Annotated in this window: 114 protein-coding genes and 3 tRNA genes; 44 read left to right on the top strand and 73 right to left on the bottom strand. The window is 67.9% G+C overall.

Features of this window, described 5'->3' with window-relative positions:
• Nucleotides 1-276: 276 nt before the first annotated feature.
• On the bottom strand, nucleotides 277-1,464 hold the full coding sequence (locus ACWGIC_RS10105; protein ID WP_452075552.1) for an amino acid deaminase/aldolase: 1,188 nt from the start codon (nucleotides 1,462-1,464) through the stop codon (nucleotides 277-279).
• Nucleotides 1,465-1,563: 99 nt separating this feature from the next.
• Here ACWGIC_RS10105 and ACWGIC_RS10100 point away from each other — a divergent pair, with 99 nt between their 5' ends.
• A complete protein-coding gene (locus ACWGIC_RS10100) occupies nucleotides 1,564-2,865 on the top strand; it encodes a D-arabinono-1,4-lactone oxidase (RefSeq protein ID WP_452075551.1) in 1,302 nt (433 codons plus the stop codon).
• Here the strand turns inward: ACWGIC_RS10100 and ACWGIC_RS10095 are convergent, their stop codons facing one another.
• From ACWGIC_RS10095 to ACWGIC_RS10085, 3 genes are read right to left on the bottom strand one after another with little or no spacing between them, the layout of a single operon-like run.
• Entirely contained in the window at nucleotides 2,866-3,810 is a 945-nt protein-coding gene (locus tag ACWGIC_RS10095; RefSeq protein ID WP_452075550.1) for a ribose-phosphate diphosphokinase, read from the bottom strand.
• Nucleotides 3,810-4,460 carry an SDR family oxidoreductase gene (locus ACWGIC_RS10090; RefSeq protein ID WP_452075549.1) on the bottom strand — a complete coding sequence of 217 codons (651 nt, stop codon included), beginning with the start codon at nucleotides 4,458-4,460 and terminating at the stop codon, nucleotides 3,810-3,812. The genes ACWGIC_RS10095 and ACWGIC_RS10090 overlap by 1 nt, the downstream gene beginning before the upstream one ends.
• Before the next feature lie 41 nt (nucleotides 4,461-4,501).
• Nucleotides 4,502-5,155: a hypothetical protein gene (locus ACWGIC_RS10085; RefSeq protein ID WP_452075548.1), complete on the bottom strand. Its 654-nt coding sequence runs from the start codon at nucleotides 5,153-5,155 to the stop codon at nucleotides 4,502-4,504.
• Nucleotides 5,156-5,574: 419 nt separating this feature from the next.
• On the opposite strand from ACWGIC_RS10085, the gene ACWGIC_RS10080 reads away from it, so the two are divergent.
• On the top strand, nucleotides 5,575-6,645 hold the full coding sequence (locus tag ACWGIC_RS10080; RefSeq protein WP_452075547.1) for an HpcH/HpaI aldolase/citrate lyase family protein: 1,071 nt from the start codon (nucleotides 5,575-5,577) through the stop codon (nucleotides 6,643-6,645).
• On the top strand, nucleotides 6,642-7,502 hold the full coding sequence (locus ACWGIC_RS10075) for an HpcH/HpaI aldolase/citrate lyase family protein (protein ID WP_452075546.1): 861 nt from the start codon (nucleotides 6,642-6,644) through the stop codon (nucleotides 7,500-7,502). Before ACWGIC_RS10080 ends, ACWGIC_RS10075 begins: the two co-directional genes overlap by 4 nt.
• A 42-nt stretch (nucleotides 7,503-7,544) precedes the next feature.
• On the opposite strand, the gene ACWGIC_RS10070 is transcribed toward ACWGIC_RS10075, so the two are convergent.
• Nucleotides 7,545-8,942: an acyl-CoA synthetase gene (locus tag ACWGIC_RS10070; RefSeq protein ID WP_452075545.1), complete on the bottom strand. Its 1,398-nt coding sequence runs from the start codon at nucleotides 8,940-8,942 to the stop codon at nucleotides 7,545-7,547.
• Between the two features lie 13 nt (nucleotides 8,943-8,955).
• Nucleotides 8,956-10,278 carry an MFS transporter gene (locus ACWGIC_RS10065; RefSeq protein ID WP_452075544.1) on the bottom strand — a complete coding sequence of 441 codons (1,323 nt, stop codon included), beginning with the start codon at nucleotides 10,276-10,278 and terminating at the stop codon, nucleotides 8,956-8,958.
• 86 nt (nucleotides 10,279-10,364) lie between these two features.
• Between ACWGIC_RS10065 and ACWGIC_RS10060 the strand changes: the two genes are divergently transcribed.
• Complete coding sequence (locus tag ACWGIC_RS10060; RefSeq protein WP_452075543.1) at nucleotides 10,365-11,114, top strand: IclR family transcriptional regulator; 750 nt, start codon at nucleotides 10,365-10,367, stop codon at nucleotides 11,112-11,114.
• A 7-nt stretch (nucleotides 11,115-11,121) separates the two neighbouring features.
• On the opposite strand, the gene ACWGIC_RS10055 is transcribed toward ACWGIC_RS10060, so the two are convergent.
• From ACWGIC_RS10055 to ACWGIC_RS10020, 8 genes are read right to left on the bottom strand one after another with little or no spacing between them, the layout of a single operon-like run.
• Complete coding sequence (locus ACWGIC_RS10055) at nucleotides 11,122-12,507, bottom strand: amidase (protein WP_452075542.1); 1,386 nt, start codon at nucleotides 12,505-12,507, stop codon at nucleotides 11,122-11,124.
• Nucleotides 12,508-12,522: 15 nt separating this feature from the next.
• Entirely contained in the window at nucleotides 12,523-13,281 is a 759-nt protein-coding gene (locus ACWGIC_RS10050; RefSeq protein WP_452075541.1) for an SDR family NAD(P)-dependent oxidoreductase, read from the bottom strand.
• Nucleotides 13,278-14,702 (bottom strand): aldehyde dehydrogenase family protein, encoded by a 1,425-nt coding sequence (locus ACWGIC_RS10045; RefSeq protein ID WP_452075540.1) that lies wholly within the window; start codon nucleotides 14,700-14,702, stop codon nucleotides 13,278-13,280. The genes ACWGIC_RS10050 and ACWGIC_RS10045 overlap by 4 nt, the downstream gene beginning before the upstream one ends.
• The gene (locus ACWGIC_RS10040) at nucleotides 14,695-15,462 is read right to left on the bottom strand and encodes an ATP-binding cassette domain-containing protein (RefSeq protein ID WP_452075539.1); all 768 of its coding nucleotides are present in this window, start codon (nucleotides 15,460-15,462) and stop codon (nucleotides 14,695-14,697) included. The genes ACWGIC_RS10045 and ACWGIC_RS10040 overlap by 8 nt, the downstream gene beginning before the upstream one ends.
• The gene (locus ACWGIC_RS10035) at nucleotides 15,459-16,193 is read right to left on the bottom strand and encodes an ABC transporter ATP-binding protein (protein ID WP_452075538.1); all 735 of its coding nucleotides are present in this window, start codon (nucleotides 16,191-16,193) and stop codon (nucleotides 15,459-15,461) included. The genes ACWGIC_RS10040 and ACWGIC_RS10035 overlap by 4 nt, the downstream gene beginning before the upstream one ends.
• Complete coding sequence (locus tag ACWGIC_RS10030) at nucleotides 16,190-17,005, bottom strand: ABC transporter permease (RefSeq protein WP_452075537.1); 816 nt, start codon at nucleotides 17,003-17,005, stop codon at nucleotides 16,190-16,192. Before ACWGIC_RS10030 ends, ACWGIC_RS10035 begins: the two co-directional genes overlap by 4 nt.
• Nucleotides 17,005-17,949 (bottom strand): ABC transporter permease, encoded by a 945-nt coding sequence (locus ACWGIC_RS10025; protein ID WP_452075536.1) that lies wholly within the window; start codon nucleotides 17,947-17,949, stop codon nucleotides 17,005-17,007. Before ACWGIC_RS10025 ends, ACWGIC_RS10030 begins: the two co-directional genes overlap by 1 nt.
• Nucleotides 17,946-19,436: an ABC transporter substrate-binding protein gene (locus ACWGIC_RS10020; RefSeq protein ID WP_452075535.1), complete on the bottom strand. Its 1,491-nt coding sequence runs from the start codon at nucleotides 19,434-19,436 to the stop codon at nucleotides 17,946-17,948. The genes ACWGIC_RS10025 and ACWGIC_RS10020 overlap by 4 nt, the downstream gene beginning before the upstream one ends.
• Before the next feature lie 76 nt (nucleotides 19,437-19,512).
• Here ACWGIC_RS10020 and ACWGIC_RS10015 point away from each other — a divergent pair, with 76 nt between their 5' ends.
• The gene (locus tag ACWGIC_RS10015) at nucleotides 19,513-20,250 is read left to right on the top strand and encodes a FadR/GntR family transcriptional regulator (RefSeq protein WP_452075534.1); all 738 of its coding nucleotides are present in this window, start codon (nucleotides 19,513-19,515) and stop codon (nucleotides 20,248-20,250) included.
• Nucleotides 20,251-20,355: 105 nt separating this feature from the next.
• Here ACWGIC_RS10015 and ACWGIC_RS10010 read toward each other — a convergent pair whose 3' ends face one another.
• The 4 genes from ACWGIC_RS10010 to ACWGIC_RS09995 form a co-directional block, all read right to left on the bottom strand.
• Entirely contained in the window at nucleotides 20,356-20,952 is a 597-nt protein-coding gene (locus ACWGIC_RS10010) for a class F sortase (RefSeq protein ID WP_452075533.1), read from the bottom strand.
• The gene (locus tag ACWGIC_RS10005; RefSeq protein ID WP_452075532.1) at nucleotides 20,952-21,671 is read right to left on the bottom strand and encodes a hypothetical protein; all 720 of its coding nucleotides are present in this window, start codon (nucleotides 21,669-21,671) and stop codon (nucleotides 20,952-20,954) included. Before ACWGIC_RS10005 ends, ACWGIC_RS10010 begins: the two co-directional genes overlap by 1 nt.
• Before the next feature lie 236 nt (nucleotides 21,672-21,907).
• Nucleotides 21,908-22,939, bottom strand: coding sequence for a trans-sulfuration enzyme family protein (locus ACWGIC_RS10000; protein WP_452075531.1), 1,032 nt, complete (start codon nucleotides 22,937-22,939; stop codon nucleotides 21,908-21,910).
• 277 nt (nucleotides 22,940-23,216) lie between these two features.
• Complete coding sequence (locus ACWGIC_RS09995; protein ID WP_452075530.1) at nucleotides 23,217-26,432, bottom strand: penicillin acylase family protein; 3,216 nt, start codon at nucleotides 26,430-26,432, stop codon at nucleotides 23,217-23,219.
• A 163-nt stretch (nucleotides 26,433-26,595) separates the two neighbouring features.
• Here ACWGIC_RS09995 and ACWGIC_RS09990 point away from each other — a divergent pair, with 163 nt between their 5' ends.
• The 5 genes from ACWGIC_RS09990 to ACWGIC_RS09970 all read left to right on the top strand — a co-directional run bounded on the left by ACWGIC_RS09990 (nucleotide 26,596) and on the right by ACWGIC_RS09970 (nucleotide 30,748).
• Nucleotides 26,596-26,970 (top strand): FKBP-type peptidyl-prolyl cis-trans isomerase, encoded by a 375-nt coding sequence (locus tag ACWGIC_RS09990; protein WP_452075529.1) that lies wholly within the window; start codon nucleotides 26,596-26,598, stop codon nucleotides 26,968-26,970.
• Nucleotides 26,971-27,089: 119 nt separating this feature from the next.
• Nucleotides 27,090-27,848, top strand: coding sequence for a S1 family peptidase (locus ACWGIC_RS09985; protein WP_452075528.1), 759 nt, complete (start codon nucleotides 27,090-27,092; stop codon nucleotides 27,846-27,848).
• A gap of 124 nt (nucleotides 27,849-27,972) precedes the next feature.
• A complete protein-coding gene (locus tag ACWGIC_RS09980; protein ID WP_452075527.1) occupies nucleotides 27,973-28,707 on the top strand; it encodes a S1 family peptidase in 735 nt (244 codons plus the stop codon).
• 36 nt (nucleotides 28,708-28,743) lie between these two features.
• Nucleotides 28,744-29,079, top strand: coding sequence for a hypothetical protein (locus tag ACWGIC_RS09975; RefSeq protein WP_452075526.1), 336 nt, complete (start codon nucleotides 28,744-28,746; stop codon nucleotides 29,077-29,079).
• 49 nt (nucleotides 29,080-29,128) lie between these two features.
• Nucleotides 29,129-30,748, top strand: a complete 1,620-nt coding sequence (locus ACWGIC_RS09970) for a hypothetical protein (protein WP_452075525.1) — start codon at nucleotides 29,129-29,131, stop codon at nucleotides 30,746-30,748.
• Here ACWGIC_RS09970 and ACWGIC_RS09965 read toward each other — a convergent pair whose 3' ends face one another.
• From ACWGIC_RS09965 to ACWGIC_RS09930, 8 genes are all read right to left on the bottom strand, one after another.
• Entirely contained in the window at nucleotides 30,749-32,758 is a 2,010-nt protein-coding gene (locus ACWGIC_RS09965) for a hypothetical protein (RefSeq protein WP_452075524.1), read from the bottom strand. It abuts the gene before it with no gap.
• A gap of 65 nt (nucleotides 32,759-32,823) precedes the next feature.
• The gene (locus tag ACWGIC_RS09960; RefSeq protein ID WP_452075523.1) at nucleotides 32,824-33,276 is read right to left on the bottom strand and encodes a hypothetical protein; all 453 of its coding nucleotides are present in this window, start codon (nucleotides 33,274-33,276) and stop codon (nucleotides 32,824-32,826) included.
• A complete protein-coding gene (locus ACWGIC_RS09955; RefSeq protein WP_452075522.1) occupies nucleotides 33,273-33,821 on the bottom strand; it encodes a hypothetical protein in 549 nt (182 codons plus the stop codon). Before ACWGIC_RS09955 ends, ACWGIC_RS09960 begins: the two co-directional genes overlap by 4 nt.
• Before the next feature lie 16 nt (nucleotides 33,822-33,837).
• A complete protein-coding gene (locus ACWGIC_RS09950; RefSeq protein ID WP_452075521.1) occupies nucleotides 33,838-34,461 on the bottom strand; it encodes a hypothetical protein in 624 nt (207 codons plus the stop codon).
• Between the two features lie 43 nt (nucleotides 34,462-34,504).
• Entirely contained in the window at nucleotides 34,505-35,014 is a 510-nt protein-coding gene (locus ACWGIC_RS09945; protein WP_452075520.1) for a hypothetical protein, read from the bottom strand.
• Between the two features lie 105 nt (nucleotides 35,015-35,119).
• On the bottom strand, nucleotides 35,120-36,478 hold the full coding sequence (locus ACWGIC_RS09940; RefSeq protein WP_452075519.1) for a putative T7SS-secreted protein: 1,359 nt from the start codon (nucleotides 36,476-36,478) through the stop codon (nucleotides 35,120-35,122).
• Entirely contained in the window at nucleotides 36,475-36,744 is a 270-nt protein-coding gene (locus tag ACWGIC_RS09935; RefSeq protein WP_452075518.1) for a hypothetical protein, read from the bottom strand. Before ACWGIC_RS09935 ends, ACWGIC_RS09940 begins: the two co-directional genes overlap by 4 nt.
• Before the next feature lie 346 nt (nucleotides 36,745-37,090).
• Nucleotides 37,091-37,176: transfer RNA gene (locus tag ACWGIC_RS09930), tRNA-Leu, on the bottom strand.
• Between the two features lie 130 nt (nucleotides 37,177-37,306).
• On the opposite strand from ACWGIC_RS09930, the gene ACWGIC_RS09925 reads away from it, so the two are divergent.
• From ACWGIC_RS09925 to pknB, 7 genes are all read left to right on the top strand, one after another.
• Nucleotides 37,307-38,539, top strand: coding sequence for an FhaA domain-containing protein (locus ACWGIC_RS09925; RefSeq protein ID WP_452075517.1), 1,233 nt, complete (start codon nucleotides 37,307-37,309; stop codon nucleotides 38,537-38,539).
• A 102-nt stretch (nucleotides 38,540-38,641) separates the two neighbouring features.
• Nucleotides 38,642-39,103, top strand: a complete 462-nt coding sequence (locus tag ACWGIC_RS09920; RefSeq protein ID WP_037718919.1) for an FHA domain-containing protein FhaB/FipA — start codon at nucleotides 38,642-38,644, stop codon at nucleotides 39,101-39,103.
• On the top strand, nucleotides 39,100-40,476 hold the full coding sequence (locus tag ACWGIC_RS09915; protein ID WP_452075516.1) for a PP2C family protein-serine/threonine phosphatase: 1,377 nt from the start codon (nucleotides 39,100-39,102) through the stop codon (nucleotides 40,474-40,476). Before ACWGIC_RS09920 ends, ACWGIC_RS09915 begins: the two co-directional genes overlap by 4 nt.
• Nucleotides 40,476-41,963 (top strand): FtsW/RodA/SpoVE family cell cycle protein, encoded by a 1,488-nt coding sequence (locus ACWGIC_RS09910; protein ID WP_452075515.1) that lies wholly within the window; start codon nucleotides 40,476-40,478, stop codon nucleotides 41,961-41,963. Before ACWGIC_RS09915 ends, ACWGIC_RS09910 begins: the two co-directional genes overlap by 1 nt.
• Nucleotides 41,960-43,423, top strand: a complete 1,464-nt coding sequence (locus ACWGIC_RS09905; protein WP_452075514.1) for a peptidoglycan D,D-transpeptidase FtsI family protein — start codon at nucleotides 41,960-41,962, stop codon at nucleotides 43,421-43,423. The genes ACWGIC_RS09910 and ACWGIC_RS09905 overlap by 4 nt, the downstream gene beginning before the upstream one ends.
• A 3-nt stretch (nucleotides 43,424-43,426) precedes the next feature.
• A complete protein-coding gene (locus ACWGIC_RS09900; protein WP_452075513.1) occupies nucleotides 43,427-44,665 on the top strand; it encodes a serine/threonine-protein kinase in 1,239 nt (412 codons plus the stop codon).
• Entirely contained in the window at nucleotides 44,662-46,638 is a 1,977-nt protein-coding gene (gene pknB / locus ACWGIC_RS09895) for a Stk1 family PASTA domain-containing Ser/Thr kinase (protein WP_452075599.1), read from the top strand. Before ACWGIC_RS09900 ends, pknB begins: the two co-directional genes overlap by 4 nt.
• Nucleotides 46,639-46,701: 63 nt before the next feature.
• Here the strand turns inward: pknB and ACWGIC_RS09890 are convergent, their stop codons facing one another.
• The 6 genes from ACWGIC_RS09890 to ACWGIC_RS09865 all read right to left on the bottom strand — a co-directional run bounded on the left by ACWGIC_RS09890 (nucleotide 46,702) and on the right by ACWGIC_RS09865 (nucleotide 50,931).
• Complete coding sequence (locus ACWGIC_RS09890) at nucleotides 46,702-47,031, bottom strand: effector-associated constant component EACC1 (protein WP_452075512.1); 330 nt, start codon at nucleotides 47,029-47,031, stop codon at nucleotides 46,702-46,704.
• A gap of 100 nt (nucleotides 47,032-47,131) precedes the next feature.
• Nucleotides 47,132-48,526 (bottom strand): caspase family protein, encoded by a 1,395-nt coding sequence (locus ACWGIC_RS09885; protein WP_452075598.1) that lies wholly within the window; start codon nucleotides 48,524-48,526, stop codon nucleotides 47,132-47,134.
• Nucleotides 48,448-48,816 (bottom strand): effector-associated constant component EACC1, encoded by a 369-nt coding sequence (locus ACWGIC_RS09880; RefSeq protein WP_452075511.1) that lies wholly within the window; start codon nucleotides 48,814-48,816, stop codon nucleotides 48,448-48,450. The genes ACWGIC_RS09885 and ACWGIC_RS09880 overlap by 79 nt, the downstream gene beginning before the upstream one ends.
• Nucleotides 48,817-48,836: 20 nt before the next feature.
• Complete coding sequence (locus ACWGIC_RS09875) at nucleotides 48,837-49,481, bottom strand: hypothetical protein (protein ID WP_452075510.1); 645 nt, start codon at nucleotides 49,479-49,481, stop codon at nucleotides 48,837-48,839.
• Nucleotides 49,469-50,272 carry an ABC transporter ATP-binding protein gene (locus ACWGIC_RS09870; RefSeq protein ID WP_452075597.1) on the bottom strand — a complete coding sequence of 268 codons (804 nt, stop codon included), beginning with the start codon at nucleotides 50,270-50,272 and terminating at the stop codon, nucleotides 49,469-49,471. The genes ACWGIC_RS09875 and ACWGIC_RS09870 overlap by 13 nt, the downstream gene beginning before the upstream one ends.
• 14 nt (nucleotides 50,273-50,286) lie before the next feature.
• A complete protein-coding gene (locus tag ACWGIC_RS09865; protein ID WP_452075509.1) occupies nucleotides 50,287-50,931 on the bottom strand; it encodes an aminodeoxychorismate/anthranilate synthase component II in 645 nt (214 codons plus the stop codon).
• Nucleotides 50,932-51,041: 110 nt separating this feature from the next.
• Between ACWGIC_RS09865 and ACWGIC_RS09860 the strand changes: the two genes are divergently transcribed.
• Nucleotides 51,042-52,358: an FAD-dependent oxidoreductase gene (locus ACWGIC_RS09860; protein WP_452075596.1), complete on the top strand. Its 1,317-nt coding sequence runs from the start codon at nucleotides 51,042-51,044 to the stop codon at nucleotides 52,356-52,358.
• Between the two features lies 1 nt (nucleotide 52,359).
• Here the strand turns inward: ACWGIC_RS09860 and ACWGIC_RS09855 are convergent, their stop codons facing one another.
• Nucleotides 52,360-53,208, bottom strand: a complete 849-nt coding sequence (locus ACWGIC_RS09855) for an NADP-dependent oxidoreductase (protein WP_452075508.1) — start codon at nucleotides 53,206-53,208, stop codon at nucleotides 52,360-52,362.
• Nucleotides 53,209-53,312: 104 nt separating this feature from the next.
• Here ACWGIC_RS09855 and ACWGIC_RS09850 point away from each other — a divergent pair, with 104 nt between their 5' ends.
• The gene (locus ACWGIC_RS09850) at nucleotides 53,313-53,906 is read left to right on the top strand and encodes a TetR/AcrR family transcriptional regulator (protein WP_452075507.1); all 594 of its coding nucleotides are present in this window, start codon (nucleotides 53,313-53,315) and stop codon (nucleotides 53,904-53,906) included.
• Here the strand turns inward: ACWGIC_RS09850 and ACWGIC_RS09845 are convergent.
• Nucleotides 53,899-54,555: a response regulator gene (locus ACWGIC_RS09845; protein WP_452075506.1), complete on the bottom strand. Its 657-nt coding sequence runs from the start codon at nucleotides 54,553-54,555 to the stop codon at nucleotides 53,899-53,901. The two genes, ACWGIC_RS09850 and ACWGIC_RS09845, sit on opposite strands and share 8 nt — an antisense overlap.
• The gene (locus ACWGIC_RS09840) at nucleotides 54,495-56,309 is read right to left on the bottom strand and encodes a histidine kinase (RefSeq protein WP_452075505.1); all 1,815 of its coding nucleotides are present in this window, start codon (nucleotides 56,307-56,309) and stop codon (nucleotides 54,495-54,497) included. Before ACWGIC_RS09840 ends, ACWGIC_RS09845 begins: the two co-directional genes overlap by 61 nt.
• Before the next feature lie 168 nt (nucleotides 56,310-56,477).
• Here ACWGIC_RS09840 and ACWGIC_RS09835 point away from each other — a divergent pair, with 168 nt between their 5' ends.
• The 4 genes from ACWGIC_RS09835 to ACWGIC_RS09820 all read left to right on the top strand — a co-directional run bounded on the left by ACWGIC_RS09835 (nucleotide 56,478) and on the right by ACWGIC_RS09820 (nucleotide 58,938).
• Nucleotides 56,478-57,194: an ABC transporter ATP-binding protein gene (locus tag ACWGIC_RS09835; RefSeq protein ID WP_452075504.1), complete on the top strand. Its 717-nt coding sequence runs from the start codon at nucleotides 56,478-56,480 to the stop codon at nucleotides 57,192-57,194.
• Nucleotides 57,194-57,919: an ABC transporter permease gene (locus tag ACWGIC_RS09830; protein WP_452075503.1), complete on the top strand. Its 726-nt coding sequence runs from the start codon at nucleotides 57,194-57,196 to the stop codon at nucleotides 57,917-57,919. The genes ACWGIC_RS09835 and ACWGIC_RS09830 overlap by 1 nt, the downstream gene beginning before the upstream one ends.
• 92 nt (nucleotides 57,920-58,011) lie before the next feature.
• The gene (locus tag ACWGIC_RS09825; RefSeq protein WP_452075502.1) at nucleotides 58,012-58,398 is read left to right on the top strand and encodes an SCO5389 family protein; all 387 of its coding nucleotides are present in this window, start codon (nucleotides 58,012-58,014) and stop codon (nucleotides 58,396-58,398) included.
• A gap of 318 nt (nucleotides 58,399-58,716) precedes the next feature.
• Entirely contained in the window at nucleotides 58,717-58,938 is a 222-nt protein-coding gene (locus tag ACWGIC_RS09820) for a hypothetical protein (protein ID WP_452075501.1), read from the top strand.
• A 351-nt stretch (nucleotides 58,939-59,289) separates the two neighbouring features.
• Here ACWGIC_RS09820 and ACWGIC_RS09815 read toward each other — a convergent pair whose 3' ends face one another.
• The 3 genes from ACWGIC_RS09815 to ACWGIC_RS09805 are packed head-to-tail and all read right to left on the bottom strand — an operon-like array spanning nucleotide 59,290 to nucleotide 61,384.
• Nucleotides 59,290-60,303 (bottom strand): LLM class flavin-dependent oxidoreductase, encoded by a 1,014-nt coding sequence (locus tag ACWGIC_RS09815; protein WP_452075500.1) that lies wholly within the window; start codon nucleotides 60,301-60,303, stop codon nucleotides 59,290-59,292.
• Nucleotides 60,273-60,431, bottom strand: coding sequence for a hypothetical protein (locus tag ACWGIC_RS09810; RefSeq protein WP_093572273.1), 159 nt, complete (start codon nucleotides 60,429-60,431; stop codon nucleotides 60,273-60,275). The genes ACWGIC_RS09815 and ACWGIC_RS09810 overlap by 31 nt, the downstream gene beginning before the upstream one ends.
• Nucleotides 60,431-61,384, bottom strand: a complete 954-nt coding sequence (locus ACWGIC_RS09805; RefSeq protein ID WP_452075499.1) for a class E sortase — start codon at nucleotides 61,382-61,384, stop codon at nucleotides 60,431-60,433. The genes ACWGIC_RS09810 and ACWGIC_RS09805 overlap by 1 nt, the downstream gene beginning before the upstream one ends.
• 640 nt (nucleotides 61,385-62,024) lie before the next feature.
• Between ACWGIC_RS09805 and crgA the strand changes: the two genes are divergently transcribed.
• Together crgA and ACWGIC_RS09795 are read left to right on the top strand one after the other, a co-directional pair.
• Nucleotides 62,025-62,291 (top strand): cell division protein CrgA, encoded by a 267-nt coding sequence (crgA, locus tag ACWGIC_RS09800; RefSeq protein WP_378308754.1) that lies wholly within the window; start codon nucleotides 62,025-62,027, stop codon nucleotides 62,289-62,291.
• A gap of 85 nt (nucleotides 62,292-62,376) precedes the next feature.
• On the top strand, nucleotides 62,377-62,805 hold the full coding sequence (locus ACWGIC_RS09795) for a PH domain-containing protein (protein WP_452075498.1): 429 nt from the start codon (nucleotides 62,377-62,379) through the stop codon (nucleotides 62,803-62,805).
• Here the strand turns inward: ACWGIC_RS09795 and ACWGIC_RS09790 are convergent.
• Both ACWGIC_RS09790 and ACWGIC_RS09785 read right to left on the bottom strand, forming a co-directional pair.
• Entirely contained in the window at nucleotides 62,779-63,753 is a 975-nt protein-coding gene (locus tag ACWGIC_RS09790) for a rhomboid family intramembrane serine protease (RefSeq protein WP_452075497.1), read from the bottom strand. The genes ACWGIC_RS09795 and ACWGIC_RS09790 overlap by 27 nt on opposite strands.
• A 43-nt stretch (nucleotides 63,754-63,796) precedes the next feature.
• On the bottom strand, nucleotides 63,797-64,321 hold the full coding sequence (locus ACWGIC_RS09785) for a peptidylprolyl isomerase (RefSeq protein WP_452075496.1): 525 nt from the start codon (nucleotides 64,319-64,321) through the stop codon (nucleotides 63,797-63,799).
• A gap of 206 nt (nucleotides 64,322-64,527) precedes the next feature.
• On the opposite strand from ACWGIC_RS09785, the gene ACWGIC_RS09780 reads away from it, so the two are divergent.
• Nucleotides 64,528-65,178: a hypothetical protein gene (locus ACWGIC_RS09780; protein ID WP_452075495.1), complete on the top strand. Its 651-nt coding sequence runs from the start codon at nucleotides 64,528-64,530 to the stop codon at nucleotides 65,176-65,178.
• 64 nt (nucleotides 65,179-65,242) lie between these two features.
• Here the strand turns inward: ACWGIC_RS09780 and ACWGIC_RS09775 are convergent, their stop codons facing one another.
• Both ACWGIC_RS09775 and ACWGIC_RS09770 read right to left on the bottom strand, forming a co-directional pair.
• Nucleotides 65,243-65,695 (bottom strand): DUF6918 family protein, encoded by a 453-nt coding sequence (locus tag ACWGIC_RS09775; RefSeq protein ID WP_452075494.1) that lies wholly within the window; start codon nucleotides 65,693-65,695, stop codon nucleotides 65,243-65,245.
• A gap of 139 nt (nucleotides 65,696-65,834) precedes the next feature.
• Nucleotides 65,835-66,362 (bottom strand): DUF2020 domain-containing protein, encoded by a 528-nt coding sequence (locus tag ACWGIC_RS09770; protein ID WP_452075493.1) that lies wholly within the window; start codon nucleotides 66,360-66,362, stop codon nucleotides 65,835-65,837.
• Nucleotides 66,363-66,458: 96 nt separating this feature from the next.
• Here ACWGIC_RS09770 and ACWGIC_RS09765 point away from each other — a divergent pair, with 96 nt between their 5' ends.
• Nucleotides 66,459-67,133, top strand: a complete 675-nt coding sequence (locus tag ACWGIC_RS09765; RefSeq protein ID WP_452075595.1) for a hypothetical protein — start codon at nucleotides 66,459-66,461, stop codon at nucleotides 67,131-67,133.
• A 1-nt stretch (nucleotide 67,134) separates the two neighbouring features.
• Nucleotides 67,135-67,773, top strand: coding sequence for a pyridoxine/pyridoxamine 5'-phosphate oxidase (locus ACWGIC_RS09760; RefSeq protein WP_452075492.1), 639 nt, complete (start codon nucleotides 67,135-67,137; stop codon nucleotides 67,771-67,773).
• 93 nt (nucleotides 67,774-67,866) lie between these two features.
• On the opposite strand, the gene ACWGIC_RS09755 is transcribed toward ACWGIC_RS09760, so the two are convergent.
• On the bottom strand, nucleotides 67,867-68,754 hold the full coding sequence (locus tag ACWGIC_RS09755) for a hypothetical protein (protein WP_452075491.1): 888 nt from the start codon (nucleotides 68,752-68,754) through the stop codon (nucleotides 67,867-67,869).
• 107 nt (nucleotides 68,755-68,861) lie between these two features.
• Between ACWGIC_RS09755 and ACWGIC_RS09750 the strand changes: the two genes are divergently transcribed.
• The 3 genes from ACWGIC_RS09750 to ACWGIC_RS09740 are packed head-to-tail and all read left to right on the top strand — an operon-like array spanning nucleotide 68,862 to nucleotide 72,155.
• Nucleotides 68,862-69,305 carry a helix-turn-helix transcriptional regulator gene (locus ACWGIC_RS09750; RefSeq protein ID WP_009085513.1) on the top strand — a complete coding sequence of 148 codons (444 nt, stop codon included), beginning with the start codon at nucleotides 68,862-68,864 and terminating at the stop codon, nucleotides 69,303-69,305.
• Between the two features lie 10 nt (nucleotides 69,306-69,315).
• Nucleotides 69,316-69,726: a VOC family protein gene (locus tag ACWGIC_RS09745; RefSeq protein WP_452075490.1), complete on the top strand. Its 411-nt coding sequence runs from the start codon at nucleotides 69,316-69,318 to the stop codon at nucleotides 69,724-69,726.
• A 44-nt stretch (nucleotides 69,727-69,770) separates the two neighbouring features.
• On the top strand, nucleotides 69,771-72,155 hold the full coding sequence (locus ACWGIC_RS09740; protein ID WP_452075489.1) for an ATP-binding cassette domain-containing protein: 2,385 nt from the start codon (nucleotides 69,771-69,773) through the stop codon (nucleotides 72,153-72,155).
• Here ACWGIC_RS09740 and ACWGIC_RS09735 read toward each other — a convergent pair.
• Nucleotides 72,152-73,567, bottom strand: a complete 1,416-nt coding sequence (locus ACWGIC_RS09735) for an amidase (protein ID WP_452075488.1) — start codon at nucleotides 73,565-73,567, stop codon at nucleotides 72,152-72,154. The genes ACWGIC_RS09740 and ACWGIC_RS09735 overlap by 4 nt on opposite strands.
• A 184-nt stretch (nucleotides 73,568-73,751) precedes the next feature.
• Here ACWGIC_RS09735 and ACWGIC_RS09730 point away from each other — a divergent pair, with 184 nt between their 5' ends.
• Nucleotides 73,752-74,483: a helix-turn-helix domain-containing protein gene (locus ACWGIC_RS09730; protein ID WP_452075487.1), complete on the top strand. Its 732-nt coding sequence runs from the start codon at nucleotides 73,752-73,754 to the stop codon at nucleotides 74,481-74,483.
• Nucleotides 74,484-74,504: 21 nt separating this feature from the next.
• The gene (locus ACWGIC_RS09725) at nucleotides 74,505-75,704 is read left to right on the top strand and encodes a glycosyltransferase 87 family protein (protein WP_452075486.1); all 1,200 of its coding nucleotides are present in this window, start codon (nucleotides 74,505-74,507) and stop codon (nucleotides 75,702-75,704) included.
• Here the strand turns inward: ACWGIC_RS09725 and ACWGIC_RS09720 are convergent.
• Nucleotides 75,686-77,740, bottom strand: coding sequence for a HelD family protein (locus tag ACWGIC_RS09720; protein ID WP_452075485.1), 2,055 nt, complete (start codon nucleotides 77,738-77,740; stop codon nucleotides 75,686-75,688). The two genes, ACWGIC_RS09725 and ACWGIC_RS09720, sit on opposite strands and share 19 nt — an antisense overlap.
• Before the next feature lie 85 nt (nucleotides 77,741-77,825).
• Between ACWGIC_RS09720 and ACWGIC_RS09715 the strand changes: the two genes are divergently transcribed.
• A complete protein-coding gene (locus tag ACWGIC_RS09715) occupies nucleotides 77,826-78,449 on the top strand; it encodes a TetR/AcrR family transcriptional regulator (protein ID WP_452075484.1) in 624 nt (207 codons plus the stop codon).
• 1 nt (nucleotide 78,450) lies between these two features.
• On the opposite strand, the gene ACWGIC_RS09710 is transcribed toward ACWGIC_RS09715, so the two are convergent.
• From ACWGIC_RS09710 to ACWGIC_RS09695, 4 genes are all read right to left on the bottom strand, one after another.
• A complete protein-coding gene (locus ACWGIC_RS09710) occupies nucleotides 78,451-79,035 on the bottom strand; it encodes a GntR family transcriptional regulator (protein WP_452075483.1) in 585 nt (194 codons plus the stop codon).
• Between the two features lie 72 nt (nucleotides 79,036-79,107).
• Nucleotides 79,108-79,734 (bottom strand): hypothetical protein, encoded by a 627-nt coding sequence (locus tag ACWGIC_RS09705; protein WP_452075482.1) that lies wholly within the window; start codon nucleotides 79,732-79,734, stop codon nucleotides 79,108-79,110.
• Nucleotides 79,735-79,861: 127 nt separating this feature from the next.
• Nucleotides 79,862-80,773 (bottom strand): alpha/beta hydrolase family protein, encoded by a 912-nt coding sequence (locus ACWGIC_RS09700; RefSeq protein ID WP_452075481.1) that lies wholly within the window; start codon nucleotides 80,771-80,773, stop codon nucleotides 79,862-79,864.
• 264 nt (nucleotides 80,774-81,037) lie between these two features.
• Entirely contained in the window at nucleotides 81,038-81,880 is an 843-nt protein-coding gene (locus tag ACWGIC_RS09695; protein ID WP_452075480.1) for an LLM class flavin-dependent oxidoreductase, read from the bottom strand.
• 55 nt (nucleotides 81,881-81,935) lie between these two features.
• On the opposite strand from ACWGIC_RS09695, the gene ACWGIC_RS09690 reads away from it, so the two are divergent.
• Together ACWGIC_RS09690 and ACWGIC_RS09685 are read left to right on the top strand one after the other, a co-directional pair.
• A complete protein-coding gene (locus tag ACWGIC_RS09690) occupies nucleotides 81,936-82,412 on the top strand; it encodes a MarR family winged helix-turn-helix transcriptional regulator (protein ID WP_452075479.1) in 477 nt (158 codons plus the stop codon).
• Between the two features lie 27 nt (nucleotides 82,413-82,439).
• Nucleotides 82,440-83,504: an ankyrin repeat domain-containing protein gene (locus ACWGIC_RS09685; RefSeq protein ID WP_452075478.1), complete on the top strand. Its 1,065-nt coding sequence runs from the start codon at nucleotides 82,440-82,442 to the stop codon at nucleotides 83,502-83,504.
• Here the strand turns inward: ACWGIC_RS09685 and ACWGIC_RS09680 are convergent.
• The gene (locus tag ACWGIC_RS09680; RefSeq protein ID WP_452075477.1) at nucleotides 83,501-84,133 is read right to left on the bottom strand and encodes a TetR/AcrR family transcriptional regulator; all 633 of its coding nucleotides are present in this window, start codon (nucleotides 84,131-84,133) and stop codon (nucleotides 83,501-83,503) included. The two genes, ACWGIC_RS09685 and ACWGIC_RS09680, sit on opposite strands and share 4 nt — an antisense overlap.
• Nucleotides 84,134-84,208: 75 nt before the next feature.
• Here ACWGIC_RS09680 and ACWGIC_RS09675 point away from each other — a divergent pair, with 75 nt between their 5' ends.
• The gene (locus ACWGIC_RS09675) at nucleotides 84,209-84,649 is read left to right on the top strand and encodes an ester cyclase (protein WP_452075476.1); all 441 of its coding nucleotides are present in this window, start codon (nucleotides 84,209-84,211) and stop codon (nucleotides 84,647-84,649) included.
• A 20-nt stretch (nucleotides 84,650-84,669) separates the two neighbouring features.
• Here ACWGIC_RS09675 and ACWGIC_RS09670 read toward each other — a convergent pair whose 3' ends face one another.
• The 5 genes from ACWGIC_RS09670 to ACWGIC_RS09650 form a co-directional block, all read right to left on the bottom strand.
• Nucleotides 84,670-85,317 (bottom strand): hypothetical protein, encoded by a 648-nt coding sequence (locus ACWGIC_RS09670; protein ID WP_452075475.1) that lies wholly within the window; start codon nucleotides 85,315-85,317, stop codon nucleotides 84,670-84,672.
• Nucleotides 85,318-85,987: 670 nt separating this feature from the next.
• Nucleotides 85,988-86,695: a hypothetical protein gene (locus tag ACWGIC_RS09665; RefSeq protein ID WP_452075474.1), complete on the bottom strand. Its 708-nt coding sequence runs from the start codon at nucleotides 86,693-86,695 to the stop codon at nucleotides 85,988-85,990.
• A 672-nt stretch (nucleotides 86,696-87,367) separates the two neighbouring features.
• The gene (locus ACWGIC_RS09660; protein WP_452075473.1) at nucleotides 87,368-87,526 is read right to left on the bottom strand and encodes a hypothetical protein; all 159 of its coding nucleotides are present in this window, start codon (nucleotides 87,524-87,526) and stop codon (nucleotides 87,368-87,370) included.
• A gap of 107 nt (nucleotides 87,527-87,633) precedes the next feature.
• Nucleotides 87,634-87,771, bottom strand: a complete 138-nt coding sequence (locus tag ACWGIC_RS09655) for a hypothetical protein (protein ID WP_452075472.1) — start codon at nucleotides 87,769-87,771, stop codon at nucleotides 87,634-87,636.
• A 562-nt stretch (nucleotides 87,772-88,333) separates the two neighbouring features.
• On the bottom strand, nucleotides 88,334-88,909 hold the full coding sequence (locus tag ACWGIC_RS09650) for a hypothetical protein (RefSeq protein WP_452075471.1): 576 nt from the start codon (nucleotides 88,907-88,909) through the stop codon (nucleotides 88,334-88,336).
• A 156-nt stretch (nucleotides 88,910-89,065) separates the two neighbouring features.
• On the opposite strand from ACWGIC_RS09650, the gene ACWGIC_RS09645 reads away from it, so the two are divergent.
• Entirely contained in the window at nucleotides 89,066-89,839 is a 774-nt protein-coding gene (locus ACWGIC_RS09645) for a DUF5710 domain-containing protein (protein WP_452075470.1), read from the top strand.
• A 23-nt stretch (nucleotides 89,840-89,862) separates the two neighbouring features.
• On the opposite strand, the gene ACWGIC_RS09640 is transcribed toward ACWGIC_RS09645, so the two are convergent.
• The 3 genes from ACWGIC_RS09640 to ACWGIC_RS09630 all read right to left on the bottom strand — a co-directional run bounded on the left by ACWGIC_RS09640 (nucleotide 89,863) and on the right by ACWGIC_RS09630 (nucleotide 91,943).
• The gene (locus ACWGIC_RS09640; protein ID WP_452075469.1) at nucleotides 89,863-90,027 is read right to left on the bottom strand and encodes a hypothetical protein; all 165 of its coding nucleotides are present in this window, start codon (nucleotides 90,025-90,027) and stop codon (nucleotides 89,863-89,865) included.
• A gap of 933 nt (nucleotides 90,028-90,960) precedes the next feature.
• The gene (locus tag ACWGIC_RS09635) at nucleotides 90,961-91,269 is read right to left on the bottom strand and encodes a DNA cytosine methyltransferase (protein WP_452075468.1); all 309 of its coding nucleotides are present in this window, start codon (nucleotides 91,267-91,269) and stop codon (nucleotides 90,961-90,963) included.
• Nucleotides 91,270-91,403: 134 nt separating this feature from the next.
• The gene (locus ACWGIC_RS09630) at nucleotides 91,404-91,943 is read right to left on the bottom strand and encodes a hypothetical protein (RefSeq protein ID WP_452075467.1); all 540 of its coding nucleotides are present in this window, start codon (nucleotides 91,941-91,943) and stop codon (nucleotides 91,404-91,406) included.
• Between the two features lie 100 nt (nucleotides 91,944-92,043).
• Here ACWGIC_RS09630 and ACWGIC_RS09625 point away from each other — a divergent pair, with 100 nt between their 5' ends.
• On the top strand, nucleotides 92,044-92,751 hold the full coding sequence (locus ACWGIC_RS09625; protein WP_452075466.1) for a hypothetical protein: 708 nt from the start codon (nucleotides 92,044-92,046) through the stop codon (nucleotides 92,749-92,751).
• A 276-nt stretch (nucleotides 92,752-93,027) separates the two neighbouring features.
• Here ACWGIC_RS09625 and ACWGIC_RS09620 read toward each other — a convergent pair whose 3' ends face one another.
• From ACWGIC_RS09620 to dnaA, 15 genes are all read right to left on the bottom strand, one after another.
• On the bottom strand, nucleotides 93,028-93,213 hold the full coding sequence (locus ACWGIC_RS09620) for a hypothetical protein (RefSeq protein ID WP_452075465.1): 186 nt from the start codon (nucleotides 93,211-93,213) through the stop codon (nucleotides 93,028-93,030).
• Nucleotides 93,214-93,352: 139 nt separating this feature from the next.
• Nucleotides 93,353-93,709, bottom strand: a complete 357-nt coding sequence (locus ACWGIC_RS09615; RefSeq protein WP_452075464.1) for a hypothetical protein — start codon at nucleotides 93,707-93,709, stop codon at nucleotides 93,353-93,355.
• An 87-nt stretch (nucleotides 93,710-93,796) separates the two neighbouring features.
• Nucleotides 93,797-93,872 (bottom strand) — tRNA-Ala (locus ACWGIC_RS09610).
• Between the two features lie 30 nt (nucleotides 93,873-93,902).
• A complete protein-coding gene (locus ACWGIC_RS09605) occupies nucleotides 93,903-94,073 on the bottom strand; it encodes a DLW-39 family protein (RefSeq protein ID WP_020663676.1) in 171 nt (56 codons plus the stop codon).
• Between the two features lie 156 nt (nucleotides 94,074-94,229).
• Nucleotides 94,230-94,997, bottom strand: coding sequence for a phosphotransferase (locus ACWGIC_RS09600; protein WP_452075463.1), 768 nt, complete (start codon nucleotides 94,995-94,997; stop codon nucleotides 94,230-94,232).
• Nucleotides 94,994-96,391, bottom strand: a complete 1,398-nt coding sequence (locus ACWGIC_RS09595) for a hypothetical protein (protein ID WP_452075462.1) — start codon at nucleotides 96,389-96,391, stop codon at nucleotides 94,994-94,996. The genes ACWGIC_RS09600 and ACWGIC_RS09595 overlap by 4 nt, the downstream gene beginning before the upstream one ends.
• A gap of 92 nt (nucleotides 96,392-96,483) precedes the next feature.
• Nucleotides 96,484-96,557 (bottom strand) — tRNA-Ile (locus ACWGIC_RS09590).
• Nucleotides 96,558-96,607: 50 nt separating this feature from the next.
• Nucleotides 96,608-97,261, bottom strand: coding sequence for a DUF3566 domain-containing protein (locus ACWGIC_RS09585; protein WP_452075461.1), 654 nt, complete (start codon nucleotides 97,259-97,261; stop codon nucleotides 96,608-96,610).
• Nucleotides 97,262-97,296: 35 nt separating this feature from the next.
• Nucleotides 97,297-99,891 carry a DNA gyrase subunit A gene (gene gyrA / locus ACWGIC_RS09580; protein WP_452075460.1) on the bottom strand — a complete coding sequence of 865 codons (2,595 nt, stop codon included), beginning with the start codon at nucleotides 99,889-99,891 and terminating at the stop codon, nucleotides 97,297-97,299.
• 49 nt (nucleotides 99,892-99,940) lie between these two features.
• A complete protein-coding gene (gene gyrB, locus ACWGIC_RS09575; RefSeq protein WP_452075459.1) occupies nucleotides 99,941-101,908 on the bottom strand; it encodes a DNA topoisomerase (ATP-hydrolyzing) subunit B in 1,968 nt (655 codons plus the stop codon).
• Between the two features lie 197 nt (nucleotides 101,909-102,105).
• Entirely contained in the window at nucleotides 102,106-102,741 is a 636-nt protein-coding gene (locus ACWGIC_RS09570; protein WP_452075458.1) for a DciA family protein, read from the bottom strand.
• 109 nt (nucleotides 102,742-102,850) lie between these two features.
• Nucleotides 102,851-104,005, bottom strand: a complete 1,155-nt coding sequence (gene recF / locus ACWGIC_RS09565) for a DNA replication/repair protein RecF (protein ID WP_452075457.1) — start codon at nucleotides 104,003-104,005, stop codon at nucleotides 102,851-102,853.
• A gap of 18 nt (nucleotides 104,006-104,023) precedes the next feature.
• On the bottom strand, nucleotides 104,024-104,914 hold the full coding sequence (gene gnd, locus ACWGIC_RS09560) for a phosphogluconate dehydrogenase (NAD(+)-dependent, decarboxylating) (protein ID WP_452075456.1): 891 nt from the start codon (nucleotides 104,912-104,914) through the stop codon (nucleotides 104,024-104,026).
• Nucleotides 104,915-104,963: 49 nt separating this feature from the next.
• Nucleotides 104,964-106,097, bottom strand: coding sequence for a DNA polymerase III subunit beta (dnaN, locus tag ACWGIC_RS09555; protein ID WP_037809143.1), 1,134 nt, complete (start codon nucleotides 106,095-106,097; stop codon nucleotides 104,964-104,966).
• 907 nt (nucleotides 106,098-107,004) lie between these two features.
• A complete protein-coding gene (dnaA, locus tag ACWGIC_RS09550) occupies nucleotides 107,005-108,684 on the bottom strand; it encodes a chromosomal replication initiator protein DnaA (protein ID WP_452075594.1) in 1,680 nt (559 codons plus the stop codon).
• Nucleotides 108,685-109,283: 599 nt separating this feature from the next.
• Here dnaA and rpmH point away from each other — a divergent pair.
• Genes rpmH through ACWGIC_RS09525 form a run of 5 tightly spaced genes read left to right on the top strand, consistent with a single transcriptional unit; the run spans nucleotide 109,284 to nucleotide 111,929 of the window.
• A complete protein-coding gene (gene rpmH / locus ACWGIC_RS09545) occupies nucleotides 109,284-109,427 on the top strand; it encodes a 50S ribosomal protein L34 (RefSeq protein WP_037363527.1) in 144 nt (47 codons plus the stop codon).
• A 22-nt stretch (nucleotides 109,428-109,449) separates the two neighbouring features.
• Nucleotides 109,450-109,881 carry a ribonuclease P protein component gene (gene rnpA, locus ACWGIC_RS09540; protein ID WP_452075455.1) on the top strand — a complete coding sequence of 144 codons (432 nt, stop codon included), beginning with the start codon at nucleotides 109,450-109,452 and terminating at the stop codon, nucleotides 109,879-109,881.
• Nucleotides 109,882-109,887: 6 nt separating this feature from the next.
• Nucleotides 109,888-110,214, top strand: a complete 327-nt coding sequence (gene yidD, locus ACWGIC_RS09535) for a membrane protein insertion efficiency factor YidD (RefSeq protein WP_452075454.1) — start codon at nucleotides 109,888-109,890, stop codon at nucleotides 110,212-110,214.
• A 4-nt stretch (nucleotides 110,215-110,218) separates the two neighbouring features.
• The gene (gene yidC, locus ACWGIC_RS09530) at nucleotides 110,219-111,361 is read left to right on the top strand and encodes a membrane protein insertase YidC (RefSeq protein ID WP_452075453.1); all 1,143 of its coding nucleotides are present in this window, start codon (nucleotides 110,219-110,221) and stop codon (nucleotides 111,359-111,361) included.
• 28 nt (nucleotides 111,362-111,389) lie between these two features.
• Nucleotides 111,390-111,929, top strand: a complete 540-nt coding sequence (locus tag ACWGIC_RS09525; RefSeq protein WP_452075452.1) for a Jag family protein — start codon at nucleotides 111,390-111,392, stop codon at nucleotides 111,927-111,929.
• Nucleotides 111,930-111,979 lie beyond the last annotated feature (50 nt).

Genomic DNA, 111,979 nt, shown 5'->3' with positions numbered 1-111,979 from the left:
CTCAGTAGTCGTCGTGCGCAGCTCTCCGGCGGGGGCACGCAGCATCGTCCGGGTTTGTGGCGGGTGGCGTGGCTGAGAGGTCCGTGAGGGCCTCCTTGAGGGAATCAGATTCCCTCAAGGAGGCCCTCACGGACGTTGGAGTCGTGGCTGGCCGGGCACCGCACCCGCCTACTGAGAAAACCCCAATGTGGCATTGGGTGCATCTGACGCACCGAATGCCACATTGGGTGCGTGACATGCACCCAATGTGGCATTGGGGCGTTCGGTGGGCCGGGCTCAGCCGAAGTTCTGCCCCTCGCCGCGGTAAGTCGGGACCGTCCGCTCCACCTGGCTGCCGCGGACGAGGTGGTAGGCCAGGAACCGTTCGGCCAGTTCCCCGGCTTTCGCGTGCCGCAGCCAGACCCGGTCGCCCAGCCGGAGGGTGCGCGCGGCCTCGCCGGTCACCGGCGTCTGCACCTCTCCGGCACCCTCGAAACCCAGCAGCCGCAAGCCTTCCGGCAGGTACGGCGACGGTTCGCGCGACGGACCAGTCGGGCCGGAGGCGATGTAACCGCCGGAGTACAGCGTCGCGACGTTCTTGGCCGGGCGGCGCACTACCGGCAGCGCGAACAGGGCCGCCGGACGCGGCTGGAAGTGCGAATAGCCGTCGAACAGCGTCGGCGCGAGGAAACCGGAACCGGCGGCGATCTCGGTGACCACGTCCTCCGCGCCGGTGGTTTCGATGCTTCCGGTGCCGCCGCCGTTGACGAACTCCAGGTCGGCGACCTCGCGCACGGCACGCACCGCCGCACCCCGGCGACGGGAGAGTTCGGCCGCGGAACGGCGTTGCATCCAGCCGATCACCCGGTTCTGCAGGCCTTTCCCGGCGGCGTCGCCGAGTCCGGCGATCTGGCCTTCGTACGCCATCATCCCGACCAGCTGGAAGCCCGGCCGGGTCACGATCCGGCGCGCGACCGAGACCGCCTGTCCCGGCGTGAACACCGGCGAGCGCCGGGTGCCGACGTGGACGCCGGGCAGCGGACGCCAGGACGCGTCGAGTTCCAGGCACACCCGGATGTCCGGGTGGCCATGGCCGAGCGCGGCGTCGACGAGGTCTAGGTGCTCGGTCGAATCGACCATGATCGTGATCGCCGCGCGGGCGCGTTCGCTCGCGGCCAGCCGGCGGAGCGCGTCGTGGTCGGCGGTCGGGTACGCGACCACGATGTCGGAGGAAGTGCCCAGCTCAGCGTGCCAAACGGCCTCGGCGAGCGAGTAGCACATCAAACCCTCGAAGCCGTCTCGCGCGAGCGCTCGCTCCAGCAGCGCACGGCAGCGCACGGACTTGCTGACCACCCGGATCGGCTTGCCCGCGGCCCGGCGCAGCAGGTCGTCGGCGTTGGCGTCGAAGGCGTCCAGGTCGACGATCGCGAGCGGCGGATCCAGGTCCTTCGTCGCGAGGTCGTACCCGTGCGCAGTGGTGGTCACGCACTTACGGTACGACAACAAAGCTTGAAACGCGAATACTATTCACTTACGGTTTCGGCATCTATCGTGGGAACCTTCCAGCGAAGAACAGGTGCCGCAATGACGTGGAGCAACTGGGCCGGAACGGCCAAGGCCACCCCGCAACGGGTGCACCGGCCGCGCAGCGCGGCCGAGCTCGCCGAGGTCGTGCGCGGGGTCTCCGAGGCTGGGCACCGCGTTCGCGCGTGGGGCAGCGGGCATTCGTTCACCGCGATCGCCGCCGCCGATTCCGACGCGCTCGACCTCACCGCGTGGACCGGCCTCGAACGCGCCGACCTCGAAACGCAGCAGGTCACGGTCCGTTCCGGCACCACTCTGCGCACCCTCAACGCCGCACTCGACGCGCTCGGGCTCGCCATGACGAACCTCGGCGACATCGACGCACAGACCATCGCTGGCGCGATTTCCACTGGCACGCACGGCACCGGTGCGCGCTTCGGCGGAATCTCGACCCAGATCGTCGCGCTGGAATTGGTGCTCGCCGACGGTTCCGTGGTCCGCTGTTCGGCCGACGAACGTCCGGAGCTGTTCCACGCCGCGCGGGTCGGCCTTGGCGCGCTGGGCGTCATCAGCACTGTGACCCTCCAATGTGAACCGTCCTTTGTGCTCTCCGCGCAGGAACGGCCGGAGCCGCTGGAGCAGGTCCTCGAAGGCTTCGACGACAACGCGGCGAACAACGACCACTTCGAGTTCTACTGGTTTCCCTACGGCAGCAAGGCGTTGGTGAAGCGCAACAACCGCCTGCCGCTGGACGCCGAGCGGAAACCGTTGTCCCGCCTGCGGCAGTTCGTGGACTACGAACTCACCGAGAACGTCGCGTTCGGCGGGCTCTGCCGGCTCGGCCGTGCGGTGCCGAAGCTGGTGCGGCCGCTCGGCGCGTTCGCTTCGCAGGTGTCGTCGCCTCGGGAGTACAGCGATCTTTCGCACCGCGTTTTCGTGACCCATCGCGGCGTGCGGTTCGTGGAGTCGGAGTACGCGGTCCCGCGCGAATCGGTGCTCGACGTGCTGGCCGAACTGCGCGGCGTGGTGCCGCGGCTGAAAGACCCGGTCTCGTTCCCGGTCGAGGTGCGGGTGGCCGCGGCGGACGACATCTGGCTGTCCACCGCGAACGGCCGCGATTCCGCGTATATCGCGATCCACCAGTTCCTCGGCATGCCTTACCGCGAGTACTTCGCCACGTTCGAAGCCGTCGTCGGCCAGGTCGGCGGGCGGCCGCACTGGGGCAAGATGCACGACCTCGACGCGTCCGTGCTGCGCACCCGCTACCCGCGTTTCGACGATTTCCTGCGGATCCGCAAGGAATGCGACCCGGCCGGGACGTTCACGAACACCTATCTCGACCGGGTCCTCGGGACCGTCTGATCAGTTCGGTTCGAACAGCGAACTGACCGACTCTCCATTGTGGATTCGCCGCATCGCCTCGGCCAGCGCCGGGGCGATGGACAGGATCCGCAGTTTCTCCGTGCGTTCCTCGGCGGGCACCGGCACGGTGTTCGTGCAGACGATTTCCAGCACGTCCTCCTGGCCGCCGATCCGCTTGAGCGCACCGTCGGCGAACAGCCCGTGCGTGCACGCCACCCGGATCGACCGCGCCCCCATCTCGCGCAGCCGGTCCAGCAGTTCCAGCACCGTGCTGCCGCGCGCGATCTCGTCGTCCAGCACGATAATGTCGCGGCCCGCGATCTCGCCGATCACCGAAGTGATCTCGACGCGATCGTCGGCGAAGCGCTGTTTCGCGCCAGCCGCCACCTTCGCGCCGAGCAGCCGGGCGAAATGCGCGGCTTCCTTGGCGTTGCCCAAATCCGGCGACACGACGGTGGTTTCCGAGAGGTCGTACTGCCGGAAGTACCGCGCCAGCTCGTGCAGCGCGTGCAGATGGTCGACCGGCACGCTGAAGAACCCGTGCACCTGCGGCGAGTGCAGCGTCATGGTGAGCACGCGGTTCGCGCCCGCGGTCACCATCAAGTCCGCGACCAGCCTGCCCCCGATGGAGATCCGCGGCGCGTCCTTTTTGTCCGAGCGCGCGTACGAGTAGTGCGGCATGACTACCGTGGTGCGCGCGGCCGAGGCACCGCGGGCCGCGTCGAGCATCAGCAGCAGCTCGACCAGGTTTTCCTGCACCGGTTTGACCAGCGGCTGGATCAGGAAGACGTCCCGCTCCCGGCAGTTGGCCTGGAGCTGGACCTGCAGGCAGTCGTTGGCGAACCGGTCGATCTGCACCGGAAGCAGCGGAACGCCCAGGTGGGCGCAGATTTCCTCGGCGAGTTCGGGATGCGCGCTGCCGCTGAAAACCGCGATGTCGCGCATCAGATCCGGGACAGCGCGTCGGCGATGGAATCGTCGCCGGAGACCAGTTCCAGCGTGCGCCGGGCCGTCGCCGGAGTGTCGAGCAGTGCCAGCAGCACCGCGGCGACGTCCTCGCGCGGGATCTCCCCGCTCTCGACCTTCTCCGCGATTTTCACCCGGCCGGTGCCGGAATCGTTGGTGAGGCGGCCGGGACGCAGGATCGTCCAGTCGAGGTCGCGGGCTTTGAGGTCCTCCTCGGCGGCGCGCTTGGCCCGCAGGTAGGCGGCGAAAACCGGGTCGAAGCCGGGGTCGTCCGCCTTGTCCGCGTTGATCGAACCGACCTGGATGAACCGGCGGACGCCAGCCCGCTGCGCGGCGTCGGCGAACAGTACTGCCGCGCCGCGGTCGACGGTGTCCTTGCGGCCCTCGCCGCTGCCCGGGCCCGCCCCGGCGGAGAACACCGCGGCGTCCGCGCCTTCGAGCACCTTGGCGACGGCGTCCACATCGGACTTTTCGAGGTCGAGCACGACGGTCTCGGCGCCTACCGCGGTGAGATCCGCTTCGTGATCAGGGTTGCGCACGATGCCGACCGGAGCGTCGTGCCGCTGCGCGAGCAGCTTTTCCAGGTGCAGGGCGATCTGGCCGTGTCCGCCAGCAATGACGACTCGCATGAGCCCGACTCTATCGCCGCGCGCGGCTCGACGCCGGTGCGTCAGTCCGCCTCGACGGGAACGGCTTCCTCGCGCAGCAGCAGGTCGTAGGCCATCTCGTTGACCCAGCGCGAAACCGGGTCCTCCTGCAGCAGCACCCGGTCGTGGTGGGTGTCGAGGTCGAGGTCGGTGGTGGCGTACGGGTCGGCGGTGACGACGGCGAGGCCGTAGGCGCGGGCGCGCGGCAGGCAGTTCGTCACGTAGTCATCCGTCAGCACGGCAGGCGATGGGAGCACCATCGCGGCCTCGCCGTAGCGCGAAAAGGGCACCGCGGAGGCCATCGCGGTCCGCCAGTGCCGGGCGACCGCGAGGACGCCGATGATCTCGGCGGCCGGCGCGGGTGCGGTCGCGGCCAGCTCTGGCCAGGTCCAGGTGTCGACGAGGGCGCGATCGGCGACGGGACCGACACCCATCGCGATCCGCTCCGCGTGCACGTCGGTCTTGAGCTTCGCGACGATGCTGACCTTGCGGCCGAGCAGGGTCGTCGCGGGCAGCACTACGCCGTTCCAGCCCAGCAGGGCCGCGGCCTTGCGCGCCAGCTCGTCGACGCTCGCGGGGAGCTCGATCGGCGGCAGCACCCGGCTCGCTGTCGTCCGGCTGCGCTTCGCACCGCCGGCGACCGTCGAGCGCTCGGTGTTCTGTGGGGTAGCCGCCACGAGTCCGCCTCCTTCAAGCACCTGTTCCCGCGTACCGGCGAAAACCGGTACATGAACTGAGTACCAGGGCAAAGGTGCGAGGTCTTCGGGTTACGTGACCACGTGCGATCGGCGGCGCTCAGCGGTCGGTGACCGGTCGGTAGGCGGTCATTCGACTTCAGCCCGACCGTGCGGCCAACCGAGTGAGACGGAGGTGAGTGGTGCGTACGGAGAGCGCCCCCTGGGTGTCTCGCCGCCTCGCGCGGGGCAGGGCAGGCGGCGCAGCGGCTTAGTCCGATCGGCCTAATCGACTCGGTTCCACGCTGGACTTCCGCTGGTCACCGGCGTCACCCGGATGGCGGGTGAGCTTCGCCGCAGCGGGGGTTCGGGTCTCCGGTTTAGGGTTACTCGTCGGTCAAGTACCCGCCGGGAGGACCAGGATGCGCTCGCCGAAGGACTTCTTCGCCCCGCTCGCCGTCGGAGCGCCGCAGCCGCCGAGGCAGATCCCGGTGCGGCCGTCCCGCATGATCCACTTTTTCGATCCGGGCAACGAAAAGATGGCCGCGAAGGTCCCGGACCTCGCGAAGAAGACCGACGTGCTGCTGGGGAACCTGGAGGACGCGGTCCGCGCCGACCGCAAGGAAGCCGCGCGAGCCGGGCTGGTGTCGATCGCCAAGGCGACCGATTTCGGCCGTACGCAGCTGTGGACGCGGGTGAACAGCCTCGATTCGCCGTGGGTGCTGGACGACCTGATCACCCTGGTCACCGAGATCGGCGACAAGCTCGACGTGATCATGATCCCGAAGGTCGAAGGCGCACAGGACATCCATTACGTCGACCGGTTGCTGGCGCAGCTGGAAGCGCGGGCCGGGCTGACTGAACCGCTGCTGGTGCACGCGATCCTGGAAACGGCGAGCGGCGTGGCGAACGTCGAGGAGATCGCCGGTGCTTCGCCGCGCATGCAGGGCATCTCGCTGGGCCCGGCCGACCTGGCCGCGAGCCGCCGGATGAAGACGACCCGCGTCGGCGGCGGCCACCCGGGTTATCTGGTGCGCACCGACCCGGTCGGCGAAGATCTCAACGAGGGCCGGTCGACGTATCAGCAGGACCTGTGGCATTACACGGTCGGGCGGATGGTCGACGCGTGTGCGATGAACGGCATCCTGCCGTATTACGGGCCGTTCGGTGACATCCGCGACGTGGTGGCGTGCGAGGACCAGTTCCGCAACGCGTTCCTCCTCGGCTGCGTCGGCGCGTGGAGCCTGCACCCGGTGCAGATCGACATCGCGAAGAAGGTTTTCTCGCCGTCCCCCGCCGATGTGGCCTGGGCCCGCCGCGTGATCGCCGAGATGGGCGACGGCACCGGCGCGGTGATGATCGACGGGAAAATGCAGGACGACGCCTCGGTCAAGCAGTGCCGGGTGGTCGTGGAACTGGCTGACGAACTGGCCGCGACCGACCCCGAACTGGCCGCCGCGTACGACGCCGCGACGAAGGAGATCCAGTCATGACCGAACTGCGCCCGCGGCGGTCCGTGCTCTATATGCCCGGTGCGAACGAACGCGCGCTGGAGAAGGCGAAGACCCTTCCGGCGGACGCGTTGATCCTGGACCTGGAAGACGCTGTCGCCCCGGATGCGAAGGAAGCCGCGCGGGAGCGGGTCTGCGCTGCTGTCGGTACTTATGGCTCGCGCGAAGTGACGATCCGGGTCAACGGCCTGGACACCGAATGGCACGACGCCGACCTGCGCGCCGCCGCTGCTGCCGGTCCCTCAGCGGTAGTGGTGCCGAAGGTGAACTCGGCGGCCGAGGTGCACAACATCGAGCGTGCGCTGGAACTTGGCGGAGCGCCGGACCACACGAAGATCTGGGCGATGGTGGAGACGCCGGTCGCGATGCTGCACGCGGAGGAGATCGCGGGGGCGTCGGAACGGTTGACCGTGCTGGTGATGGGCACGAACGACCTGGCCAAGGAACTGCACGCGGAGTTCGTCCCCGGACGGGGGCCGTTGCTGGGCGGGCTTTCGCTGTGCCTGCTGGCCGCCCGCGCGACCGGGAAGGTGATCCTGGACGGGGTCTACAACGACGTCAAGGACGCCGAAGGCTTCGAGGCGGAATGCGTGCAGGGGCGGCAGTACGGGTTCGACGGGAAGACGTTGATCCATCCTTCGCAGGTGGAGCCGTGCAACCGGGTCTTCGCGCCGTCGGAGGAGGAGATCGACCGGTCGCGGCGGATCATCGCGGCGTTCGAGGAGGCTTCGGCCGAGGGACGCGGTGTGGTGACGGTGGACGGGCGGATGATCGAGAACCTGCACGTGGAGAACGCGCGGCGGGTGCTGGCGTTGGCGGAGGCGATCGGGGCTCAGTAGCCCCGAGTGCGGCGGCGAACACCTCGCCGCCGCACTCGACGCTCACAGCAGGTTCTTCTGCACCTTCCCCATCGCGTTGCGCGGCAAGGATTCCAAGATCCGCACTTCACGCGGTCGCTTGTGGACGGACAAGGTCCCCGCCACGAAATCCGTCACCACGGTGCCGTCGAGGCCGTCTCCGACCACGTACGCGATGATCCGCTGTCCGAGATCGGCGTCGGGAACACCGACCACCGCCGCTTCCCGCACGCCGGGGTGGGCCAGCAACGCTTGCTCCACCTCCCCCGCGCCGATGCGGTAGCCGCCCGATTTGATCAGGTCGACCGACTCCCGGCCCACGATCCGGTGGAAGCCGCCCGCGTCGGCGACGGCGATGTCGCCGGTGCGGAACCAGCCGTCCTCGGTGAACGACTCCGCGGTCTTGCCCGGCAGACCCAGATACCCGTCGAAGAGCGTCGGGCCGCTCACCTGAAGCTGCCCGAGGCTCTCCCCGTCGCACGGGACCGGTCGTCCCCGGTCATCGCACAGTCGCGTTTGGACAGTGGGCAGCGGCAGGCCGACCCAGCCTGGCCGCCGCTCGCCGTCGTACCGGGTGCTGAGGGTGATCAACGTTTCGCTCATCCCGTACCGTTCGACGGGCGCGGCCCCGGTGAGTCCCGCCAGTTTCTCGAAGACCGGTTTGGGCAGCGGTGCGCTTCCCGACACGAGCAATCGCGCGGATCCCAGCGCCCGTGCGGCGGACGGCTCCGCACACACCCGGGACCACACGGTCGGGACTCCGAAGTACAGCGAGCCCCGCGCTTCCGCGTAAGCCGCGGGCTTCGGCCGGACGGTATGCGTGAGCGGTGAGCCGATGCGCAACGCTCCAAGGACACCCAGCACCAGGCCGTGGACGTGGAACAGCGGAAGCCCGTGCACCAAGGTGTCCTCGGCGGTCCAGGCCCACATCTCGCTCAACGCGTCCAAGCACGCGGCGATGGCCGAACGCGAGAGCACGACGCCCTTCGGCGCTCCGGTCGTGCCCGACGTGTAGACGATCAACGCCGTGCTTTCCGCGGCTGGTTCCGGATAGCTCGTCGCGGACCGCGCCGAGACATCGATCGGCACGACCGGGACTCCGACGTCGCCCGGCGCGTCGCCCAGCCAGACCTGGACCCCGGAGTCGGCCAGGACGTGCTTTCGCTCAGCCGGTCCCGAGTCCGGCGGGACCGGGACCGCAGGTACACCCGCGGTCAGGCAGCCCACCACGGCGACGATCGTCTCCAGGCTCGCGGTCGCGTTGACGGCGACGCGGCTGGCGCCGGCGATCCGGTCCGCGACCGCGGCGGCGGCACCGCGCAGTTCGTCGAGCGACATCGAGGAGTCGCCGACCCGGACGAACGGGCCGTCCGCGGAGCCGGTCGCCAAGGCGGTCAGCAGGGGCTGATTGGTGTCCTTCACTGGTTTTTCGTCCTCACTCGGGCAGTGGTTTGTTGCGGGTTTCGGGGACCAGCGGGAGCAGGAGCAGGCCGACGACGAACACGGCGGCGGTGGACGCCAGCGGCACGGCGAGCGAACCCAGCTCGCGGATCGCGACGCCGAGCACGAACGTGCCGACCGCCGCGAACCAGCGGGAGATCGTGGTGGTGAACGCGAACGCGGTGGCCCGGAACAACGTCGGGTACTGCTCGGGCAGCCACACCGTGAACACCGCGAAGTTCGCCCCACCGAGGCCGAGGATCGGCAGGAACGCGAAGAGCAGCGGCAGGTTCCCCAGCGGGTAGGCGATCCCGTAAGTCCCGACGATGCCCACCACCATCAGCGCGAAGAACAGCGCCAGGGCGCCCCGGCGGCCGAGTTTGTCGGCGAGCCACGGCGTGCCGATGCAGCCGATGACCGTGAAGATCGCCGAAATCGCTGCCGCGAGGCTGGCCAGCTGGGGGCCGTGGCTCACGCCGGTCTCCTTGGCGAGCGCCGTCACCGCGGTCGGCACGTAGGTGGCAGTGGCCCACAGGCCGATCACGCAGGCTCCGAGCAGCAGCAGATTGCCGATGGTCCGCCGCCGGTAGCCGCGGCTCATGATGTTGCGCAGCGGGGCGAGCAACGACGTCCGCCGGGCCGTTTCGGCCTGTGCCGCCCACTTTTCCGGTTCCTTCGTGTTCCGTCGGATGAACAGGACCAGCAGCGCGGGCACGATGCCCAGCAGGAACAGGCCGCGCCAGCCGAGCTGCTGGCCGAACGCCAGGTAGATCACGGCCGTCAGCAGCTGGCCGACGTAGTTGGCCGAATGCAGCACCCCGCCGAGTTTGACCCGGAGCCGCTCGGGCACGGCCTCCGCGACCAGCGTGGCCGCCATCGCCCATTCGCCGCCGATCCCGACCGCGCACAGGAACCGGAACGCCATCCACGCCCAGACGTTCGTCGAAAACCCGGCCAGCGCGGTGAACACCGAGAAGAGCAGGATGCTGCCGATCATCGCCGGCCGCCTGCCGAAGCGGTCCGCGATCGGGCCCCAGATGAAGGAGCAGCCCCATCCGGCCAGGAACAGCGCGCCGCTGAGCTGGCCGTAGAAACCGATGTTCGCGACGTCCGGGGTGATGCCGGACGGCGGGAGCAGTTCGCTCAGCGTGGGCGCGAGCACCAGGCCGAACATCGCGAGCGTGAACCCGTCCATCGCCCAGCCGCCGAAGGAACCCCAGAACGCGTTGCGCTGGGCGCGGTTCATCCGGACCGGCGGGCCCGGATCGGCCTGGCCGGCGCGGGACCGTTCGCCGTCGGCTTCCTTGATCGTTGTCATGACCACCTCACTGTGGTCCACAATGCGGACCGATGGACTACTATGTGGACCGGTAGCGTATGAACGGGATCACCGAAGGTCAAGGGGTGGCGAACGTGAACAGCGTGCTCACTGCGTTGCGGGTGTTCGAGGCGGTCGCCGCGGCGCAGCCGGCGGGATTGAGCGAACTCGCGCGCCGGCTCGAGGTCCCCAAGAGCACAGTGCAGCGCTGTCTCAAAACGCTCGCCGACGCGGGCTGGGTCCGGCCGGAGCCGAACGGGGAAGGCCGGTGGGTGATCACCGGGAAGGCGTTCAGCATCGGCAGCGCGGTCAGCTCCGGGCCCCGGTTGCGCGAGATCGCGCTGCCGGTTTTGAGCCGGCTGCAGGGAGACACCCGCGAGACCATCCACCTGACGGTCCCCGACGACGACGCGATGGTGCTGATCGAACGGCTGGACAGCCCGCATCAGCTCCGCGCATTTCTCCAGCTGGGCACGCGGCTTCCCCTGCACGCGGCGTCGAACGGCAAGGCGTACCTGGCTTCACTGGACGACGCGGCCGTGGAGTCCTTTCTGCACAACGGTCTTCGCAAGGTCAACGACCACACCGTCACCGACCCCGACGTCATCCGCCGCGAAGTCGAGGAGATCCGGCGGCGCGGCTACGCGGTCACCAACGAAGAACTCCACGAAGGCATCGCCGCGGTCGCCGTCGCGCTCAAGACGGCGGACGGCGAAACCTGCGGTTGTTTCAGCATTTCCGGACCAACGACAAGGCTGACGCCCGACCTCTACGAGACGTATGGCGAAAAGGCGATCGCCGCCAAAGCGGAGATCGAGCGGTTTCTGTCGTTCTGAAGCTGGCTCAGCTGACCGGCCAAGGACGCTGTTCGCCACGCAGCTTCTCGTAGGCTGCCGCGATTTGCAGCACCTCCAGGTCCGCGAACCGACGCCCCGCGATCTGCAGGCCGATCGGCAACCCCTCCGGGGTGTAACCGCAGTTCAGGGACACCGCGGGCTGTCCGGACATGTTGTACGGCACGGTGAAAGCGATGTGCTCGAACGGTCGCGTCGGGTCGTTCGTCGGGGACGGCCAGTCCGCGGGCGGCGGCAGGACGGGGCAGGTCGGCGACAGGACCACGTCGTACGGTTCCGTCGCGCGCAGGGCTGCCACGCTGATCGCGTCGATCGCGGCGAACCCGCGGTAAGTGTCCACACCGGACGCATTCGCTCCCCCGGCTGCCCAATCCGCGATGTACGGCAGGACTTTCGCGCGCTGATCCTCCGTCAACACAGCCATGTCCGACCAGGCACGGACCCGCCAGAAGGTGTCCAGGCCGTTCAGGTGCTCGCGGGTCAGGAACGGGTCGACGGTCTCCACGACCGCGCCCGCGGACGAGAACAGGTCAGCGGCGGCAATGACCGCTTCGGCGACGGCGGGATCGACGGCGAGGCCGACGCCGGGGTCGAGGTGGAGGCCGACACGCAAGCCCGAGAGCGAACTGTCCAGGGAAAGCCAGTCGATCGAAGCGGGTGGCAGGCTCAGGTGGTCGCGCGGGTCAGGTTGCGCCAGCACGCTCATCAGCAGGGCGGTGTCGGCGACGGTCCTGGTCAGCGGCCCGGCGACGCGGCCGAGGAAGGGCGGGTCGACCGGAACGCGGCCGAAGCTGGGTTTCAGGCCGACCAGACCGCACCAACCGGCGGGAAGGCGGATCGAGCCGCCGATGTCGGTACCTACGTGCAAGGGGCCGTAACCCGCGGCGGCTGCGGAGGCGGCACCGGCGCTGGAGCCGCCGGGCGTGCGCGTGACGTCCCACGGGTTGCGCGAAGCGGGGTGGAAGCTCGAAAGGCCGGAGGTGAGCATGCCGTAGTCGGGCATGGTCGTCTTCGCCAGCAGTACGGCACCTGACTCGCGTACGCGCGCCGCCGCAGGGGCGTCGGTGGCAGCGGGCGTTAAAGAAGTGGCGGCGGTGCCTAACGGCGTGGGGACGCCGACGGAGGCGATGTTTTCCTTCAGCGTCAGCGGGACACCGTCGATAGGGCCGGACGGTTCACCGGCGTGCCAGCGTACTTCGGACGCCTTCGCTGCTTCGCGGGCCGAAGCGGCGTCGTACGCATACAGGGCGCGCAGTTCGGGCTCACGGGCGTCGATGCGGGCGAGGACGGCTTCGGTGACTTCGACCGGCGAGAACGTCTGCGCGCGGTACCCGGCTACCAGCTCGTTAGCGGTCAGGTCAGCCAATTCGGTCATCGCGGAACCTCCGATTCACGAAGCGGGTGGGTCAAAGCGGCCGTCGACTGCTGTCCAACCGCCGTCAACAGCCAGGACGGAGCCGGTGACGAAGGTTGAAGCGTCCGAAGCGAGGTACACGACGGCGCCAGCCAGCTCGTCCGCGCGCGCCCAGCGGCCGAGGGCGCCCTTCTGGGCGTAGGCGTCGTACCAGTCGGGGCGCGCTTTGATCTGTGCGGTCAAGGGCGTCTCTACAACGCCAGGAGCGATGGCGTTGACGCGTACGCCGGACGGTCCGAACTCGGCGGCCGCGGTGCGGAAGAGCTGCACCAAGCCGCCCTTCGTTGCCGCGTACGGGCCCTGACCGGGTTCGACTGTGGTGCCGCGGATCGAGGAGAAGCCGATGATGCTCCCCCGGCCTTGCTCGACCATCGGTGCGCCGAACGCGCGCAGCACCTCGAAGGCGACGCCCAAGTTCAGCTCCACCACGCGGTCGAACTCTTCGCGCGTGTAGTCGAGCAGGCGTTTCCGGACGTTGGTGGCGGCCGTCAGCACGACAGCGTCCAGCGGGCCCAGTTCGGTGGCAGCGGCTGCGATGGCACCGGGGGCGAGCAGGTCGATCTCGTACACCTCGCCGACGCCGGTCTCCCGAGCGGCGGCGACGTCACGGTCCGCGCAGATCACCGACGCACCCTGCGCGGCCAGCGCGCGGGCGGCTTCCCGGCCGATCCCGCTGCCCGCGCCAAGCACGACGGCCCGGCGACCGTCCATTCGGAACAGTCCGGCGTAGTTCACGGGCGCAGCACCGCCATCCTGGTCACGGTCAGCTCTTCCACGGCGAATCGCGGCCCCTCGCGGCCAATCCCGGAGTCCTTGACCCCGCCGTACGGCATCGTGTCGGACCGGAAACCCGGCACCTCGTTCACCACTACCCCGCCGACCTCCAGCTCGTCCAGCGCGCGGAAGGCGGTCTTCAACGAGCGGCTGTACACGCTCGCGTGCAGGCCGTACCGCGACGCGTTGACCGCGGCGAACGCTTCGTCCACATCGGACACTGTGCGCAGGCAGACGACCGGGCCGAAGATCTCCTCGTCCCAGCATTCGACGCCGTCCGGTACGTCCGCGAGCACTGTCGGCTCCAGCACGCCATCGCGCACCGAACCGCCAGCCAGCAGCCGTGCGCCCGCGGCGAGCGCTTTGTCGACCCAATCGGCGACGCGGGCGGTCGAGCGTTCATCGATCAGTGCCGACACCCTCGTGTCGGCCGAACGTGGGTCACCAATGGTCACTTCGCCGAGCCGGGCGAGCACCTTGCCGGTGAACTCCTCGGCCACGGACGACACCGTCAACACTCGCTGTACGGAAATGCAGGCCTGCCCGGACGCGTAGAACCCGCCGCGCAGCACGGCGTCGGCGGCCGCATCAAGGTCTGCGTCCTCCGCGACCACCAGTGCCGCGTTGGAGCCCAGTTCCAGCAGGGTCTTCGTCGGTGCGGCGTCGCGGGCGATCTGGTGTCCCACGGCGGCCGAGCCGGTGAACGACACCGCGCCGATCCGCCGGTCCGTGACCAGCGCCGATCCGACGGCAGCGTCCCCGGTGACCAGCTGAACCATCGCGGGGAGAGCGGTCAGCGAGCGCACCAAGTGCACCAGCCACAGCGTCGCCAGCGGGGTTTGCGGGGCGGGCTTCACTATCACCGGGCAACCAGCGGCGATCGCCGGAGCGATCTTGTGCGACGCCAGCAGCAGCGGGTAGTTGAACCCGGCGATGCCGACCACGACGCCGATCGGCTTGCGCTTCCAGAACCCGACCAGCCCGTCGCCGGACGGCAGCAGGTCGAGCGGCACGGTTTCGCCGTGCAGCCGTGACACTTCTTCGGCCGCGGCCTCCCAGGTGACGATCGTGCGCGCGACCTCCACCTGACAGTCGACCAGCGGTTTTCCGGTCTCCAGCACGAGAAGCTGCTCGAACTCGGTCTGACGTTCGCGGATCGCCGAGGCTACCTCGTTCAGCAACGTCCGGCGGGTCCGCGAAGGCAGCGAAGCGACCTCACGGGCCACTGCGACCGCCTCGTCGAGAGCACGCGAGGCCAGCTCGACGGTGCCGACCGGAGCAGTACCGATCACGCTGCCGTCATAGGGAAACACGATCTTCGCGGAATCCACTGTGGACACCCAGCCGGGACCGATCGGCAGGCCGTCCGGGTAGTCAGGCATCCGTTTCTCCCTTCAACCGGGCCAGCTCGGTCCGCAGATTCGGCGCGGCATCCAGCAGTTCCCGGGTGTACTCGTGCTCCGGCGCGACGTAAACCTGCTCGACAGCACCGATTTCCACGATCTCCCCGCGGCGCATCACCGCGACGCGATCGCAGACGTGCCGCACCACGCCGAGGTCGTGCGAAACGAAAATCAGCGTCAGCGAGAACTCGTCGACCAGCCGGGCCAGCAGATCCAGGATCTGCGCGCGTACCGAGACATCCAGCGCGCTCACCGGTTCGTCCGCGATCAGCACGCTCGGATTCGGCGCGAGCGCGCGTGCGATCGAGATCCGCTGCCGTTGCCCGCCGGAGAACTGGTGCGGGTACCGCATCGCCGCGTCCTCGGGCAGTCCGACCGCGGTCAGCAGTTCAGCCACGCGCTCCGGCGACCGGCGACCGAGCGGTTCGGAGACGATGTCCCGCACGCGCATCCGCGGATCGAGCGAGCCCATCGGATCCTGGAACACGATCTGCATTTCCCGGCGCAGGAACCGCAGCTTCCGCTCGGGCAGCGAGTCGATCCGCTTGCCCTGGAACGACACCGTGCCCGCGGTCGGCCGGTCCAGCGCGGCGAGCAGCCGGACCAGCGTGGACTTCCCGGAGCCGGACTCGCCGACGATTCCGAACCGTTCACCAGCGGAAACGTCGAAGCTCACGCCGCGCAACGCGTGCACGTCCCGCCTCGTATACCGCCGCTCCAAGTCCCGTACGGAGATCATCGCGCGCCCTCCAGATCGGAGGCTGCCAGCAACCGTTGCGTGTACGCGTGCTTCGGCGCGGTCAAAACCTCCCGCGTCGACCCGTGCTCCACAATGGCCCCGTCGAGCATCACCAGCACCCGGTCGCACATTTGCGCCACCACCGCCAGATCGTGCGTGATGAACAGCAGCGAATTCTCCGCCGACAGCCGCTGCCTGATCAGCGACAGAATCTGCGCCTGCACGGTGACGTCCAGCGCGGTGGTCGGCTCGTCGCAGATCAGCAGCCCCGGGTCGTTGGCCAGCGCTATCGCCAGCACCACCCGCTGCCGCTGCCCACCGGACAGCTGATGCGGATACGCCCGCGCGACCCCCGGCAAGCCCACCGCGGCCAGCAGTTCCTCCGCCGGCCGCCCGCGACGGCCGTGCACCCGGAACGGTTCGGTGACCTGCCGTCCGACCCGCATCGCCGGGTTCAGCGCGGTCATCGGCTCCTGGAACACCATCGCCATCTCGTTGCCACGCAACCGGGACAGCTCTTTTTCGGACGCACCGAGCAGCTCCCGGCCGTCGAGCCGCACCGAGCCGGTGGCAGACAGCCCTTCCGGCAGCAGTCCCAGCACAGACAGCGCGGTGAGCGATTTCCCCGACCCGGATTCGCCGATCAGCCCGACCCGTTCGCCCGCGCCCAGTTCGAACGAAACCCCGCGGACCAGGTCCTCGACCTGCAGGTTTTCCACCGTCAGCGTCATACCCGCGCCGCCAATCGGGGGTCGAGACGGTCGCGCAGACCGTCGCCGAGAAGGTTGAAGCCGAGCACCGCCACCGCGATCGCGATACCGGGCACGAGCGCGAGCCGCGGGTGCGCGGTGAGCAGTTCCTGCGATTCCTGAAGCATCCGGCCCCACGACGGCGTCGGCGGCCGCGTGCCGAAGCCGAGGAACGACAACGCCGCTTCGGCCAGCACCGCGATCGCGAACGACACCGACGCCTGCACGATCAGCAGGCCGCCGATGTTCGGCAGCACGTGTGCCCAGGCGATCCGCGTCCGCGATCGTCCGCCTGCCCGCGCGGCGAGCACGTATTCACTGCTCATCACCTGCAGCGACCCGGAGCGGGCGATCCGGGCGAACGACGGGATGGTCGCGATGCCGATGGCCGCCATCGCGGTGAGCGTGTCCGCGCCGAACACCGCGCCAAACATGATCGCCAGCAGCAGCGCGGGAAACGCGAGCACCAGGTCGTTCACGCGCATCACGAACTCACCGAGCCAGCGCGGGGCCATTGCCGCCAGCACGCCCAGCGGCGTGCCGATCACCGCCGCGATGCCGACCGCGACCACGCCGACGTACAGCGTGGTCCGCGCGCCGACGAGGAGCTGGCTGAACACGTCCCGGCCGAACTTGTCCGTCCCGAACAGATGCTGCGCGGAGAACCCGAGCAGCCGGTCCGCCGCGTTGACCTGCACCGGGTCGTACGGCGTCCAGACGAACGACACCAGCGCGGCCAGCACGACGAGCGCGACGAGCGTCCCGCCGAGCAGGAGATTTCCGTTGCGGCGCATCAGGACCCCCGCAGTCTCGGGTCGAGCACCGAATAGAGCACGTCGACCACGAAGTTCACCAGCAGCACCCCGGCGACCAGCACCAGCACGATCCCTTGCACCGTCAGCAAATCGCGCCGCGCGACCGCGTCCAGCAGCATGCTGCCGAGCCCGGGCAGCACGAACACCCGCTCCACCACGACCGCGCCGATCAGCAGCGTCGTCAACTGCAGCCCGAGCACGGTGACCACCGGGACGGACGCGTTGCGCAACCCGTGCCGGAACAATGCCTGACCAGGCAAAAGCCCCTTGGACCTGGCGGTGCGCAGGTAGTCCTGGCCGAGCGTGTCGAGCACGGCGGAGCGGACGTAGCGCGTGAGCACCGCACCCTGCACCAGGCCGAGCGACAACGCCGGGAGAATCAGCCCGCGCAGGAACTCGCCGGCGTCCTGGTTGGGCGGCGTCCATCCGCCGCTCGGCAGCCAGCGCAGCTGTACCGCGAAAATCTGCACCAGAATGATGCCCGCGAAGAACGCCGGAATCGCCACGCCGACCTGCGACAGCCCGGAAACCGCGACGCCGCTGGCCTTCCGGTGCCGTACCGCCGCGAACGCGCCAGCGGGCAAAGCGATCACCAGCGCGACGATCATTCCCGCGCCGACCAGCCACAACGTGACGCCGAGCCGGTCCACCAGCTGCGGGCTGATCGCCTCGCGCGTGACGTAGGACCGGCCGAAATCGCCGTGCAGCACCCCGCCCATCCAGCTCAGGTACTGCTCGACCAGCGGCCGGTCGATGCCGAATTCGGCGCGGGTCTTCGCGAGCAGCTCCGGCGTCGCGTTCACGCCCAGCGCGACCTGCGCGGGATCGCCCGGCAGCACCGCCATGAACAGGAAAACCACAATGGACGCCACGAACAGGCTCACCGCGAAGACGGCCACCCGCCGCAACACGCGTGCGGTCATGCCGGCCTCACCCCGGTCAGGTCGAAGGACTCGCTGACCTGGTTACGCGCTAGCCCAGTCACCTTTTTCTTGGCGACCACGACGTTCGGGAACAGGAACAGCCAGTCCGCGGCCGCGTCGGCGTTCAGCTGCCGCGCGACCTCTTTCATGTCGCTCACCTGCTCCTGCGGCGTGCCGCTGTCCGCCGCGGCGAGCAGCTGCTGCACGCGTTTGCTGTCGTAACCCCAGTAGTACTTGGCTTTGCCGAACGTCGAAATGTCGCGGGCCTCGACGTGCTGAATGATCGACAGGTCGTAATCGTGGTCGGTGAAGACCTGCTTGAGCCACACCGCCGGGAAGTCGAGCGGCTCGATCGTCGCGGTGACCCCGACGTCCGCCAGCTGCGATTGCACCACCTGCGCTGCCGACACGGCGTAGGGCAGGTTCGGGATGCGCAGCCGCAGCTTGAGATCGTGCACCCCCGCCTCGGCGAGCAGCTGCTTCGCCTTCGCCGGGTCGTAGGAATAGACCTTCGACAAGTCCTCGTACCACGGGTCGGTGGGCGGGACCATGCTGCCGATGAGCGTGCCGCGCCCGCTGAAAACCAGGTCCAGCACGGCTTTCCGGTCGATGGCGTAGGTGAGCGCACGACGGACGCGCACGTCGTTCAGCGGCGCGCGCTTGCCGTTGAACGCCAGCGTGACCTCGCTGTTCGTGGTGCCCTGCTGCACGGTGAACCGGTCGTCGCCCTGGAACTGCGGGATCGAATCGGCCGACGTCAGATTGGAAATCACGTCGATCCCGTTGGACAGCAAGGCGTTGTTGAGCGCCGTCGGGTCGCCGAAATACTTGAGCACGACCGTGCGATACGCCGGTTTCGATCCCCAGTACCGCGGATTCTCCCGCAGCACAATGGAATCCCCGCGCCGGCGCGACGCCACCTCGTACGGTCCGGTACCGACCGGATGATTCGCCAGATCCGCGACGCCGGTCGGGCTGAACATCGCGCCGAGCCGGCTGGTGAGGCTGAACAGCCAGCCGTTGCTGGGTTTCGACAGCACCACGCGCGCGTGATCCGGCGCGACGACCTCGACGTGGTCCACGACGTCCATCGCCGATTTGAGCGAGACCGTCCAGTCGGTTTTCACCCGCATCAGGGAAAACTGGACGTCCGAGGCGGTGAACGGAGCGCCGTTGCTGAATTTGGCGTCCTGCCGCAGCTGGAAGTCGTAGGTCTTGCGGTCCGGGCTGATCGTCCAGGACTTCGCGAGCAGCGGCACGATCCGGCCCTGCGGATCGAGTTTCACCAGGCCCTCGTAGACGTTGTAGAGCAGCGCCTGCGGGATGGCCACGCCGTCGGAACGGGTGAAGTCGAAGTTCGCCGGTTCCGCCGTGTAGCCCACGGAAAGCGTGTCCGGACCTGGGGAAACACTCGCGCTGGAGCCTGCCGAGCAGCCGGACGTCACGAGCAGCAGCGCCAGCGCCGCCGCAGTGCTCCGGGCTTTCATTCCGCCTCCTGCTCAGTACACTGGTCTGACCAGTACACCCTAGGCAGACTCGCACCCGGCAGACACCGAGGTCAAGATGAAGTTCGAACCGGTCGCTCCGGTCCGCGCCTACGAGCGGATCGTCGAGCAGATCGAGGAAGCCGTGGTGAGCGGCCGCCTCAAACCCGGCGAACGGCTGCCCGGGGAACGGGAGCTGATGACGCAGTTCGGCGTCGGCCGGTCGACCGTGCGCGAGGCGCTGCGGGTGCTGCAAGCTGCGGAGCTGATCCGGTCGCGGCCGGGCGATCCGCGCGGGCCCGAGGTGCTGGCCGCTTCGCCGGGCGCACTGCACCGGTCGATGCACCGGCTGGCGCGGGCGGAACACGTCGGGCTGGCGGAACTGCTGCAATTCCGGATGGTGCTGGACGGTTCGTCGCACCTGCTGGCCGCGGAACTGCGCACCGCCGAGGATTTGACCGCGCTCGACGCCGCGCTGGAAGGAATGGCGACGGCGGAGGGATACACCGAATTCAGCCGCGCGGACGTCGCGTTCCACGACGTGATCGCCCAGGTGTCCCGGAATCCGCTGCTGGTGGTGAGCGGTGAAGTGGTCCGCGGCGTGGTACTGGAATTGATCGAGGACAAACTCAGCCACGCCAACGACCGCGGCACGCTGATGCGGTCCTGGCTGCGCCACCACGAAGAGGTGCTGAACGCGATCCGCGCCGCCGACGGGGAGTCGGCGGCGCGGCTGGCGCGTCAAGCGCTGTATGACAACTACGCGGAATACGTGCCGAAGGAACGGCGGACGCTGCTCACTCCGCTGCTGACCTGAGTCGTGAGCACCCCAATGTGGCATTGGGTGCGTCGCATGCACCGAACGCCACATTGGGTGCGTCACATGCACCCAATGTGGCATTGGGGCAGCGCTGGACCTGAGTCAGGAGACCAGGTTCGCGTACACCACGATGTTGTCCTTGTAGCTGTGCTCGGCGTGGTCGAACACGCCGCCGCAGGTGATGATGCGCAGCTGCGGCTTGTCCGTGTTGCCGAAGACGGCCTGCGTCGGGAACGTGTCCTTGGGGACCTGTTCCTTGCGGTCCACCACGAACTTCAGCTTCTTGCCGTCGCTGCGTTCGACGTCGACCTCGTCGCCCGGGTTCACGTCCTTGAGCTTGTAGAAGATCCCCGGCTTGTGGTCGCCGTCGACGTGCCCGAGCACGATCGCCGGACCCACCTCGCCCGGCACCGGGGAAAGCCGGTACCACGCGGCCTGCATCGGATTCTTCACCGACGGAACCGAAATCTGCCCGTCCTTGTTCGGCAGGACAGTGATCAGCGACGACTTCGCGCCGATCTTCGGGATCTCGACCGACGTCGGCCGCAGCCCGGCGAACGGCTTGGTCACCGGGACCGCCGCACTGGCCGGGGCCTGCGCGGCGGGCGCCGCCGGGGCGTCCGAACCGCACGCGCTCAGCGAGAGGGAGAGGAGCAGAGCACCCGCGAGAGCGGTGCCCTGCCCGAACTTCCTGGTCATCAGGCGGCCATGCCCCCGAAGCCGGTCTCGATGCCGCGCTTCGGCGTGTACTTCACCTGCGAGTCGCCGTGTCCGCCGGTGGTGCCAGCGGAACCCGCGCCCGAGCCGCCAGCCGGGGGAACGTGCCCGCCATCGGTCGGCTTGCCACCGCAGGTCCAGGCCGCGTAGACGGTGCCGTTGTCGAAGGAAACGCCCTCGTGCCGCTTGACCAGCCACAGCCAGTAGCGGCCGTCGGTCTCGTCCTGCTCCGGGCCCTCGACCAGGTCGAAGTCCTTGGAGTGCACGTTGGTCGGCGCGCCGGCGACGCAAGCGATGCGCAGGAGGCCGAGGTCGCCGTCGAGGTCGGCGCCGTAGGCGGTGTCGTCCACGAACGGCGGCTCTGCCGGAGTGCTGGTCTCCGAGGAGGTCGGCGTGGTCGGCTTGGTCGTGTCCGTCGGCTTGCCGGTCTCGGTCGGCTTGCCGGTCTCAGTCGGCTTGCCCGTCTCAGTCGGCTTGCCCGTCTCGGTGGGCTTGCCGGTCTCGGTCGGCTTGCCGGTCTCGGTGGGCTGCGTGGCGGTTTCGCTCGCCGGCGGCGTGGCCGGGGTGGTCTCCGTCGCGCTGGCAGGGGCCGAGGCGGTCGTCGCCGGGGCCTCCTCCGCGTTCGCGGCAGGCACGACGGCAAGGCTGATCAGGGCGCCCGCGAGCACAGCGCCCGCGAGTCTGCCCAGGGTCTTCTTCAAGATGTTTACCCCTCTGAGAAAAGCGCGATGACCCCCACCGCGCCCGCTGATCCTGCCGAACATTCAGCCCAAAGGGGTAACTCTTTAGCTGGTGATTAATGACACGAGAGAAAGCGGTAACGAACGCCTTCGTGGCGGCGATGATTTCGCCCGGCTGCCGGAAATTCGGCCCGCCGTGCCCATACCGTAACAGTTGCCAGGCAACCCGCACAGCCCTCGTTAATGAATGACGGAAATCAACCGAGCGCGGTCAGCAAATCCCGCCACAGGTCCTCCGGGTCTTCCAGCCCGACCGAAAACCGGATCAGCCCCGGCGGCACGCGCTCCTCGCCAGGCAGCCACGCACGCCGCTCCACCAGGCTTTCCACCCCGCCGAGACTCGTCGCCGACCGGATCAGCCGCACGCTCGCGCACACCTTGTCCGCAGTAGCCGCGCCGTCGACTTCAAACGCCGCCATCATCCCGAAACCGGGATAGCGAACCTTTGTTACCGCCGGGTGTTCCGCCAATCGGGACACCAGCAATTCCGCGGTACGGGTTTGCTCCGCCAGTCGCACCGGAAGCGTCCGCAGACCGCGCAACGCGAGCCACGTTTCGAGCGTGCCCGGCGTCGCGCCGACCCGAGTCCGCGCCGAGCGAAGTTCGTCCACAATGTCCTGATCGGCTGCGACCGCGACGCCGAGCAGGAGATCACTGTGCCCGCCAATGAGTTTCGTCGCGCTGTGCACAACGATGTCCGCGCCGAGCGACAACGGTTGCTGATGCAGCGGAGTCGCGAAGGTGTTGTCGACGACTACTCGTCCCCGCGTACCGCGCGCGATGGTCTCGATCTCCATCACGTCGAGCGTCGGGTTAGTCGGCGATTCGAGCCACAACAGATCGGCGTCGCAATCAAGCCACGCCTGAGTGTCCGTCGGCTCCAATTCAGTGACCGTGAGGCGACCGATTTGCTGTGCGTGCTTCAACGCTCCGCGCGTAACCGCGTAACTGAATGAGGGAACCGCAACCGTCGACCCGACCGGCAACGAATCCAGCACCGCGGACAACGTCGCGACCCCCGACGCGAAGGCAACCGCCGTGCCGCCTTCCAGCGACCCGACGACCTCCTCGAAAGAGTCCCAAGTGGCCGTCCCGTCGGAGCGCGAATACACCGCGTCGCCGCCGGCCTCGAAGGTGCTCGTGGCCACGATCGGTGTGTTCAGCGGCTCGCCGGGGCCGTGCGGCCGGCCCGCCGCGATCGCGCGGGTCCGCGGAGTCCAGTCGTCCATGCGGACACGGTAACTTCGCGTCCGCTTGGACGGCAGGCGATGAATGTCACCAAGTGGTCAGCCGTTCCACAAAGTGGGCAGCGTCTTGATTGGCCGGGCGAAAGTGCAGGTAGACGGCCTGCGACAGCCACAGCTCCAACGGCCGGAACGCGGCGGTGGATCCGGCACGGCCATCGCTGGCGCGCCTGCCTGCTCAGCGTCCTGTTCAGGAAAGAACCGCCCCGGCCGATCATGCTGGCCGGGGCGGTTCTCATCGTCGCTTCAGCAGCGACCGAAGTCAGTGCGCGTAAACCTCGAACTCGTACAGCGAATACCCGTACTTAGTCCCGCGCGAGATCCCCTGCATCCGAACGAACCGCGCGTCGGAAGGCGCGAACGAGACGTTGTCCGTCCCGCCGTTCCCGTCCGTCACCACCGCGGCGTCGTGCCAGTCGGTGCCGTCGGTGGACAGCTGGATCTTGTATCCCTTCCCGTACGCCTTCTCCCACGACAGCACCGCTCGCGAAACCTGCTGCACCGACCCGAGATCCACGGTGATCGACTGGTTGTCGCTCCAGTCGCTCGCCCAGCGGGTGCCGGGGTTGCCGTCGACCGCGTTCGAAGCGGGCGAGTTGTAGAACCCGGTTTCCGCGCTGGAAGCGTTCACCGGCTTGCCCGCCGAGAGGTTCGAAACGTTGTCGCCGCGGTGTGCGGGATACTCGACGACCTGCTGGAACGTCGGCCTGTTCTGCGTGCTGATCTTGCCGTGCGCGATGCCGCCCAGCGGACGCTGGATCACCGTGTCGGCGCACCACTGGTCACCGGCCGAGCAGTCGCCGTCGCCGGGGTACACAGTGTTCGCTGGCTGCCCAGCGGCCGTGGTCAGCGAGTCGACCAGCATCTGCCGGCACGCGTTCACCTCGCCGCCGCCGCAGAACTTCGCGCCGAGCGGGCCCGCCACCGGCTGTCCGAGCGCCGTGCGGAGATCCTTGCTGACGTAACCCCACCAGCCGTGCTGATACGCCGAACCCTGGTGCGGCTGCCCGACGTGCTTGCCCGGCGTCTCGTTCTGGAATCCCGACGGGCTTTCGTTGATCTGCAGCACGTTCGTCATCGCGCCGAACGCGTCGTCGCCCATCGACGGCTTGAACTCGCCGGTGACCAGCAGCGGCCACCAAGCGTCCATGATCCGGATCGCGTCCGCGTCGTGGTAGGTCTTGCTGCCCGGGCTGGACTCGACGCGCTGGTGTCCGTGCTGCATCCACGTCTTCAGCTTCGCCTCGGCGTCCGCCGCGGCACCGGTGAGCGGGGCCTTGTCGAGCACCTGCAGCAACAGCGGCAGCACCTTCTCCGCCCGCAGGTCAGCCAGTGCCGCGTCCTCCATCGCCTGGGTCAGGTTGACCCGGGTCACCTTGGTGCCGCTGGAAAGCAGCGCCTTGACGCGTGCGTCCAGCAGGTCGCCGCGGTGCACGGCGGACTTGTCCGCACCGCCGGACGCGTAGCCGTTGGCCTGCGCGTTGTTCCAGCTGATGTAGTAGTCCTGGTTCACCGACTGCGGATGCTGTGACGCGGGCGTGTAGTCGGCCTTGTTGCCCGCCGGGTTCCAGCCCGACCAGTCGAACCCGCGGTCGCCCCACGCCGGCATCATCGGGTCCACAGTGGAATTGCGCACCGGGTTCGCGCCGGAGTTGAAGTACGCGATGTCCTTCGAATCGGCGTAGAACCAGTTGAAGGTGAAGTTGACGTCGTTCGCGGCGCGCTGGAAGTCCGCGGCCGATTTGACGTAGCCCGGGTCGTTGAACTCCTGGAACCCGATCAGCGAATCCACCTCGTGCATGTACGACGAGCGCAGCGACGAGTACGCCACCGGCTTCCCGTCCACCATCGCCCGCGAGGTCACCGGGCCGTACTTCGTGCGGTAGCTGCGCAGCGTGTAGGACCCGGCCGCGGTGCCGTCCGCGACCGTCGGCGACCAGGCGTTCTTGCGCTCCACGGTGTCCATCGGGAGGCATTTGCCCTGGTAGAGATAGTAGTTCGAGTCCTTTGTGGCCGGTTTGCCGCTCGGGTCGCACAGCGGCAGCGCGTAGGTGTCGATGATGTCCTGAGCCGCGGTCGTCGCGCTCCACGAGTAGTCCTGGCCGCGGCCGAGCAGCACGTACATGCTGATCCCGGCGAACGACGCGCCCCGCGCGCTGATTCCCGGACCCTGGATTTCCTGCAGCAGCAACAGCTGCGGAGCGAAATACCCAGTCTGCGGACCGAAGACGGCGACCGGATGTCCGCTGGCCGTCTTCGCGCCGGACACCAGCAGCGCGTTGGACATGCCGTGCTTTTCCTTGAGCATGTTGCCCGGCAGCACGCCGTTGTCGAACATGCCGCGCGCGGACTCCTGGTCCTTCGGCGCGGGAACCTTGACCTTCGCTTGCGCCGAGGCCGCCGAGCCGGTCTGGTCGAACACGAGCTGCTGGTTCGTCACCGAACCCTTGTCCGGCAACGCCGCGCCCTGCGGGTTCGCCGGAGTGTTGCCGTACGGGAAATTCTGCCCGTCGTGCAGGGTCTTCACGGCCTCGGGATCGTCCGCGGCGCGTAGGCTCTGCCACACCTTCTCACCCTGCTCGACGCCGTACTTCTCCTGCAGCGCCAGCTTCGCGACCGCGTTCTGCACCTCGCCGCCGCCACCGGCGCCGAACTGCGCGCCGACCACCGAGGCGAGCACCACGAGGTCAGTGAGCTTGAACGGTTCGATGGTGCCCGCGTTGGTGATCGCGTCGACGTGCCCGGTGAGCACGTACTCGCCCGGGAAGTACCGGCCGTTGTGCGAATCGGTGATGTATTTATTGATGCCTTCGATGTACGCCTGCGCGTCGGCGAGTCCCTGCTTGCCGCGCGGACCGCTCGCCGCCACGGCGTCGATCTGCTGCTGCAACTCTTCTTCGGTATAAGGCGCGGAGGCGAAGAAAGACTGCTCCAGCTCGCGGTTCGCTTCCGCGCCGCCGGCGTAGGACGTCAGCTGGCCGCGCCCGACCCGGCGCATGATGTCCATGAGCCACAAGCGATCCTGCGCCGCCGCGTAGCCCGCGCCGTACTCGGTGCCGGACCGCGTCGTGCCCTGGATGTGCGGGACGCCGGTGGCCTTGTCGCGCGTGATCGTCACGTCGTCGCGCGGTTTCAGCGTGCTCGCGACCTGGTCGGCGGGCACGCCGAAGGACGAGTCGTTGAAGAATTTGCCGATCGTGTCAGTGGTCAGCGTTTTGTAGCCGCCCGCAAGATCGGCGTATTTGCCGAGCTGGTCGTCGGCGTGCCCGGGCTGCGTGCCGAACGCCTTGTTGGCGAGGATTTCGGCGAGCGTCGCGCTGCCGTTCTCCCCCGGCGGGAGGATGTCGTTGCACTGGCCAGCGCAATAGTCGTTGCCGGGCAACGCGGCGGAAGCCGGTGCCGCGGTCCCGATCTGCACTAGGCCGGCCGTGAGCACGGCTACCGCGCCCGCGGCCAGGATGGGAATGCGTCGTCGCATGCCGCAGCTCCGTCCACGAAGGATGCCCCAGGGTGACCCAGCGCACGCTACCGACGGGTAGCGGGCATGTGAAGAGTTTTCGCGTTTATCCCCTCGTTGGGAGTAGTCCGTCCGGCGGTACTCCATCCGGCGCAGCGGTTGAGCGCTAGGTACCGTGAGCCCCATGAGCGTGGAAAAACCCCAAGTCGAGCGCCCGGACGGACCGCCGCCCGCCGAGCTGCAGATCAAAGACATCACCGTCGGCGACGGCCCCGAGGCCCAATCGGGCAATGCTGTCAGCGTCCACTACGTCGGGGTCTCGCACTCCACCGGCGCGCAATTCGACGCGTCCTACGACCGTGGCGCACCGCTCGATTTCCAGCTGGGTTCCGGCCAGGTCATCCCCGGCTGGGACCAGGGCGTGACCGGCATGAAGGTCGGCGGCCGCCGCCAGCTCGTGATCCCGCCGCACCTCGCGTACGGCGAGCGCGGCGCGGGCGGCGTGATCGCCCCGAACGAAACGCTGATTTTCGTCGTCGACCTCGTCGGCGTGAGCTGAATTCGGAAAACGCGGGCAGCCGGGCGAGCCCGATCGGGCAGCCCCGGCTGATCCCCCTTTCGGGGGAAACCGGAGACGCCTATGTTCGCATTGAGTAGTCGTCTTCCGGAGGATATTTCATGCGTTTGCGTGCTGCCCTTTCCGCTGCCTTCCTCGCCGCCGGAGCCGCGCTGGCTGTCGCGGCTCCCGCGTCCGCGGTCGCGAACGGCAACGATGTGGCGCCCGGCGAGTATCCGTTCGCGGCCAAGCTGTCCATGCCCGTCATCCCGAAGGCGGACGGCACCACTTATTCGAGCGGATGCTCGGGTTCGCTCATCGCGCCGCAATGGATCATCACCGCCGGGCACTGTTTCCACGACGTCAACCGCAAGCCGGTTTCCGGCCCGGTTCCGTACGCGACTTCGGTGCTTCTCGGCACGAATGTCGATAAGCCCGGCCAGGGCGAACGGCGCACGGTTACCGAAGTGCAGCAGTCGGGCGTCAACGACGTCGCGATCGCCAAGCTCGACCAGCCGGTCACCGACATCAAGCCGCTGACTGTCTCGCCCGCCGCGCCGACCGACGGGCAGAAGGTGCTGCTCGCCGGCTGGGGCAGCCTCACCGAGGTTTCGCCGAAGCCGTCGGACAAACTGCAGCAGGGCGAAATGCAGGTCGTCGGCTCGGACGCCACCACCACGAGCATCATCGGGGTTTCGCCGCAGAAGAACACCAGCGCGTGCAGCTACGACTCGGGCGCGCCGTACTTCGTCGACGACGGCGACCACACCGGCCGGCTCATCTCGGTCGAGTCGACCGGCCCGGACTGCCCGCACTCCACCCCGGAGACGACCGCGCGGGTCGACATTCTCAAGGACTGGATCGCCTCGCACACCCAGTGAGGGCAAGTCGCGAGATCGGACGGTTTTCGTCGCCCATCAAGGGAATTCCGCGGTGCGGACGGTGTCGTTAGCGTGGAAGGCCGAGTGCATCGGCGTCCGCCGGTGACCCGGACGAAGGGACAGAATGCGCGTCCGCGCCGCGATCTCCGCAGCAGTTCTCCTGCCCATCCTCACCGCGAGCCCGGCTTTGGCCGTCGCGAACGGCTCTGACGTCCCAGCAGGCCAATTCGGCTTCGCCGCGAAGCTGAGCATGACCGGAATCCCGCTGCCGAACGGAAGCACGTACTCGAGCTTCTGTTCGGCAGCGCTCGTCGCGCCGCAGTGGATCGTCACCACCGGCCACTGTTTCCACGACGCGAACAAGAACCGGGTGTCCGGCCCGGTGCCGTACCCGACGGCGGTGTCGCTGGGCCTGGTCGACGAAACCAAGGAGAAAGGCGTCCAGCGCAAGGTCACCGAGGTGCTGCAAGCCGGCCCGAACGACGTCGCGCTGGCGAAGCTCGACAGCCCGGTCTCCGAGGTCAAGCCGCTCACTGTGAACCACCTGGTCCCCGGCGTCGGACAGCAGGTCACGCTGGCCGGCTGGGGCAGCCGGACGGCGCAGAACCCGGTGCCGTCCAAGCAGTTGCAGCAGGGCACGATGAAGATCTCGTCGGTCGGCGGCACGACAGTCGGCATTCGCGGCGTCGCGCCCTCGGCGTCCACCAGCGCGTGCACCTACGACACGGGCGCGCCGTACTTCACCGACGGCAAACTGTTCTCGATCGAGAACAACGGCCCGGACTGCCCGCACACCGCCGCCGAGACCACCTCACGCATCGATGTCATCGCCGAATGGATCGACGAGCACGCGAAGTGAGTACGGTAGAAGGGCCGTCGACCTGAGGAGAGTCGCATGCCCGAGCCGATCCTGACCGCTGTCGCCACCGCGCTGGCCACAAAGGCCGCGACCGGCCTGTATGACCTGGTCAAGCGCAAGTTCTCCGGCAACAGCAAGGCAACCGCGGAACTGGAGGCGGCCACCCCGGAGAACCCGGCCACCGTCACCGCGCTGGCCGAACGCCTCGACGAGGCCAGCCGCCAGGACCCGGAGTTCGGCGCGGCGCTGCGCACCGAGTTCGAGGTGCACCAGGAAGCACGCAGCGGCGGAGTGACGAACCACGTGGGCACCGTGGCCGAAGGGGCCAAGGTCGTTCAGCTGCGTGACGTACAAGGCAATATCAGCCTCTGACCCTCTTTCGCCCGACCGGCACGGAGCGCGATCGGTAAGATCGCTCTCCGTGCCTTCGTCGTCCTTCCCGGTGCCGCGCCGCTGGCGAACTGTGCGCACGGAACGGACGCTGCTGGCGGTAGTGCACAACGTCACCGCGGCGACGCGACTGCTGGACGTACTGCCGTTGTTCGCCGGGGATCCCCGGGTGCAGGTGGTGTTCACGTGCCCGGATTCGAGCGCGTTCACCCGGGGGACGGAGGAGTACCTCGCCGCGCGCGGGATCCCGCTGGAGCCGTGGGAAGACGTCGTGACGGAGGATTTCGACTGGGCGCTGGCAGCCAGTTACGGCGGGGATTTGCATCGGCTGCGCGCTCCGTTGACGGTTTTGCCGCACGGAATGGGTTATAATAAGTTCTTGGAAACCGGAAACCGGAAACCGGAAACCGGAAACCGGAAACCGGAAACCGGAAACCGGAAACCGGTTTTCGGGTTGTCCGAGCAATGGCTGATGCACAACGGCGAGGTGATCGCCGAACATCACGTCCTGTCCCACCCCGAGCAGCTCACCCGCCTGCGGCAGTACTGTCCGGAAGCCGCTGACCACGCCGTCATCGCCGGAGACTCCTGCCTGGACCGCCTGCGAGACGCCCGGGAACTGCGCGAATCCTACCGCCAAGCCTTGGGCGTAACCGGCGAGCAAACCCTGGTGCTGATCTCGTCCACGTGGGGCCAGCTCTCCTCGTACGGCTCCAGCCCAGACCTCCCCGAACGCATCGCCCGTCAATTACCTCTGGACGAATTCGCCGTCGTCCTCGCTCTACATCCCAACATCGGCCAAGGCCATTATCCGTGGCAACTGAAAATGTGGCTGCGAGATTGCCAGCACGCGGGCGTAACCGTCCTTCCGGAAGAAGACCTGTGGCAACCAGCCGCAGTAGCCGCCGACGTCACCATCGGCGACCACGGCTCCGTCACCTACTACTCCGCCTGCCTTGGCACCCCGATCCTGCTGGCCGCCGCACCCCACGAGGCCGTCGATCCGGATTCCCCCGTAGCCGCACTGCTGCGCACCGCCCCCGTCCTGACCGACGAAAACCTGGCCGACCAGCTGCGCACCGCGACCCAACCCGCGGCCCTGGCCGCCGCGACCGCACTCGCCACCAGCGTCCCCGGCCAATCCGCCGCCCTGCTGACCGACCTCGGCTACCGCACGCTTCGCCTGCCGCCGCCAGCTCAACCAGCCGGCTTCACCGCGTTCCCGCTGCCGCGAGTCCAACGTCCAGAACCCGGCGCGCAATGGATCCAGGTCCGCGGCGACGAAGTCACCAGATTCGCCGCGGAGTCCGCCGACACACACCTGGTCGTCCACGTCGACGGCCCCGACCCACGCCAGCTGCGCCGCGCCGACATCGTGCTGGGCGACCGTTTCCCTGAGCCGGGCCGCTGGATCGCCCTCACCCTCGCCGAATTCCCCGGCTGCGAATGGGCCGCCTGCCCCGCCGGATCAGGCTGGCTGGCCGGCAGCCGAGACGGCCTAGTCGTGTCCTTCACCGGCACGGACCTGCCGCAAGCCGTACCGTCGCTGCTCTACACGCGCGAACGGCTGGGCCTGGATTTCCCCGAGCAGCTGCCCTTCACCGCAGGCGGCCGCAAGCACGAGGCCCGGCTGACTGTCCACTATGGATAGTCAGAACTGCTCAAGCCAGAGCAGCAGGTCAGTCGCCTCAGCGGTAAAGCCGTGCATCCGAGCAATGCTCAACGCGTCCTCCGCGTGTGCCTTCGCCTGATCGCGGAACCCGCGGCCCACCGCCGCCTCCGCCCGAGACCGCAACGCGGCAATCCGCTCACGCTGCAGATTGGCCTGCTCCGCCGCCGAATCGAGTTCAGCCAGCACCGCCGCGCCTTCCTCGTACGCCCCGGCCTCGATCAGCTTCCGCCCCTGCCACAGCCGGACCTTCACCAGATTGCCCGGCTCGCTCTTCAACCCGTGTTCCGCTTGCGCCAGCAGCGCAGCCGCTTCCTCCGGCGACACAACCTTGGCCAGATGCATCCGAATCAACGCCAGCCGACGCTGGCTGCCGATCTCCTCAGCCAGCGCAAGGCTTTGCCGAAAACAGACCTCCGCCTGGCCCAGCAACGAAGCCGCGTCCTCCACACGTCCCTGCTGCCGAGCGACCCAGCCAGGCTCGAAAAACGCGAGCCCACGCGCCTCCAACGCGGACGCGTGTTCCTCCGGCGTCGTAGCCAGCTCGGCCACCGCAGCGAACTGCTCCTGCGCGGCAGCCCAATCCCGCCGCTGCATCTGAGCGAACCCAAGCTGGGTACGCACCAACCCCTCGGCAAGAGGCATCCCGGCAGCCTGCGCCGCTTGGACCGCGTCCTGGCTCACCACCGCCAGTTCCGCGGGATACGCGCCGTCTTTGTAGACCGGCCACAACGCCCTCGCCAGCCGGATGACGTCCTCGTGCGCCCCGGCCTGCAACGCGTCCTCCGCCGAGGCAAGCAGGTTCGCCTGCTCAGCGAACAACCACTCCCAGGCGTCCACCGCGGAGGGCGCCGGAGCGAATCCCGGCCAAATCTTCGCTGGCCAGCCAGTAGGCAGCGCGCGTTCCGCGATCTTGAGCCCTTGCTCGGCGTAGTACCCGATCACGACGCCGGAAAGCTCGCCAGCCAGCCCAGCGGCGTGCAAACGAGCCAGCTCCGACATCCGGTACCGGCCCTGGATAACCTCGATCAGTTTGGCGGACACCAGTTTCTGCAACGCGTCCTCAGCGTCGAACTCGTCGAGACTGAGCACCGCCGCGACGGTTTCCAGCCGGACGTCACCGCTGCCCGGGTGCGCGCCGAAGAACCGGTAGACCGCTTGTTCTCGCTCGGTCAGCAAGTCGTACGCGACGTCGAACACCGCGCTGGCCAAAGCGCCTTTCGCCCGGATGCGCGCGATCAGCCGCCGCACCGTGCCGCCCTGCCGGGCGAGAATCATTCCCGCGACGTTGAGTTCCGCAGCGGAGCCAGCACAAATCCGAAGCAGTTCTTCCCGCTGTTCCGGCTCCGCGGCGAGTTTCTCCTCGCCCACCAGTTCAGTCAGCACGCCCAGCGCCGCCTCGTCGCTCAACGGCTCCAGCTCGACCTCGCGAGCGGAATACCGGGCACGCAGCGCATCGAGCCCCGACCCGACCACGAGCACGTACGAGCCTGGACGGGTCGGCAGCAGCGCTTTGACCTCCGCCGCGCTCAACGCGTCGTCGACCAGCAGCGCGACCTTGAAGTTGGCGGTCTGCGACTGCCACATCGCCGCGCGGCCTTCAAGACTCGCCTGCATCTCGTCCGGGCCGTAGCCCAGCTTGGACAGCAACTCGGCGAGTACGTCAGCGCCCGCCCGATGGCCCACGCGCACGGAATAGAAGCGGTCGAACAGGTCCCGGTGCTGGTGCAGCCAGGTTTCACACAGCGTCGTTCGCCCACTGCCCGGTGCCCCGCGCACGATCGCGACCGCTACCCGGTCACGCGCCTCGTCGTGAATTTGGGTGAGTGCAGCTAGCTGACGCTCATTGTTCCGGTAATGCTTCGGCGGCGCCTGGACTTGTAATGCCGGTGCCGCTGGCTGCCGCGGCCCGTGGAAATGCACGTCGCCGTACACCTTGCCAGCCTGGAAGACCTTGTCCGCCTGGCCGTCGAAGTAGTTGCCGTCGCTCACCGTTTCCCCCGCCCAGCTGGTCCCGGCTCAGGCTACCGGAAGCGTCACGTTCCGTGTCCAGCCTTTCACCGCGGCGCGAGCATCAACATCGAGCCGTCTTCCCAGTACAAACAGGCAGGCGAAGGACTCCATTGCGCACGTCCCTCCCACAACACGACCGGTGCGGCATCCCCCGCCTCAACCAACGCCACCCGCCCCGCCCCGCGCACCACGGCGATATCCCCGTCGCGCCCCTTCAACGTCGAAGCCGCTTCGAACGCCTGCCCTCGCGCTGGGCCGCTCGGCACTGCCACTGGCTTCCGGCGTCGCTTCGGAACTGTCACGAACTCCCAAAGCGCCATGAAAGGCCAGGCGAGATTGGCAAAAATCTCGAGAACAGCCTCCGCCACACACCCCATCGACCGATCGGCCCGCCTGTGCCGCCGATCGCGTCTCACCTTGACCCTGCCCAGCACCACGACGCGCACCGGCTCCTGCCAGTCGCGCTCGAAGTACTGCTCCAGCTCCTGCCCCATCATCTGCTCAGCCTGCGGGACGAGGGGAAGAAAAGCGAAAAGGCGATGATCAGGTTGACCGAGTTGATGATCGCCGCCGCGACGGGCAGGCTCAGGTAGAGCACGACAGGTGCTGTGAAGTGCAGTTGACCCACCCCGGAGTAGTTGCCTGAGGTCGTCACGGAAACGACGTACCAGAACGCGAATCCGATCGCTGCCAGCCAGCCGGGGATAGCCGTTCCCAGCTGAACTCCCAATACGGTGTACTCCTTGCGGTACCCGAGTTGTCCGTTCGCGACATAGGAACGCGCCACCAGCAAGCCCACTCCGGAAAGCAGCAGGCAACAAGCCGCGAGAATGCCCAAGGCTACTGTCAGCGTGGTGGTCACGTCATAGGAAGTGGGCAGGTTGTATCCGAAGACCGGCACCGCGATGACCATGAGCAAGCCGATTCCGGCGCTCGCGGAACCCCAGCGGATCGTGGTGGCACGGATCTTCCCGGCCAGGGCAGGCGGAAACCAGCGGCCTGGGGATGCCGTGGGCGAGCAGGGATTCACGACCGTCAGCAACTTTCCGGGTAGGCCATCAGTCGGCGTCGGCCCATTCGAAGGTGTCGAAGATGCCGCGCGCCAGGTCGGTCACGTGGGTCCAGTCCTCGGGGTTGTTGCTGGTCACGGCGAGGCCGAGGACCACCTTTGGCCCCGGAATCCACGCGGTGATCGCGTGTTCGGCGACCTGCACCGAGCCTTCGCCGATCGAAATGCTGCCGCGGGTAGCGGACTGCGCGATCACCGCCGGACCTGCAGGCAGCTCCACGACCTCGACCGGCCCGGTCGCGGTGCTGCGCTGCACCTCCTCGAGACCGGAGATCGCCACAGTGGCCGAAGAATGGTCCGACTCAAGGCAGAAACAGTTGACCACCGCCATGATCGGCCGCCGCGGGTCGTCAGGCGAGCGGAAGAACCCAGCTGCCGTGTAGCTGGAGCCGCCGGCCTCGGCCATGGCCGCAGTGGTGGCCAGCATCGCGGTCGTTTCGGCGATGCCTTGATCTATCTCGGCATCCGGCTCCGCGCCGAACTCAGCGGACACGGAAGCGGCAAGGGAGCGGAACTTTTCCTCGTCGATCTCCCCGGACGGCAAGGCGATGAACCCGTCGGGCAGGAAGATCGAGAACCCGGGTGGTTCCGGTGGAGCGGACACGTCGGACATGAGTTTCCGTCCTGTCTGGGAGCGGTGGCACGACCATCAGCGATTACCGGAAGCGGGACCATCCTTCGCCGTACGATTGAGCGAAGCTCTTGACGAGAGCCTCTTCCTCTTCGCTCAGCTTCAGCACCGCCTGCCCGTGCTCGGGCCAATAGATCCGAAGCACTCCTTCCTCGGCCCCCGGGGTGAGTTCCACGTTCACCTCCGGCCCGCTTTGCCAGAAGGGCACCGGTACCCCCTGCCCGGCCGCATCCTCGACGAAGACGACGTGCGACTTCGAAAAAGCCACCCATGACTTCTTCGGGGCTTTCTTCATGAGGTCGACGAACTCGACCGCCGGGCCGTACGGCATCGTCCCGCGCACCGTCAGCGTGCCCTCCCTGGTCGGCCACTTCGGGTAGATTTCCCAAAAGTTCAGCACATACAGGACGAGTGCGTACGGAATGAAGATCGGAAACGCGAGGACATAGAGGATCTTCTTGCCGATGCTCCATGTTCCGATGTCCTGCCGGTTGGGAAGGGTCAGCTTGAAGCGCTTGCGCTGGAAGGCGACCACCCCGGCGGGCTCTCCCCACAAAGCCGTCGCCCACCCGCGTACCGACTCTCTGCCTTGATTCACCCGTCACCTCTAACGTCGCAGTCACCTCCGGGCCGGCTCGCGTCAGGCTCCGGTGATTTTGTCCGCCGCGTAGTCTTTTGCTTCGGCTTTCGCCACACCGATCCCGGAGTTGACCGCCACTCCGGCCACGATTCCGCTGTTGCTGAACGGTTCCAGGTTGACCCCGGGCAGCTTGTTCGCCAGATCAACGGCTTTTCCGTGCGAGTACCGCGCTGCCTGGTCGATCGCCGCGGCGGGATCGGACCGCAACGCGTTCATCGTGATGGGGCTGACGTCCTGGCCGCCGATCTTGACCACTTGCCCGTCGATCTTGATCGCGGCTCCGGCCCCGTCCCTGGCCACTGTGCCGCCGATCCCCTTGATCACCTTTTGCCCGACGCCCGGCACCTTGCCCGCCAGTTCGCCGGCCTTCCCCATTTTCGCGAGAGCGGCGCCACGCGTGGCCTGAGTGACCGCGTTCTTGGCTCCTGCCACGACTTTTCCGCCGGGAATGACACCGACCGCGTCCATCGCGATGCTTCCCCATGACACGTCGGCGCCAGCGGCTTTGGCAAGCAGCTTCGTCCCCGCCGCGGCGGCACTGACCCCTACTGCCGCGGCCGCGGTGACCGCGTTGACTCCGGGGATCCATGACGTGGCGAGTGCCACTACGCCCAGCACGTTGCCGACAGTGGAAAGCACGTCGCCGATCTTGGCGATGACGTCGGCGTGTTCTTTGACCCAGCCCCAGACGTCACCGGCGAGCTTTTTGATCCCGTCGACCATTTTGCCGATGGCGTCGCCGATTTTGTCGAGCAGACCAGGTTCTTCCGGTGCTTCGTCCTTCGCCTTGCGCAGTGCTTCGGCGACCTGCCCCGCGAGGTCTGCGTGCTGAGCGAGCAGCCGTTTCGCGTTCTCGCGCAAAGCGTCCAGGTCTCCCTGCGCCTTGTTTAGTTGCTGCTGTGCCTTCCCCAGCGCTTCTTGGGCCTGCTGCATCTGCGCCGGGTCGCTGAAAGTCTGCCCGGCCAGCCGAAGGCCGGGATCTGCTTGCGCCGAATTCACCTGTGTTTGAGCCGCTTCCGCCTGGTGTTCCAGGTCCGCGGCTTGCCGCTGCATGGTGCCGAGGTCTTCGGCCCACCTGGTCAGGGTTCCGGAAGCACCGGACAGTGATCGGTGCGCCTTGTCCAGGTAGTCCGGCACCTGCCCGACTGTTTTCTGGAAGGCCCGCGCCCCTTCGCCTTCCCAGAATCCGTCGGATTTCCCGAGCTTCGTCAGATCCTCGTATGCCTGGCCCATTTCGGCCGCGACGCTGCCCAACGTCGTCGCGACGTCTGTCACCTTCGCTACGACACCTGGCGCGGGATCGAACCCGAGCGCCGGATAGCTTCCGGTCTGCACGGGCGCGACCCGGTCCCAGTTCATCGTCCTGGCCCGTCGAGCCGCGCGCTGATCGCCGATGGCGGCTCCGCGGCTGCCCCTTTCCCGAACTGGTCCGCGACCTTCTTCTCCATGTCGGCGTAGACCTGTTTCGCTGTGGACAGCCCCTCGGCCACAGTCCCGGAGAACTCGGCGATCTTGCCGATCCCGTACTCCCACCGGTCTTGGAACTCACCACCGGCCGAATCGATTTCCCGGCTGCCCAACTCGCCAGGCGAAGACCACTTGAGCTTCGCATTGGCGCTGGTCATCCGCTCTTTGGCCTGCTCGAGCGCAGAAATGAGTGTCCCCATCCGCCCAAGATCGACCTGGTACCCGCCCGACATCCGCGTCTCCCCTCGCAGCCGTCAGCACCACCAAGTGTAACGAGTCAACCACCCCCCGCCCCCAAAAAAACCAAAATTCCCCCCAACCACCCCCACCCACAAAATGTGCCCCGGCCCACCCCGCCCGACCCCGAAGCCACCCACCCCAACGCCAAACGCCCAACCCTCACCAGCAAGCACCGCGGGGGTCCGGGGGCTCGGCCCCCGGGTACAAGGACGACCGACAAACGGAAAAGGCCCCCAGTCGCGCTAGCGGCTGGGGGCCTGACCATGGTGGGCGAGGAGGGAGTTGAACCCTCACGTCCTTTCGGACACACGGACCTGAACCGTGCGCGTCTGCCATTCCGCCACTCGCCCGAGTTGCTTCCTTGAGGCAGCCAGCAAAGCTTAGCAGGGCCTTCTGACGGGTTTCACCGGGGGCATGCCCAACCCTTCCTCCCCCGGATAGGATCGATGCGGAAGCACACGTGTGAGGAGGTTGTCCCCGGTGGGTCGCGTTGAGCGCTTCGACAGGCGACTCGAGAACCTTGTGGGGAATACTTTCGCGCGCATGTTCGGCGGCAACGTCGTCACGCAGGAAGTGGCGGTTGCGCTCGAGAGGGAAGGCGAGGAGAACGTTCGTGAGCTGGCAGGCGGTCGGCAGCTCGCCCCGAATCACTACATCGTGTCCTTGGGGGCGGCTGACCACGATCGCATGGCCGGCGATGAGCAGCGGGTCACCGGGGTTCTCGCCAGGGCGGTGGCGGAACACCTCGCCGCGCAGGGCTGGGACACCTATGGTGACGTCGTCGTATCACTCGAGCGCAACGAGGCGCTGCATACTGGACAGTTCAAGACCCGTTCGTCCGTCGATCCCGACGCCCGCGCCAATGCGGGGGAAGGGCCGTCGCGGTCGGCACGACCCAGCAACGCAGGAGACCCACCAATGAGCCAGCCCCCCGGCTACGGCCAATACGACCAGGGTGACCCGTACGGCCAGCAGGGCCAGTACGGCTACGGACAGCAGGGTGGCCAGCAGCCCGGGTACGACCAGGGTTATGGCGGTCAGCCGCAGCAGGGCTACGACCAGGGCTACGGCGCTCAGCCGCAGCCGGGCTACGACCAGTACGGCGCTCCTCAGGGCCAGCCGCCCGCCGCCGGGTACGACCAGGGTTACGGCGCTCAGCCGCAGCCGGGTTACGACCAGGGTTACGGCCAGCAGCCCGGCTACGACCAGGGCTACGGCGGCCAGGCTCCGCAGGGCGGGTACGACCAGGGCTACGGGCAGCCGCCGCAGGGTGGTTACGACCAGGGTTACGGGCAGCCGCCCGCCGCCGGGTACGACCAGGGTTACGGCCAGCAGGGCGGGTACGACCAGTACGGCGGCCAGCCGCAGGCGGCTTACGGCCAGGACCCGTACGCGCAGCAGGGCGCTCCGGCCGCGGGCCGTCAGCTCCAGGCGAGCCTCCAGCTGGACGACGGCTCCAACCGCACCTACTCGCTGAAGCAGGGCGGCAACGTCGTCGGCCGCGGGCAGGACGCTGACTTCCGGCTTCCGGACACCGGCGTTTCGCGGCGGCACCTGGAGATCACCTGGGACGGGCAGAGCGCGACGCTCGCCGACATCGGGTCGACCAACGGGACCACGGTCAACGGCACTCCGGTGCAGACGTGGCAGCTGGCCGACGGGGACGTGATCCGGGTGGGACATTCGTCCCTGGTGTTCCGAACCCAGGGCTGATCGAAGACCGTCCACAGGGTTCCCGCAGAATTGTCGTGCGGGGGGAACCGCGGCGCGCGTGGCGCCGCGGCTTGCAGGCACAGGCGGGAGCGGACACAACAAGTGCCAGAGCTGGTCGTTCAACTCACCAGAGTGGGCTTTCTCGTGCTGCTCTGGCTCTTTGTGTTCGCCGCCTTGCGGGTGGTGCGTTCGGACCTCTACGCCGCGTCGGGCCTCCGGGTCCAGGTGCCGTCCTTCCGCCGCAACAAAGAGAAGAAGCCGCGGGGCAGCAAGGCCCCGCAGCAGCTGCTCGTCACACACGGGGCGCTCGCGGGCACCCGCATCGCGCTCGACGGGCGGCCGATCCTGATCGGCCGGGCCGACGACTCGACGCTGGTGCTCGACGACGACTACGCATCGACCCGGCACGCCCGGATCGCGCTGCGCGGGGAGGACTGGTACGTGGAAGATCTGGGCTCGACGAACGGGACCTATCTCGACCGGGCTAAGGTCACTGCACCCCTCCGGGTCCCGCTCGGAGTCCCCATCCGGATCGGCAAGACGGTGATCGAGCTTCGCCCATGACTCTCGTCCTCCGCTACGCGGCCCGCAGCGACCGGGGCCTGGTGCGTTCCAACAACCAGGACTCCGTGTACGCCGGCCCGCGTCTTCTCGCGCTCGCCGACGGCATGGGCGGGCACGCCGCAGGTGAGGTGGCCAGCAAGGTCGTCATCGCCTCGCTCGCCCCGCTCGACGACGACGAACCGGGCGACGATCTGCTCGCCCAGCTTCGCGAAGCCGTCCAGAACGGCAACGCGGCGATCGCCGAACTGGTGTCGCAGGACCCCGATCTGGACGGCATGGGCACCACGCTCACCGCCGTCTTGTTCGCCGGGAGCAGACTTGGTCTGGTCCACGTCGGCGACTCGCGCGCCTATCTGATGCGCGGCGGCCAGTTCGCCCAGATCACCCGGGACGACAGCTTCGTCAACGAATTGCTCGAACAGGGCCGCATCACGCCGGAAGAGGCGGCGGTGCACCCGCAGCGGTCGCTGCTGCTCAAGGCGCTCACCGGGCACGAGGTCGAGCCGAGTCTCACCGTGCGCGAGGCGCGTCCCGGTGACCGGTACCTGATTTGCTCCGACGGTTTGTCCGGAATGGTCAGCGACGAGACTCTCGCCGAGGCCGTGCAGATCCCGGATCCGCAGGACTGTGCCGACCGGATGATCGAACTCGCGCTCAAGGGCGGCGGCACGGACAACGTGACCGTCATCATCGCCGACGTGGTCGACGTCGATTTCGGCGACGACGCCCCGATCGTGGGCGGCGCCGCCGGCGACGGCAGCGACGAGATGCACCAGGGCGATTCCCCAGCTGCCAGGGCGCGGGCGCTGACTCAGCCGCCCCCTCAGCCCCGGCCAGAACAGCAGGCCCCCCAGGAAGACCCGAAGGCGAAACGGCGGAAACGGTTTCGCTGGCTCGTGGGGGCGGTCGTGGTGCTGATCGTGCTGGGCGCCGCCGCGATCGCGACTCGATACTTCGTGCTCAGCCAGTACTACGTCGGAGAAGGCCCGGATCAGGAGGTCGTGATCTACCGCGGCGTCCCGGGCAGCATTCTCGGCATCGACCTGCACGCGCTCGAGCAGGGCTCGTGCCCGCCGGGCCAGCTGTGCACCGACAAGCTCCGCGTCAGCGCGTTGCAGGAGGACGCGCGGATCGCCGTGCAAAACGGCGTGAAACGCGAAAGCCTCGACGACGCGCGCAAGTACATCGACGATTTCCTGCGTCTCAAGAAGAAGCTGTCGGACTGCAAGCCGACCAATTCCACGGGCGTTCCGCAGTCCGGTGCGCCCTCGTCCAGCGTGGCGCCTCCCGGCGGCACGCCTTCGTCGGCGAACCAGCCTGCGGGGAGGGACTGCTCGACGGCGGGTACGCCGCCGACGGGGGGCGGTAACTGATGGGCCAGCCGCTGGCCGACCCGACGTCCGCCCAGTTCGCCACGAATCCGCCGCGAGACCTCCCCAAACGCAGGGGCACGGAGCTCGCGCTGCTGGCGTTCGCGGCGGGCATCGTCACCCTGGCGCTGGTCATCGTCGAAGCCAACCAGGAGCAGGAGCTGACGCTCTCGATCCTGTGGGTGGGACTGGCTTATCTCGGCGTGCTCGCCACGACGCACCTCGCCGTGCGCCGCTGGGCCCCGTACGCCGACCCGGTGCTGCTGCCGTGCGTCGCGCTGCTCAACGGGATCGGGCTGGTGATGATTCACCGGCTCGACCTGGCGAAGGCCGAATCGGCGTTGCAGCGCGGCAAGGAGTACTCGCCGGAGATCACCAAACAGCTGCTGTTCACCGCGGTTTCGCTGGTGCTGTTCGTGGTCGTGCTGGTGGTGGTCAACGACCACCGCACGCTGACCCGCTACAGCTACATCTGCGGTCTGGTCGGGCTCGGCGCGCTCGCGCTGCCCGCGGTGCTGCCCGCGAGCCTGTCCGAGGCGGGCGGCGCGAAGGTGTGGCTGAAGCTGCCGTTCCTCTCGATCCAGCCGGGCGAGTTCGCGAAGCTGCTGCTGATGGTGTTCTTCGCGTCGTTCCTGGTGTCCAAACGCGATTTGTTCATGGTGGCGGGCAAAAAGTTCCTCGGCGTGGAGCTGCCTCGCGCACGGGATCTCGGCCCGATCCTGATCGCCGCCGCCGTCGCGATCGGCGTGCTCGTGTTCGAAAAGGACCTCGGCACGTCGCTGCTGTATTTCAGCATCATCCTGGTGATGCTCTACGTCGCGACCGAGCGCGCGATCTGGGTCGTCGTCGGGCTGACGTTCTTCGTCGGCGGCTGCCTCATCGCCTACAACCTGTTCGGCCACGTCCAGCAGCGCGTGGAGAACTGGACCGACCCGCTCGGCCCGCGCTACGACGTGCTGGGCGGCAGCTACCAGCTCGCGCAGGGCCTGTTCGGGCTCGGCACCGGCGGCGTCGGCGGCACCGGGCTCGGCGCGGGCCGCCCGGACATCCCGCCCGCCGCGAGCACCGACTTCATCACCGCCGCGATCGGCGAGGAGCTGGGCTTCATCGGGCTGGCCGCGGTGCTGATGCTGTACATGCTGCTGGCGATGCGCGGCATGCGCAGCGCGCTGGCGGTGCGCGACACGTTCGGCAAACTGCTCGGCGGCGGGCTCGCCTTCACCATCGTGATCCAGATCTTCGTGGTCGTCGGCGGCGTCACCGCGCTCATCCCGGAAACCGGCGTCACCGCGCCGTTCCTGTCCTACGGCGGCTCTTCGCTGCTGGCGAACTACATCCTGGTCGCCCTGATGCTGCGCATTTCGGACGCGGCGCGCAGGCCGGCCTCCCGGCCGAAGCCGCAGCAGCCGCAGGCTCCGATCGCCGAGGCGCACACCGTGATGGTGCGGCGCCCGCCAGCCGACGGCGACCCGAACGGGAGGACCGCGTGAACGCCCCCCTGCGCAAGGTCGGCATGGCGATGCTCGCGATGATCGTGCTGCTGCTGGCCAACATCACCTATGTCCAGGTCATCAAGGCCGACACCTACCGCACCGATCCCCGCAACCAGCGCGTGCTCTACGACGAGTACTCCCGCCAGCGCGGCCAGATCGTCACGCCGGACGGCACCGTGCTCGCCGGCGTGAAGCCCTCGACCGACAAATTCAAGTTCTTCCGCACCTACGCCGACGGCCCGATGTACGCCCCGGCCACCGGGTACTACTCGATCAACTACGGCGCGGGCGGGCTCGAGCGCGCCGAGGACGACGTGCTGAACGGGTCGGACCCTCGGTTGTTCGTCCGCAGGCTGTCGGACATGGTCACCGGCCGCGATCCGCGCGGCGGCAACGTGAAGCTCACCATCGACCCGAAGGTGCAGAAGGCCGCCTACGACCTGATGACGCAGCGCGGCTACACCGGCGCGGTGGTCGCGATGGAGCCGAAGACCGGCCGCATCCTGGCGATGGTGTCGACCCCGTCGTACGACCCGAACCAGCTGGCCACGCACGGCACCGACCAGAACAAGGCCTGGGACGCCTACGCCAAGGACGACAAGAACCCGATGCTGAACCGGGCGATCTCGGAGAACTATCCGCCGGGGTCGACGTTCAAGATCGTCACCGCGGCCGCGGCGCTGGAGAGCGGGATCGGCCCGGACACCCAGATCAGCACCGCGCCGAACGTGCAGCTGCCGGGCACGAACACGACGCTGGAGAACTACGGCGGCGAAACCTGCCCGGGCAACACGTTCAAGGACGCGCTGGCGCATTCGTGCAACGTCCCGTTCGCGACCTTCGCCGGCCAGCTCGGCGCGGACAAGATGAAGGCGGCCGCGGCGAACTTCGGCATCGGGCAGAACGACCTGACCGTGCCGATGCGGGTCGTCGGCTCGACCGTCGGCGCGCTCGACTCGCCGGGCGCGCTCTACCAGAGCGGCATCGGCCAGCGCGACGTCCGGCTCACCCCGCTGCAGGACTGCCTGCTCTCGGCGACCGTCGCGAACAACGGCTACGCGATGAAGCCGCAGCTGATCCAGTCGATCCTGGCCCCGGACCTGTCGACGATCGACAACGTCGACCCGGAGCAGCTCACCGGCAAGGCCGCGCTGTCGCCGGAGAACAACAAGATCCTCACCGACATGATGATCGCGTCGGAGTCCTTCACCAAGGGCGGCGGCAAGGACCCGGCGCTGAAGATCGCGTCGAAGACCGGCACCGCCGAACACGGCTCCGATTCGAAGAACACCCCGCCGCACGCGTGGTACACCGCGTTCGCGCCGTCGGACAACCCGCAGATCGCCGTGTCGGTCATCGTCGAGAACGGCGGCAACCGCGGTCTCGCCGCGACCGGCGGCTCGGTGGCCGCCGAGATCGGCCGTGCCGCCATCGCCGCCCGGCTCGGGGGTGGATAGCCGATGCTGTCCTCGGGTCAGCTGCTGGCCGAGCGCTACAAGCTGACGAACCGGATCGCCGTCGGCGGGATGGGCGAGGTCTGGCAGGCGAGCGACACCCGGCTCGACCGGGTCGTCGCGGTGAAGGTGCTGAAGGCCGAACTGTCCGGCGACGCCGAATTCCTGCACCGGTTCCGCACCGAGGCGCGGATGACCGCCTCGCTCAACCACGCCGGGATCGCCGCGGTGCACGACTACGGCGAGACGGTCAACGAAGACTTGTCCATCGCGTACCTGGTGATGGAGTACGTGGAGGGCGATCCGCTGGCGGGCATTCTCGCCAAGCACGGGCGGCTCACCGCGGACTACACGCTCGACCTGCTCGAACAGGCGGGCACCGCGCTGCAGGCCGCGCACGAGCAGGGCCTGGTGCACCGCGACGTGAAACCGGGCAACATCCTGGTCACCCCCGCGGGCAAGGTGAAGATCACCGACTTCGGCGTGGCCAAGGCCGCCGACGCGGCTCCGGTCACTCGTTCCGGGATGGTCATGGGCACGGCGCACTACATCGCGCCGGAGCAGGCGCTCGGCCAGGACGCGGAACCGGCCAGCGACGTGTATTCGCTCGCGGTGTGCGGGTACGAATGCCTCGCCGGGCACCGGCCGTTCCTGTCCGAGAACGCGGTGACCGTCGCGATGATGCACATTCGCGACGTCCCGCCGCCGCTGCCGCCGGACGTCCCGCCGGGCGCGCGGGCCGTGATCGAGGCGACCCTCGTGAAGGATCCCCGGCAGCGGTACGCCAGCGGCGGCGAGTTCGCCGGCGCGGTCGCCGCGGTCCGGGCCGGCCGCCCGCTGCCCACCCCGCTCGGCCTGGTCAACGCCGCCTACGCGGCGGGACAGGCGCCACCGGTACCGCCCCCAGTGCCGCAGGCGGCCGCCGGAGCGCCGATCGGGCCGAGTTCCAACCCGGCGTTCCGGCCGCTCTCGGCTCCGCCGGGTCCGCCCAGTCCGCCGGTCCCGCCGCCGAAGCGGAACCAGTGGGGCTGGTGGGTGCTGCTCGCGGTGGTCATCGTCGTGGTCCTGGTGGCCGTGGCGTTTTTGATCGCGAGAGTGGTGTCGGCCGGCAACGGCGGGCCGCCGCGAAGCGTGGACAGCGGGAGCGGACCGACCTCAGCCACCCCGGCCGGTACGAGCGAGGCCCAGGGCCTGCAAGGCATGATGACCACACCTTGGACGGAATGGAACGGCACGAAGCGATGACGACACCCAGACTGCTCTCCAATCGGTACGAGCTGGGCGACACGCTCGGGTACGGAGGTATGTCCGAGGTCCACCACGGGCACGACGTGCGGCTGGGCCGGGAAGTCGCGATCAAGGTCCTGCGCGCGGACCTCGCCCGCGATCCGCAGTTCCAGGAGCGGTTCCGGCGCGAGGCGCAGAACGCCGCCGCGCTGAACCATCCCGCGATCGTCGCCGTGTACGACACCGGCGAGGCGAACACCGACGTCGGGCCGTTGCCGTACATCGTCATGGAGTACGTCGAAGGCCGGACGCTGCGCGACATCGTCAAGACCGAGGGCCCGCTGTCGCAGAAGCGTGCGATGGAGGTCATGGCCGACGTCTGCGCCGCGCTCGACTTCTCGCACCGGCACGGCATCGTGCACCGCGACGTGAAGCCGGCGAACGTGATGATCACGAAGAACGGCGCCGTCAAGGTGATGGACTTCGGCATCGCGCGCGCCATGCACGACGGCCAGTCGGCGATGACGCAGACCGCGGCCGTCATCGGCACCGCCCAGTACCTCTCGCCGGAGCAGGCGCGCGGCGAGTCGGTGGACGCCCGTTCGGACGTCTACGCCGCGGGCTGTGTGCTGTACGAACTGGTCACCGGCGAGCCGCCGTTCACCGGCGATTCCCCGGTCGCGGTGGCGTACCAGCACGTGCGGGAGGACCCGAACCCGCCGTCGTCGGTGAACCCGGCGGTGTCGCCGGAGCTGGACGCGGTCGTGCTGAAGGCGCTGGCCAAGGGCCCGGCGAACCGGTACCAGTCGGCCGCCGAAATGCGCTCGGACCTGGTCCGGACGCTGTCCGGGCAGCGGCCGTCGGCCCCGATGGTGATGTCGGACGACGAGCGCACCCAGGTGATGAACGCCGACCGCCGCCAGCCCGCGGCTTACGACGACTACGCCGACGAGCCGGAAGAGGACCCGCGGGCCAAGCGCCGCCGCCGGATCATCTTCGGGGTGATCGCCGCGCTGCTCGTGGCGGGTGTGGTGCTGCTGATCTTCTGGCTGAGCGGGTCGTTCCGCGACAAGGCCGAGACCGCGCAGATCCCGCCGGTGGTCAACCAGCAGGTGGTGCAGGCGAAGGCACAACTGCAGCAGGCGGGCTTCTCGTCGTTCGCGCCGAACAAGAACGTGGTGTGCGGTCCGGAGGCGAACAACCCCGGCGGTCAGACCTGCACCGAGGACCAGATCGGCAAGGTCATCGCGATCGACCCGGAGGTCGGCAAGACGGTGCCGACCACGTCCACGATCACGCTCACTGTCGGTCAGAAGCCGGGCAACACCACGGTGCCGGACCTGAGCGGCAAGTCGCCGGACGAGGCGAAATCGGCGCTCGAGCAGGCCAAGCTGAAGCTCGGCAACACGACGTCGAAGCCCGTCGACAACCCGAGCGACGTCGGCAAGATCGTGTCGCAGAACCCGACCGCGAACTCCTCGGCCACCGAAGGCACGCCGGTGGACATCGTCGTCGGGTCCGGCGTCAACCAGAAGGAAGTCCCGAACACGGTCGGCAAGGACTACGCGACGGCGAAGCAGATCCTGCAGAACGCCGGGTTCAAGCCCCAGCGGGTCGACCAGGCCTCGGACCAGCCGAAGGACCAGGTCATCGAGCAGCAGCCGAACGGCGGCAACCTGCCGCCGAACAGCACGGTGAAGCTGACCGTGTCGTCCGGTCCGCAGCAGATCCAGATGCCGGATCTGACCGGGATGACCGAGGAGCAGGCGACGCAGAAGCTGCAGAGCCTGGGCTGGTCGGGTGCCATCCAGACGCAGCAGACCTCGTCCGGCAGCGGCAAGGCCTACACCGTGGTGAAGCAGAACCCGCAGGCAGGCAGCCAGATCAGCCCGACGCAGTCGATCACGCTGACGATCAAGTCCGACGACGGCAGCGGCAGCTCGACGACGTCGAGTTCCGGCGGAGGCATCTTCCCGCCGGGTCACAACTGATCCGCTCGTAAAGGAGGGCCCGCACGGTGCGCACCGTGCGGGCCCTTTTTTCGCGCCGGCCGATCAGTCTTGGTCGAGGAAACTCCGCACGCTGTCGAGCACCTCGTCTACGTCGTGGCCGCCGCCGCAGTCGACGTCCAGCTCCTCGACGGCCCCGGAACGTTTCACGGTGAGCGACACCTGCCGTCCGTCGCGCTGCCCGCGCAGCCAGCCGAAGAGGGACCGGCAGAAAGTGCCCGCCGACCGGCTGCTCACCATCACGACGACGCCGCTGCCCGGCTCGGCGAGCCGGACCCGGCCGGCCAGTTCGTCCTCGGCGCCGAGCCAGGAAACCAGGTGCTGCAACTCGTCCGCGGAGCCGTCCACGGTGATCGCGGCGATCCCTGCCGTCACGGATGCTCCCCTCCCGGGCCGAACAGACGGCGCGAGGGTAACCGACTCACTGCCGAACCCGGAACCCCCAAATCGGCATTTGCCTAATGCACATTGCGAGCTAGCTGGTTCGTTGTCGCGGGAAATGCTGCTTGACCAGCGCGGATACGCACATGACCGCGCCGAGTGAGAAGGCGGTAGGAATCGCTACCTTCGCTGCCCGGGCGGAGGTAGCCCACAGTGAGAAGAATATTCCGCCCGCAGCCATCGCCACACACCCCGCGAGCAGAACCCACAGGAACACCAAGCGCACTTTTTCCGCCTGTTCGCCGAGCCAGGAGAACGCTTCCGCGAAGTCGATTCGCCGACCGTCGCGCCGGATACGGCGATACAGAAAAGACCCCGACATGGGAGCGATCCCCAGCATTACCAAACCGACGAGAAGATTTGCGAGCCTGACGCTGGCGGAAGCGTCGCTGGCCAGAGCAATCGTCAGTCCGCCTGCGGTGTAGCCAAGGCTGAGGTAGAGAGCAAGCCACTGCCCAGCAGCGAGCACAGCCCGCCACAGCCACCCGACATGCTGGCTAAGCGGCTTGCCTGGAAGCGGGTCTTCGGCAGGGACTGTCCGGGCCGCAGGTTCTTCCGCGGCGTCTTCGACAGGTTCCGGAACGGCTGGACGCTCCGGCTCGACCACCGCGGAAGCCTTCTCCGCCAACAGTTCCCGGCGCAGCAAAAGACTGCTGCTGGTATCCATCGCCTGCATTTTCGGCCGGGGCATTCCACGGCGTGCGAGAGCTGCGTCGAGTGCGCCGTACAGACTGTTGACATCAAGCGGTCGCCTGGGGGAACGGCTCGTGAGCAAAGCGATCAGCTCCGCGGTGAACGCGGTATTGCGCTCTCCCGGCAGGGAAAGCGACACCCCGTTCTTCGGCGAAGAGGCGATCACCGTGGTTCCGCGTACCTTGATCTCCCGCGAATCCAGCAGGGAATCAGACATCGCTCCGATCGCGAGGCCGGAGTAACAGCAGTCCAGGATGAGCAGCTTGACCTGGGCGGGGCTCATCTCCACCGCGTCGCGCAAGGTATCGAAGGCGACCGCCGTCGTCTCCGGCTCTTCGGGGTCTGTCTCCCGGGTCGTCAGGTAGAGCCGGTCGCGGAGTTCGTGCCGGATCCCGTGGCCCGCGTAGTAGACGAAGAGGAGGTCTTCGGCTTCCCGGGAGAAGCGGCGCAAGCGTTTCGTCAGGCTCGCCGGCGAATCCGGATTGCCGACGACCTGGCAGTGGTCCCGGGCGAGAATCCCGGTCCGCGGATCGGCGAGCGCCGAACGCAGGTCCGTCAGGTTGTTGCGGACCGCGGGCAGGTTCGCGAACAGGTCGGACTCGAAAGCGCTCGTGCCGATGAGAACCGCTCGAGACCGCTCCGGGTCGGGAAGTGCGCTCACTCCGCGCTGGACCCCTGGTCGAGGAATTTCTGGACCGCGGCGAGCACCTGGGCGGAGTCGTCGCCCGAGCCGCATTCCAGTTCGAGCTTGTCCTCGCCCATCGTCAGCTTGAGCGAGACCTTGCGGGCGTCGCGGCGGCGAGCCAGCCAGTCGAAGAGCGACCGGCACAGCGCGGTAGCGGTCCCGCTCGTGGCGATGACGGTGATCGCCTCCAGGGCTCCGCCCATTTCCCCGGAGCGAGCCGGCGCGTCCTGGGCGCGGACCCGGCCGCGCAACTCGTCCTCGTCGCGAAGCCATGCCGCGAGCTTCCGGAGTTCGTCGTCCTCCGCTCCCGGCAGAGTGAGCAGGACGGTGCCAGACGCCATGAGACCTCCCCTTGCACGATTCACGACCGGCGAGCCGAGACCGCACCGACCACTGTCATGCTCGCCGCCAGCAACACCACCGACGTGCCGATCGCCAACGCGAGCGGACCGCCGTACGAGGTGCCGCTCATCAGCGCTTCCAGCAGCGGATGCACCAGTGGAACCCATTTCGCCAGCAGCACCGCGCCAAGGACGAGAACCGCCGCGAGGACCGTCCACCCGATGCGCGACACCAGCAGGCGTGAGCACGGCAGGCCGATCGCGATACCGGCTAAAGCGCACGCCAGGTGGGTCGCCAAACCAGCACCGACGATCTGCCAGTGCAGCTGATTCCGATGCGTAACGGCCCACCCGACGGTCACCAGCGTGCCCGCCAAGGTGCAGCCGAACACCGTCAGCACCGCGCCGCCGATGGTTTTGCGGTTGCCGCCGGCGTGGTTGAGCGTGATCAGGCGCTGCACCGGGTCTTCGATGTCCAGCAGTGCGATCGTGAGCCAGCAGCCGAGGACGAGAATCCCCGCACCGCTCACGCCGTACAGCGGAAGCACCGGCGAACTCGGGTCGGCGTAAAGGATCGAGCACAACGCGAGGTACGCGAACCCAGCGGGCAGGTACCGCTGCGAATGTCCCAGCAGCGCCAGGTAGTAGCGGCTCACTGCGAGCACGGCGCCACCTCCCGCACCGACCAGCCGCCGGACAGCGCACGCAGCAGCACGGCGTCGGCGTGCTCGGCATCGACCGTCAGGACCACGCCGCCCGCCTGGTCAGCGACCGTATGGACCCCTGGTTCGGCCGCCCAGTTGTCGACGCTGGACGACACCGGCAGCAGCGTGATCCGCTTGCGCTCCGGATGCGTTTCCCACGGCGAGATCCGGCCGGATTCGAGCCGGTACACCTCGTCGGCGTGTTCGCGCACGACGTCCGGCCGGTGGTCGGTGAACACGACGCTCGCGCCGCGCGCACGGGTTTCGGCGACCAGTTCGCCGAGCACCGCGTGCGTGCTGGCATCGAGGCCGGACCAGGGTTCGTCGAGGATCAGCAGGTCCGGCCGCACCAGCACGGCCTGGGCCAGACCGACCTTCTGCGCGTTGCCTTTCGACAGCGTGCGCAACTGTGCGTCCGGGCTGCCGACCAGCGCGAGCCGCTTCAGCAGCGGGTCGATCCCGGACAGGTCGGCCAGTCCGCGGATCCGCGCGAGATGCCGCAGGTACGCCCGCGCGCTCAGCCGCTGGCCGCCGGGGAACCGGTCCGGCAGATAGCCGATCGCCGGGGACCCGGTGAGGTCGCCGTACGACGCTCGCGACACCCCGGCGAGGATCCGCAGCAGCGTCGATTTGCCCGATCCGTTGGCGCCGAGGATGCCGAGAACCTGCCCGGCGGGCACTTCGAAATCGATGTGCGTCAGGACGGGTTCGTTGTCGCCGTACCGTTTTCCGACTCCGCTGAGCCGGATCAGCGGGGTCGGCGCGGTCACGCAGCCGCGGCCTTCTGCAGGACGCGGGTGGCCCGTTCCAGGTCGTCCACGACGCTCGGTTCGACCGGGTGGCCCGCCGAGGCCATCCAGTTCGCCAGCATCCGGTGGCCGCATTCGGTGAGCACGGATTCGGGGTGGAACTGCACGCCTTCCAGGGGCAGCTCGCGGTGCCGCATGCCCATCACGATGCCGCTCTCGGTGGTCCCGGTGACCTCGAAAACGCCAGGGTCGATGGTCTCCGGCAGCACGGTGAGCGAGTGATAGCGGGTGGCGGTGAACTCCTCGGGCAGCCCGGCGAGGATGCCGGAGCCGGTGTGCCGCACCTGGCTGGTCTTGCCGTGCAGCAGCTCGTCCGCCCGGTCGACGGTGGCGCCGAAGTGCACGCCCAGTGCCTGGTGGCCGAGGCACACGCCCAGCATCGGCGTGCTCGTCTCGGCGCATTTCGCGATCACTTCAATGCTCTGACCAGCACGTTCCGGCGTTCCGGGCCCCGGGGACACGAGCACCGCGTCGAACTCGGGGACGCGCTCGAGGTCGACGACGTCGTTGCGCCACACCGTGCAGTCGGCGCCGAGCTGCGCCAGGTACTGGACGAGGTTGTAGACGAAGCTGTCGTAGTTGTCGACGACGAGAACGCGCATGCCGCCAGCTTAGCGGCTCCCACCTGCTGGACCGTACGCCAGATCACAGTGAAAGTTAGGATCACCTAACTTACCGTGGACCGGTGAGCCGAATCCTTCGTGTCGCCGTGGTGGGCGCCGGCCCCGCCGGCATCTACGCCGCCGACCTGCTGGACAAGTCCGACGCGAGCGTCGAGATCGACCTGTTCGAGCGCATGCCCGCGCCGTTCGGGCTGATCCGCTACGGCGTCGCGCCCGACCACCCGCGCATCAAGGGCATCGTCAACGCCCTGCACAAGGTGCTGGACCGGCCCAACATCCGGCTGCTCGGCAACGTCGACTACGGCACCGACCTGAAGCTCGACGACCTGCGCGAGTTCTACGACGCGGTCATCTTCGCGACCGGCGCGATGTCCGACCGCGCACTCGACCTGCCCGGCATCGACCTCGAAGGCAGCCACGGCGCCGCCGACTTCGTGTCCTGGTACGACGGCCACCCGGACGTCCCGCGCACTTGGCCGCTCACCGCGTCGTCGGTCGCGGTGCTCGGCGTCGGCAACGTCGCGCTGGACGTGGCGCGCGTGCTCGCCAAAACCGCCGACGAACTGCTGCCGACCGACATCCCGGCGAACGTCTACGAGGGCTTGAAGGCCAGCCCGGTCACCGACGTGCACGTGTTCGGCCGCCGCGGCCCGGCGCAGGCGAAGTTCTCGCCGCTGGAGCTGCGCGAACTCGACCACTCGCCGAACGTCGAGGTGATCGTGCACCCCGAGGACATGGAGTTCGACGAGGCGAGCGTCGCCGAACTGCGCTCCTCCAAGCAGACCGACATGGTCGTGAAGACCCTGCAGGAATGGGCGATCCGCGACGAGGGCACCCGCCCGCGCCGGCTGCACCTGCACTTCTTCCACGCGCCGGTCGAGGTGCTCGGCGAGGACGGCAAAGTCGTCGGCCTGCGCACCGAACGCACCGAGTACCGCGACGGCAAGGTCGTCGGCACCGGCGAGTTCCACGACTGGGACGTGCAGGCGGTGTACCGCGCGGTCGGGTACCTGTCCTCGCACCTGCCGGAAATCCCGTTCGACCATACCGCGGGCGTGATCCCGAACCAGGGCGGCCGCGTGCTGGACCTGGACGAGAACCAGGTCCCCGGCGTGTACGTGACCGGCTGGATCAAACGCGGTCCGGTCGGCCTGATCGGGCACACGAAGGGCGACGCGGCCGAGACCGTCGCGAACCTGCTGGCGGACGCGGACACGCTCGCCGCGCCGCGGCATTCGTCGCCGGACGCGATCCTGGAATTCCTTGCCACGCGCGGGATTCCGTTCACCACCTGGGAAGGGTGGGGCAAGCTCGACGCGCACGAGAAATCGCTCGGCGAGGCCGAGGGGCGCGAGCGGGTGAAGGTCGTGGAGCGGGACGAGATGGTGCGGGTTTCGCGCTCCTGAGTCAGTTCACGTAGACGATCTTTCCGCGGGCGTGGCGGGTTTCGCTCAATTCGTGCGCGGCCGCGGCTTCGCTCAGCGGGAAGGTCGCCGCGACGGGAATCCTCAAGCGGCCTTCCTCGGCGAGTTTTACTGCGGCGGTAAGGCCGTGTACTGCCAATGGATCCGCCCCGGGAATCGCGGCGCTGTGCGAGAAATGCACGCCGTGCTGTGCTGCGGTGGAGTCAGTGATCGTCACGACCCTCGCGGGGTCTCCGGCGATCTTGATCAGATCTGGCAGTGCTCCCCCGGCACAGTCGAACACCGCGTCGACACTGCCGACCCGGTCTACGAGCCCGGGTCCGTACGTCGTCGGCTCGGCCCCGAGCGAACGCAGGAAATCATGGTTGTGCAGGCTCGCGGTGCCGATGACAGTGGCACCGCGCGCTACCGCCAACTGAACCGCGACCGTGCCGACCCCGCCTGCCGCGCCGTGCACCAGGAGCGTTTCGCCAGGCAACTGATCCAACACCCGGGTAGCGGTTTCGATCGCGCCCGCGGCACCGCCCGCCTCGGCCCAGCCCCACGCGGCCGGTTTGGCTGCCCAGTGAACGAGAACGGCGTACTCGGCGTTGGACCCGCGACGATCTGCCGCCGTCATGCCGAAGACGTGCGCACCGAGTTCTATTTCGGCTCCGTCGCCGACCTCGTCCACCACGCCAGCGGCGTCGTATCCCGTCCGGAACGGGAGCCTCGTACCTTTGCGCGCCCCGGACCGGATGGCGGTTTCGCCCGCGGAAAAGCCGGACGCACGCACGGAAATGCGAATCTCCCCAGGCCCGGCGTGCGGTTCGGCGACATCGGCGACGTGCATGACGCTGGGCGGACCATACTGGGAAAACTGGACGGCTTTCCTGCGTCCGACGGTATTCCAGCAGGTCAGCGGTCCAGGCGGAACTGAGAGGGGTGACGGCCGAAGTGAGACGGGCCGACGCCGCGCACAACCGCGTGCGCATTCTCGCCACTGCCCGGGTGGCCTTCACCGTCCGCGGATACCGCGTGCCCATGCGGGAGATCGCGCAGCAGGCCGAGGTGAGCGTCGCGACGGTTTACCGGCATTTTCCGACCAAAGACGCGCTGATCGCCGAAGCGTTCGCCGAGGAGTTGGCGCTGTGCTCGTCGATCGTCGAGGAGGGCCTTGCCGCGGCTGACCCGTGGCAGGGTTTCGTCCTGGCGGTGGAGAAACTCACCGAGGCGCATGCCCGTGAGCAGGGGTTTCGCGCGTTCGTCGCGCAGCTTCCGAGACGGCTCGACTTCGCCGCCGACCGCGCCCGGACGCTGCGGATGCTGCTCGAACTCGTCCGCCGGGCCAAGGAATCCGGAGACCTGCGCTCGGATTTCGTGCTGGAAGACCTCGTGCTGGCCTTGGTCGCGGGCGAAGGCATCCAGGTGGAACCGGTCGCCACCCGCGTCGCGGCGGTGCGGCGGTTCACGGCGCTGCTGCTCCAGTCGTTCCGGGCCTCTCCGGCCGTCGGACCGCTTCCGCCTGCCGTGCGGGTGCCGATCAGCTAGCGCCGAGGAACTTCAGCACGGCCAGCACGCGGCGATTCGTGTCGTCCGACGCGGAAATCCCGAGCTTGGCAAAGATATTCGCGGTGTGTTTGCCGACCGCGCCTTCGCTGAAGTGCAACCGGGCGGCGATCGCGGCGTTCGAACACCCTTCCGCCATCAAGCCGAGCACCTCGCGTTCTCGCGGGGTCAAGGCCGCCAACGGGTCGGAAGCGTTGCCAGCCACCAGTTTCGCGATCACTTCCGGGTCCATCGCGGTCCCGCCCGCAGCGACCCGGCGGACCGCGTCGATGAACTGTCCCGCGTTGAAGACCCGATCCTTCAGCAGGTAGCCGACCGCGCCGGTGCCGTCCGCCAGCAGTTCGCGCGCGTACAGCTGCTCGACGTGTTGCGACAGCACGAGAATCGGCAACCCAGGCGTCTCCTGGCGAGCGGCGAGAGCGACTTGCAACCCCTCGTCGGTGTTGGTCGGCGGCATTCTTACGTCCACAATGGACACATCGGGCCGGTGCTCGCGCAGTGCGGCGGCGAGTTCGGGCCCGGAGCCGACCGCCGCGACGACGTCGAAGCCGTGCGCGGCGAGCAGGTGGGTCAGTCCGTCTCGGAGGAGGTACTGGTCTTCGGCGACGACGGTCCGGGGTCGAGCTGGCACGGCACCTCCACAATCGCCTCCGTCGGGCCGCCCGGCGGGCTGGTCAGCGCCAACCTACCGGCGAATCCGGACAGCCTCCGCTCAATCCCGCGCAAACCCGTGCCGCGAGCGGCGTCCGCACCGCCCTTCCCATCGTCGGTCACGGTCGCTCGCAGCAGCCCGTCGAGATAATCCAGCACCACGGTCGCGCGCCGGGCCTCGCCGTGTTTTGCCGCGTTGCCAAGCAGTTCGCACACCGCGAAGTACGCGCAAGCCTCCGCCGGCTGTTCGAGCCGACCCGGCACCGACGCCGTGACCTCGACTTTCAACGGACTGTCCAACGCCGCCGCCCGCACCGCATCGACCAGTCCACGCTCCGACAACACCGGCGGATGAATGCCGCGCACCAGCGACCGCAGCTCGGTGAGCGCTTCCGAAGACGCTTCCCGCAACTCCGCGGCCAGCTGTTTCGCCTTGTCCGGATCGTGGTCGATCAGTGCTTCCACCGCGCCGAGCTTCATCCCCATCGCGACGAGCCGGGACTGGATGCCGTCGTGCAGGTCGCGTTCGATCCGCCGCAGCTCAGCGGCCTGCGCGACGTTGACTTCGACCCGCGTCTGGTCCAGCCGGCGCACGCGCTGCGCGAGCCGGGACGCCTCGGTCGGACCGAGCAGCCACCGTCCGAGTTTCGCTTGCCAGCTGGCGAGCCACGGCGTCGGCAGCAGCCCCGCGAACACCGCCGCCAGCGTCACCGGAGTCATCGCCAACGCGCTTCCGGTACTGGTCACCGCGGGCAGTCCGACCATCTCGAACCAGCCTCGCTGACCGGAGAAAAACCGGGTGATCCACAGCGCTACCAGGCCGTACATCCCCCAGAAAACCAGCGCCGCCGACGGCACCCACAACACCGGCGTCACCACCGGCAACACCGCCGCGGCCGCCATGTCCCGCCAGGTCGCGCGGTCGTGGAGCACCCAGTGGATCCGGGCGCGCAGCATCGGCCACCACGGTTCCTCGTACAGCTGCTTGCCGACCTGGTAGAGCCCGTCGCCGCGCGGCACCGGCAGCGCGGGCGGCGGCAGGTACGGCTGGGCGATCCGCACCCCCGTCCAGTGCTCCGCTTCGCGGCGGAAAGTGTTGGTGACCGCGCGGCTGGCCCGCGTGACGGTCGGGAACACCAGTATCGAGCCGCACAGCACGACGAGCTGGGCCACCGCCATGCCCAGCTGAGCCACCGAAATCGCGTACAGCCCGAACTGATGACCCAGCGTCTCGAGCCGCCGGAGAGGCCAGATTTTCCCGCGCGGCACCCGAGGGGTGAACCAGTATTCGGTCCACCGGCCGTACCCGTGCAGCGCGACCGGACCGGCGACCAGCGAAAACACCGCGAAGACCAACGCGACCAGCGGGTTCAGCAGCTGCCAGCCGAACTCCCTGGCGGTCGCCGGATCCTCCATGATCCACGTGAAACGTCGATTCCAGCGGATCCACCACGCGCGCCGGTAGAGCTGGGTGCCGTCGCGATACCACCCGTCGCGCTCGCGTTCCGGCTCCGGCGGGGCGGGCCGGTATGGGCTCGGGATCTCCTGTCCGGTCCACCGGCCGACCAGCTCCCGGGTGCGCCGCGACCGGACGCGCGCGAGTTCAATCGCCGGCGAGAAGAACAGCACGAGGCCGACGCACAGCAGCGCGAACGCGATCAGCTCGAGCAGGACGTCGACCCAGCTCACTACCGCGAGCCCGGCGAGTGCCCACGCGCGCCGCACCGACGTCATGGCCACCCCCTTTCGCGCCCCAGTCTCGCCGCTCCGGCCGCCGCGAACCCTGGCCTCAGCCCCCGGACAGGGGTGGCCCCAGCCCCACCCCTGCCCCCGCAAAACCCCACCTCAACTGGGGTTTCCGGCTCATTCTGCCGGACCCCGGGCGCTTCTAGCGTCGTTCGCATGCGACTCATCGAAGTTTCCGAACTCCGCAAGACCTACGCGGGCCGGGTCGTGGTCGACGGCGTCTCGTTCTCCGTCGAACACGGCGAGATCTTCGGCGTTCTCGGCACGAACGGGGCCGGGAAGACCACGACGGTTGAATGCCTCCAGGGCCTGCGCTCACCGGATTCCGGCACGATTTCCGTACTGGGCCTGGATCCGGCGCACGACGCCGCCGAACTGCGCCGCCGCGTCGGCACCCAGCTGCAGGACGCCCGCCTGCCGGAGAAACTGCGGGTCCGCGAAGCGCTTTCCCTGTTCGCGTCCTTCTACCCGAAGCCAGCCGACATCGACACGCTGCTGACCCAACTCGGCCTCGACGCCCACCGCGACATCGCCTTCGGCAAGCTCTCCGGCGGTCTCCGGCAGCGGCTGTCCATCGCACTCGCCCTGGTCGGCAACCCCGAGCTGGCCATTCTCGACGAACTGACCACCGGCCTCGACCCGCATGCCCGGCAGGAAACGTGGCAACTGGTCGAGAACGTGCGTGCCTCCGGCGTGACGGTCGTGCTGGTCACCCACTTCATGGACGAAGCACAGCGCCTGTGCGACCGCCTGGTCCTGCTCGACCACGGCCGCGTCATCGCCGCCGGCACCCCCGCCGAACTGCTCGCCACCACCGGCCAGCCCACCCTGCACGACGCGTTCGTCGCGCTTACTGCACATGGGGTTCTCTGATGCGCACCTTGCTTGCCACCGAAGCAAAACTGTTCCTGCGCACGCCGCTATGGGCGATCCTGGGCGTCCTCCTTCCGACCGCGATCCTGCTGGGCGTCGGCTCGATCCCCGGAATGCGGAAACCAAGCCCCGCCACCGGCGGCTACCGATTTGTCGACCTGTGGGTGCCGTCGCTGGTGGTGATCGCACTGGCGATGCTGGGCTTGCAGGTGATCCCGGCCGCCGTCGCGTCCTACCGCGAGCACGGCGTCCTCCGCCGCCTCGCCACGACACCCGTGCCGCCCGCGTACCTGCTGTTCGCACAGGTGCTCATTCACGCCGCCGTCGCGCTGGCCGGGGTGGCGCTGATGCTCGTCACCGCCAGAATCGCCTTCGACGTACCGATCCCGCGACATCCCGGGCTCTTCCTGCTGGCCCTGCTGCTGGGTCTCGTCTCGGTCTTCGCCCTGGGCCTGATCGCCGCGTCCGTCGCCCGCACCGGCAAGGCTGCGGGCGGACTGGCGATGATCGCGTTCTTCCCCATCATGTTCCTCGGCGGCGTCTACCTTCCGCGGCCGCTGCTGCCAGCGGCGATCCAGAAAATCGGCGCCTACGTCCCGCCGGGCACCCAGCCGTTGCAAGACGCTTGGGTCGGCAACGGCGGGCAGCCGCTGCAGTTCGTCGCGTTGGCCGCCTTCGCGCTGAGCGGAACGGCGCTCGCCGTGCGGCTGTTCCGGTGGGAGTAATCCACCAAAGTGGTGATGAAACTCGTTTTCTCTTGTGGCGGGGTCCGGCGGGCCGGTAGCTCTGAGGGGTACCGCTGACCATGGAGGTTGTCTTGTCCTTGGACGTATCGCCCGCGCTGCTGGAAAAAGCCGAACGCGGAGAGGTCTCCGACGCCGAGTTCGTGGCCTGCGTGCGGGATTCGCTGCCGTACGCGTGGGAGGTCATCACCGGAGTGATCGCCGAAGCGGACACCGCCGCAGACGGATTCGCGGACAACGAAACCCCGCCGCCGAGCGAGGCCGAACGCGGCCAGCTGCTGCGCGCACTGGCCTCGGACGCGATCCGGGGCGGGCTGGAACGGCATTTCGGGGTGAAGCTGGCGTTCCAGAACTGCCACCGGGTGGCGGTGTTCCGGGAAGCGGACGGCGATCGGTACCGGGCGTTCGTTTCGCCGCGGGGGCAGTTGCTGAACCAGAGCCCTGAACTGCGGGACTGCTGAGTCTGGGTTTGAGGATCGGCCTGGTCAGGGGATTCCTCTGGCCAGGCCTTTTCTTCTGCTCAGGTGGTTCTGCACTCCACTGACGTCACTGAGGCGGCGACCTTGGTTTTCGTGGACGGGGTGGTCAGCACGGTGTTTCGGACAGTCGTTTTCCCAGGGCTCGTGCCTGACGAGGTCTCCGTGATCAGACCGCTTTGGTCGCCGGTGATCTCGTAAGTGATGTCGCACGTGTACTGGTCGAGCTCCGTCGTGCCCTTATACGTAAATTTCGGCTCTACCACCACATTGCAGCCAGCGGACCCGAAGCACTGCTTGGAAATGGTCTTCAAGGAGACATCGAACTCGCTTGCCGCCGGCGGGATGGCGGTCTTGTGCGTTGGCAGTGACGCTGACGGACTGACCGTGCTGGAATCGAACATGCTTTTCCACGTCGACGATGCCGATGTCGGCTCCGCGGAATTAGTACCTGTCGATGAGCCGCATGCGACCAGGGAGATCAGCAGCACGGACGCGGCGATCGCAAAACCGATGGGTCTGTGAACCGACATTTGTTCCCCCAGAGGCTCGCCGCTTAGAGTGTGTCGGGTTTGTACTCGCAAGGATCATCGTCGGTGTTACACGGCGTGAGGTGGTCAACGGTCGAAGCGCGGGCCTGTGACGTGTCGCGGCGCGCCCACAATGACCAGGTCCAGAGCCCATTAAGACAGACCTTGAGCCTGCACCGAGAGACTAAAAGATTCTCTGCTGCGGTAGCGATCGCGTTTGAGCTATTACGGAGAGTGCACTCCGCTGATCTCCACGGTCTATCCGGATGACTGTCACCGAAGCAGCGGCGAGCACAGCCAAGCAGCGTCCAGCCGTAGAACCCCCGGCAGAACCCGAACCTGCGAACTAGAGATGAGAAGGCTTAAGCGCCCGCAGCGCGGGAAGCACCTCAGCACCGATCCGCGCAATATTCGCCATCGTGCCCTCCGCCGTACCGGACGCCTCCACGAACATGATCACGTGAGACACCCCGGTACGCCGGAAACTCGTCCGCAACGTCTCGACGCAATGCTCAACCGACCCCACCGGATGGATCGCGCACAGCTTTTCCGTGTACTCCCAAGGATCCCGAGCCGGTCCAGGCCGGTCGTCCACCGGAACATGGGCAGCTAGGCCGTCCGACAACCACTCCGGCAACGCGCGGCGCACCACATCCGCAGCATCATCCCCGACCTGGCACAGCACAGTCGACACATGAGCTGCGGGCGCACCGTAAGCAGCGACCGTCGCCGCCTTCTCGGCATCATCCGCGTGCAGGCCCAGCAACAACGGCAGCTCCCGTTCCGCAGCCAACCGCACCGCAGAAGAAGTCGGCCCACCGCAGGCCACTACGACCCGAGCAGGCCGTTGCGGAACCGGGCGCAGCAAAACCTCCCGGAACGCGAAATGCGACCCCTGAGCCGAAACCCGGCCCGCAGCGGCAGTCAGCAGCAAATCCAGCGACTCCGCGAAACCCGTTTCATACCGCGGCAATCCGGTCCCGAACACCTCCAGGTCCTGCCACGGCCCACCCCGGCCAACACCCAACCGCAGACGTCCACCGGAAACCGCGTCGAGCATTGACCACTGCTCGGCCAACGCGACCGGATGCGTCGTGGACAGCACGCTCACCGCTGTACCAACGCTGATCCGCGAAGTCTGCCCAAGCACGTGCGCGGCGAGCGTGATGGCCGACGGGCACACGCCGTACGGCATGAAGTGATGCTCGGCCAGCCACACGTCGTCGAAACCGGCAGCCTCGGCCGCGGAAGCAGCGCGGACAGTACGCCGCAGTACGGCAGCGTCGTCCTGGCCCGGGAAGCGGCCCGAGACCAGGAAGACACCGAACCTCAGTTGTTCACCGACACGTTGTTGAACCACAGCAGCGGGTCCAGCCACGGGAACACCACGAACATCAGCAGCGCCACGATCCCGAGCACCAGCACGAGTGCGATCGCGAACTTCACCGCGAACGGACCAGGCAGATGCCGCCAGAGCCAGCCGTACATCAGGAACCGACTCCGATCTTCTTCAGCAACGTCGTGTAATCCGGCACCTGCGTCTTCGGCACCTGACGGGTCAGCACGGAGGTGATGATCAGCCGCTCCTTCGCGGAGAACTGCGGGTGACACGTAGTGAGCGTGAGCAGCGAAGCCTGCTGTGCCTTCGGCAACGCCCCGGCCGGCTTGTACGGCACCGCGTTCACCGCGTCGCCCTGGCTCGGCTGGACGACCTTGCGGCCGAACGTCTCGTCGTACGGTCCGCCGCCGGGGATGCTCGAATTGCGCAGCGTCCCCACGCCCTTGCATTCCGGCTGCGCGCCCTTGCCGCTGCTCCAGCCCTTGACCTCGTCGTCGTACGGCAACACCTGGTAGATGAAGAAATCGGAGTGCGTTTCGATGACGATCTGGTCGCAGGAACTCAGGTTGTCCAAGTCGTTGAACGGCGCGCCCTTGCCGACGCGGTGTCCGGCGATGCCGAAGTTGCCCGGTTCGCCCGGCAGCGCGGTGCCCTTGTAGTGGCCGGGACCGACCGCCAGCGAATCCTCGCCGGTGCCTTCCTGGATAGTGAAGTTGAAGTCCGCGCCGAACGACGGGATGTGGATGCGCGCGAACGCCTTGCCGTCGATCAATTCCGGGTGCAGCGTGCGGTCCTGCTGCCAGTCGCCGTCGAGCTGGTCGCTCGCGGTGTGCTGTTTCTCCGCGGAGAACAGGTCGGTGACCCACACCTCGTACACCATGAACAGCAGCACGATCACGCCGAGCGTGATGAAGATTTCGCCCGCGGTGCGGATCGCGACCCCGCCCTTGCCCAGCGGCGGCGGGGTTTTCTTGGCCTTCTTGTCGTCCTCGTCGGCGACAGCCACCGCGGAGAACACCTCGGTCGGCTGATCGGCGAACTCCGGGCCGGTCATCCGCCGCCGGGACGGATCCGGGGCCGCGGAACCCACCCGGCGAGGCATCGGACGGCCCTCTTCCGGCTGGCGACGGGGGCGTCGGCCGGGATCTCCGGGCTGGGCACCGAATTCGCCGGTACGGCGCGGGCCGTCGGGGCGTCGCTGCGGGGTGCCTTCGGCACGGAACTCGGCCGTCCGCCGGGGTCCGTCACCGCCTTGGCCGCCGAAATCACCGCCGCGGGGGTCACCCTCGCGGGGCCTGCCTTCACCCGCCCGCCCTTGCACCGGCCGGTTTTCGCCGCCGTCCGGGCGCGGTCCACCCCGGTCGATCGGCGTGCGCTGTTCGGGTGATCTCCGGCCCGGATCGCCGGCCACTCTTCGTCGCGGCGGGGTCTGCCCGGACTGCCGCCTCGGCGGCGGGGGCTGGCGGCGGACCGGGCGGTCAGGTCCCGTGCCGGGGCGGCGGTCGTCCTCGCCCGGCCAATCTTGCGGCGTCACGCAAGCTCCTCCCGCGCCCGGCCGGAGCCCTCCTCGGGACTCCAGGTGGCGCTATTGTCACAGTCTGAGAAACCCGACCGCTCCCGCCCGGTGCTGCGGAGCCGTCCTTTACGTTAACGTGTGCACGTGGCGCTGGTTGCGCACCCCGACAGCGGGACCTCGTCCAGGATGCCGCCACCAGGAATGCCCGAGAGCACGCGAGGAAACGATGCCGAAGTCGAAGGTCCGCAAGAAGACCGCGTACACCCCGCCTGTCGACCGCCGCACCCCGGTGAAGGTCCAGGCCGCGGGACCGTCGAACCTGTTCTACAAGATCGTCATGTTCGGCCTCATGCTCCTCGGGCTGGCGTGGCTGGTCGTGAACTACATCGCCGGCGACAAAGTTTCGTTCCTCAGCGAACTCGGAAACTGGAATTTCGCCATCGGATTCGCCGCGATGATCGCCGGCCTGCTGATGACGATGCGGTGGCGCTGACCATCCGCCGGATCAGCTTTGCTCCGGACGGCCGATTGACACCGAATCACACCGGTGTGACTCATCCCCAGTGTGGATAACCCCTGTGGATAACCACCCGGCCTCCTGGGCCCCGCGCCGAAACCTCGTGGTAGTGGCGTGGGGCCTGACCACGTTGCTGCTGGTCGGGACCGTTCTGGACGCGGTCTTCGGCGACGGCAAGGGCGCGGTGCTCACGGGCCTCGCGACGCTCGCCGCTGGCGCGTTCGCGGTCCACTGGACGCTCGTCCGCCCGCGCCTGGCCGCCGACGCCGATGGTTTGCGTGCTCGCACGCTCAACGGCACTCATCAGCTCCCCTGGACCGGCACGACGGTCCGGCTGCGCAGCACCCGGCGGCTTGGGCGTGACGGCGTGACGCTCGAACTTGAGCACGCCGACCAGCTGTTCATTTTCGGGCAGACCGACCTCGGCGAGGATCCTCGCGACGTGCTGGACGCGCTCGCCGAGCTACGCGCTCGCTCCACCGGAGCCTGACGTCACGCAGAAGTACTGGGATTCGCCCTGGTACTGCACGTACAGGCACGTCTGCGGCGGGATCTGGGTGGCTCGCCAGCCGATCAGCCCGACGAGCGCGACCGCGACGATAGCCGTGCCGATCGCCTGCCACCGGGCCAGGTTCTTGGCTGGCGCGTACAGCATCGCGGCAGTCACCAGTGCCCCGGTAACAAGCCCGCCCGCGTGCGCGAAGAGCGAGATGCCGGAGATGGAGAAGGTGATGTAGGCGTTGATCACCAGGTTGATCAGCAGCGCGGTGGGGTTGAGCCGAAGCTTCAGGACGATCACCGCGTAGCTGCCGAGCAGGCCGAAGATCGCACCGGAAGCCCCGGCGGTCCACCGGCCGGGGTCCTCGAAGAGCAGCACCGAGGCCGAGGCACCGAGCATGGACACGAAGTAGAGGGCCAGATACCGAACCTTGCCGAAGACCTGCTCGAGCGCCCGGCCCATCATCCAGAGCGAGAACGCGTTCGCGGCGATGTGAATAGGCCCGTAGTGCAGGAAACCCGAGGTGAGAATCCGCCACCACTCGCCGTTGCCCAGCGCGGCTCGGGTCTGCAGGGTGCCCATCTGCTCAAGCGGGGCGAAACCGTTGTTGAACAGGCTCTTCGCCTGGAAAACGGTGATCAGGAAGATCACCACGTTCACCGCGATCAACGTCGCGGTGACGACGTACGAATTCGACAGCCGGGCCCCGGCGATCGTGCGGGAGCCCATCCCGGCGTCTTGATACTGCCGGTGCTGCTGTTTCTGCTGTTGCGCCCCGGACTGGACGCAGTCGGTGCACTGGAACCCCACCGGGGCTTCGCGCAGGCAGTCCGGGCAGGCCGGACGCCCGCAGCGGGCACAGCTGAGACCGGTCGGGCGGTTCGGATGCCACCAGCAACCGGGAAGGGCGGGCGCGGACGGGTTCGGTGGTTGGCTCACGATGACTCCAACCTACCGAAACCCCATCCCTGCCTGCGGCGCGTCAGTCTTCGACGGTGATTTTCTCGATGACCATGTCGGACAGCGGGCGGTCCGCCGGTCCGGTCGCGGTGGTCGCGATGGCGTCGACGACATTGCGGGACTCCTGGTCCGCCACCTCGCCGAAGATCGTGTGCCGGAAGTTCAGGTGCGAGGTCGGCGCGACGGTGATGAAGAACTGCGAGCCGTTGGTGCCCGGCCCGGCGTTCGCCATGGCCAGCAGGTACGGCTTGGAGAACTGCAGCTCCGGGTGGAACTCGTCGCCGAACTTGTAGCCGGGGCCGCCGCGGCCGGTGCCCGTCGGGTCACCGCCCTGGATCATGAAGCCGTCGATGACCCGGTGGAAGATCGAGCCGTCGTAGAACGGACCGGAGTTGCCGCCCTTCGCGTTCGGCTGGGTGTACTCCTTGGAGCCGGTGGCCAGCCCCACGAAGTTCGCCACGGTCTTGGGCGCGTGGTCGGGCAGCAGGTTCACGTGGATGTCACCCTGGTTGGTGTGCAGGGTGGCCTTGCGGGCGCTTTCAGTCACGCCGCCATCGTGCCACCCCTTCGCACAAATGGGGGGTTCAGGGGGCCGTCCGCGCCTGTCGCGCCGGACGTTGGCCCAGGAAGAAGACACTTTCTCGAGGTTTCCGAGACGCCCGCAGCGGGAAGCCGCAGCGGTGCGGGCGGAAAAAGGGCAGGATAGATGTCAAGCAACAGATCTGTTTCACAACGATTGATGAGGTGAAGACCATGACCCGGGCCGTGGAATCGGTCGGTGAGTCGGCCAAATCCGGCTCGGCGGACCTGCGGAAGCTGGTCGTCGAGGCGGGCAAGGCGGGCGCGAAGGCCGCCGAGGCCGGCGCGGAGGAGCTGGGCAAGCGGAGCCGCCGGGCCCGGCGCAAGCTGGCGAAGAAGACGGAGCTGACCCGCAAGGAGCTGAAGAAGAGCTCCGCCGCGGCGCGCAAGGAAGCGCTCGCCCGCATCGCCGAGATGAAGAAGCCGGGCCGCAAGGCCAAGAAGGCCGCGATCAAGGCCGCCGCGTCGGCTGGCGAGTCGAAGCGTCGCGGCAAGAAGGACTTCAAGGCGGCGAAGAAGGAGTTCCGGGCCGCGCTGGAGGAGGCGAAGAGCGCCGCCAAGGGCACTCGCAAGCGTCGCCGCTGGCCGTGGATCCTGGGTCTCGGCGCGGTCGCGGTCGGCACCGCCGTCGCGCTGAAGTCGCGTCAGCAGGAGCCGCCGGTCGCCCCGGCCCCGCCGAAGGCCACCCCGCCGGCTCCCCCGGCACCGCCCGCCAAGCCGGCTCCCGAGGCGAAGGATGCCAAGGACGCGAAGGACGCCAAGCCGGGCGAGCCGAAGACGAACGGCAAGGCGCCGAGCACGTCGGCTGCGGAGAAGAAGAACTGAACACGCGAAAAGGGCCCCGGGAAGTGCGTCCCGGGGCCCTTTTTCGTGTTGTCGCTCAGCCGGTTCAGACCGCGGCGGCGTGCTTGTCGATCAGCTTGCCCAGACGCGGCAGCGCCTCCTCGACGTTCTTCTTGCCGTTCGGGCGCAGCTTCGAGTAGACCTTCTTGATGCTGTCGCGGCTGCTGCGCTCGGCGCGGCTGTCGGTGACCCCGAGCAGCGCGTCCGAAGCCTCGTCCGAGCGGCTGCTCAGGTAGGCGCCGAAGTCGTTGCCGCCCTTGGCGCGGTAGTCGCCGTAGAACGGCTCGAGGGCGACGGCGAAGTCGTCCAGCAGGCTGTCGACGGCGGACGGGATGATGCCCGGCTTGATCTTCTTGACGGCGGCGAAGCCGGTCTTCACGACCGCGCCCGAGACCCCGCCCTTGTCGGAGACCTCGGCGTCCACGAGCTCTCCGAGGTCAGTGACCACGTTGGGGCGACGGCTCGAGTCGAGCAGGATTTCCTTGAGGGTGTCAGCCACGAATCTGTCCTTGTCGTCAAAGGGGGTAACCAAGTTTTCGGTGCCGGACGGGCACCCGCCGCGCGAGTGTTGGGGGGACTGCGCGTGCTGCTTAGAGTAATACAAGATCAACTTCACTCACCCGTGCGGAGCCCGTTACTCAGAGCTTCAGGGCAGCGATAGCCTTTTTCGCCACTGTGCGTGCTTTGATGCTCTGCTTCTGATTGCTCGTCACGATGACCGCGGCCTCGCCCTTCGCGACGGCGTAGACCACCCCGTCGCCGGACGGCTGGTAGCCGCCCTTCCACCCCGCCGGATCCGAAGCCGGGTTCGAGGTGTCGACCGGCGCGGCCTTGTTGACCAGCGCGGTCGCGACGTCGCTCTTGCCCACGTACACCCGCACGCTCAGCTGGACGCTGCCGTCCGGGCGGTAGAAGAAGCACGTCGGATGCGGCTCGTCGTCGGACACCCGCACCTTGGTGACGTGCTGTCCGTTCGCGTCCTGCACCGTCTCGTTCGACAGGTACGGGCATTCCGCGGTGCGCGCGGGCTGCGGATCGGGCGGCAGCCCCGCCGAGGCCGAGGCGGAACTCGCCGGCGCCGAAGACGGGGTCTCCTTCGCCGGGCTCGACGGATTGCAGCCGGCGAGCAGGACCAGGGCTGGGGCGAGAACGAGAAGTCGGCGCATGGCGGGCACAGTCAACCATGCCCGGTGAAGTCCGCGCGAAGGGCGGCGCGTGCGACGATGACAGCGGATTCCGCTCAGCCCGGGGAGGTCGCGGACGTGCTCACGCCCGAGCAGTACTTGCAGGTGGTCGCCGAACGCGTGGTGCGCAGCGGCGGCAGGCTCAACACCGTCCAGATCGGACCGGTGACCGCCGCGGTCGGCCTGTTCACCGAGTCGATCATGCTTTCCACGATGAACTACTGCGTCGTCGCCGGGGCGTACCCCGAGGTCGACGCGGCGACCCTGCAGCAGTTCACCGGCATGGCCACCCAGCACGCCCGCGCCAACGTGCAGGGCACGATCGGCTGGACCGCGGCGTCGGTGGTGATCTGCGGGCTGGTCGGACGCGTGCACCCGGACGCCGCGCAGTTGGCGAGCGCGAAGACGAGCAACCAGTTCGGCGGCGAAACCCGGATGGTCGCGGTGGATCCGCACGCGGGCATGACCTACGCCTTCACCGGCGGGAAGCTCTGGGGCGCGGCGATGCACGGCGCGATCAACGCGAAGCTGACGTTCTGTTTCCCGCAGCCGGGCGAGGCTTTCCAGCAGGTGCAGTGGCAGGCGCAGCAGCAGGCGGCTTACCGGCAACCCCCGCAGCAGGGTCCCGGCGGGTTCCCCGGCCAGATTCCGTCCGGGCCGATGCCGCAGACCGGCCCTCCGCCCGCCGCGGGTCCGGCCGGGCCGCAGCCGCCGCACTACCCGCCGCCGGGGCAGCCGCCGTACGGTCGGTGACATGGTTTCGTTGCGCGGCTGGCAGTCGTTCCCCGAACAGCTTCCGGAATTCGACCCGGACCAGACCCCGGAGACGCCCGAGGAGCTGTTCCTCGCCTGGCTGACCGAAGCCGGCGAGCACGTGCTGGCCCCGCACGCCGTCACTCTGTCCACAGTGGACGCCGAGGGCGCGCCGGACGCTCGCGTCGTGATCCTCAAGAACGTCGACGAGGACGGCTGGGCAGTCGCGACCAGCTCGGAAAGCCCAAAGGGCCAGCAGCTGGCGGCGAACCCGCGCGCGGCGCTGACGTTCTTCTGGCCCGGCCGCGGACGGCAGGTGCGGGTGCGCGGTTTGGTGGTTCCGGCCGCGCCCGAGGTGTCCGCCGCCGATTTTCTCGACCGGCCGCCCGCGTCGCGCGCCGAGGCGTACGTCGGGCATCAGTCGGAGGTGCTGACGGATCCGGCCAAGTTGGTCGAAGCCGCCGCGTCAGCCGCGGACTGGGTGACGGAAAACCCGGACGCGGCACCGGAAACGTGGACGCGCTACCTGATCCAGCCGGAAACGGTGGAGTTCTGGCAGGCCTCGCACGACCGGCGGCACCTCCGGGTCCGCTACCGCCGCGAACCCGCGGGCTGGGTTCGCGAACGCCTCTGGCCCTGACCCGTGCCGCCCCAATGCCACATTGGGTGCATCTCACGCACCCAATGTGGCGTTCGGTGCGTCCCACGCACCCAATGCCACATTGGGGTGCGCTTAGCTGAGCCGGGAGTTGGCGCGCAGCTTGGAGATCGCACCGACGGTGGCGTAGCCGCGCCATTCCAGCGCGGCCGCCGGGGAGAAGCTGGCGAAGTCGACCGTCCAGCCGCCGTCGGGCTGCTGGCCCTCTTCCAGCCGGGTCAGGTCCGCTTCGATCGCCTCCGGGGTGAACAGCCGCCGGGACGGGCCGGGCACCGGGCTGAAGTCCAGCGGACGCAGCACCTCGCCCTCGGAACCGCCTTGGACCGGGACGATCCCGTTGTCCGGCAGGAATCTCGCCAAGCCAGTCAGCAGTTCGCCGGCTTCCGGGTACCGGTCGTACGCGGCGTCGAGCAGGTGGATCGCGAAGCTCAGCTCGATGACGTGCGGCATCTCCTCGAGGTCGCGGATCGCGCGCAGGCAGGTCTCGGTCGCCCGCGCGAGCCACGGATGCGCCGCGACCGCCGGGTCGTGTTCGGCGACCCGCCACGCCGCCGACGCGGTGAACGCCGTGCTCTGCAACGAGAACACCGCCGGATCGGCCCCGGTCCAAAAAGGAGCGCACGCGGTCGGGTCGGCGACCGGGAACGCGAACGGCAGCCCGCCGTCCGGGAACGACACCGAGTCCAGCCAGTCGCACAGCTGCGCGGCGTGCGGCGTGGTCACCGGCGCGACGTCGGCGAACACCTCGAACGCGTGCAGCGCACCGCCCGGCTGGCTCTCCGGCGCGCGCAGGTCCGGTTCCAGTCCCCAGCCGTAACCGCCGTCCGGATTCCGGTAGGCCGCGACCGCCGCGAGCACCTCCTCGGCTCGCCCGTTTCCCTGCAGCAGCTCGAACCGCCGCTGGTCCAGCAATCGGCCGTGCCCGGCGAGGAACGGGGCGACGGCCTCCAATTTCACAGTCACCCGGACACCGTCGCACGGGTGTCGCGCGAGGGTCTTGAACGAATCGGCCACCAGCCCGAACGGGCGGATTACTGGGGCTGAAGCGATCGCCGTGGCACGATTCGGAAGTGACCAGCAAACCGGACGACGCGCAGCGATTGGCCGATCTCGCACGGTTGCGCCGGGTGCGCGACCGGATCGACCGCGAGTACGCCCGTCCCCTGGATGTCGAGGCGCTCGCGCGAAGCGTCAACGTCTCGGCCGGGCACCTCAGCCGGCAGTTCCGCGCCGCTTACGGAGAGTCGCCGTATTCGTATCTGATGACCCGTCGCATCGAGCGTGCGATGGCGTTGCTGCGCCGCGGCGATCTGAGCGTCACCGAGGTGTGTTTCGAGGTCGGGTTCTCGTCGCTGGGGACGTTCAGTACCCGCTTTACCGAGCTGGTCGGGAAGCCGCCAAGCGTTTACCGGCAAGAGGAGACCGGAGCGACCGAGGGCATGGCGCCGTGCGTCGCGAAACAGGTCACGCGACCGATCAGGAATCGAGAAGCACCCCGCTCGGCGCGCACCTAGTGTGATCGCCATGGAGATGACCATTCACGCGAGCTTCCTCCCGCACACCGATCCGGAAGCGACGCTGACCTTCTACCGCGACGTCCTCGGCTTCGAGGTGCGCAACAACGTCAAATACGGGGACATGGCCTGGATTACCGTCGGCCCGCCCGGACAGCCGGACACGTCGGTCGTGCTGCAGCCGGTCGCCGCGTTCCCCGGCCTCACCGACGACGAACGCCGGATGATCACCGAAATGATGGCCAAGGGCACCTACGCCGCGCTGAACCTCGCCACCAAGGACGTCGACGCGACCTTCAACCGGTTGCAGGCCAGCGACGCCGAGGTCGTGCAGGAGCCGACCGACCAGCCCTACGGCGTCCGCGACTGCTCCTTCCGCGACCCGGCCGGAAACCTGATCCGCATCCAGCAAGCGAACTGAAGAAGTCCGAGCCGGACCTCTGGGGAAAGAAACTGGGAGAGACGATGACCAAGGCCAAGGGGAAGACCACGCCCTCGCCGGAGCACGCCGCCGACAGCCATGACCTGATCCGCGTGCAGGGCGCCCGCGTAAACAACCTCAAGGACGTCAGCGTCGAACTCCCGAAGCGCCGGTTGACGGTGTTCACCGGGGTGTCCGGCTCGGGCAAAAGCTCGCTGGTGTTCAGCACGATCGCGGCGGAATCGCAGCGGCTGATCAACGAGACCTACAGCAGTTTCGTGCAGGGCTTCATGCCGACGCTGGCCCGTCCCGAGGTCGACGTCCTCGACGGGCTGACCACCGCGATCATCGTCGACCAGCAGCGGATGGGGGCCGATCCGCGTTCGACGGTCGGCACCGCCACCGACGCCAACGCGATGCTGCGGATCCTGTTCAGCCGCCTCGGCACGCCGCACATCGGGTCGTCGCAGGCGTTCTCGTTCAACGTCGCCTCGATCAGCGGGGCGGGCGCGGTCACCGTGAAGCGCGCCGGCAAGGAGATCAAGGAACGGCGCAGTTTCAGCGTCACCGGCGGCATGTGCCCGCGTTGCGAGGGCCGCGGTTCGATCAACGACATCGACCTTTCCCAGCTGTACGACGACACGAAATCGCTCGACGAGGGCGCGCTGACCATCCCCGGCTACACCCCGGGCGGCTGGAACTACCGGCTCTACAGCGGTTCCGGCCTGGTCGATCCCGCGAAGCCGATCCGCAAGTACACGAAGCGCGAGCTGCAGGACTTCCTGTACAAGGAACCGACGCGGATGAAGATCGAAGGCATCAACATGACCTACGAGGGTCTGGTGCCGAGGATCCAGAAGTCGTATCTGTCCAAGGACGTCGAGGCGATGCAGCCGCACATCCGCGCGTTCGTGGACCGGGCGGTCACCTTCGCGACGTGCCCGGAGTGCGACGGGACGCGGCTGAGCGAGCTGGCGCGGTCGTCCAAGATCGACGGGATGAGCATCGCCGACGTGTGCGCGATGCAGATCAGCGACCTCGCCGACTGGGTCGGGAAGCTGTCGGACCCGTCGGTCGCGCCGCTGCTGAAGTCGTTGCACGAAACGCTCGAATCGTTCGTGGAGATCGGCCTCGGCTATCTGTCGCTCGACCGGCCGGCGGGCACGCTGTCCGGCGGCGAAGCGCAGCGGGTGAAGATGGTCCGGCATCTCGGCTCGTCGCTCACCGACGTCACCTACGTTTTCGACGAACCCACCATCGGCCTGCACCCGCACGACATCCAGCGGATGAACGACCTGCTGCTCCGGTTGCGGGACAAGGGAAACACCGTCCTCGTCGTGGAGCACAAACCGGAGGCGATCGCGATCGCCGACCACGTGGTCGACCTCGGGCCGGGCGCGGGCACGAACGGCGGCACGGTGTGTTTCGAGGGCACTGTGGACGGTCTGCGCGCGAGCAAGACGTTGACCGGCAAGCATTTGGACGACCGTGCCTCGCTCAAGCCGTCGGTGCGGGAGCGCACGGGCGTGCTGGAGATCCGCGGCGCGAACACGCACAACCTCCAGGACGTGGACGTCGACATCCCGCTCGGCGTCCTGTGCGTGATCACCGGCGTGGCCGGGTCGGGCAAAAGCTCGCTGATCCATGGGTCCATCCGGGAATCCGATGACGTGGTTTCGGTCGACCAGGCCCCGATCCGCGGTTCGCGGCGGAGCAACCCGGCGACCTACACCGGGCTGCTCGAACCGATCCGCAAGGCCTTCGCCAAGGCCAACAACGTGAAGCCCGCGCTGTTCAGCGCCAACTCCGAGGGCGCGTGCCCGAACTGCAACGGCAACGGCGTCATCTACACCGACCTCGGGATGATGGCCGGGGTGGCCACCACCTGCGAGGTCTGCGAGGGCAAGCGGTTCGACGCCTCGGTGCTGGAGTACCACTTCGGCGGACGGGACATCAGCGAGGTGCTCGCGATGTCGGTCGCCCAGGCCACCGCCTTCTTCGCCGAGGGCGACGCGAAAACCCCGGCCGCGCACCGGATCCTCGAACGGATGGAGCAGGTCGGCCTCGGCTACCTGACCCTCGGCCAGCCGCTGACCACCCTGTCCGGCGGCGAGCGGCAACGGCTGAAGCTGGCGACGCACATGGGCGGAGGCGGCGGCGTGTACATCCTCGACGAGCCCACCACCGGCCTGCACCTCGCCGACGTGGAGCAACTGCTCGGGCTGCTGGACCACCTGGTCGAATCGGGCAAGTCGGTGATCGTCATCGAGCACCACCAGGCCGTGATGGCGCACGCCGACTGGATCATCGACCTCGGCCCCGGCGCCGGGCACGACGGCGGCCAGGTGGTCTTCGAGGGAACGCCCGCCGAGCTGGTGAAGAAGAAGCGGACGCTCACCGGGAAGCACCTGGCCGCCTACGTCGGCTAGTCGAGGTCGAGCGGCGGCCGCCGGTCCGTCCAGGGAAGTGCCTGCTCCAGCGTGCGGGAGACCTGCAACAGCAGGTCCTCCCGCCACGGCGCGGCCACCAGCTGGACGCCGACCGGCAGGCCGCTCGCCTCGTCGTGGTGCAGCGGAAGGGAGATCGCCGGCTGGCCGGTCACGTTGAACAGCGACGTGAAGACGCCCATCGGGTACGCCGCGACCACCGGATTCCCGCTCGCTCGCCACGCGCCGACCTTCGGCGGGAGGCACGCCATGGTCGGCGTGACCAGCAGGTCGAAGCTGTCGGTGAAAGCCTCGACAATGCGGCGCGACAGCACCTGGGTCTTGTGCACGCTCTCCGCGTAAGTCCAGGAATCGACCGACTTCGCCGCCTCGCGCTGTGCCCGGTTGTGCGGTTCGACGCGGTCGGGGTCGACCAGCGGGATGCCCGCGCTGGCAACGTTCCAGACCTTCATGAACGTCGAGATCAGCTCCTCGGACGTCGGCAGCGGAAGCGGTTTGTCGACGATCTGATGTCCGGCTTCTTCGAGCGCGCGAAGAGTTTTGTCGACCGCGGCAAGACAAGCCGGGTCGACAGCGATGCCGTCGATCAGCGAGGTGGTGAGGACGCCGATCCGCAGGCCGGTCGGCGATTCCGTGCACAGTGCGTCGGCGAGGGAACGCGTGGGCGTCGGCTGCGACCACCACGCGCCGGGGTCATGTCGCGTGAGGACGTCCAGTACGGCGGCGGTGTCGGCCAGCGTCCGGCTGACGACGCCGCTGGTCGCGAAGCCCTCGACCTCCACCACGGCGTTCGTGACCAGGCCGCGGGTCGGCTTCAGCCCGACGAGACCGGTGCACGACGCCGGGATGCGGATCGAGCCGCCGCCGTCCTCCGCGTGCGCGACCGGAGCCATTCCGGCGATGACGGCGACCCCCGCGCCGCTGGACGAACCGCCGGGCGTGCGGTCGGAGTCCCACGGGTTGCGAGTGATGCCCTGCGCCTCGCTTTCGGTGAACGGCACCGCGCCGAACTCCGACGTCGTGGTCTTGCCGAGCGGGAGGAAGCCCGCGTCGGCGAACCGCCGCACGACCGGGTCCGACTTCGACTGCGGCGCCCGGTCAGTGGCCAGCGAGCCGTAGGTGGTCGGCCAGCCGGCGACATTGGCGAGGTCCTTGATCGGCAGCGGAACCCCGTGGAACGGCGGCAGTTCCTCCGGCTTGGACCGCGCCACGACGTCGGCGGCGGCTCTCGCGGCGGCACGGACCTCGTCGTCGGCACGGAAGCAGAAGGCGTTGAACTTCGGATCAAGCTCGGCGATGCGGTCGAGGCAGCAGTCGGCGACCTCGACCGGGCTCACCTCCTTCGCCCGGATAGCGGCGGCGACTTCCACTGCGGAACTGAACGGATTGACCATGACGGATCCCCTTTCCGATGTCCGCTCAGCCTGGTCGGGGCGGTGGTCGCCGGTCTTGGAGAAATGTCGCGCCGCCGGATTTACGTACGATGACGGCATGCGACCAGCCGAGTGGGCTCGCGACGGAGCAGCGGTGTGGGGCATCGCCGTGCCATCACGGCCGAGTCGGTTGCCAGGTGTGCAGATGGCCGGATTCGTCGGCGACACCGTCGACCTGGTCGACCTGACGGTGGTCCCGTACCCGGCGGTCACGCTGTTCCTCAATCTCCGCGAAACGCTGCTCATCAACGACGTGGCGCGAGGCAGCATTGTCGCCGGGCTGGCACCGCAAGGGATGCGCGTGCGCGGACAAGGCATCGAATGCGTGCAGATCCGGCTGTCCCCCGCGGTCGCGCACGCGGTGCTCGGGACGGAGCTGAGCGGCGAGGTCGTGTCCCTCGAGGACGTCTGGCCGACCGAGCTGCCAGGCCAGCTGCGCGCGCTGAAGTCCTGGAACGAGCGGTTCGCGCTGGTAGAAGCCTGTTTGGGGAAACGATACGAAGCCGGTCGCACCGTCGATCCGGAAGTCGCCTTCGCCTGGCAGCGGATGGACGCGCACCGCGGTCAGGTGCGGATCGAGCAGCTGGCCGACGAAACCGGATGGAGCCGGAAACGGCTGTGGTCCCGGTTCCGCGGCCAGTTCGGGCTGAGCCCGAAACGAGCCGCCCAGCTGGTCCGGTTCGACCACGCGGTGCACCGGCTCGCCGCTGGCGAAAGCCCGGCGACGGTGGCGGCGGAGAGCGGATACGTCGACCAGTCGCACCTGCACCACGAGGTCAAAGCCTTCGCCGGAGTCACGCCCGCGGCCGCCGCGAACGCACCGTGGCTCGCGGTCGACGAGGTCGCCTGGTCCCGCCCCCACTGCGCGAACGGGTGATCGCCCCGGCATGATCGCGGAGTGACTTCCATCCGGCCCCCCGCTGTCGCGTTGCGCCGGTGGCTAGACGACGTCGGCACCCACCGGCGGACAGTGTTCGCGCTGCTCATCGCCGCGGTCGCGGCAGCAGTGGCGATACTGTGGCTCGTCTGCACGATGTGGCCGCTCGACCTGGAGATCTACCGCTCCGGTGCGCGGGCGCTCGCCCAGGGCGAGGACGTCTACGGCCCGCTCCCGCCGACCCGCGCCGGGCTGATCCTGCCGTTCATCTACCCGCCGTTCGCGGCCGTCGTGTTCCTGGTGTTCGCCGCGATGCCGCTGCCGCTGGGTGCGATGGTGATGCTCGGCGTGTCCCTGGCGTGTCTATGCGGAACGGTCTACGTCGTGGTCCGGCCGCACGCCGGACGGCGGACCGCGCTGTTGGCGGCGCTGCTGATCGGAGCCGGCTCGCTGGCCTTCGAACCGGTCCGCGAAACGTTGTGGTTCGGGCAGATCAACCTGCTGCTGATGGCGCTCGTGGTGATCGACTGCCTCGGCCCCCGCACCCGGCTGCCCCGCGGTGTCCTGCTGGGCCTCGCCGCCGCCATGAAGATCACCCCGGCCGGCTTCCTGCTGTTCTTCCTGCTGAAAAAGGACTTCCGCGCGGCCGTGACGACGGTGGTCACCTTCGTGCTCGCTGGTGTCGCCGGGTTCGTGATCGCGCCGGAAGCGTCGATGAAGTACTGGTTCGGCGGCGGCCTGACCGGCGCGTCCGGCATGAGCGGGTCGATTTTCGCGACAAACCAGACCATCCAGGGTGCGGTGCACCGATTCGGACTTCCGGACACCCCGACGCTGATCCTCGTCGCGGTGCTGACCCTCGCCGCGCTCGCGCTGACCGTGCCCGCGATGCTGCGCGCCGACCCGCCGATGGCTTTCCTGCTCAACACGGCGGCGATCCTGGTGTGTTCGCCGATTTCCTGGTCGCACCACTGGGTGTGGATCGTGCCGGCGGTCGTGCTGTTCGCCGCCCGCGCGCACACCAGGATCGCGGTCGCCGGATTGGTGGCGGTAGCGGCGATTTTCGTGATCGGACCGCATTCGTGGCTGCCGAAGAACGGGTACCTGGAGCTGTCGTGGGGACCGGTCGAGCACCTGATCGGCAACAGTTACTTGCTGCTGGCTCTGGGTTTTCTCGGCTGGCAGTTCTACGCGACGCGCCGTCAAACCGCCGCGGTCTGAGCCAGCAACGGCTCCGGCAGCCGATCCGCGTGCAAGACGTGCAATGTGCTGACCGCGCGAGTCAGCGCGACGTACAACCGTTGCAGCCCACGCTCTTCCGCCGCCACGATCCGAGCCGGTTCGACCACCAGGACCGTGTCGTACTCCAGGCCCTTCGCCAGACTCACCGGCGCCAACGTAATCCGGGCCGTCCCCTCGGTGCCCAGCACCACATGCTCCAACCCGCGCTCGCTGAGGGCCCGATGCAGCTCAGGGATATCCGCGTCCGCGGCCAACAACCCGATCGACCCTTCCTGCGCCAGCGCTTTCGCACAAGCCTCGACCGCAGCGGCCACCGTCTCGTCCGTTTCGGTCAGGTGCAAGGCATCCGCCGAATACCGGAACGACGTGGGACTGCGCAGATCGGGTGCGATGTGCGGGAGCAGCCGGGCGGCGAAGTCGAGAACATCCGCCGGAACGCGATAGCCGTGCGTGAGTTCTTCGATCCGCCCGTCTGGCCTTTCCAGATGGTTCAGCACGGTCGCCCAATCGCGGACCGCTGACGGGCTGGTCGCCTGCGCGACGTCGCCGAGAACCGTGCACGCCCCCGCCAACCTGCGCGCGATCGCCCGCAGCTGCATCGGGCTGAGATCCTGCGCCTCGTCGACCACGACGTGCCCGAGCTTCGCCGGCCGCTCGATCAACGCCGCGACCTCGTCCAGCAACGCCAGATCGAGCGTTGACCAGGTCATCGCCTTACGACTGCGCGGCCGCGGCCGGAGCAGGGCTTCCTGTTCCTCGGCAGTGAGGATTCCGTCCGCCGCTTCGGCGAGGCACGTTTTCTCGGTAAGCAGCTCGTAGACCAACCGCGCAGGCTCGACGGCAGGCCACATGTCGCGAACCGCCTTGTTGATCGCGGCGTTGCGGCGAAGCTGATGGAGGGTCGCACTCGTGCCGCCGGACCGCTCCATCTCGCGCAGAACCCGATGCGCGAGCCGCTGGGCCAGCAGTTCGCGACCAGCGCTGTAATCCGCTCCACGGCTGAGGATTCCGGTGAGTTCCTCGGCGATGTCTTCGGGATACAACCGCCAAGTCCGGTGCTGATACTTCACTTCGATCGTCCGGTCGACCGGCTGAATCCGCGCCCACAGATGCCTTCGGACGACCTCCGCCATCCGAGCGTCGCCCTTGATTCGCGCCGCCCGCGGCTCGTCTACGCGCTCGACCAGATGGTCAGGACCGGTCAGTTCGTCAATCGTGGCCTGGGAAACCGCCACCTCGCCCAGCGCGGGAAGCACACCCGCGATGTAAGCGAGAAACGACCGGTTCGGCCCGATCACCGCGACCCCGCCAGCCTTCTGCAGCCGGACCCGCTCGGTGTAGAGCAGATACGCCAGCCGATGCAGACCGACCGCCGTCTTGCCGGTCCCCGGTGCCCCCTGGATGCACAGCGTCCGATCGACCGGTGCCCGGACGAGCCGCATCTGGTCCGGCTGGATCGTGGCGACGATGTCGCGCATCGGCCCCTGCCGCGGCCGCTCGATCTCCGCCGTGAGCAGCCGATTCGCCGACGAACCCGGCCGGTCGAGCGGTTCGTCCTCGTACGCGCTGAGCACCCCCGCCTGGTCGAAGCCGTACCGGCGGCGGACCCGCACCCCCATCGGATGATCGTGATCGGCCTCGTAAAACGCCCTGGCGAGCGGTGCGCGCCAGTCGATCACCAGAGGTTCGCCGTCGTCGTCGCGGATCCCCCTGCGCCCCAGGTAAACGAGGTCGTGCTCCGGCGACCGGGTGTGCGATCCGCGCGCGGCCTCGTAGACCTCTCCGGGCGGGTAGTCGAGGCGGCCGAAGAAGAGCGGAGCGTCGTCGATATCCGCTAGCTCCTCGGCGATCTCGGTGCGAAACTGCCTGAGGACGTGGTTGAAGTACTTGTCGTCGACCGCGTCGCCCTCGCCCATCCCCGTCGCGATCGCGGTCTTGATCTCCTCCCGCATGCGGTCCAGCTCTGCGTGACAGGCCTGGAGATACTCGCGCTCCGCCCGGATCTCTGGTTCCACTCCCGCCCCCTGTTTCTTGACTAAGTTAAATATACAACTGAGTCAAGTTTTTATCCGGGTTCGGGTTCCGGCTAGGCTGACGCCTGTGTCAGGACTGCGCGAGCGCAAACGCCGCCGCACGAGGGAAACAATCGCCTCGGCGGCCCTTCGCCTGTTCCGGGAATCCGGCTTCGACGGGGTCTCGGTAGCGGACATCGCCGCCGAGGCGGAGGTCTCGAAGCCGACCCTGTTCGCGTACTTCCCGACCAAGGAAGACCTGGTCATCCACCAGTTCGTCGACGAGAACGGCCCAGCGGAGATCGTCCGCGCCCGGGAAGAGGGGGTGCCGCCGCTGTCCGCGCTGGAACGGTCTTTCCTGGACCGCCTGGCCAACCGCGACCCGCTGACCGGCCTGAACGACTCCCCGGACGCGATCACCTGCCACACGCTGCTGTACTCGACGCCGTCGCTGCTGGCTCGGCTCGCTACTTATCTGCTGGAGAAGGAGCAGGAGCTGGTCGAGGAGCTGAGGTCGTCGTGCGGGGTGGAGGACGAGTTCACGGCAAGGCTGGTGGCTTCGCAGATTTTCGGGGCGCAGCGGATTTTGGGGTTTCACAACGCCCGGGAGATTCGCGGGGGTCGGAGCGCGGATGAGACTTACCCGGGGGCGGTGGCTCGGGCGGAGGCGGCTTATCGGGTGTTGAGGGATGGGTTGTCTTCGGTGCTTTGACTCAGTCTGCGGGCCATGCGTAAGACAGCTGGTAGCGATCAGCGGCGAGGATCATGTCATTGACCTCCAACGGGAGACCGGTCTCGCCAAGAGCGATCCGGGTTACCGTCAGGACGGGCGTTCCTTCGGAAAGACGCAGAAGTGCTGCCTCGTTCGAGGTCGGCATCCGCGCGCCGACGTGCTCGACGAACGATCCGAGCGAATGACCAGCCTCCTCAAGCCGCGCGTAGGTTCCGCCGGGGCCGCTATCGGCTTGCTCGATCGCAGTGCCACGCGTCAGCTCGCGCGAGAGGCGGGACACCGACAGCTGAACCGTCTCCCCGTCCGCGCGCATGACCCGATCCCGCACCGTGACCTCGGTGCCTTCGTCGAGTGCGAGATGTTGCGCCACCCGGGCATCTGCCTGCTCGAACCGGACTTCTACCGTCGAGAACGGAATGAATCCGCAGGCCTCGGCGTCCGCGAGAAACGCCGCCCGGTTTTCCGCCCGGACAGCGCGCGACAGTCTGCCCCGGGAGCTGCGCTGGATGTCGGCAGGCTGGACGAAATCGACCATGCCCCATCTTCGCCTCGACGCCCCCTGCACGAAAAGGGCCAGGCCCCGAAGGACCTGACCCTATTCCCGACCACCCGGCACCCCAAGCCGGAAAGCCAATCCTCAGTTCTGGTCCGGGCTGTCGATCGGCACACCGTGGTAACCCGTGCCCTGGTCCTGCGCGGACGGCGGGTCAACCGGAACCCCGTTGTAGCCAGTCCCATGGTCCTGCGCGTCCGGGTTGTCGATCGGAGCGCCGTTGTAGCCCGTGCCCTGCTCCTGCGGGTCCGGAGTGTTCTCGTCCTTGGGCGGAGTGGTGTGCAGCTTGAGACCGCCCTTGCCGCACCGGATCTCGTGCGTGCCGTCCGCGCCGGTGTCGGTCAGGCACTTCCAGCCCTGGACAGTCAGCATGTAGTTCGATCCGACGGCCTGGTCGATTTTGTCGAAGTATTCGGTAATAACGTTGAACGCTTCGGTGCACCCAACGGTACCGGCTTTGGTCGCGTCCGCGATCAAATCAACCTTGCGCGGCCCGACCGGTCCGCCGAGAGAACTGCAATTAACGTCCTCCGCGCTGGCCCCGCCACCGCCGCTGCCACCCTTTTTCACCGGCGTATCCGGCTGCTGCACCTGGTTCTTCGCCGCGACGTTGACCGGGGCGGATTGGTTGCTCGCCGGGGCTGCCGAATTCTGGCCAGAGCACGCGGAAAGCAGTGCGACCGCGCCGAGAGCGGCTGCGACGGTGGCCATTTTGACAGTCTTCATGAGCATTTCAATTCTCCCCTGACCAGCTCTTGTCTTTCCCTTTGCCTATAGAGACGCACACCTCCGTAGCGGGTTGCGAAGAAATTCCCGCGAACTTCTCAGCCCGGCTCTCTCAGTCCCAAAACCGCACTTCGGGGTACCGCGGCGACGGTCCGTCCAGCAGCCGCTGGTGCACTCCGCGCAGATGCTCGTCCAGGAACGCGGTCAAGTACGCCTCGCTGACCCGGATCGCCCGCAGTGGATCGATCTTCAGTCCCGGCACCTTCACCCCGGCTTGCTGGCAGAGCAGCAGTTGATCGGTGAACATGCTGTGTTCGCCGTCGTCGACGGTGATCCACCGCTTCCATCCGGTCATCTCGCGCCACGCCGAATCCCACGACGGGTCGACCTTCCCGCCCGGCACGTGCACCGGTTCCCCGAACTGCAAGAACGGCCGGTCCAGGCCGGTCACCGGGAAGTAGTACCTGCCGTCCAGCATCGCCCCGGCGCGGATCCTCCGGTCGGCCAGCATCGCGGGTGCCGTGCTGGCTCCGCCGATCGAATGCCCGATCATCGCGATCCGGCGCGCGTCGATCAGCCGTCCGCCGCTCCACACCGGGTTCCGGCCGACGAGCCGATCAAGCACGAACGACACGTCAGCTGCCCGGGTTTTGACGAGTTTTTCCCAGTCTTGGCTCCGACAAGCGACGCATTCCGTCGTATGCCCGTCCGGGAAGGTCGTCGCGATCGACTCGTAGTTATGCCCGATCCCCGCGACGACGTACCCACGGCTGGCCAGCTCCTCAGCCAACGACGACAACGTCGCGCGCGGCAACGTGAACCCGGGCGAGAGCACCACCAACGGCATTCGCCGGTGCTGCGGTGGAGCATCCACAGTGGAGTGTGTGCGCACCTTCGTCAGCGCGTCCTCAGGCACTGACGTATCGCCCAGCTCCTTCACCATCAACGCTGATTCCCGCGGCGTGAGGTATTGCTTGGCCCGGCGTCCCGGATACTGCGCCGGGTACCACAACGTGACCATCATTTCCCGTCGCTGCGAAGGAACCCACGGATCCGCGCGGGAGGTGTCGGTGAAGTGAAAGGTGGTAGTCCCGACCGGTGCGAAGCCACCCGGCGACGGCAACGCCAATCGTGGTGCCGCCTGCGCGGTCCCTGCCCCGATTATCACTCCAAGCACCGCCGCGATGACCGCTATTACGCGTAGTCTCATAAACCCAGCTTGGAGCGGCCCGGCACCGCGCAGCATCGGTGATGTCCCCGATACCGGAGTCATCTTCCTGGACGATGGTCAGCCCACGACGTCCGCCAGCCGAGCGATTTCGTCCACGTCATCAGTGACCGGCACGAAGATCAGCTCGTCCACACCCAACTCGGCGAACTCCGCAACAGACTGCCGAATCATCTCCGCGGACACACACGGCACCACGCTTTCCGCGACTTCCTTGGGAGCCAACCGATAAAAGTCCCGGACGTTCGCCACCCCAGCGTCGACGTCTCCCAAAACGAAGTACGCCAACGAAACCAGCCGCGGCGCTCCGTCCCGACCGCCCTCGCTCCAGGCGCGTTTCGCCGCTTCAAACCGGGGCGCGGTCGCCGCCACCGACCCCGAACCAGCGATATACCCCGTGCCCCACCGCACCATCCGCTGCAACGCCTGCTCGGTGTAGCCGCCGAACAACATCGGCACCTGCCGAGTCCCAGCCGGCACCGCCGCGTTCTCCCCGCGAGGCTTGCCGCCCCACACGTCGCGGTAAATCTCCAGGTCAGCATCAAACCGCGCACCCCGGCCGCGCGCCCCAAGCCCGGGCACGGTGAACTCCTCCTCCCGAAGCCCCACCCCGACCCCGAACGTCAGCCGATGCCCGGAAACCCCGTCGATGCTCGCGATTTCCTTAGCCAGCAACGCGGCCGGCCAAGTCGGCGCGAGCAATACGCCGCTGAGCAGCCCGATCCGGGTCGTCGCCCCGGCCGCGGCCGCCAGCGAAACCGTGTCGCTCACGCCTGGATACGCATACCTGCCGATCGTCGCCAGCGAGGAAAAGCCCGCCTCCTCCGCCCACGCCGCCCATCGCGGCACGACCACGGGGTCGACATCGCGCACTTGATTCGGAAGTCCTACGCCGATTCGCACCAGATGTTCCTCTCGAACTGTTGCCTGACCCAGCGTTGAATGACAGCATGCTGTCATGTCCGACAATGTAGCGATACGACAGCATGCTGTCAAGAAAGCCTGTGACGCCTACAACGACCTGATGGACGAGGTCATCCGGCTCTCCGACGTCCTGGAGGCAGTCGGCAACGGCATCGCCCGCCCCACGGGGTTGAGCGTCGCGCGGTATCAGGTGCTGGCCGCGGTCGAAGGGCAACCCGCCCCGGTCGCAGCCATCGCCACGCAGCTAGGCCACACGAGGCAAAGCGTCCAGCGCGTCGCTGATCTCCTGGTCGACGAAGACCTGGCTCGCTACCGTCCGAACCCCGCGCACCAGCGCGCCAAACTGCTCGAAGTTACGCCGACCGGCCGCACGGCTTTGCACCGAATGCAAGCGGCGTACGAAGATCTGGCCCTGCGCACGACCGACGGTCTTGACCTGGAACGATTGGAACTGGCCCGCCGGACGCTCATCGAACTGCAACACCGTCTGCGATCCGAACTGCCCTCCTGACCCTGCTCTGCCAAGGAGAAACCCGCGATGCGCAAGCGAAAGACGCTGCCGAAGAACTTCGACGAAATGTTGACGTCCGCGTCTCTCGCCGAACTCCAGGCAGTCTTCGCACGCACCGAACTGGACGCGCACGGTGGATACGGCAAAGAAACGGCGCTCGGATACCTCGACTGCCCGGACGAACTCGTCGTCTGGCTGGTCAGCCAGGGCCTCGACGTGGACGCGGCCGACCAGTACGGCAAAACTCCACTGTGGACTCGCGCCGCGAGAGGCGAAGCTGCCCAGATCCCCTTGCTGCTTTCCCTTGGCGCAGAACTGGAACGGCCGCACTCCCTCCACGGCACCCCGTTGCACGGCGCGGCCAGCCATCAGCGACCAGCAACAGTGCGAGTGCTGATCGAACACGGAGCGAACGTCCACGTCACGATCGGCGAAAACCCGGGCCGCACCCCGCTGATGTCCGGTCTGCGGAACACCTCGAACATCGGAATCGCCGGAATGGCCGAAACTGCCGCACTTCTCCTCAAAGCCGGCGCGGCCGTGACCGACCAGGCGCGAGAGCAGGTACGCCGGATCGGCACCGACTTCGAGTTCCACCGCGAGGGTTTCAACCCCGATTACCTCGCCGAGACCGACGCGGGGTTGCGCGAGTTGTACCGCTTGTTCGACGTCGAGCCGATCCCGCCGCGGCTGACTCACGACGGCAGCTCCCCGATCACGGTGCCCGACGGCACCTGGCAGGAGCAGCACCGACTGCTGTGGGAACTGCTCGTGCCGTCCTCGGGCGCGGCGAAAACCGTTCAGGGAGAAGCGATCCGCCTGACCGGAAAGGTCGCTCGCGAGGTCCTCGACAACGGCAGCGGGAACTGGGACCGAGACTTCCGCGCCATGACCGACACGCTCCCCGGCTACCTCGCGTCAGGAACCCCGCTGCCCGACACCGAACTGCGAGAAGCACAAGCGCTCGCCAAGAGCACCCGCTCCGGCAACGGCACCGACGAAGAATTGGCCCGGCTGTCCGAACTCGCCGTCGCTTGGGTCCGGCTCAACTCGACCCCGTTGCCGCTCGCTTCGCCCAGCTACCGCCGTTAGCCGGACAGCACCGTACGCAACTGCCCGGCCAGCCACTGTTCGTAGGCCGCGGAGGTCCAACCGCAGCGCCGCACGAGCCGGTCGTACCCCTCGGGCGCGGTCAGCGTCCAGACGGCGTCGACCGTTTCGTCGAATTTGTGCGCCAGCAGTTGCCCGCGTTCGGCGATGCCGCGGAGGCTCATCGTGTTGCCGCGCCGGCGTTCGGAGTCGATGGTCGCCACGAAGTCCTCCAGCACCGGATCGCCGCCGGGACCGTGTGCGACCAGTACGCCGAGCAACGACCCGACCCGGTCGTAGATCGCGCGAGTCCAGGCGGCGTAGGCATCCGAGTAGGACGGCACGTCGACCGCGTCGGCCACCTGCCGGAACTCGGGGCGCTCGCTCATCGGCCGCTGGTCCTCGTCGCCGGCGAGCATGACGTCGTAGACCGCCTTGATCACCTCGGCTTTGCCGCCGACGGAGTTGTACACCGTCTGCGGGCTGACCCCCGCCGTTTTGGCGAGTCCGGTGATCGTCATGCCCGGGTAGCCTCCGCCGCCCAGCAGCAAGCCGCGCGCCGTCCGCACGATGTGCGTGCGGGTGGCCTGGGCTTTCTCCTCCCGCTGCGGGGCACTGTATTGCCTTGCCACGACTCTCCCCATCCGTTAGATTCAGATTCCACTGGATTTGGATTCCAGCCAAGTCCGGAGAGTAGGAGCGTAGCCGTGAACAACCCCGCACGCACCGCCGCCCTTGCCGTCTTCGACGCGATCAGCACCGGAGAACTGTCCGTACTGGACGACCTGGTCACCGACGACTTCGTCGACCACGGATCGCCGTTCCCGCTGCCGCCCGGCCCCGCGGGCTACCGGCAGATCCTCACCTTCGTGCACCACGTGCTGAACATCCGCTACACCGTCGAAGACATCTTCGACACCGACGACCGCGTCGTCATCCGCGCGACCGCCACCGGAACCGGCGTCGACGCGATCCACGGCGCGGGCACCGAGGGCAAGCCGTACCGGATGACCACCGCGCACATCTACCGCACCGAAGGCCCGTTGCTCGCCGAGCACTGGGGTGTCCGGGACGAACTCGGCGCTCGCATCCAACTCGGCGCGATTCCGGCTCCCGACCCCGCTGCCTTCGCTCCGCAAAAAGCCTGAACGTCCGCCGAAACCGACGATCAGGCCGGATCGTTCACAGACAGTCCGAGCGAAAGACTGCGCACCATCCGATACCTCCGGAACCCGCTGCCGCGCACTCCCGGAAACTCCTGCACCTTCCTCCATTCGTCCGACACTCCGACCGTCCCCCGGCCGGACCGCGCCAGCGCGTCGCGATGCGATTGTTCATCGGTCCATTCCGCGTAGTTGAGCACTCGGGTCCCGTCAGTGCTGACATGGAAATGCCCGGATATCCCACCCGGCGCGGGTTTGTCCTCACTGGACAGCGCGCCGAACACGGTGTCCACCCAACGCCGCTGCCGCTGCGCGTCCGCGCCGTCGAACTCGACGCTCACCACGACAACGCATCCCGGAATCGCCGAGTTTTCCCGATTTCCGCTGCGGTACAACCGATATTCCACCGGGTCACCGCCGGAAACCCGACGCACGAAACCGGGATCAGCTGTTCCGTCCGTCCATTGGGTGTAGACCAACGACGCTTCGTCAGCGGTACTGGCCAACGAATTGAACGAAATCAGCCCAGCAGGCCACGGCTCTTTCTTGAACCGAGCAAGCACCTCCGCCGCCTCGACGGTCGTTTCGACAACCAGCACAGCATCGACGTCCGTACGCGCGAAGTCAGGCCGCGCGACCTCGTTGACCGTCATGAATATCCCTTCGTGATCAGTGGTGACTCCCGAAGGATGGAACTTCAAGAGAAGTTGAAGTCAAGCCAGCCGCCGCCTCGCCGGAGGCGAAACAGGCCGAGTCCGGGATCGCACTGCAGAACTTGACCACCGCCCCGGCCAGGCGAAAACCTATGCCGGACACCCGGTCTACGACGCCTGCGCCGTCATGAACCCGTTCCTGATGCAGCAAGCGGGTTTTGTGTTCGGCCCCGGCAGCGTCTTCCTGCAATGTGCCAGCTCACCGGCAAGAACGAAACCTACAAACTGTCCCTCGGCATCAGCCAGGAGCAGTACCAGAGCGACGACATGTCGAGCGACCGGGACACCGTGTGGCAGCTGGTCACCGACCCGGAATCGCACAAGTCGGTCAAATCCCATCTGCATCGCCCCAGCCACCTTTCCGCGTTCGGCCCGCTGTGCACGAGCGCAGGTGCACTCACTGAGAGTCGGCGAGGCCACCGTGCGCGTTTCACCAGCATTTTTCTGTTTACAAGTTCGAATGCTGGCATGGGAATGAGCGGAACGCCTGGTCACGGCAGGCAGCAGTTGCGCCAAAATGGGCGTGCCCGGCACCGGTGGGCAGCAGTTCGTGGACCAGGTTGTGAAACGTTGGCTGCAAGAACTGTCAGTTAACTGTGAGTCTGCGGTCCTACGTAGCCATAGATGGCGGCCCGCCAAGACGACGCAGCTCGTCCACGCACAGGTGGCCGAACTTAGTGACCGTCCACTCGTTGCCCCACATCAAGCCGCCTTCGCCTTGACCGGTAATCATTCCAAGGTGCTCCAGCCGAGCGAAGATCGCGTCGAGAACGTGAGCCACTTCGGGCAACTCGTCGGCTACCACCTTGTTCTGACCTGCTGGCACACGCTTCTGCCAGGCACGATCGGTGACCATTAGAAGAAGAACCTTCAGGTCGAAAGGATCGAGCGCGGCGACGGCCGAGAACATCCGAGCTTTTTCGTCGACGACTGCGTCGTCCGAAGCCAGTACTCCTTCTTCTGCGATGCGGCCATAAAACCTGACACGTTCCTCGTCGACCGTCAGCTGGGCGGCCTCAAGGGCACGACCGAGAAGCTCGAGCTTGCGGTCGCTACCCATGGCAGTTGTGAATAGGTGATCAGGGTCTTGACTGGTGGCGCTTAACGCCAACTCCACACGTGCGCGCCGACGATCCATCAGTCGTACAAACGCTGCTTCCGTCGTCTTGCTGAAGCCTGCTGCGATGCCTCCGATCGCAGCAGCTGAGGTCGGATCCATGCCCAGATACATCGCCATGGTCTTCGTAACCTCATTGGCGACATTGCTAGCGACTTCGCCCGCAGCCACCCGCATCAAGTTGGCGTGTCCCTCGTCCACGGGTCGAATGTACGCCGCGCGACACGCCGAAGAACCTTTTTCTCGCGACACGCCGGACGAATTACATCCATGTAGCCCCATGGCTACGCACAACACTGACCTGCGGATATACGAAGATTCGAGCTCCTGCCCCTATGCATGTGGGTAACTTGGGGAGCAATATGCGCAGGATGAGCCGCTTGCCCACAGGTTGTCCACATGCCGGTCCCCAGGCGGATTTGCCCTCAAGCTTCCGGGGGATCCAACATGTCGCCCAGGCGTTCGAGGGCCACAAGCTCCGAGACGCTCGACAACCGTTGTGGCGTAGCCGGCTGCGCCACAACACGTTCGCCTCGAACCCGAGGCTTCCCGTACGGGAGATCCACTGTGAATGACCGGGCTAAACGACGGAGTAAGCGCCAAACCAGGGGTAAGGGCCCTGGCCGGCGCCGCTCCGTCGAACTCCAAGCGCAGTACCTGAAGCTGCTGATCGCGCTGATCCCATTGATCACCCCGATCGCGCAGCACTACTTGCGCTAGCTACAGAGCCCGCCGGGTGGAGCCGCAGAGTTCTGCCCGGCGGCTTCCCCGCCAGGGTGGTCGATCAGACCGAATCCGGCAACAGCCGCGAGTTAACGATCGCGCTCTCGATGGTGGCACCGTTCGGCGAGCCGCCAGGACAGGCCACATCGGCTACGCCGCTGCGGACGGGAGCACCGCGTAGATCTCGCTCGCTGGGCGATTCGCGAGGTAGTCGAAGCATGGCGTGCACAGGACCCCGTCTTCGCCGTGCGGGTTGTCGCCGCACCGGTAGCAGTTCCCCGCGTTCGCTTCCGGTTGCTCGTCGGCCATCCCCGGGTCTCCGTTCTCGTCGCTCGTTCCGACGAGGCTAACCCGCAGGCAGACTGGCTCTCCGACGACGAAAAGTGGTGTCGGTCGCTCCCGAACTCGACAGGCAGTCACCTCCGACGGGACCGGCGAGGTTTCGGTTCGAGTCCCATCTCCTGCAAAAGCACGAGCACCCGTTCCCGCCCGGGATCGAATTCCGCAGTGTCGGCCGAGGCCTGGATCAGGTCGGCCAGTGCCATGCCGGGCATCCGGTCAAGCATGTCGAGCCAGCGCGCCATGTCAGGAGCCCCCACTCGCCGTGGAAGGTGATCAGCAGTTCGCCGTCGGTGCCGCGCATCACTGGTACCGGACCGGTGTCGTCGTCATGCTAGAACGGCACCCGCACCGCCCGCGCATGCACCGCAGCGGCGTGCTCCCGGATCCGTTTCGCGACCTCAGCGCGCTTGAGCTTCTTCTCGTGTTGAGTGACCATGGCGTGCTCCTCAAGACAGAGCCGAGTGGATGCTTCCCCCCACCTGTCCGACATGCCCACACTGGAACACATGTTCGATATTCGGCAACTGGATCCAGTACGTCTACGGCTTACGCACGCCAGGCGACCCAATGCCACTGATTCGGCAAGGGACTGCAGCATGAGTGGATAGTGGTGGATAGTCTGCGTTATTCTGTACATGTCGTGACAACCCAGGTTGTCACGACAGAGGAGAGGTCTATCCCTCGTGAGAGTGCAACGTCGTGGACGTTGCACGAGTCGCAAGGCCAGGTGCACCCGGGGAATACCGGGACCCTGGCCTTACGCATGCACCGAGGTCAACATCCGGTCTCGACCTCGACTTCGATCACGCAGTCGGCAAGTGGCTCGAAGCAGGCGTCGCAGCCGTGCAGCTTCGCGCGGACGGCACCGGCCACAATGTCGGCTACCCACAACAGCGGCTCGGCCGTCCCTGGGACATGGTCGATCCTGAACCGTGCGCCTTTCGGCAGCGCGTAGCGGGCCTGCTGAACTGCGCGGATGTCACGTGCGTTCAAGGCTGTTGTTCGACCTTCCGCGATCAGGTGCGCGACGCCGATGTTGTGCAAGTCGGAGACGAGGCGTTGCAGGCAGAGGGCGCGGCCGCGCTCCTGGCGACGCAGCGGCACCGGAGTCCCGACGGCCACGAGGTGCAGTTCGTCGAAGTCGGCGACTCGTTTGGCAGCCTCGTGCCGTTGCGCATCCGTGAGCACCTGCCAGTGCAGCTTGCCAGTGCGGGACCCGCGCAGCCCGAGCATCACCTCGCGCAGATCTGAATGTCGGTCGACCGGCAGCACCGCGGCTGCGAACACGTAGAAGCCCCCTCCGTCGTTCTCGTGGAACGACTCGTCGGCGAAGGCCTGCAGTTCGGACATCAGCTAAGAGTAGGACCGAGACCTGACAGGAAATGCCGCGTATCGCGCGAGTGCTCCATCCGGGTCACGGTGCCCTCTGAATCGCTATCCCTGTCAGTGTCGCCTTGCACACTGGCCGTAGTTACTGGACGAGAGTACGCGGGAAGGGGAGGACTCGTGACGGAGGACCGGATCTGGCTGGACGTGCCGTTCCAGGAAAAGGACGACGCGAAAGCGATTGGGGCGCGGTGGGATCAGGCTGCGAGACGCTGGTATGCGCCGCGGCAGGGGATTGCAGGGTTGGCACGGTGGGCCGCCCGCGAGGAGGTCCCGGAGTTGCTGCCCGGGGAAGACCACGGCTTCGGCTCGGGCCTGTTCATTGATCTCGTTCCGAGTTCGTGCTGGTTTACTAACGTGCGCTCCTGCGTCTCCGTTCAGGACTGGGAGCGGTTGCGGCGCATGCTGCTTCGTCGTGCTCAGTCCAGGTGCGAAGCGTGCAGGCGCAGCGAGGACCGCGACGCGAAGCGATGGCTGGAAGCGCACGAGCGATGGTCGTTCGACTCGGCGACCAGGACGCAAAAGCTTGTCCGGCTGATCTGCCTGTGCACCGATTGCCATCAGGCCACCCATTACGGCCTGGCACAGGTCCGCGGCCGGGACGCGGCCGCGTTCATGCACCTGCGCACCGTGACGGGCATGGGCGAACAGGCCGCGCGCGAACACGTCCGGGAGGCGTTCGAGGTGTGGAGGTTCCGCTCACGGACTTCGTGGTCACTGGATCTGACCATGCTGACCGATGCGGGCATCACCCTGGCCGAGCCGCCGCGCGCGCACGACCGCGGCGCGATAGCCGAACGCGAACTCAGCACCCAGCGGCAGCGCGACGCCGATAACGGCGGGCGGCCCAGTCCGCCAGCCCAGCGCCGCCGCCGATGGTGGCAACGAGCTTGAAGACGCTGAACGATGCTCGCGTTTCACGCGCGTACGGCCAGGGCCCCGGAGGACTGCCGGTTATCCACTGTCCGGTACCGCACGTCCAGCAGGCAAAGGGTCAAGATCGAAGAACGAGGGACGACGAGAAGGGCGACGACTGTGGTGATGGTGCACTGCGAGTACTGCTGTTTTCGGGTGAGACTCACCCAACGCGGCATCGTGCCGGTCCACTACTCCGAAGCAACCAAAGGCATGTTGACACACCGTGAGCAGTTGCCCTGCGACGGCTCAGGCGGAACCCGCTTCCGTGCGACCGTTCACCGCTGCTCCCGACCACGCAGCGGCCAAACCTGCCCCTGCTGCGGCAAAAAGCGGATGACACTGAACAAGAACGGGCGCTTCCCAGCACACAAAGCACCAGACGGGTCCACCTGCTCGATGTCGGATGCGAACAACCAACGTCGCTGAAGCCATCCGGCCGGTGCTCAGTCGTCCGCTTTTCGGCTTCTTCGACGCCGAACGCCAGGCGGTTGCTCGGCAGCGGGACACACTCGCCGGGGCGTCCCGGACTACCGCTTTACCGCAATACCGCTTTGCCGTAATGCCGTCTTGCAGTACTGCAGTCATACGCTATGGGTTATCGTCGTCTTGCCAGGTTGGAAGGAAGGGCGGACGGCCCGAAGGCCGCCCGCCCGGGAACGACGACGTCACTGCAGGTGTAGGCCCACCAAGCTCGCCACCAGCAGAACGAACATCGTCAAGCGGGTCGCCGTCAGGGTCAGTTGACCTGAAATCCTGACGGTGAGCCCGTCCCGCTCGCCTGCCGATCGCCCGGCAGGCATCTCGCTCGCGGATCGCTCCGCGTGCGACGACGGGTCACCAAAAGCGCCCATCATCTGGCATCACCACCTTCCAAATTCCGTGGGACTGTCAACCCCACAGGTGACGGGACGGTCTCCCGTCACAGCCGAGAGGAAGTGCCTCGTGGCGATGCTGCTCACAGACTAGAGGTCACCGGCGCGGATTCCCGGCCCGCCTCCGCATCCACGGGTTTCGCCGTCATCCTCGACCGCGACGCAAACGGCCGGGCTGCCCCGAAAGTCCCGCAGGTCTTCAGGCAGCCCGGCCATTGCCGTGTGTCAGCGATTGGCGCAGATGTCCTCGCCGCTGATGGTTTCGACGAGGGCGGAGACGAGGGTTTCGGCGGCGGGCGGGTTGACGGCGTTGCCGTAGCCGCGGACTCGGTCACGATTGGAGCCTTTCACCTGGTAGTCCTTGGCGAATCCCATGCCAGCGGCGATTTCGTGCGGAGCGAGCATCCGGAACGTGCACTGCTTGACGGCCGCGGCGGTGTCTCCGACCAGGGCGTAGCGGTCCTTGGTGGTCAGCGTGCCGTTTGGTTCGCTGTCCGGGCGCGCCGGGCCGTTGGAGTAGTAGGCCAGCAGCATGCTCGTCGCCTAAGCGTCGGGTCGCACGAGTCCGTGGTGGTTGCCTTGGGCGGACACGATCGGGAGCGGTCCGTGCACGGGATAGGCGGCGGTTTTCGATCCGCCGCCGCGCAGCAGGGACACGAACGGCTGGATCACCATCGCGGTTTCGCGGCGGCAGGTCTGGGTCCGCAGCGGCTGCTCGACGCGGTCGCGGTGTCGACGCCGGCGCGTTTCGCGACCGGCACCACCAGCGGCGGCACCACCAGGGCGTCGGTGTCGCGCGTGGTGCGTGTGGGCATCGAAACGTCGACGCTGGTCGCCTCCTGCCGCCACGTCCCACCCGCCGGGGCAAGCAGCGGCCGCGCGTGCCGTCGCGGCCCGGCCTCGATCCGGGCGAGGGTCGCCTCGGCCAGCGGGTCCGGGCGACCTTTGCCGTCGACGCGTTCCCCGATCCGCTGCCCCGGGTCGAGCGACCAGTCGATGACCGTGCTGGCGGGCAGCACTTCGGGCTCGACCACCCGGTGCCCGCGCGAGCTGCGCGGACACCGGTACACGTACTGGCCGGTCCTGATCCCGTAGCGGCCCATGTCGGTCCCGGCCTTCTTGAACACCTGCACCGCGGCCACGACCTCGTCGCAGTCCAGGCACCAGGCAGTAGACAGGGGCGTGCCGATGGGCTTGTCCCTCGTCACGCGGCGCGGCTGCGGACGGCGGTACGCCCAGGGACGCAAGCGCGGCCCGGCGCGACACCGGACCTTCGGCTTCCGGTGCGTGCCGGGCTAGAGTCCGACCGTGCAAGCCGCGTACTCGGGGACGACCTACACCGGTAGGCAGTTCCACCACCTGCGCCGCTTGAACGCCCCCGGGGTGTTCAGCGGGATCACCGTGAAGAACTGCGAGTTCTTCGGCTGCGTCTTCGGAGACCAGAGCGACGCGAGCCGACCGGTGCGAGTGACCGACACGACCGTGACCGGAAGCAAGTTCATCAACAACAGCGTCGTCGGTGTGCAGTTCGAGGATGTCACCATCACGAACTCCACCACCGGGACACCGATGGCCTTGGAAGGCTGTCTGTTCCGGAACGTGGTCCTGCGAGGCCGCCTCGGAACCTGGATCGTCAACGGCCTTTGGCACCCCAGCTACCCAGAGACTACTCGATCCGCGTTCGCCCGTTCCGAGCTGGAGTTTTATGCCGGGCTCCGAGCTGCTGGGGAGTTCGCGCTCGACATCTCCGAAGCGAAGTTCCGCAGCGGCGACCTATTCCATCTGCCGGGGGACCTGATCCGGCGCAACCCTGAGTCCCAGTTCCTGGCTCACAAGAAACACGTTGAGCACGCCGACCTGTCCGCCTTGTCCGGGACGCAGCAGCGCTTGCTCAAGCGGGTGGTCAAGAATCAACACGACTCGACTGTCTTGGTCGCGGGGCGCATGCGGGCGGACTTCGCAGCCAGGCTGGCGGACCTGCGCCAGCTGGTCGACCTTGGACTGGCCACGGCGTAGCACCCGGTCGAGCGCCGACCGGGAACGAAGGAACTTCTCCAGTGCCGCAGAGGATTCCGGGACAGCACTCGCCGCAGGGGTACTCCTGCAGGCGCGCATGAGCATGCCGAACTGGGCGCACGTGCCGTCGTCCCTTCGGCAAAAGCCCGGAACCAGCGTAGCTGGCCGCGCGACCGGGCTGGCTGCTGGCGGTGCACGAGACGTTCGCGTGGGCGTGGCACCGGTCCGGGGAGCCGCCGATCGCGGTCCCCGAACCGGCACGGGGCTGTGGCCCGGCTACGACGTCACCGCCGTGTCGTCGTAGCCGCGGGCTGCGGCTTCGGCCGCGTCGACGGTGTTGCGACGGTGCAGTTCCGCTGCCTGTGCCTCTTCAGCGGCGCGGGCGGTGTCGGGGGCCCGGACTTCCCGCAGCGCCCGCTGGGCGCGGTCGATCTTCTCGGCGGTCTCGGCCGCCGTCGGCACCCAGGTTTCGGTCGAGTGCTCGGCGACCGGTCCGGCCGTGGTGACGTTCCCGCACGTCGGCGACGGCCGTCTCCGTGGAATCGCGGGTCTCGCCCGCAGGCTGTTCCGCGACGGTGCCGCAGGTCAGCATAGATCTGCTCTAGGGTGCGCGCTTTAATCCTGGCCAACGGCTCGGCACCAAACGCAGAATTGAAAAACGACGGGCGTACATCTTGTATGTGTCGCGGGTCTCATCGCCGAGTTCGGTCAGCCGCAGCCAATCCTCCATCGCGACGCGCAAGCTGCCCTTCGTTCGAGCGTGGCGCTCCTCGTCGACCTCGGAGATCAACCGGGTCCGGATCCGCTCAGCTTCCTTCTCGTCCGTCGTTGAGTCGGTGAGGTAAAGCCGTTTGCGGGTGTGCGGGTCAACTCCGGCGTACACACAGGCCTGGAACGAGTTGCCCCGTTGTCGGATGTGCCCGCGTTCGCGGGGCTTGTCGCCAGACCTTTGCGCCACGCCACGATCTTGAGAGCACTCGCCGTCACAATGACTGACAGAGATCACTAAACTCGCGGCGATAGAGTTAAAGTACCTGGTCAAACATGGTGGACCTGAGGGGAATCGAACCCCTGACCCCCGCCTTGCAAAGGCGGTGCTCTACCAATTGAGCTACAGGCCCGGGTGCGGACCGAGGTCCGCGAAAGACAGGTCAGTTACGAGACGCGTCCGCGGCCTTGGCCGGCGCGCTGCCGTTCGCCGACGGGGCGGCAGGCGTGGTGGCTTCCCGCCACAGGTCAGCCTCGGCCTTGGCCGCCTTGTTCCGCTTGACGACGAACAGGACGCCGCCCGCGACGACCGCGAGTGCCAACAGCTTCTTCACCTGAAGCCCCCTTCTGAGTGCTTGCGCTACCCCACGATGCTACCGGACCCGTCGCGCGTCCCGTCCAGCGGTTCCGGCTGTCGTTCCACGTGGAACACCGGGAATATCCGGAGTGAGCGGTCCGTTGCACCCGGTGGCCTAGCGGCCGTGCCCGACTCAGCCCTGCCGGTCCTTCTCTTCCCGGCAGGGCTGACCCGTCTCCGCGAGCCGGGCGCGGGTGCCGGCAAGACCCGATTCGACCAGGTCAGGCCGGTCGTTCTCCAGTCCGTACGTCACCTCGTACCACGGACCCAGCTGGTTCCACGCCCACGCGCGGCGACGGAGTTCCGGCGTGACTTCGTACTCCGCGGAGAATGCCTCGACGCACTCCGCCGAGGTCCGGAACAGCAGCCACGCCAGGTCCCGCGCCGGGTCGCCGATCGACACGTCGGACCAGTCGATCACCCCGCTCAACCGGCCGTCGTGCTTGAGCAGGTGCTCCGGCCCGAGGTCGGCGTGGATAACGGTGTCCGCTGGATAGTCCTGGACTTCCGCCAGCAGCTCGCGGCCGCGCTCCGCCAACGAGCCAAGCAATGGCGGGACAGCATCGAGCGCCAGGATTTCCGGCTCAGCACCGAGTTCCCGCGCCTTGCCCACGTCCGCGCCGTGCAAGGCACGAAGGAACCGACCGAGCACCCGGCCGTCCTCAGCGGTCAGTTCACCCGGCTCGCCCGGCACTAGTTCGTGCCGCACAACCAACGGATTTTCCTGCCACACCAACGGAATCGGCACCGCCAACGGCAGCTGCGACGCCAGCCACGGCAACACCCGCGTCTCCCGCAGCAGCCACGCACGCACCTCGTCCCGCTTGGGTCGCCGCTCTACCCACCGTCCGTCCACCAACGTCGCGACGCTGTCCCAGCCCTCGCCAAGCTCCTCGTTCATGCCGGAAGCCCCGCGGCAAAGGCGATCTCCGAAACCTGTTGCCGCTCAAGGGGAAGCGTCCTGAGCAGATCCGCGATCCGTTGCCGCTGCGAGTCAGTGGGCCCGACATACATCGGCAGCACCACCCGGTCCCACACCGCCCCGAACTCCAGATCGGCGATCACGACCTCCCATCCGCCAAGACTGCGATGCAGCCACCAAGCCCGACGCTGAACCGCTGCATCCGCGGAATCCTTCAGCACAGCCAAATCCGCCGGCGACCACAGCTGCGGACTGCCGCTGAGCACTTCGCCCGCCAACCGTGCCGCGACCGAATGGTCGCCAGTCATTTCCTCCAGCAGCCACGGCACGTCCGAAGCGACCGACTTGCCACGAAGCAACGACAACCCCGCCTTCTTCAACGGCAATTCCGCGCTCCGCGCAAGCCCGACAATCTCCGCCCGGTCAAGCTCAGTCCCGGTCTCCGCGAGCCCGGCGTACGCGCGAGCCCGCACCACCGGTTCGGCAGCAGAACGCGCGATCCCGGCGTAGACCGCGACCGGATCCCGCCCCATTTCCTGCCAGCGCACCCGCGCCCACATCCGCACCAGCACCGACCGATCGACCAGAAGTTCTTCCACCACAACCGGATCGAGCTGCGCCGCGGTCAGCTTCACCAACCCCAGCACCCGGCTCTCCGCGGACCGGCCGCGAAGCAACAACTCGGCGATGACGTCCGGTGCCGCCAGGTCGGCGATCACCCGGATCAACTGCCGCCGGACGACCTGGTCCCGTTCCCGCGGCAGCAACCGGACCGCGTCCGGCAAGCCGAGCAGCCCGGACTCGAAGCTGTGCCGGAACGCGGCTCGCCGTACCTCGAAGTTTCCGGAGCTTCGCAAGCACGCCCACGCCGAAGCCTCGTCATTCGAGTCAACCAGCGCACGCAGATAGCGCCCGAGAACCTCCGAACCTCGCCAGCGCTGCGAGATCCGCTGCAACAACGGCACAATCTGCTCGGCCTGTGCGAACGTCGTACGCCGCAGCACCTCTTGCGCGGCCAGTTCGCGAATCACCTCGACGTGGTCGGTCACCCGGACCGCCAACGCCCGGTCGCTCAACGCACCGTCCAAAGCGCTCAACCGGCGAACCGCACGCTCCCGCAGCCGCCCGTCGTAGTGCATCGAAGCCAGCACCAGCACGACCAGCGGAGCGCGATCCAGCTTCCGCTCCTTCAGCGGTCCCAGCACCGGCTTCTCGAAGCGGGGTTGGCGAGAGTAGTAGTCGATCCGCAGCATCTCGCGCGCCTCGACCGAAACCAGCCAAGCCTCGGTTTCGGCCAAGGCGGACTGGTCGTTCCATTGCGCGGCGACCACACCGCGGCTCAGCCGGTGACGGATCTGCGCCGGAGTTTGCATGCGGTTGATTGTGGCGACCGCGTTGCCGGTCAGTCATCCGAAATAGCAGAAGGCCGGTCCGCAGGAGCTGCGAACCGGCCTTCCGGAAAATGTGGGCCCAGGAGGACTTGAACCTCCGACCTCTTCGTTATCAGCGAAGCGCTCTAACCGCCTGAGCTATGGGCCCGTCGAACGAGGAGTACTCTACCGGACCCCTCATCCGCTCTTGCAACGGGGTTACTCACGCTCCGAGAGCGTGACCTCCAGCCCGCCCGCAAGGTCCGCCGACACGTTGTAGATGAACGCGCTCACCGTGGCCAGCGCGGACACCAGCACGATGTTGATCGCCCCGATGATGGCCGCGATGCCGAACACACGACCGGCGCTGATCAGCGGTTCCGGGGACGCGTTCGCGCCCTCGCCGCCGACCAGGGACGAGTACGTGCCGTTCAGTTTGTCCCACACGCCCATGCCGTCGAGCACGGTGTAGAGCACGCCGACCGCGACCAGCCACACGAAGAACATCGCGACGCCGAGCACCAGTGCCAGCTTCAGCACCGACCACGGGTCGAACCGCTTGATCTGCAGGCTCGCCCGCCGCGGGCCCCGGCCGGGGCGGCGCAGTGCGCTCGGCGTCGGCCGGGTGCGGCCGGCGGCCGGCACGTCGGCCGCAGGCGGCGGGGCCTCGCCTCCGAAGAGACGGGGCGCCGCCGTGCCGCTCACCGGGTAGTCGTTCTCGACCGCGGCGGCCGGTTCCGGAGCCGCGGTGGGCACGTCCTCGGTCGCGATCCGCGCCGTGGCCATGGCCTCGGAGTCGCCGCCGCCGTCCTTGGCGGTGCGCTGCCAGGGCGGGTTGGCCGACGCGTCGTCGGCCTTGTCGGATGGTGCCACGTTGAGTCAGTCCTTACCCGTGCGTGGGGCGCCGATCACTGCTCCGGCGCCGTGCCGTCTTCTGCTGTGGGCTCCTGCGGCGTAGCCTCCGCCGCCTCTTCCGAAACGTTCTCGGAAGCCGAAACTTCAGAAGCTTCCTCGGCGGAGTCCTCGCCACCATTGGCGACGTCCGAACCCTCGTCCGCGTTGCGTGCGACCGCGAGAAGAGTGGTTCCGTCACCCAGGTTCATCAGCCGAACGCCCTTGGTCTGCCTGCCCGCCTTGCGCACGTCCCGCGCCGGCGTGCGGATGACCCCGCCGCTGGACGTGATGGCGAACAGCTCGTCGTCCTCGTCGACGATGAGTGCCCCCACCAGCCTGCCACGTTTGCTGTCGTGCTGGATGGTGAGCACGCCCTTGCCGCCGCGGCCCTGTACCGGATAGTCCTCGATCGGCGTCCGCTTCGCATACGCGCCGTCCGTGGCGACCAGCAGGAACTTGTCCGGTTTGACGACGCTGATGCCGAGCAGTTCGTCACCCTCGTTGAACCGCATGCCCAGCACGCCCGACGTCGGGCGGCCCATCGGGCGCAGCGCCTCGTCGGTGGCGTGGAAGCGGATCGACTGGCCGCCCGCGGACACCAGCAGCAGGTCGTCCTCGGCCGCGGCCAGCACCGCGCCCATCAGCTCGTCGCCCTCGCGCAGGTTGATCGCGATGAGCCCGCCCGCCCGGTTGGAGTCGAAGTCGGTGAGCTTCGTCTTCTTCACCAGTCCGCGCTGCGTGGCGAGCACCAGATACGGCGCGACCTCGTAGTTCGGGATCTCGATGACCTGGGCGATCTGCTCGTCCGGCTGGAACGCGAGCAGGTTCGCCACGTGCTGGCCGCGCGCGTTGCGGTTGGCCTCGGGCAGGTCGTAGGCCTTCGCCCGGTACACCCGGCCCTTGTTCGTGAAGAACAAAATCCAGTCGTGCGTGGAGCACACGAAGAAGTGCTGGACGATGTCGTCCTGCTTCAGCGTCGCGCCCTGCACGCCCTTGCCGCCGCGCTTCTGCGAGCGGTACAGATCGGTTTTCGTCCGCTTGGCGTAGCCCGTGCGGGTAATGGTGACGACGACGTCTTCCTGCGCGATCAGGTCCTCGACCGACACGTCCCCGTCGAACGGGATGATCTGGGTGCGCCGGTCGTCGCCGTACTTGTCGACGATCTCCATCAGCTCGTCGCGGATGATCGACCGCTGCCGCTCGGGCTTCGCGAGGATGTCCTTGAGGTCGGCGATCTCCAGCTCGATCTCGGCCAGGGTGTCGATGATCCGCTGCCGCTCCAGCGCGGCCAGCCGGCGCAGCTGCATGTCCAGGATCGCGGTGGCCTGGATCTCGTCGATCTCGAGCAGCGACATCAGGCCCGGCCGGGCCTCGTCGGCCGAGGGCGAGCGCCGGATCAGGGCGATCACCTCGTCCAGCATGTCGAGCGCCTTGACCAGGCCGCGCAGGATGTGGGCCCGTTCCTCGGCCTTGCGCAGCCGATACCGGGTGCGCCGCACGATCACGTCGACCTGGTGCTTCACGTAGTGCCGGATGATCTGGTCGAGCCGCAGCGTGCGCGGCACGTCGTCGACCAGCGCCAGCATGTTGACGCCGAAGTTCTGCTGCAGCTGGGTGTGCTTGAACAGGTTGTTCAGCACGACCTTCGCCACCGCGTCGCGTTTGATCGTGATGACGATCCGCATGCCGGAGCGGCTGTTGGACTCGTCCGCGATGTCGGCGATCCCGGTGATCTTGCCGTCGCGCACCAGGTGCGCGATGTTCTCCACCAGGTTGTCCGGGTTCACCTGGTACGGCAGCTCGGACACCACCAGGATGGTGCGGCCCTTCGCGTCCTCTTCCACCTCGACGACCGCGCGCATCCGGATCGAACCGCGGCCGGTGCGGTAGGCGTCCTCGATGCCGGAGGTGCCGAGGATCATCGCCTTGGTCGGGAAGTCCGGGCCCTTGATCCGCACGAGCAGCGCGGCCAGCAGTTCGTCGTCGGTCGCTTCCGGGTTCTCCAGCGCCCACACGACGCCTTCGGACACTTCGCGCAGGTTGTGCGGCGGGATGTTCGTCGCCATCCCGACCGCGATCCCGGAACCGCCGTTGACCAGCAGGTTCGGGAACCGCGACGGCAGCACGTCGGGCTCTTGGGTGCGCCCGTCGTAGTTGTCGCGGAAATCGACGGTGTCCTCTTCGATGTCCGCGAGCATCTGCATCGCGAGCGGCGCGAGCCTGGACTCGGTGTACCGCATCGCGGCGGCCGGGTCGTTGCCCGACGAGCCGAAGTTGCCCTGCCCGTCGATCAGCGGATAGCGCAGCGACCACGGCTGGGCGAGCCGCACGAGCGCGTCGTAGATCGCCGAGTCGCCGTGCGGGTGGTAGTTGCCCATGACGTCGCCGACGACGCGGGAGCACTTGTTGTACCCGCGGTCCGGGCGGAACCCGGAGTCGAACATCGAGTACAGGATCCGGCGCGCCACCGGCTTGAGGCCGTCGCGCACGTCCGGCAGCGCCCGCGACACGATGACGCTCATCGCGTAGTCGATGTAGGAGCGCTGCATCTCCTGCTGGATGTCGACCGGTTCGATCCGGTCGTGTTCCGGCGGCAAGGTTTCCGTCATGGGGTCCTTCTCGGTGAGCAGTCCTGGGGAAGTGAGTTACGGGGGACGCCTACACGTCCAGGAAGCGCACGTCCTTGGCGTTGCGCGTGATGAACGAACGGCGGGCTTCCACGTCCTCGCCCATCAGCACGGAGAACAGTTCGTCGGCCTGCGCGGCGTCGTCGAGGGTGACCTGCCCGAGCAGCCGGTTCGCCGGGTCCATCGTGGTCTCCCACAGCTCCTCGGCGTTCATCTCGCCGAGACCCTTGTACCGCTGGATCGCGTCGTCCTTCGGGAGACGGCGGCCCGCCTCCACACCGGCCTGGATGACCGCGTCGCGTTCCTTGTCCGAGTACGCGTACTCGGGCTCCGACCGCGGCCACTTGATCTTGTACAGCGGCGGCCGCGACAGGAACACGTGACCGTGCTCGATCAGCGGCGTCATGAAGCGGAACAGCAGGGTCAGCAGCAGCGTGGTGATGTGCTGGCCGTCGACGTCGGCGTCGGCCATCAGCACGATCTTGTGATAGCGCAGCTTCGAGAGGTCGAAATCGTCGTGGATGCCGGTGCCGAGCGCGGTGATCAGCGACTGGACCTCGGTGTTTTTGAGGACGCGGTCGATACGGGCCTTCTCGACGTTGATGATCTTGCCGCGAATCGGCAGGATCGCCTGGTACATCGAGTCGCGGCCTTCCTTGGCCGAACCGCCTGCCGAGTCGCCCTCCACGATGTAGAGCTCGCACTCGCCGGGGTCGTTCGACCGGCAGTCCTTGAGCTTGCCCGGCAGGCCGCCGATCTCCAGTGCACCCTTGCGCCGCACCAGGTCGCGCGCCTTGCGGGCGGCGAGCCGGGCCTGCGCCGACGAGATCGACTTGTTGATGATCGTCTTGGCTTCGCTCGGGTTGCGCTCGAACCAGTCGCCGAGCCATTCGTTCGACTGCTGCTGCACGAACGTCTTGGCCTCGCTGTTGCCCAGCTTGGTCTTCGTCTGGCCCTCGAACTGCGGTTCGGCCAGCTTGATCGACACGATCGCGGCGAGACCCTCGCGCACGTCGTCGCCGGTCAGGTTGGCGTCCTTCTCCTTGAGCAGCTTCTTCTCGCGCGCGTACGCGTTGACCACGCGGGTGAGCGCGGCGCGGAAGCCCTCTTCGTGCGTGCCGCCCTCGTGCGTGTTGATCGTGTTGGCGAAGGTGTACACCGACGGCGTGAACCCGGTGTTCCACTGCATCGCGACCTCGACCTCGAGGCCGGAGCCCTTGGCGTCGAAGGAGATGACGCTCTCGTGGATCGGGTCCTTGCTGCCGTTGATGTGCTTGACGAAGTCCTCGAGCCCGCCCGGGTAGCAGTAGACGACTTCCTTGACCCTGGCCTGCTTGCCCGCGGCGTCCTCTTCGGTCTCCTCGTCGGCGACGCGCTCGTCGCGCAGCGACAGGGTGAGGCCCTTGTTCAGGAACGCCATCTCCTGCAGCCGGCGCGAGATGGTCTCGAAGTTGTAGGTGGTGGTCTCGAAGATGTCGCCGTCGGCCCAGAACGTGATGGTGGTGCCGGTGTCGGTGGCCGGGCCGAGGTCCTCGAGCGGGCCGGGGACCTGGTTCGTGTACTCCTGGCGCCAGCTGCGGCCGCCGACCTTGATCTCCGCGAGCAGCTTCGTCGAGAGCGCGTTCACCACGGAGACGCCGACGCCGTGCAGACCGCCGGACACCGCGTAGGAGTCGCTGTCGAACTTGCCGCCCGCGTGCAGGATGGTGAGCACGACCTCGAGGGTCGGCTTCTTCTCCTTGGGGTGCATGTCGACCGGGATGCCGCGGCCGTCGTCGACTACCCGCACCCCGCCGTCGGCGAGCAGGGTAACCTCGACCTTGGTGGCGTACCCCGCCATCGCCTCGTCCACGGAGTTGTCCACCACCTCCTGGACCAGGTGGTGGAGACCGCGCTCACCGGTGGAACCGATGTACATGCCGGGGCGCTTGCGAACTGCTTCGAGGCCTTCGAGCACGGTGATGGACGACGCGTTGTACTCGCTCTTGTTCTCGGTCACCGGCGTTGTTTCTCCTCGTCTCGCCCGAGCGGACGCCCGCTACTACAACAGTGTACTTGCCCGCACGCGCTCACATGCGGCTAGGACACCCCTCAGCCGGTCGCAGAGGGACGAAATCACCCTCAGTTGAGTCATCTCGTATCCGAAGCCGCGCGGCCCGGTTCTCGGGGAACTCATCCGCCGGAGCGCAAGCCCCGTCAGCCGTACGTGTCACGCGGCCCGCGACCAGGCACGTGCCGGGGCCCTTTCCGCCAGCTCGGAGCGGTCGGACCCTGGATCCGCATCCGCTTGACCACGCCGTTCCCGACGCCCGCGGCGATCTTCGCCAGCAACTTGCCCTGCAGCAACCGCAACTGCGTCGCCCACGCGGTGGAACTCGCGCGGACGGTCAGCTCGCCGTCTTTCAACGCCACCGGCTGGGCGTGTTCGGCGACGTCCTCGCCGACGAGCCGGGCCCACTGCCCGAACACGCGCGCGTTGGTCATCGTGTCCTGCCAGCCGCTGTCGGAGATCAGCCGCGACACGAGCCGGCCGAGCGGCTGCGGGTCGCGCGGGTCCGCGCCCGGACCGGACCAGCGCCGCCGCGCCCGGTTCTGTCCGCCGCCGCCATTGATCCGGCCGCGCCGGAGGTTCGGCGGGGCGCCGCGTTCGCGGGCTTTCGCCTTCGCCGCTTCGAGCGCGGCGTGCGCGAGGTCGCGGCCGCTCGGTTTGTCCCCAGCGGCCGTCCCGTTCGGCCCAGTGGAATTGTCACGCTCAGTCGCGCCACGCGCGGGATTTCGGGGGGTATCTCCCGCTTCCGGGGTGTCAAGACCGCCATCCGGCCGGTTCGTCACGCGCGGCGATAACGCGGCTCCGGGTTTATCCACACTGTCCACAGGTTTGTCCCCAGATCGGTGGGCAACCCGCGTGACCCCGGTCACCCCGCGTGGTCGTTGTGGCTGTTCAGACACGGTTCACCTCCCCGTCGGCCACTGTGAACCTCGCCCCGGCGAGCTCCTCGGGCACGTCCTCGGCCACCGCGGCGGTGATGAGCACCTGCTCGGCGCTCGCGGAGACCTCGGCCAGCCGAGCCCGGCGCTTGCGGTCGAGTTCGGCGAATACATCGTCCAGCAACAAGACCGGTTCGCCCGCTTCGGCACGCAGAAGCTCGTAACTTCCGAGCCGCAAGGAGAGCGCGAACGACCACGACTCCCCGTGGCTGGCGTACCCCTTCGCCGGGGCTTCGCCGAGGATCAGCTCCAGCTCGTCCCGATGCGGGCCGACAAGACTGATCCCTCGCTCCAGCTCCTGCCGCCGCGTGTCGGCCAACGCCTTCAGCAACAGCTCGCGCAGTACCTCTGCGTCCGCACGCTCTCCGCCAGGCACGCCGTACGACGGCGGAAGCGCTTCGCCGAGCGAAGACTTGTACGCGATCTTCGCCGGGCGAGAGTCGGGCGCGACTCCCATATAAGCGTCGGCGGTGTACGGCGCGAGGTCTGCGATGAGGTTCAACCGTGCCGCCAGCAGTTGCGCGCCAGCCACCGAGAGATGGTCGTCCCACACGTCGAGCGTCGACAGCGCGTACGGGTCTTCGCGACCAGTACGGCGTTTGCCCGCAGTCTTAAGAAGAGCGTTGCGCTGCTTAAGCACCTTCTCGTAGTCCGCGCGCACGCCCGCGTACCGAGGCGCGCGAAGCACGAGCAGTTCGTCCATGAACCGACGGCGTTCGCTCGGATCGCCGCGCACGAGCGAGAGGTCCTCCGGAGAGAACAGCACCGTACGCAGAATGCCGAGCACGTCGCGCGGTTTGCCGACCGCGCCGCGGTTCACCCGGGCACGGTTGGCGCGGCCGGGCGTGATCTCGAGTTCGACCGTCAGCTCGCGGTCCTCGTTGACGACCGCGACCCGGACGAGCGCGCGTTCACAGCCGTGGCGGACGAGCGGAGCGTCCGTGGCGACCCGGTGCGAACCGAGGGTCGCCACGTAGCCGATCGCTTCGAGCAGGTTCGTCTTCCCCCGGCCGTTCTGGCCGACGAGCACGACCGGCCCCGGTTCGAGGGCGAGGTCGGCCAGCGGCCAGGACCGGAAGTCGGTGACCTGGAGATGTCGCAGATACACGGGCGGGGACCGCGGGAGCTAGCTCCCGGCCTTCTTCACAGCGTGCCCGCCGAACTGGTTCCGCAGCGCGGCGACGGCACGCATCGCGGCGGAGTCCTTCTGCCGGGAGGAGAACCGGGCGAACAGCGCGGCCGACAGCACCGGGGCCGGAACCGCGTTGTTGACCGCTTCCTCCAGCGTCCAGCGACCTTCGCCGGAGTCCTCGACGTAACCTTCGAGGTCGTCCAGATCCGGGTCCTCGTCCAGCGCGCGCACCAGCAGGTCGAGCAGCCAGGAGCGGACCACGGTGCCGCGCTGCCAGCCCTTGATCACGGCAGGCACGTCGTCGACGGTCTTCGCGGCTTCGAGCAGCTCGAAGCCCTCGGCATAGGCCTGCATGATGCCGTACTCGATGCCGTTGTGGATCATCTTCGCGTAGTGCCCGGCGCCGACCGAGCCAGCGTGCGAGAAGCCTTCCTCGCGCGGGCCTTCCGGACGCAGCGCGTCGAAGATCGGCATCGCGCGCTGGACGTCGGACGCCGCGCCGCCGACCATCAGGCCGTAGCCGTTGTCCTTGCCCCACACGCCGCCGGAGACGCCGCAGTCGAGGTAGCCGACGCCGTGCGAAGCGAGCAGATCGGCGTTCAGCTTGTCGTCGGTGAACTTCGAGTTGCCGCCGTCGATCACCAGATCGCCTTCGGACAGCAGCTGCCCCAGCTCGGTGACGGTCTGCCGGGTCGGCTCACCGGCCGGGACCATGATCCACACGATCCGCGGACCGGCCAGCTGGGAAACCATGTCTTCGAGCGAGGTCGAGTCGCTGACGTCGGCGTTGCGGTCGTAGCCGACGACCTCGTGCCCGGCGGCACGCAGCCGCTCGCGCATGTTGAAGCCCATCTTGCCCAGGCCGACGAGACCCAGCTGAACCATGAGATCCCCTTTGGATTGGATCGGTTTTCCTCGGTTGGACGCGCGCCGCTCAGCCCGGCAGCCGGACCGGCATGAGCAGGTAGAGATATCCGGGGACGACGTTGCCCTCGGCGTCGGCGGGCTTGATCAGCGCCGGCCGGTTGGGCGTGGTGAACGTCAGCTCGGCCCGGTCGCTGTGCAGCGCGCCGAGGCCGTCGACGAGGTAGCCGGGGTTGAACGCGATGGTGACCGGCTCGCCCTCGTAGTCGACCTGGAGTTCCTCTTCGGCGCTGCCCTCGTCGTCGCCGCCGGCGGACAGCCGCAGGGAGCCGTCGCCGAACTCGAGCCGGACCTGGGTGCCGCGCTCGGCGACCAGCGAAACGCGCTTGATCGACTCGGTGAGCGCGCTGACCTCGATGACCGCGCGCGAGGTGTGGTTCGCGGGCAGCAGCTGGCGGTACGGCGGGAACTCGGCGTCGAGCAGCCGGGTGGTCGTGTAGCGGCCGGCCCCGGACAGGCCGAGCAGCCCGTCGCCGGAAGCGAGCGCGAGCTGCACGGTGGTGCCCGCGCCGCCGAGCGTCTTGGCGGCCTCGGCGAGCGTGCGCGCCGGGACGAGCACCGCGGCGTCGGACAGGCCCTCGGCCGGCTTCCAGGTGAACTCGCGCATGGCGAGCCGGAACCGGTCGGTGGCGACGAGGGTGAGCGTCTCGCCGGAGATCTCCAGCCGCATGCCGGTGAGCATGGGGAGCGTGTCGTCCTTGCCGGCCGCGGTGGCGACCTGGGTGACCGCCTGGCCGAAGACGTCGCCGGTGAGCTCGCCCGCGTGCGCGGGCTGGGACGGCAACTGCGGGTAGTCCTCGACCGGCATGGTCGGGAGGCTGAACCGGGCGCTGCCGCAGGTGATGGTGGCGCGGGCGCCGTCGACGGAGATTTCCACCGGCTGCGCGGGCAGCGCCTTGGTGATGTCGGCGAGGAGGCGGCCGGAGACCAGCAGCCGCCCGCCGTCGGCGATGGTCGCGGGCACGCCGACCGTGGCCGAGACCTCGTAGTCGAAGCCGGAGACCGTGAGCGCGTCGGACTCCCCGTCCGCGCCCGCGTCGAGGAGAACACCGCCCAGCACCGGCACCGGAGGCCGGGACGGGAGGCTTCTGGCCACCCACGCGACGGCGTCGGCGAGCCCGTCGCGCTCGACGCGGATCTTCATGCGCGCTTCCTTTCGACAGCCGAGCCCCTCGGCTCGTGAAGGGGTCGCCGGGCACCAGTCGTGAGCACCGCGCGCGACCGGGTCCCCGCCGGTCCGGTCCGCCCCGCGCGGGAACGGACCAGCTGCAGACATCCACGTTAGGCCGTCGCCGGGGTCGCCGTCACCTCGGCCTCCCCTTCACTTTGTCGACAAGACGACACGAATCTCGGCTTGTCCCCAGTTTCGTCCTCCGCCTGTTTTTGTTCTGTTCTTTCTTAGAAGAGATGAAAAACCAGTAGCAGTAATAGGGGCTGTGGATTGTGTGGACAGAGCTCGTTCGCGCTGGTCGTAGGGTGCGGCGGGCTGTGGAGAGCCCTGGTGGCGGATCGGTGGATGGTTCGGCCGATCCGTGGATGGTTTCGAGCCCTGCTCGATTCATCCACAGTCGGGCCCAGTTGTCCCCAGGGTTGTCCCCAGGTTCAGGCCGAGTTGTACCCAGGCTCTGGGGGCAGCCGAAGCGGCCGGGATCGCCCTCCTGAGTGACGAACCACAGCTGTGGATCACCTGTGGGCAACCTGGGGAATCCGCGTGGACAACCCTGGGGACAACCTGTGGATTCGGTGTGGGCGGGATGTGGAGAAAATCCGAGTCGTCGCAGCTCTGAGATCTGTTGGCACTGTGGGCAAACTGCCCACACCCTGGGGAAAACCCCTTGTGTATCAATAAGTTTGAGAAATTCTGTGTACACAGGCTGTGGACGTCTGTGGATACACAGATCGGCGTACGCGCCTTCACTCGCACAGCCGTACGTACGCACGCTTCGTGCGCGAAGCCAGTCATGGCAACAAAAAAGGACGCCACGGCGGCTCCGTGGCGTCCTTTTCGGCGGGTCAGTGTCTACAAGCGAGTGTCCAAACGCAGCAGTCGGCTACTGCCGCGCCCGCTGTTTGATCCGCGACGTCAGCTCTTGCACCTGGTCGTAAATCCGCCGGCGCTCGGCCATCTCCTTGCGGATCTTCTTGTCCGCGTGCATGACAGTCGTGTGGTCGCGGCCGCCGAAGGTCTGCCCGATCTTCGGCAGCGACATCTCGGTCAGCTCGCGGCAGAGGTACATCGCGATCTGGCGGGCCGTGGCGAGCGCCTTCGTCTTGCCGGGCCCGCACAGCTCGTCGAGCGTCACGTCGAAGAACTCGGCGGTGACGCCCATGATGGTCGGCGCGGTGATCTCCGGCGTGTGCGAATCCGGGATCAGATCGCGCAGCACGATCTCGGCGAGCCCGACTTCCACCGGCTGCTGGTTGAGCGACGCGAACGCGGTGACGCGGATCAGCGCGCCCTCCAGCTCGCGGATGTTCGCCTCGACCCGCGACGCGATGAACTCCAGCACGTCGCCGGGCACCGCGAGCCGGTCCTGCGCCGCTTTCTTGCGGAGGATCGCGATCCGGGTTTCCAGCTCAGGCGGCTGGATGTCGGTGATCAGGCCCCATTCGAACCGCGTCCGCAGCCGGTCCTCCAGGGTTTCCAGCCGCTTGGGCGGCCGGTCGGAGCTGACCACGATCTGCTTGTTCTGGTTGTGCAGCGTGTTGAAGGTGTGGAAGAACTCCTCCTGGGTGCCTTCCTTGCCCTCCAGGAACTGGATGTCGTCCACCAGCAGGATGTCGACGTCGCGGTAGCGCCGCTGGAAGGCGACCTTGCGGTCGTCGCGCAGCGAGTTGATGAAGTCGTTCGTGAACTCTTCGGTCGAGACATAGCGCACGCGCATGCCAGGGAACAGCCGTTGCGCGTAGTGCCCGACGGCGTGCAGCAGGTGCGTCTTGCCCAGCCCGGACTCGCCCCAGATGAACAGCGGGTTGTACGCGCGGGCGGGCGCCTCGGCCACGGCCACCGCGGCGGCGTGCGCGAAGCGGTTGGACGCGCCGATGACAAAGGTGTCGAAGTTGTACTTCTCGTTCAGCTTCGTCTTCGACGTCTGCGGCTGCGCGGGCGCGGTGTAGGGCTGCCCGGCGATCGGCTGTCCGGCGAACCGGGGCCAGATCTCGTTGGCGGTGGCCAGGGCTTCGCCCTCTTCGTCGACTTCCTCGTCCGGGTCGTCGATGTCGTCCAGGGCCGGGTGCACCGGCTGCTGCGGAGGGGGTGGCGGCGGTTCGACCCGCGCCGGTGGAAGACCGGCCGCGTCGACCTGAGGCCGGCGCGGCGGCGGCATCGGCTTCGGGCGTTGCGGGCGCACGTGGTCGGCCTGGCCGTTCTCCGTGTGCGGGCTCGGTTGCGGCACCGGCTCCGGCCGAGGGGCGTCGTTTTCCACCCGGGCGGGTGACGCCGCGTAGCGGGGCGCAGGCGCGACCGGTTCGGTGCTGTCGACTTTCACCGCGAGCGACACCGGACGGCCGAGCCGGCGGGACAGTGCTTCAGTGATCGAGGTGCGCAGCGCGCGTTCGATGGCTTCCTTCGCGAAATCGCTCGGCGCGGCGAGCAGCGCGGTGCCGTCGAGGAGGCCGATCGGCCGGGTCACCCGCATCCAGGCTCGTTGCTGCGGGGAGAGGGTGCCGTCGGACAGCTCCCGCACCACCTGCTCCCAGATGACGCCCAGATTGTGCTGGTGCTCCGACACCGGTCTGACTCCCCTCCCCTCGTCGGCGTGCACACCCCGGACCACCCCGAGCACGTCCTGGAAGCTCGCCTCGAGCACGCGGTCCGGACTCACCCGCGCGACGGCACAGCGATATCCACAAAGTTGTCCACAGCTGTGCACTAATGTACGGCCGTCCGCAGCCACGCCACCTGCGGGCTCGGCGTACTCCCCGGGCGCCTCCACACCCCCCGGCGCCGGCGACCTCGGATCAGTCCTGCCCGGAGGCCGAGAGGGGCACGCTAACAAGCCCTGCTCGATGCCACAAGACGTGGTGCTGCGCAAGCATTTCACGGTGTACGGCGTGTTGCCATTCGGTGCCGCGCCGTGCCAGGAGGCAGTCTCGCCGGTCGGTCGCCGAGGGTGGCGGAGGGGCGCCTGCAGCGTTCACGACCGGGGTGCGTACCCTCGTAAGGTCTCCCGTATGCGACGGGTGCGTTTCGCGTGCCTACGTATGTCGTCGCTCGTCGTGACGAGACCACCCGGTGGTAGGAGACAGCACGAACTTCCGTGCGACCCGCACGACACGCCGGGCGCCGGGGAATCCGCCGTCGCCCGACGGCCGAGACACAGGAGAAGCAGTGAGCAAGGGCAAGCGCACCTTCCAGCCGAACAACCGTCGCCGCGCGAAGACCCACGGTTTCCGCCTGCGCATGCGGACCCGTGCGGGCCGGGCGATCCTCGCGGCGCGCCGTCGCAAGGGCCGCGCCGAGCTGTCCGCCTGATCCGGCTCCGCGCAACCGCGTCGTGCTGCCCGCTGGCGCACGTCTGCGGCGGAGCGAGGACTTCCGGGTCGTCCTCCGCCGGGGGTCCCGAGCCGGCAGGCGCCGCCTCGTCGTCCATGCGTTGACCACGGACCCGTCCGTGGCCGCTTCGTTCGCGGCCAGGGCGGGTTTTGTGGTGAGCAAGGCCGTCGGCAACTCGGTGGTGCGCCACCGGGTGACCCGGCGGTTGCGGCACCTCGTTTCCGCGCGTCTCGGAACACTGCCCGCGGGCAGCTCGTTGGTGGTACGGGCATTGCCTCCGGCGGCGTCCGCCTCGAGCGCGGAGCTCGGCGCGGATCTCGACGCCGCGCTGCGCCGGCTCGGCCTCGCGCCGTCCGGCCGTCCGGCCCGGGCCGATGCTCCCCGGCAGCCGCGTCAGCAGGACGCGGCACCCGACCACGGATCAGCGGTGTAAACGGCCATGGACGCCACCTCCGAGCACAGCACCACCGAAGCACCAGAGGATGAGAAGCCGCCCCGGCCGGGACCGGTCGCGTGGGTGCTGCTCCTTCCTGTGCGGTTCTACCGCAAGGCGATCTCGCCCTTTCTTCCCCCGGCTTGCCGGTTCTATCCCAGCTGCAGCGCGTACGCAGTCGAAGCCCTGACCCGCCACGGCGCGGCCCGCGGCTCCTACCTCGCGCTGCGCCGGCTGCTTCGCTGCGGCCCGTGGACCCCGCCCGGCCGCGACCCGGTGCCCGAGAAGTTCTCGTGGCGGCACCGCACGCCTGAAACACCGATCGAGGAGTAGCTCAGTGCTCGATTTCATCTACTACCCCGTGTCCTTCATCTTGTGGTGTTGGCACAAGGTCTTCGGGTTCGTCTTCGGGGAAGCGACCGCGATCTCGTGGATCCTCGGCATCATCTTCCTGACGTTCACCGTCCGCGGCATCATGTTCAAGCCGTTCGTGAACCAGGTCCGGTCGATGAAGAAGATGCAAGACTTCGCGCCGGAAATGAAGAAGATCCAGAAGAAGTACGCGAACGACCGGCAGCGCCAGGCGCAGGAGATGCAGAAGCTCCAGCGCGAGCACGGCGTCAACCCGCTCGGCAGCTGCCTTCCGATGATCCTTCAGATCCCGGTCTTCATCGGTCTGAACCACGTGCTCCGCGCGTTCACCATGCCGCCCCCCGGCGGCGGGGACAAGACCGAGAACTACTTCTTCAACGCGCAGGACGTGCACTCCTATGTCAGCGCGAAGCTGTTCGGCGTCAACATGGGCGAGGCGGTCAACAACGGCGTCGGCGCCGTCGCTGGCAACGTCGCGAACGGTGGCTGGCACTGGGAGGTCCTCCCGGTCGCGCTGCCGCTGATGATCATCGCCTCGATCGCCACGCACCTCACCGCGCGGCACTCGGTCTCCCGGCAGAACGCCTCGGCCGCGGGCACCCCGCAGACCGCGATCATGAACAAGCTCACCATGTACATCTTCCCGCTCGGTGTGCTCGTGTTCGGTGCCTTCTTCCCGCTCGGCCTGCTCTTCTACTGGCTGGCGAACAACGGCTGGACGCTCATGCAGCAGCGCCTCGTCTACACGAAGATCGACAAGGAAGAGGCCGCCCGCAAGGAAGAGGCCGCCGAGAAGCGCGCGTCGCTCGGCCCGAAGCCGGGCCAGAAGCCGACCGCGCCGAAGGTCGGGCAGAAGCCGGTGCAGCAGAAGAAGAACCAGCAGGGGCAGCAGGGCAAGGTGACCAAGGCGGGTTCGGCGCACGGCTTCGCGCAGACCGCGTCTTCCGCCAAGTCCGGTGGTGCCACCTCCTCGGAGAACAAGACGGACGAAGCGGCGGAGAGCGCGCCGGAGCAGACGTCGACCCAGAACGGATCGAAGGAGAACGGCACCGGGGTGCCCGGGCTCCTCAAGGACTCGAACAGGAAGTCGGGCCGGAAGCGTCGCTGACGCTTCGGGTTCGGAGAGGAGACTAAAGATGTCGGAGACGGTCGACACGATCGACGCCGATCAGGAAGAGACGAGCGCTTCGGCCGAGCCGAAGGCGGGCGGTGACGACGCTCTCGTGCAAGAGGGCGACATCGCCGGCGACTACCTCGAGCGTCTGCTGGACCTGCTGGACTACGACGGCGACATCGACCTGGACGTCGAAGCGGGCCGCGCGATCGTCAGCATCGACGGCGGCGACGACCTGGAGAAGCTGGTCGGTCCCCGTGGCACGGTGCTCGAAGCGCTGCAGGAGCTGACCCGGCTCGCGGTCCAGCAGGAGACCGGCTCGCGCAGCCGGCTGATGCTGGACATCGCCGGCTGGCGCGCGGACCGCCGGGAGGAGCTGCGCGAGCTCGGCCGGTCCACCGCCGAGTCGGTGCTGTCGAGCGGCGAGCGGGTGCGCCTGCAGCCGATGAGCCCGTTCGAGCGCAAGGTCGTCCACGACGCGGTCGCGACGGTCAAGGGCGTCACGAGCGAGAGCGAGGGCGAGGACCCGAAGCGTCGCGTGGTGATCTTCCCCGAGGACTGAGCCCTCGGAGGAGTTGAGCACTGAGCCGAAGCGGCCCACCGGATCAATCC

The sequence above is a fragment of the Amycolatopsis sp. NPDC054798 genome (genome assembly GCF_053611505.1).
Note: the sequence above shows the minus strand (reverse complement) of the source record. Positions and strands in the feature narration are given on the sequence as shown.

Bases quoted from the DNA above. Each gene is read 5' to 3' on its own strand.
- ACWGIC_RS10100 (WP_452075551.1), top strand. From the start codon at position 1,564: ATGACGTGGAGCAACTGGGCCGGAACGGCCAAGGCCACCCCGCAACGG.
- ACWGIC_RS10095 (WP_452075550.1), bottom strand. From the start codon at position 3,810: ATGCGCGACATCGCGGTTTTCAGCGGCAGCGCGCATCCCGAACTCGCC.
- ACWGIC_RS10090 (WP_452075549.1), bottom strand. From the start codon at position 4,460: ATGCGAGTCGTCATTGCTGGCGGACACGGCCAGATCGCCCTGCACCTG.
- ACWGIC_RS10080 (WP_452075547.1), top strand. From the start codon at position 5,575: ATGCGCTCGCCGAAGGACTTCTTCGCCCCGCTCGCCGTCGGAGCGCCG.
- ACWGIC_RS10075 (WP_452075546.1), top strand. From the start codon at position 6,642: ATGACCGAACTGCGCCCGCGGCGGTCCGTGCTCTATATGCCCGGTGCG.
- ACWGIC_RS10065 (WP_452075544.1), bottom strand. From the start codon at position 10,278: ATGACAACGATCAAGGAAGCCGACGGCGAACGGTCCCGCGCCGGCCAG.
- ACWGIC_RS10055 (WP_452075542.1), bottom strand. From the start codon at position 12,507: ATGACCGAATTGGCTGACCTGACCGCTAACGAGCTGGTAGCCGGGTAC.
- ACWGIC_RS10045 (WP_452075540.1), bottom strand. From the start codon at position 14,702: ATGCCTGACTACCCGGACGGCCTGCCGATCGGTCCCGGCTGGGTGTCC.
- ACWGIC_RS10040 (WP_452075539.1), bottom strand. From the start codon at position 15,462: ATGATCTCCGTACGGGACTTGGAGCGGCGGTATACGAGGCGGGACGTG.
- ACWGIC_RS10035 (WP_452075538.1), bottom strand. From the start codon at position 16,193: ATGACGCTGACGGTGGAAAACCTGCAGGTCGAGGACCTGGTCCGCGGG.
- ACWGIC_RS10030 (WP_452075537.1), bottom strand. From the start codon at position 17,005: ATGCGCCGCAACGGAAATCTCCTGCTCGGCGGGACGCTCGTCGCGCTC.
- ACWGIC_RS10025 (WP_452075536.1), bottom strand. From the start codon at position 17,949: ATGACCGCACGCGTGTTGCGGCGGGTGGCCGTCTTCGCGGTGAGCCTG.
- ACWGIC_RS10020 (WP_452075535.1), bottom strand. From the start codon at position 19,436: ATGAAAGCCCGGAGCACTGCGGCGGCGCTGGCGCTGCTGCTCGTGACG.
- ACWGIC_RS10015 (WP_452075534.1), top strand. From the start codon at position 19,513: ATGAAGTTCGAACCGGTCGCTCCGGTCCGCGCCTACGAGCGGATCGTC.
- ACWGIC_RS10010 (WP_452075533.1), bottom strand. From the start codon at position 20,952: ATGACCAGGAAGTTCGGGCAGGGCACCGCTCTCGCGGGTGCTCTGCTC.
- ACWGIC_RS10000 (WP_452075531.1), bottom strand. From the start codon at position 22,939: ATGGACGACTGGACTCCGCGGACCCGCGCGATCGCGGCGGGCCGGCCG.
- ACWGIC_RS09995 (WP_452075530.1), bottom strand. From the start codon at position 26,432: ATGCGACGACGCATTCCCATCCTGGCCGCGGGCGCGGTAGCCGTGCTC.
- ACWGIC_RS09990 (WP_452075529.1), top strand. From the start codon at position 26,596: ATGAGCGTGGAAAAACCCCAAGTCGAGCGCCCGGACGGACCGCCGCCC.
- ACWGIC_RS09985 (WP_452075528.1), top strand. From the start codon at position 27,090: ATGCGTTTGCGTGCTGCCCTTTCCGCTGCCTTCCTCGCCGCCGGAGCC.
- ACWGIC_RS09980 (WP_452075527.1), top strand. From the start codon at position 27,973: ATGCGCGTCCGCGCCGCGATCTCCGCAGCAGTTCTCCTGCCCATCCTC.
- ACWGIC_RS09975 (WP_452075526.1), top strand. From the start codon at position 28,744: ATGCCCGAGCCGATCCTGACCGCTGTCGCCACCGCGCTGGCCACAAAG.
- ACWGIC_RS09960 (WP_452075523.1), bottom strand. From the start codon at position 33,276: ATGATGGGGCAGGAGCTGGAGCAGTACTTCGAGCGCGACTGGCAGGAG.
- ACWGIC_RS09950 (WP_452075521.1), bottom strand. From the start codon at position 34,461: ATGTCCGACGTGTCCGCTCCACCGGAACCACCCGGGTTCTCGATCTTC.
- ACWGIC_RS09940 (WP_452075519.1), bottom strand. From the start codon at position 36,478: ATGAACTGGGACCGGGTCGCGCCCGTGCAGACCGGAAGCTATCCGGCG.
- ACWGIC_RS09935 (WP_452075518.1), bottom strand. From the start codon at position 36,744: ATGACCAGCGCCAATGCGAAGCTCAAGTGGTCTTCGCCTGGCGAGTTG.
- ACWGIC_RS09915 (WP_452075516.1), top strand. From the start codon at position 39,100: ATGACTCTCGTCCTCCGCTACGCGGCCCGCAGCGACCGGGGCCTGGTG.
- ACWGIC_RS09910 (WP_452075515.1), top strand. From the start codon at position 40,476: ATGGGCCAGCCGCTGGCCGACCCGACGTCCGCCCAGTTCGCCACGAAT.
- ACWGIC_RS09900 (WP_452075513.1), top strand. From the start codon at position 43,427: ATGCTGTCCTCGGGTCAGCTGCTGGCCGAGCGCTACAAGCTGACGAAC.
- pknB (WP_452075599.1), top strand. From the start codon at position 44,662: ATGACGACACCCAGACTGCTCTCCAATCGGTACGAGCTGGGCGACACG.
- ACWGIC_RS09885 (WP_452075598.1), bottom strand. From the start codon at position 48,526: ATGCGGCTCGGGCGACGACTCCGCCCAGGTGCTCGCCGCGGTCCAGAA.
- ACWGIC_RS09880 (WP_452075511.1), bottom strand. From the start codon at position 48,816: ATGGCGTCTGGCACCGTCCTGCTCACTCTGCCGGGAGCGGAGGACGAC.
- ACWGIC_RS09865 (WP_452075509.1), bottom strand. From the start codon at position 50,931: ATGCGCGTTCTCGTCGTCGACAACTACGACAGCTTCGTCTACAACCTC.
- ACWGIC_RS09855 (WP_452075508.1), bottom strand. From the start codon at position 53,208: ATGCACGTCGCCGATGTCGCCGAACCGCACGCCGGGCCTGGGGAGATT.
- ACWGIC_RS09840 (WP_452075505.1), bottom strand. From the start codon at position 56,309: ATGACGTCGGTGCGGCGCGCGTGGGCACTCGCCGGGCTCGCGGTAGTG.
- ACWGIC_RS09835 (WP_452075504.1), top strand. From the start codon at position 56,478: ATGCGACTCATCGAAGTTTCCGAACTCCGCAAGACCTACGCGGGCCGG.
- ACWGIC_RS09830 (WP_452075503.1), top strand. From the start codon at position 57,194: ATGCGCACCTTGCTTGCCACCGAAGCAAAACTGTTCCTGCGCACGCCG.
- ACWGIC_RS09820 (WP_452075501.1), top strand. From the start codon at position 58,717: ATGGTCTTCAAGGAGACATCGAACTCGCTTGCCGCCGGCGGGATGGCG.
- ACWGIC_RS09810 (WP_093572273.1), bottom strand. From the start codon at position 60,431: ATGTACGGCTGGCTCTGGCGGCATCTGCCTGGTCCGTTCGCGGTGAAG.
- ACWGIC_RS09805 (WP_452075499.1), bottom strand. From the start codon at position 61,384: ATGCCTCGCCGGGTGGGTTCCGCGGCCCCGGATCCGTCCCGGCGGCGG.
- crgA (WP_378308754.1), top strand. From the start codon at position 62,025: ATGCCGAAGTCGAAGGTCCGCAAGAAGACCGCGTACACCCCGCCTGTC.
- ACWGIC_RS09780 (WP_452075495.1), top strand. From the start codon at position 64,528: ATGACCCGGGCCGTGGAATCGGTCGGTGAGTCGGCCAAATCCGGCTCG.
- ACWGIC_RS09770 (WP_452075493.1), bottom strand. From the start codon at position 66,362: ATGCGCCGACTTCTCGTTCTCGCCCCAGCCCTGGTCCTGCTCGCCGGC.
- ACWGIC_RS09760 (WP_452075492.1), top strand. From the start codon at position 67,135: ATGGTTTCGTTGCGCGGCTGGCAGTCGTTCCCCGAACAGCTTCCGGAA.
- ACWGIC_RS09745 (WP_452075490.1), top strand. From the start codon at position 69,316: ATGGAGATGACCATTCACGCGAGCTTCCTCCCGCACACCGATCCGGAA.
- ACWGIC_RS09740 (WP_452075489.1), top strand. From the start codon at position 69,771: ATGACCAAGGCCAAGGGGAAGACCACGCCCTCGCCGGAGCACGCCGCC.
- ACWGIC_RS09735 (WP_452075488.1), bottom strand. From the start codon at position 73,567: ATGGTCAATCCGTTCAGTTCCGCAGTGGAAGTCGCCGCCGCTATCCGG.
- ACWGIC_RS09730 (WP_452075487.1), top strand. From the start codon at position 73,752: ATGGCCGGATTCGTCGGCGACACCGTCGACCTGGTCGACCTGACGGTG.
- ACWGIC_RS09705 (WP_452075482.1), bottom strand. From the start codon at position 79,734: ATGGCCACCGTCGCAGCCGCTCTCGGCGCGGTCGCACTGCTTTCCGCG.
- ACWGIC_RS09700 (WP_452075481.1), bottom strand. From the start codon at position 80,773: ATGATGGTCACGTTGTGGTACCCGGCGCAGTATCCGGGACGCCGGGCC.
- ACWGIC_RS09690 (WP_452075479.1), top strand. From the start codon at position 81,936: ATGTCCGACAATGTAGCGATACGACAGCATGCTGTCAAGAAAGCCTGT.
- ACWGIC_RS09685 (WP_452075478.1), top strand. From the start codon at position 82,440: ATGCGCAAGCGAAAGACGCTGCCGAAGAACTTCGACGAAATGTTGACG.
- ACWGIC_RS09670 (WP_452075475.1), bottom strand. From the start codon at position 85,317: ATGACGGTCAACGAGGTCGCGCGGCCTGACTTCGCGCGTACGGACGTC.
- ACWGIC_RS09660 (WP_452075473.1), bottom strand. From the start codon at position 87,526: ATGGCCGACGAGCAACCGGAAGCGAACGCGGGGAACTGCTACCGGTGC.
- ACWGIC_RS09655 (WP_452075472.1), bottom strand. From the start codon at position 87,771: ATGCCCGGCATGGCACTGGCCGACCTGATCCAGGCCTCGGCCGACACT.
- ACWGIC_RS09650 (WP_452075471.1), bottom strand. From the start codon at position 88,909: ATGTCCGAACTGCAGGCCTTCGCCGACGAGTCGTTCCACGAGAACGAC.
- ACWGIC_RS09635 (WP_452075468.1), bottom strand. From the start codon at position 91,269: ATGCTGCTGGCCTACTACTCCAACGGCCCGGCGCGCCCGGACAGCGAA.
- ACWGIC_RS09600 (WP_452075463.1), bottom strand. From the start codon at position 94,997: ATGAACGAGGAGCTTGGCGAGGGCTGGGACAGCGTCGCGACGTTGGTG.
- ACWGIC_RS09595 (WP_452075462.1), bottom strand. From the start codon at position 96,391: ATGCAAACTCCGGCGCAGATCCGTCACCGGCTGAGCCGCGGTGTGGTC.
- gyrA (WP_452075460.1), bottom strand. From the start codon at position 99,891: ATGACGGAAACCTTGCCGCCGGAACACGACCGGATCGAACCGGTCGAC.
- gnd (WP_452075456.1), bottom strand. From the start codon at position 104,914: ATGGTTCAGCTGGGTCTCGTCGGCCTGGGCAAGATGGGCTTCAACATG.
- dnaN (WP_037809143.1), bottom strand. From the start codon at position 106,097: ATGAAGATCCGCGTCGAGCGCGACGGGCTCGCCGACGCCGTCGCGTGG.
- yidD (WP_452075454.1), top strand. From the start codon at position 109,888: ATGGACGCCACCTCCGAGCACAGCACCACCGAAGCACCAGAGGATGAG.
- ACWGIC_RS09525 (WP_452075452.1), top strand. From the start codon at position 111,390: ATGTCGGAGACGGTCGACACGATCGACGCCGATCAGGAAGAGACGAGC.